Source organism: Rhizobium sp. WYCCWR10014, from assembly GCF_001657485.1.
Taxonomy (GTDB): domain Bacteria; phylum Pseudomonadota; class Alphaproteobacteria; order Rhizobiales; family Rhizobiaceae; genus Rhizobium.
Genome location: NZ_LXFU01000048.1, coordinates 55,953 through 166,242, shown reverse-complemented (window position 1 = coordinate 166,242; position 110,290 = coordinate 55,953). Strand labels below are relative to the sequence as shown.

Here is a 110,290-nt window from a genome sequence, read left to right as displayed (position 1 = left end):
GTTCGTCGAAAGCGATGGGCTGAAGATTCTCCTGCGCGTCGCTTTCGTCTTCGTCGCCTTCACCCTGTTGATCGCGGGGCTGAATGTTGCCGCCGGCAGGCCGCAGATGCTTGTGCAGCAGTCAGCACCTGTCGTGACCGGCAGGTGAGGAACCGGCCTATTGGAAGGCCGTTTCGAAGAAGCTGCGCAGCTTGCGTGAATGCAGTGCTTCCTTCGGCATGGCGGCAAGCTTCTGGACGGCGCGGATGCCGATCTGCAGGTGCTGGTTGACCTGCGTACGGTAGAAGGCCGTTGCCATGCCCGGCAGTTTCAATTCGCCGTGCAGCGGCTTGTCGGAGACGCAGAGCAGCGTGCCATAGGGCACGCGGAAGCGGAAGCCGTTGGCGGCGATCGTTGCCGACTCCATGTCGAGCGCGATTGCGCGCGCCTGGGAGAGCCGCTTCACCGGCCCGCGCTGGTCGCGCAGTTCCCAGTTGCGGTTGTCGATCGTGCCGACGGTACCGGTGCGCATGATGCGCTTCAGCTCGAAACCCTCATAGCCGGTTATTTCGGCAACGGCGGCTTCGAGCGCCACCTGCACTTCGGCCAGCGCCGGGATCGGCACCCAGACCGGCAGGTCGTCGTCGAGAACATGGTCCTCGCGCATATAGGCATGGGCGAGAACATAGTCGCCGAGCCGCTGGCTGTTGCGTAGCCCGGCGCAATGGCCGAGCATCAGCCAGGCATGCGGCCGCAGCACGGCGACGTGGTCGGTGATCGTCTTGGCGTTGGAGGGGCCGACGCCGATATTGATCATGGTGATCCCGGCATGGCCCTTCTTCTTCAGATGGTAGGCCGGCATCTGTGGCAGGCGGGTGAGGGCGGAATCCGTTTCCGGCGCGTTCGAACCGGGCAGGGTAACGACATTGCCGGGCTCGACGAAGGCAGTATAGCCGTCGCCGTCCTCCGCCATCAGCTTGCGCGCCCAGCTGCAGAATTCGTCGATATAGAACTGGTAATTCGTAAACAGCACGAAATTCTGGAAATGCTCGGCATGCGTCGCCGTATAATGCGACAGTCGGGCGAGCGAGTAGTCGATGCGTTGCGCGGTAAATGGCGCAAGCGGCGAGGGCTCTCCCGGCGGCGGGATATATTCGCCGTTGGCAATCTCGTCGTCGGTGGTGTTCAGGTCGGGTGTGTCGAAGATATCGCGCATCGGAACGTCGATGAAGGCGTTGGTCGATGCTTCCACATGCGCACCCTCGCCGAAGGCGAAGTGCAAGGGGATCGGCGTCGTCGATTCCGAGACGATGACAGGAACATTGTGGCTCTTCATCAAGAGCGCCAGCTGCTCTTTCAGGTAATGCTTGAAGAGCTTCGGCCGGGTGACGGTCGTCGTGTAGATGCCGGGTGCCGTGACATGACCATAGGAAAGCCGCGAATCGACATGGCCGAAGCTTGTCGTCTCGATGCTGACCTGCGGATAAAAAGCGCGGTAGCGCGAGGAGATCGGCGCGCCCTGTGCGAGTTCGGCGAAGCTCTGGATGAGGAACGCCGTATTGCGCTCGTAAAGCGCCGTCAGCGCCTCGACCGCCTTGGCGGGATCATCGAAACTCTCAGGCTGGAAAGGCGGTGGAGAGGAAATGTCGAGGGGCAACAAAGGGGGGATTCGTTTGTTCATGACACATTATAGAGAGTTGTTCTTGACAAGCAAACGACGCGCGCCGGCGGATTCCGATTTTTTATCCTATTCCGCGTCTGGTGCGAATGCCTGTCGCCCAACGTACCCAGCGGTTTTGAGACACCGACATGCATAATCAAAGACTTAAAGCGCATCGCACGATGCGCTTTAGTCACCGCACCGTGGGCGCGCAGAAGGTGCCGTTTCTCTCCAGGCAGGTATAGCTCGCCCCGAAATGCGACTGCGCCCCGCCGCCGCCTTCGTGCACCACGACTGCCGAAAAGGTGATCGCGAAGATCGCCGCAAACAGCGTGATGATGCTAAAGCGTCTTGCCAGAATATAGATGTTCATCCCCTTATCCCCGATATGCAACTCTATCGTGACAAGAGTTTTGCCATGCGATGGCTGAACGAGTGCTGAGATGCCGGTTCATCAGCCGTTCAGCTTGCTGGGCAGGCTCGGCCAGGTTGCGGAGGGGATTTGTAGGGAGGCGCCGGGCCCAGTTCGACTGTTCGGCTTCGCCGGACGGCTTGACAGAGAAGGCCGCAAAGGGCTTCGAAGCATGCCGTCGCGTTGGCATGCTTCTCGGTTTGGGATGATCCTTGCGCGGGCGCCTTATGGCTTCAGAGCCGCGTCCAGGTCTGCGACTTGCAGAGGATCTTCATCACGCAGCCCTGCATCCTCAGCGAATTGCCGGAAATCTTGCCCGAGCCGCTATAGGTCTTCTCGGCGGCCGGGTCGGTGATCTCGCCGGCATAGCTGCCGCCGGTTCCCGCAAGCGTGCCGATCTTCCGGCCGGCATATTTACCGGTCTTCAGCGTCACGCAGTAACTGCCGCCGCAGGATGCGATCACCGCCGTATCACCGGCGGCCGTCTTCCAGTTGCCGACGATCGGCTCTTCGGCATACGCGATACCCGCGATGACTGTTATGGCGCCGGCGAGAACGAAGCTGCGGATCATCTTTTCCTCCATGATGTCCTTGATCGCGGCGAAAATAACTGACGCAAACGTAAAGGTAAACAGGGTCAATCGCTATGATGCTGGCCAGCTGAAAAACGCGAGAAAAAGCCGTTCGTCCAGCTTCCAAAGAGATCGCCTGCTGATTTCATGATGAACAATCCCTTTATTTTCAAATCTGAATCTTTCGTAAAATCCGCTCGAAAATCCTTAATTCACAGGGAGTCCGATGTTTAACGAAAATCCAATTTTACCAAGTGTTTGCACTTTGTTTGTCTCAAATTAATCATGCATTTTAGGCGTTTTTTGAAAGCCGTTTGGCATAGTGAACCCATCAAACGAGCGGGGCAAACCCGCCGGACCGAAAGGGCCGTAAGCCGCAACAGACGGCAAGGCCTAGAGGTAAAACAGGGTCAGTCATAAACAGGCTAACAGGGATAAAACCGATGGCACGCTTTGAAATGCACAATGCTGAAACGGCCACCATGGGTGGCGACAACAACTGCGCCGATGTCTTCTGCGAAATGGGTCTGATGTATGCGACCGGCCGCGGCTGCGAAGTCGATCTCGTCTCAGCCCACAAATGGCTGAACATCGCCGCAATCAAGGGCAACGATCGCGCCGCCGAGCTTCGTGCCGACGTGGCCGCCGCCATGGACAAGATGCAGCTCGCAGCGGCGCTGCGCGCCGCCCGCGAGTGGATGACGGTTCACTAAGGAATCGACAAGAGCAGCAATAACAACCTCAAAAAGAGGGAGCTGGCGGGCCACTTGGATGGGGCCGACGCCGGGAGAACGGAACCGCGACCGGATCCTCCACCGGCCGCGGTTCTTCGCATTATCGGCTGATCTGTTTCAGCACCTGCGGTAGCGTCTCTTCGAGCAGCGCCATATCCGCCTCCGGCCCGACGCTGATGCGGATGCAGCGGTTGAGGGGCGCCACGCCAGGCATGCGGATGAAAACGCCGTGTTCCATCAGCCCGTCGACTATCGCCCTCGCATAAGCGCCGTCGCGCCCAGTGTCGATCGCCACGAAATTCGTCGCAGAGGGCAGTGGCTCAAGACCGTTCGCCCGGGCGATGCCGGCGATCCGCTCCCGCGCCGCATGGATTTTCCCGACCACCTCGACAAGATAGGTCTGGTCCTTCAGCGCCGCGAGCGCTGCGGCCGTTGCCAGCCGGTTCATACCGAAATGATTGCGGATCTTGTCGAAGGCCTGTGCCGTGCCTGCTGTGGAGATCACGTAGCCGGTGCGTGAGCCGGCAAGTCCGTAGGCCTTGGAGAAGGTGCGGGTGCGAACGACGTTCGGCAACTCGATGAGCGAGGAGATCGACGGCAGCGAACCTGCTGGTCCCGTTTCGCTATAGGCCTCGTCGAGCACCATCAGTGTCGTCTCGGGCAGCGCCCGAGCGAAAGCGACGATGCTGTCGGCATCCCACCAGCTTCCCATCGGATTGTCAGGATTGGCGAAATAAACGAGCGGCGCATTCTCGCGCTTGACGGCATCGAGCAGGCCGCCGAGATCCTCGCGGTCGTTTGCGTAGGGAACGGTCACCAGCCGGCCGCCGAAACCGGCGACATGGAAATTGAAGGTCGGATAGGCGCCGAGCGAGGTGACGACGGGCGCGCCCGGCCCGATCACCAGCCGGACGATCTGGCCGAGCAATTCGTCGATGCCGCTGCCGATGGCGATATTGGCGGACGAGACGCCCAGATGGGCGGCCAGCGCTTCCCGGAGCGCGAAATTCTCCGGATCATTGTATTTCCAGATATTGCCGGCTTCCTCGCGCATCGCTGCAAACACGGAAGCGGCGGGGCCGAAGCCATTCTCATTGGCGCCGATGCGCGCCGAAACGGCAAGTCCACGCTGGCGCTCGATCGCCTCGGGGCCGACGAAGGGAACTGTGGAGGGCAGGGCGCTGGCAAGAGGTGTGAAGCGCGAAAAGGCGGACATGCGACGGCAATTTCCCGGACATAATGACAATTGGCGAAACAATAGGCCCGGGCACGGCCAACGCAAGCAAGATTATTTGCGCAACGACTCGGCCTGTTCAGGCGCGGAAGATCGGCGCACGCCGGGCGGCAATTGCTTCCATGTTGCCGACGAGGAAATCGGTACGGACGACGCGGCGCAGAACCTCGGGGTCCATGATGTTGATGAACCGCACCCCGATGCGTTCCTTATGGCGATAGACCTCGGCGCAGCCGATCCGATAGGCGAGGCCAAGAATGTTGAGATAATAATGCTTCGGCAGGCCGGCCGTGGTCGAGACGATGAAGGTGGCGCCGCCCTGGGAGATATCGATGATCTCGGCACTTCGCATCGAGACGCCTGTGAGGCACGGCCGGACGGCGACGATGCGGGCTGGCCGTTTGACGCTGAACTCTTCCCAGCGCAGGTCGTAGACAGCGGACTTGACCGTGGCAAGGTGTGTAGCGCGGAGCATAGTCATTCACATTCTCCGTCAGACAGGGCACATTTGGGGTCTTGATCGCGAGCAAGCTGGTCTTGATCTCATTCAAGCTGGGGTCTTGCTCCAACCAAGGTCACATGAATGTTTTGCACATTCGTCAAATATAAAATTACAATTTTAACGAGTTTAAACTTTGTTCCCAAGCGGGACGCCCGATGTTCATTATTGGGACGCAGGCTTTCGTCTCCAGGCTCCCGTTTCAGCCGAAAAATCTGGCGGCGAGATATCCGCCGGCGGCAGTCAGCGCCGTCAGAGCCGTGCCCCAGGCCATGTCGACTAGGCTCATGGCGAGCGGCCAGTTGCGAAGCGTGGCAAGATTGGTGATGTCATAAGTGCCATAGGCCGCCAGTCCCAGAATGGCACCGTGGAGAAACGCGGTGGCGATCGAGCCTGTCGATAGCGCCGGCAGCACGGCAAGCACAACCACCGCGGCGGCGAAGAACAGGTAGAACAGTGCGCCGACCGCAAGGTTGGGCGAGGGCAGCATCAGCGCTCCCAGTTGGTCGCGGTAGAAGTTGCCAGCGATGATGCCGAGCCATATCCCGTCGCAGACGAGAAGGGTGAGAAAGGTGCCGGCATAGGCGAGCAGTGATGTCTTCATCGTCAATCTCCCGAGCTTCGCCTTTCTACGCAGCAAGGGCCAGCCGGATCGCCGCCCGTTCGATTTCGGCGCAATTTTCCCGAACTCTTTCAATGGCCGAGCGTTGTGCCTTGATCGATGAAGCACGGCGCGCTTCGAATGACGACAGCGAGGAGTTGAAGATGACTGATGTAAAAATCCCTTGGGAATCATGGGTCGTGGTCTGCGATGGAGCCAAGGCTCTGATCATGCAGAATGCCGGCGATGCCCAACTGGTGAACCTGAAGGTGCTGGAAACCCTGACGCAGCCGAGCGCGCCGGATCGCGAGATTGGCGCCGATAAGCCTGGCCGAACCCATGCCGCAGACGGACTGAGCGGCAGCGCTGTTGAGGAGACCAGTTGGCAGGATCAGGCCGAAACCGAATTTTTGAAACAGGTGGCGGAAAAGCTCGACGCGTTGGTGCAGGAAAAGAAGGCCCGTCGCATCGTCCTCGTTGCACCGCCGAAGGCGCTTGGCGCGCTGCGGCCAGCGCTCCGCGCCGATACGCAGGCGGTGATCACCGCGGAAGTGGCGAAAGACTATACCAATATGCCGGTCGACGAGATCGAGCGGCATCTCGCCGCCTGAGCTGGCAAGAGCCTACCTATTCGCGACGCGGGTCGAATGGCCCGCGTTTTCTCATGCCGGCGCGTCAAGCGGACGGTTTCTGCCCGGCAAACAGCTCTTCATGATCGGCAAAGAGCGCCGCCAGGCGGTCGATGACGATCCTGACTTCCGGCCGCTGCCGCTCGTCATCATGCGCAACGATCCACATGTCGTAGGTTAGTTCGTCGATGACGGGTCCGGCGCGGACGAGCCTGCGTTCCTGATCGCCGATGAAACAGGGGAGCACGCCGCGGCCGGCACCGCCGCGGATGAGGTAAAAGAGCATATGCGGCGTGTTCGTCCAACTGGTGATCCAGCAATCCGGCTGTTCGAACGTCCATTTGTCCGCCGGCGTGATGGCGGTATCGGTGCCGAGCGAGATCCAGTTGCAGTTTTTCTCGTCATAGCCGGCCGCCTGATAGGCCGCATGCGCCACCTTGACCGACCGGCGGATCGCGACGTTGCCGCTCTCCGGCCGGCTGTGGCGAATGGCGATATGCGCCTCGCGATAGGTGAAATCGACGCTCGTGTCGCAGGTCTTGTAGCACATGCGGAAACTGTCCTTCGGCGTCCAGACGCTTGCCAGATGGTCGGCGACGAAGCGCGAGGTCCAGCTGTCGGCGGCCGTCGAGACGATCGGCAGCGTCAGCACCTCGCCGCGCCAGTCGGAGATCGCACGCGCCGCATCCTGCATCAGCCGGACGCGATCGAGCAGCTCCTGCCCGTCCTTGGCAAGCAGATAGCCGGTGGGGCCGCGGCTGAACAGCGATCGGCCCGTCACCCGTTCGAGTGCCAGCATGCGCCGGCCGATCGTCGGCGCGCTGAGCCCGGTGCGGGCCGCCGCCGCCGAAAGCCCACCGCCGGTCGCAACATGAAAGAAAAGTTGCAGGTCGTCCCAGCTCGCGTCTTTCATGGATGAAAACCCCCTTTCCTCAGCGCCTCTACATCGGAAGGGCGCGAAGGCTTAGCTCAAGTGCTCCAAGAAATAGATGGAGGATGAAGCAATGGATCTCAACTGGGTTGTTCTCTTCAGGGAAATCGAAATCCGCAGTCGCCGGATACGCCATGATCCCTTGGCCGATCCGCTCGCTCGTCCGGAATGGCGCGGATTTCTCTGGGCCGTTCCGATCATCGCGCGCCTTGCCGCAAGACGGAGCGGCGAAACAAAGGCGACGCGCCGCGATGATTCACGGATCGGAAAACGCCTCAGGTTTCGAAGTTCAGTCGCAACACGTGGTGCAGGAATTCCGGATTGATCAGCATGTTGAAGCTGATCGTCACCAATTCGCCTTCGCGCTTGACCACGGTCGCACCGATCTCGTCATGGATGCCGAGGATTTCGAGAAAGAAATGGCTCGGTATTTCCAGGTTCGGGCTGACTTCGAGCAATGCGCCGGCAAGCGTGATGGTGCGGATCAGGCAGCGCACCTGCGTTCCGGTGCTGAGGTGATGGCCGACGAAGATGATGTTGCCGGGCCTGTCGAGATTGAATTCCCTGTAAGCACGTTCCGGTTTGGGGTGTTCTGTGTCGAGGTGCATCTGAAAGGCCCTTTTAGCCTCCGCTTGTTATACGACAGGATATTAGCGGAAGAATGCTGACACTTGCTGAAGAACATCGGTAAGATTGAATGCTTCTGTGAAGCCTGCGGGAAAATCGCACCGATTTCGTGCAGATTTGCCCCAAAGCTGCGCATTCCTGAGGCAGATGCGCCATTCTTGACATGTCGGCGGCGTTCGCGCATACAAGGGCCGGTTCGAGGCGCCGGCCGCTCGCGGATGAAAATCCATGGTGAAGTCCTCGCGATCATGGTCACGGCCCTTTGTGCATGCTGACTGACGGCAATGCGAGCTCCCATCCGCAGTCGAAGAGCATGCCTTTCGAAGGCTCACGCCATGACGACGACCTATCCTGCCATTGAAGAATTGAAGGCCCAGGCCAAGCGCCTGCGCCAGGCGATGAACGATCGCGGCACCACGCTGTCCCACAGTGCGGCCCTGGAAATGATTGCCCGCCAGCACGGCATGCGCGATTGGAATACGCTTGCGGCCCTTGCGGCGAAGCCCAATGCCGCTCCAAAGACCCCGCTCTTCGTCGGCGCGCATATTCGCGGCCGTTATCTCAATCAGCCGTTCACTGGCGAAGTTCTGGCGCTTTCGGCCCTGCCGGGCGGCGACCTCCACAGGATCACCATCCATTTCGACGAGCCGGTGGATGTCGTCACCTTCGAGAGCTTTTCCGCCTTTCGCCAGCGTGTGAACGCGCAGATCGATGCCGACGGCGTGTCGCCGCGGAAGACCTCGAACGGCGTGCCGCATCTGGTGCTCGATCTCTAGTTTGCTCTCATTCTTTCGAGGCTGTCCGGATACGCAGGATTCGTAAGCCGGATCGGGCCTCGGCCGCTATTGCACGGATTTCTCCATGACCGATTTTTCTGAAGGTAATGCCTTTCTTACCGGCTGGCTGCCGGGCGTCTTCATCAAAACGGCGGCACCGATCGTCGCGATCACCACCGTCAACGGCCTGTTCACCGTCGTCGACGCCTATTTCCTCGGTGCCTATGTCGGCCCGGACGCGCTCTCTGCCGTCAGCTTGATTTTCCCGGGGCTGATGCTGCTCGTCGCCCTGCAATCGCTGGTCTCGAACGGCATGGCGAGCATCCTCGCCCGCCGGCTCGGCGCCGGCAATCGTCAAGGCGCGCGTCGGGTGTTTGCCGGCGCGCATGCGCTGGCGTTCGCCGTTACCCTCGTCCTTAATCTGGTCTACTGGACGGTGGGTCGGCAGATCATCGATGCCGGTGCCGCCGGCAACGCCTCGGTTGCCGACGGTGCCCTGCTGTTCATGGGCGCGATGATCGCCTGTGCGCCGGTCGGCTTCTTCCTGTCGCTGCATCTCGACGGATTGCGCTGCGAAGGCAAGATCGGTTTCATGACGCTGGTGACGCTGTCGGCCTCGCTGCTCAACATCCTCGCCAACTGGCTGTTCATGGCGGTGATGCATTGGGGCGTGCTCGGTTCGGCAGTCGGCTCCATCGCAGCGCAATTCGTCTGTCTCTCAGCCGTGCTCGCCTATCGCTGGCGCCGGCCGGCGGCGCTCAGACCTTCCCCCGGGTTGGCTCTTGCAGAATGGCGCGGCATCGTCGCCTTCGGCGCGCCCATGAGCCTCGGTTTCATCGGCATATCGCTGGCCTCGGCCGCCATTCTGATCAACGTCGCGCTCTGGAGCGTGGCAGACTATGCCGCGACCGTGGCTGCTTATGGCATCATCACCCGGATCATGACTTTCACCTATCTGCCGCTGCTTGGCCTCAGCATCGCACTGCAGACGATCGTCGGCAACAATCACGGTGCCGGCCTCGGGCTCCGCGTCGGCCGCAGCCTGCAGATCGCCATGCTCGCAGCGCTCGTCTATTGCACCCTGGTGGAGATCACCGTCGAATTGCTGGCCGGCCGCCTCGGCGCCGTTTTCGTCGCCGATCCCGCGATCATCGCCGAGGTCCTGCGAATTCTGCCCTGGACGATCGGTGCCTATTTTCTCTTCGGGCAGATGCTGATCCTGTCGTCCTATTTCCAGTCGATCGGCGATGCCCCGCGCGCGGCGATCTTCGGCCTGTCGCGGCCCTATCTGCTCACCCTGCCGCTCACCTTCCTGCTGCCCTTCGTCTTCGGCGAGCAGGGGATCTGGATGGTGCCGGTCTTTGCCGAGGCAGGTATGTTCATCCTTGCCTTCCTGGTGCTGTCGCAGAACGCCAAACGCCGCGGCTGGCGCTACGGGCTTCTACCGATCTGAGACGGAAAAGCCGCGCCGGAGCGCGGCTTTGCCTGATGTCGTCTATTCCTTGCCGCTCGAAGCGGCCGTTGTCGCGGCTTCCGCCTCATTCAGCGCCTCGGCGCATTCCTGGCAGCAGACCTCGACAGTCTTGCCGCCGAGCTTGACGGTGATGGTCTCCGCGCCGAGTTCGCAGTCGCAGGCAGCGCATGTGGTCTTTTTCATCTGGTGATCCTCCTGTTGATCGTCCCCGGATCGGGACAGGTTCATAAGATCATCGAAGACCGCATCACCGCTGTCGAAATCTTTAGCAATCAATAGGAGTTTTCACCTGCGCCGCAGCTGCGCCGAACGCTGGAATTCGGCCGGAGTCTGCCCGAAGGCCTGCTTGAAGGACGCGCTGAAATGGCTGTGGCTGGAAAAGCCGAGATCAAGCCCGAGCGCGGTCAGATCCTCATACTGGCCGAGCAGATCGAGGGCGCGGGCAAGCCGCAGCCGCAACTGGTAGCGATAGAGCGGTGTGGCCTCGACCTGTTGGAAGACTTGAGTGAGGTAAACCGGCGAGACGCCCACTTCCGAGGCGATTTCCGCAAGCGTCCAGCGCCGCGCGAGATCGGAGGAAAGCACCAGCTTTGCCCGGTCGACGAGCTTCTGCCGGCCGGCGCTGGCGCCCGCCGCATGCGATGTGCGCTCGCCAAGCGAGCGGCGCACGAGCGTCAGCGCCAATATTTCCGCTTCCAGCGTTTCGGCGACGTTGCGGCTGAGACCGTGGCGCAGGAGAGCGACCAGCGCCTGCGCGCGCGGATCAATCCGCCGGCGCTGGCGGCGGAAGGAAAAGGGCGGGCCGGGTTGCGCCTGCTCCTTCGGCGTAAGCTCTTCAAGCATGGTCTCGTCGATCGCCAGATCGATGCAGGCGTCGCCACCCTCGATAGGGTGGCTGATTCGATATCCCTGGCCGGCATTGAAGAACAAGACCTGATTGGCTTCGGCCACCGTATCATTGCGGCCGACATGCCGCATGAAGACGCCGCGATAGGGATAGACGAGGCTCGTCCTGTGGGCGCATTCCTCGTCGCTCTTATGACGGCACTCGCCATTGCAGACGATGTCACGAATAGTGACCATCTTCGTTTTCAGAAGCGGTGCCGTTGAGAACTGCGACATTGCATATTCCGTATCAGACTGGCCAGAACCGACAGTGCTTATAACAGCACTTTAGTAACGGCTGTAGACATGAACATCGCTCTCCGTCTGCCCCCTGGAAAGGCCGATATCCTTCAGCTGTTCGTCGGAAAGCTCCATCAACGCATTGCAGTTGCGTCGTTCGTTCATCTTGCGCGCCAGCCAGCGGGCTGCCGTGATGACGGCAAGAAGCAAGCCGGGTCGGCTATGGCGCGAAGAGCGAATATTCCGGGCCGGTATCGTAAAATTCGAGCTGTGCATGGTGATCCTCCATCCGTGTGTGGATGGAGGCAGTGAACCATCAGCGGCGGTTTCGCGCTGTCAGATTATTTAGCGATCGAACGCGACGCTTACGCCTTCAGCAGCCACTCGTGTTCAGCGGCATTGTGGAATTTCCAGATCCGTTGCGGCCCGGCCATGACGTTGAGGTAATAGAGGTCGTAACCATGGCAGGCGGCGCAGGGGTGATAGCCCTTCGGCACCAGCGTTACATCGCCATCCTCAAGCGCCATTGCCTCGTCAAGCGAGCGATCGTCGGTATAGACGCGCTGGAAAGCGAAGCCCTGCGGTGGGTTGAGGCGATGGTAATAGGTCTCTTCCAGGAAGCTCTCGTTCGGCAGGTCGTCCTGGTCGTGCTTGTGCGGCGGATAGGAGGAGGTGTGTCCACCAGGCGTAATCACCTCGACGACCAGCAGCGAATGCGCCGAGCTGTCATCTTCCGGCATGATATTGTTGACGTAGCGCACATTCGTGCCCTTGCCGCGCGTCACCTGCGGATGCGTGCCGGGCGGGATTTCTTTCGCCTGATAGGTGCCGCCGCCGGGTGCGGAGCAGACGGCTAGCTCCAGATCGGTCTCCGCCGTCACCGACCACGTCGATTCCATCGGGATGTAGAGCGCATGCGGGGCGCCTTCGAACGGGTTCATGCGGCCGCCGAGCGTGCCGAAATCCTTGGTGCCGGCGGATGCCTTGCCCTTGCCGGTCACCCAGACGAGGCAGACTTCGCGATCGCCCGTCTCTCCCGAAACGGTCTCGCCCGGCTTCATCCGATGCAGATCGAAGCCGACATAGGTCCAGCCGGCATTTTCCGGGGTGACATGGGTGACGCGGCCATGCGTGCCTGATGGTTTCACCTTGAGATTTGGCATTGGTGTTTTTCCTCGTAAGTTGGAAAATTCCCCTCCCCAACCCCTCCCCACAAGGGGCAGGGGCTAACCTGCCGTGCTGTCTCGCCCATATTACGGCATTCCTTTTTGCAAGGTGGCCGTTGGTGCGGGGCGGTGCCTCAAGTTAAGTCCCTCCCCCTTGTGGGGAGGGGGTGGGGAGGGGTCTTTTGTTCCGCTATCCCTTAGGAAAGCCTTCCGTTTCCACGGTATAGCCAGCAGCCGTCATGACGCGCATCAATTCTGCGTGGCCGATCTCGGCCATTTTCTGCGGCGGGGCCTTGCGCGGATCCTGTTCGGCTTCGACGACGAACCAGCCTTCATAGCCGTGATCGGCCAACCGCTGGACGATGGCGCCGAAATCGAGCGAGCCGTCACCCGGCACCGTGAAGGCGCCAAGCGCCACCGCATCGAGGAAGGACTGTCGGCTGCGGTCCAGCCCATCCACCACAGGCTTGCGGATATCCTTGACGTGAACATGGTTGATACGGGCGTGGTGGTTCTCGATGGCGCGCAGCACGTCGCCGCCGGCAAAGGCCAAATGCCCGGCATCGAGCAGCAGCGGAATACCTTCGCCCGAGTAACGCATGAAGGCGTCGAGTTCCGGCTCGGTTTCGACGACGGCCGCCATGTGATGGTGATAGGAAAGCGCCATGCCCTGCTCGGCACACCATTCCCCGAACTGGGTGAGGCGGCGCCCATAGGCCTTCATCTCGTCATCGGAAAGGCGCGGCTTGGTCGCCAGCGGCTTGGAGCGGTCGCCCTGGATCGAGCGGCCCACCTCGCCGTAAACGATGCAGGGCGCGGCGACGGCCTTGAACAGTTCGATCATCGGCGCGATGCGGTCCTTGTTGGCGGCAAGCTCCTCATCGACAAGCGTGCCCGAGAACCAACCGCCGCACAGCGTGACGTCGGCTGCACGGAGAATCGGCAGCATCACCTCCGGATCGTCGGGGAAGCGGCGGCCCTTTTCCATGCCGGTAAAGCCGGCACTGCGCGATTGCCGCAGGCATTCCTCCAGGGACACATCATCGCTGAGCTCAGGAAGATCGTCATTCCACCACGCGATGGGCGACATGCCGAGTTTGGCCTTCATCAACATTCTCCTTAAAAGCATTACGGAAGAGCCGGGACGCTCTTCCGGGAATCATATTAGCCGATGCGCTGGGCGGCACGTGCTTCGACGTAGCCCTTGCGCGCTTCGTTGACCTCTTCGCGCGGGCTAACCTCAGGCACAGCGACATCCCACCAGTGGCCGCCGGCCTCCGTGGTAATCAGCGGATCGGTGTCGATGACGAAGACCGAGGTGCGGTCGTTCTTCTTCGAGTCGGCGATGGCCTGTTCGAGTTCGGTGATCGAGGCGACCCTGACGGCGATGGCGCCCATGCTTTCGGCATGCGCCCGGAAATCGATTTCCGGCATCACCTCGTGATAGGAGTCCTTCAGCAGATTGTTGAAGTTGGCGCCGCCGGTTCCCATCTGCAGCCGGTTGATGCAGCCATAACCGCGATTGTCGAGCACGACGATATTCAGCTTGAGGCCGAGCATGACCGAGGTGGCAAGCTCAGAATTCATCATCATGTAGGAACCGTCGCCGACCATGACGACGACATCCCGTTCCGGATGCGCCATCTTGGCGCCGAGCCCGCCGGCAATCTCGTAACCCATGCAGGAAAAACCGTATTCCATGTGATAGCTGCCCGGCGCCGTCGCCGGCCAGAGCTTGTGCAATTCGCCGGGAAGGCCGCCTGCAGCGCAAAGCACCGTCGTGTTCTCGCCGCCGAGCGTGCGCGCCACTGCGCCGATCACTTGGGCATCGGAGGGCAGGGCGGCATTGGTCGTCGCCATCGCCTTGGCTGCGGCCTCCATCCAGACCTTCTTCTCCGCAGTCGCCTTCTCGGCGAGTGCGGCCGGCGCCTTCCAGCCGGAAAGCCCTGCCGAAAGCGCCTTCAACCCTTCGCGGGCGTCAGTCACTAGCGGATGGCTGTCGTGCTTCACTGCGTCATAGGCGGCGATATTGAGGCCGATCATCTTCAGGCTGTCGTTCTTGAACAGCGCCCAGGAGCCGGTGGTGAAATCCTGGCAGCGGGTGCCGACGGCGATGACGAGGTCCGTCTCTTCGGCGATCGCATTGGCCGCCGAGGTGCCGGTGACGCCGACCGAGCCGAGCGCCAGCCGATGGGTTTCGTTGATCGACGATTTGCCCGCCTGGCTGACGACGACCGGAATGCCGTGGGCCTCGGCAAAGGCGGCAAGCTCCTTCGTCGCCTGCGAATAAAGCACGCCGCCGCCGGCAACGATCACCGGCTTCTGCGATGCCTTGATCAGCGCGATGGCATTTGCCAGCTCGTCCGCATCCGGCTGCGGCCGGCGGGTCGTCCAGACTTTTTCGTCGAACAGGCTTTCCGGATAGTCATAGGCTTCCGCCTGAACGTCCTGGCAGAGCGACAATGTCACCGGGCCGCAATCGAGCGGGTCGGTCAAGACCTGCATGGCGCGCTTCAGCGCCGTGATGATCTGCTCGGGCCGGGTGATGCGGTCGAAATAGCGCGAAACCGAACGGAAGGCATCATTGGCGGAAACCGTGCCGTCGCCGAAATCCTCGATCTGCTGCAGCACCGGATCCGGCGCACGGTTGGCGAAGACGTCGCCCGGCAGGAAGAGAACGGGGATACGATTGACATGCGCCACGCCGGCAGCCGTCACCATGTTCAGCGCGCCCGGACCGATCGAGCTCGTGCAGGCCATGAAGCGCGTGCGGAAATTCGCCTTGGCATAGGCGATCGCCGCATGCGCCATGCCCTGTTCATTGTGGGCGCGATAGGTCGTCAATTCATCGCGCACCTGATAGAGCGCCTCGCCGATGCCGGCGACGTTGCCGTGACCGAAGATCGCCCAGACGCCGCCGAAGATCGGCACTTTCTTGCCGTCGACGATCGTCATCTGTACTTTCAGGAAATGCGCGACGGCCTGCGCCATCGTCAACCGTACCGTCTTGCCCATCGAGGCCTCCCGCAATCTTTCTTTTCGCGTTTTCCCCTCCCCAACCCCTCCACACAAGGGGGAGGGGCTAACCCACAGGGCTCTCTACATTCTCGCCGCAACGTCTCCTCCAAAGGGAAGCTTGCTGATGGCGTGAGGCGGTGCTCCGGGTTAAGTCCCTCCCTTGTGGGGAGGGGTTGGGGAGGGGTCTTAATTCTAACTCTACTGATGTCCGCGCGTCTTCAGCCACGCCTCTGTCAGTTGTCGGAAGCGGCCGGCCATATCGGCGATCGCTTCCTCGTCGTTCATTTCGCCCGAAAGCCAGGCGCGCGCCGGATCGGCAAAGATCGTCCGGCCGACGGCGAAGCCCTTCACGGAGGGAGCCGCCAGCGTCGCCTCGAAGCAGGAGATCAGCTCGTCGGCGGGCGCCTCGAGCCCCAGGAGCACGATACCGCGGCACCATGGATCATTTTTGGCGATCACCGCATCGATCTTCTTCCAGGCTTCACGGGATGCCTGCGGCTCCAGCTTCCACCAGTCCGGCTTGATGCCGAGCGCATAGAGCTCCTCCAGCGCGGTCGCAATGGTATCGTCGGTCAATGGCCCGTTCTTGCCGGCGATGATCTCCACCAGCAGCTCGCGGCCGACCTTACGGGCAGCCTCGAACAGCGTCCTCAGCTTCTCCTGCTGCTCCGTCTTCAATTCAGCCGGATCATCGGGATGATAGAAGCACAGGCACTTGATGCAATGTCCGAGCGGCCATTCCACAAGCTGCGAGCCGATATCCTGGCTGAATTCGAAGCGCAGCGGCTTCGAGCCCGGCAATTCCACCGGCCGTCCGATCCAGGAGAAATTCTTCGTCGCCGCATCGAAGAAAGCGTCGCGGCCGAAGCGTTCGTCGATCAGCATGCCGTAGCCGGCGCGGCCATTGGAAACCCGCGCCGCGGCCGCCACTGCCAGCCGCTTGAAGGCGACAATCTTCTCATGGCCGACGCCGAGCTCATCGGCGACGCTGACGAGTTGCGAACGGTGGTCGATCGCCAGTGCCATCAAAAGTGGGATTTCGCCGCGCCGGGTCGATGCCCAATGGATATGGTTGATCTCCACGTCTTTGCGCAGCGCCCGATGTTTGCTGCCGGTCGTCAGGAAGAAGTCGAGTTCCGCCCAGGTCGGATATTCCGGCGAGCAGAGCAGGCGGGAGACGGCGAAGGCGCCGCAGGCATTGGCCCAGGTGGCGCAGGTTTTCAATGGCTCGTCGCGCAGGAAACCGCGCAGGAAGCCGGACATGAAGGCGTCGCCGGCGCCGAGTACGTTGAAGACTTCGATCGGGAAACCCTGGCCGATGATGCCGGCTTCGAGATCGTCGGCGATCGGCCCGTCATAGACGATGCAGCCCATGGCGCCGCGCTTGAGCACGATCGTCGCCGGTGACAGTCGGCGGATCTCCTTCAGCGCGCCGAGCACGTCGTCGGCGCCGGAAGCGATGAGGATTTCTTCTTCGGTGCCGATGATGAGGTCGCAGTCCGGCAGCGTCTCCTTCATCTTCGAGGAGACCCGGTCGGATTTTACGTAGCGCTCGAAGCCTTCCGCATGGCCGGCAAGGCCCCAGAGGTTCGGCCGGTAATCGATATCGAAGATCACCTTGCGGCCGTTCGCCTTGGCGATGCGGATAGCTTTGCGCTGCGCGGCCTCGGTATTCGGCCGCGAGAAATGCGTGCCGGAAACGAGAACGGCGCGCGAAGATCTGATGAAATCCTCGTCGATATCGCCTTCATCGAGGGCCATGTCGGCGCAGTCCGACCGATAGAAGATCATCGGCGACACGCCCTCGGCCTCCACCGCAAGCAGCACCAGCGCCGTCAGCCGCTCCTTGTCGGTGACGATGCCATCTGTCGCAACACCTTCGCGCGCCGACTGCTCGCGGATGAAGCGTCCCATCTGTTCGTCGCCGACGCGGGTGATGAGGCCGGATTTGAGGCCGAGCCGTGCCGTGCCGATGGCGATATTGGCCGGGCAGCCGCCAACGGACTTGGCGAAGGAGCCGATATCCTCCAGCCGCGAACCGATCTGCTGGCCGTAAAGATCGACCGAGGAACGGCCGATGGTGATCACATCAAGCGCCGGCTCCGGCTGTGAACCCGGATTCGATTGTACCATGATGTCCTCCCGCTAGATTTTGCGCGGCTTCCAGTGCCTGCGAATTTTCAATAATGAAACATCGGTTCCGATATTTTGTCAATTCGGAATGTTTATTCCATTTTGCCTTTTGCAGGTTTTGACTGCTGACCCTTGCGCCGCCGTTCGGCGATTGCAACCGGCAGTGCCATGGTGAGCGCCATCGAAGCCGAAAGCGAGCGGAAGCCGGCGAAATCGGCCTCCGCCACCTCGAACCAGTGCGTAGCGCAGGCGGCAAGCGGCGAAAAGGCCGAATCGGTGATCGCGATGACGGGGACGCCGCGGTCGGCAAGCTCCTGGCTCTGGCTGAGGCTGTCGGCCGCATAGGGCGAGAAGCTCGCCGCGATCGCTGCATCCTTCGGTGATGCGAACTGCACCATTTCAGGGTCGACACCGTTCGGCGAGGCGACGATCTGATGGCGGATGTTGAGCTTGGAAAAAGCGTAGGTCATATGCGCCGTCAACGGGTAGGAGCGCCGTTTGGCGATCAGATAGATCGTCTCGGCGGCAGCAAGGATATTCACAGCTTTCGTGAAAGTATCGCTCTGCACCGTCGCCGCCAGCCGGTTGACCGACTGGCTTGCTGCGGCAATGAAGCCGGAGAGCAGATTGGCATCCTCATCGTCGCCGCTCGATTGCTCGAGCGTGACGAGGCGCTCTTCGTAGCTTAGCGTCCGGTCCCGCAATCTTTCGCGAAAGATGCTCTGCAGGTCGGAAAACCCTCCGTAACCCAGATGATGCGCCAGGCGCACCAGCGTCGACGGCTGGACGTCGGAGGCGGCCGCGATGCTGGCCGTCGTTCCGAAGGCGATCTCGTCGGGATTGCCGAGCGCGAAGGCGGCGACCTGCGCCAGTCGCTTCGGCATGCTCGCCTTGCGCTCGATGATGGTGCTGCGCAGGCTTTCGAAATCGCGCGGCACGCGTGCGTGCCTCTGGGGATCGTTATCCATGCTTACGGCTCACGAGATGAAACAAATATTCCATATTATCGAGCATAAACGATTTCAAACGGCACGGCTAATTGTTTTTAATCCCCTGTAATTGAAGGCTTTTAGACAGTCCTTCAGGGAGGGGGGCAAAAATGCCTTTGAGGAGGTCCCTTGTCAAAATGATCCAAATATTCCAAAAATCCGCGCGCAGCTCTGGAGGAGACGGAAATGAAGCCACTCGGCATCGGTTTGATCGGCACCGGCTATATGGGCAAGTGCCATGCGCTGGCGTGGAATGCGGTAAAGACGGTGTTCGGCGATGTCGAGCGTCCGCGTCTCGTGCATCTGGCCGAAGCCAATGCCGGACTTGCTGAGGCTCGTGCCGGTGAATTCGGCTTCGAGAAGGCGACGGCCGACTGGCGGACGCTGATTGCCGATCCCGAGGTCGACGTCGTCTCCGTCACCACGCCCAATCAGTTCCACGCCGAGATGGCGATTGCAGCCCTTGCGGCCGGCAAACATGTCTGGTGCGAAAAGCCGATGGCGCCGGCCTATGCCGATGCCGAGCGCATGCTGGAGACGGCGAAGAAATCAGGCAGGGTTGCCGCCCTTGGCTATAATTATATCCAGAATCCCGTCATGCGGCATATCAGGACGCTGATCGGCGAGGGCGCCATCGGCACGGTCAACCACATCCGCGTCGAGATGGACGAGGATTTCATGGCCGATCCTGATGTCTTCTTTTATTGGAAGAGCGAGCTTTCCGCCGGCTACGGCGCGCTCGACGATTTCGCCGTGCACCCGCTGTCGCTGCTCTGGTATCTCTTCGGCCATGTCGAGGCCGTCATAACGGATATGGTGAAACCCTATGCCGACCGTCCGCAGAGCGAGGGTGGTCGCCGTGCCGTCGAAAACCACGATGGCGCCAACGTGCTGATGCGGCTTGGCGGTGGCATCTCAGCCGTGTTGATGGCGAATCGCGCCGCCTGGGGTCGCAAGGGCCGCATCGCCCTGCAGATTTTTGGCTCGAAAGGCTCGATCGTCTACGACCAGGAGCGGATGAACGAATTCGAACTCTATCAAGCCAACGGTCGCGGCTCCGAGCAGGGCTTCCGCAAGATACTGGCGGCACCCGCCCATCAGCCTTATGATCGGTTTATCCCGGCACCAGGCCACGGCCTCGGCTTCAACGATCTGAAGATCATCGAATGCCGAGAGCTGATCCGGGCAATATCAGGCGAGCCGTCGTCGATCGTGACATTCGAAGACGGTCTCAGGATAGAGAAGTCGGTGCATGCCATGGCACAGTCCTTCCACGAGCGCCGCTGGATCGAGATCGGCTGAATGTAAGAGGCCGCTTTCCGTTGACGGGGCGTGGGGTAGGGAATAGGCCTTGGCGTGGGCGTCGGGCGCAGCTTCAGGAGTGAGATCGTGACGGATAGACTGGTGATCATCGGCGCAGGACAGGCCGGTTTCGCATTGGCGGCCAAGGTGCGTGCGTTGAAGGATACGCGCCCGATCACCCTCATCGGCGCGGAAGACGTCGCTCCCTATCAGCGCCCGCCGCTTTCGAAGAAATACCTGCTCGGCGAAATGGCTTTCGACCGCCTGCTGTTCCGCGCCGAGCACTGGTATGCGGACAATGACGTCGACCTTCGCCTTTCGACCTGGGCCGAGCAGATCAAGCCGGACAGCAAGCAGGTTCTGCTGCAGGACGGCTCCGTTCTTGATTACGGCACGCTGGCGCTCGCCACCGGCTCGACGCCGCGCCGGCTGCCGGCCGCAATCGGCGGCGATCTCGAAGGCGTCTATGTCGCCCGCGACAAGCGCGATGCCGATCTGCTCGCTGACGAGATGCGCCCCGGTCGCCGCGTCCTCATCATCGGTGGCGGTTATATCGGTCTCGAGGCGGCGGCCGTCGCCCGCCATCGCGGCCTGGAAGTCACCGTCATTGAGATGGCCGACCGCATCCTGCAGCGCGTCGCGGCGAAGGAGACCGCCGACATCATGCGCGTGATCCACGAGGCCCATGACGTGGTGATCCGCGAGAAGACAGGGCTCAAGCATCTGATCGGCAAGGATGGCCGGGTCACCGGTGCCGCACTTTCCGACGGATCGGTCATCGACATCGATTTCGCCGTCGTCGGCATCGGCGTCGCGCCGAACGATCAGCTTGCCAAGGAAGCCGGTCTCGAAGTCGCCAACGGCATTGTCGTCGACGAATTCGCCCGCACCTCCGATCCGGCGATCTTCGCCGCCGGCGATTGCGCCGCACTTCCCTGGGAGGGCGGCCGCATCAGGCTCGAATCGGTGCAGAACGCCGTCGACCAGGCCGAAGCGGCGGCAGCCGTCATCGCCGGCGGCAGCCAGCCCTATGATCCGAAGCCGTGGTTCTGGTCCGATCAGTATGACGTCAAGCTGCAGATCGCCGGCTTCAATCTCGGTTATGACGAGACGCTGCTGCGCCCCGGCGCCCGCGAAGGCGCCCATTCGGTCTGGTACTTCAGGGAAGGCCGGCTGATTGCCGTCGATGCGATCAACGACGCGAAGGCCTATGTGACCGGCAAAAAACTGCTGGAATCCGGGACCAATCCCGATAAATCGATTCTCGCCGACCCTTCTGCCGACCTCAAGAGCCTGCTCGGCTGAGTTCGGCTTCTTCATCGAAGAGAACGAAGCGCGATCAAATTCCGCGGATTTCGCCAGGAAATGCGGTTTGATTGCGCAACCGGCCGAATTGCAGCTCGCTGCATTTCTTCTGGTGAAAACTCAAAAAACCCTTGCATTCACAGACCGGTCACCATAGTTAGGCCGCACCGGAGAGGTGGCCGAGTGGTCGAAGGCGCTCCCCTGCTAAGGGAGTATACGTCAAAAGCGTATCGTGGGTTCGAATCCCATCTTCTCCGCCATTCCGATTTCCTGAGCGCGCGTCGATCGTTAGTTTCTGGCAGGGAATCACGTTCGCTTAGTTGGCTAGGCCGGGCGACGAAAAAATCTCTCTGCCTCAAGCGAGAGAATCGATGCGGGAATCACCTCCCGCGCTCAAGCCACTGACAGGTGGCGAAAGCGGATCGGTGCACGTCCGGTTACGCTTCCGGTAATCACGAATCCCCCGCAAGAGCCGCATTTTGTCAAAAAAGTGTCACGAATGTGTCGCAAAGCGCATGTCCAATTCTTTAGCGGTCTCCCCTAAGCCTTCGCAAAATCAGGGTTTTCTTAACGAAGCATAAAGGAAAGAGAGGCCGGCTGCCCAACTTGTGTCCTTTCAGCAACAGAATGTCGGGAAGGCTCCCTCAAACCCCCCGTCTACACAAGTTGGTGATTGCGTGACGGCTTCCGTCTTGTATTTTCAACCTCGGAAGCAAGGGCGACTGATCGTCCACTTCTTGAAACACGGGGATGGGGCAGGGAACGCTGCTCAGCGAAAGATCCCAAACCCGATCGAAACTTTGAATTGGAGGTCATTTATGAACATCAAGAGCCTTCTTCTCGGCTCCGCTGCTGCTCTCGCAGTAGTTTCCGGTGCTCAGGCTGCTGACGCTATCGTTGCTGCCGAGCCGGAACCGGTTGAATATGTTCGCGTCTGCGACGCTTACGGCACCGGCTATTTCTACATCCCGGGCACCGAAACCTGCCTCAAGATCAACGGTTACATCCGTTTCCAGGTTGATGTCGGCGATCAGCCGCTCAATCAGTCGGCTTCTAACGACTCCGATTGGGATGCCCGTACACGTGGTCAGGTTCAGTTTACCGCCAAGAGCGACACCGAATATGGTCCGCTGACCGGCGTCATCGTCATGCAGTTCAATGCTGACAACGCCTCTGAACAGAATGCCATCCTCGACTCCGCTTACCTCGACATCGCCGGCTTCCGCGCTGGTCTGTTCTACAGCTGGTGGGATGATGGCCTCTCTGGCGAAACCGACGACATCGGCTCGCCGGTCACGCTGCATAACTCCATCCGTTATCAGTATGAAACCGACGCCTTCTACGCTGGCATCAGCGTCGACGAACTCGAAGACGGCTTCTACAAGACGGACGAAGAAGCCAACAACGTTGGTGTTGCAGTCGGCCTCGGCGGCAAGGCTGGTGCATTCAGCTACCAGATCACTGCCGGTTACGACGTCGACAACGAAGACGGTGCTATCCGCGCAATGGGTACGGTTGACATCGGTCCCGGTACGCTCGGCCTCGCTGCCGTATACGCCACCGGCCCGAGCTCCTACTACACCAAGGCTGAATGGGTTGTCGCTGCCGAATACGCTATCAAGGCAACCGACAAGCTCAAGATCACTCCTGGTGTTCAGTACTACAGCAACTACTACGTTGCTGGCGACGACTTCAGCGACGACGAAGCCTGGAAGGTTGGTCTGACGGTCGATTACCAGATCGTTGACAACTTCTACGCCAAGGCTTCGGTTCAGTACCTCGATCCGGAAAATGATGACGACTCGACGGCTGGCTACTTCCGCCTGCAGCGTTCGTTCTAATCTGATCTGACTTCGGTCAATCAGGAAAGCCCGGCTCTTGAGCCGGGCTTTTTGTATTTGGACGAATGGCCTATTGTGCCAGTTGACCAATTTCGTGAGGTTATCGGCAGGTGACGAGAAAAGCTCGAATTGTTGTGGGGATATTGCCGAGATGCAGGAGCGGGGCATGCCCTTGCCCTTCGGCAGCATGAAGGATCAAGCCCGAATGCCGCCGTGCCATTTCGCCGGCGGTTTCCTGTGAAAGCAGCGACGTATTTTCACCGCGGATCAGCATGAGCGGCAACCGGCTCAGGCTTTCGAATTGCTCCCAGAGATCAGGCAACGGCTGGCTGAAATCGATCGATTTCAGTGCCTCCGCGATCGCCGGGTCGAAATCGGCGACCGGCCTTCCGCTGATATCGCGATAAAGGGCAAGCGCCATCTCGCGCCAGTCTTCCTCTGCAAGCGCGGTAAACGACGCGCCATGATTTTCCTTCAATAGGTCGGTTGCCTCGTTCCAGTCCGCCGGCTTCCTGCTGCTGTTGAGGTAATCGCGGATCCGCGCCAGACCCTCAGCCTCGAGCACAGGCCCGATATCGTTGAGGATGACGGCTTCGAGAAGATCCGGCCGTGTCGCTGCGATCAGGTGCAGGATCAGCCCGCCCCGCGACGTGCCGATGAAGATCGCCCGCTCGATGCCGAGTACTGCGCAGGCGGCAAGGACGTCGCCGGCCTCGATGGCGAGATTGTAGTTCGCCTTGTTCTCATCCCATGCCGAGTTTCCCCGCCCGCGCAAATCGAGCGCAATCACCCTGCGAGGCATTGTTGTGTCCCGGGAGAGAAGCAGCGCAAGCGGATGAAAATCCCGTGTATTGCGGGTCAGGCCGGGCAGGCAGATCACCGGCAGCCGTCCGGCGGTTGCCGCCTGGCCGGGTTGGTAGTCGCGGACATAAAGCCTCAACCCATCAGAAGAAGTGTAAAATCGTTCCTGGAAACCGCCTGCATCCGTATCCGGCATCGCATTCCTCGAGACCTGTTTGATCCCGAAGATGTAGCTTGCTTTTCAAGCTGCGCCAAATGGCTTCAGGAGGCGCTGCGTCCGCCGATCAGGTCGCGCTCGATATCGGTGGGTTGGCCGAGACGGGCTTTATAAACCTCGTAATTCTCCATCACCCGCTGCACGTAGTTGCGCGTTTCAGGGAAGGGGATGCGCTCGATCCAGTCGACGATCTCGTCGATCGGCCTGCCGCGCGGATCGCCGTAGCGGCCGATCCATTCCGGCACCCGCTTCGGCCCGGCATTATAGGCAATGAAGGTGAGGATATAGGAGCCGCCGAAGGCGTCGATCTGCTCGCCGAGATAATGGGCACCGAGTGTCGCGTTATAGCCGGCATCGGCCGTCAGCTTGTCCTTGGAAAAGGCGATGTTGTGGCGCTTGGCCACCGCCTGGGCTGTTCCCGGCAGAAGCTGCAGCAGGCCGCGCGCGTTTGCCGCCGATACGGCGGCCGGGTTGAAGGCGCTTTCCTGCCGCGCGATGGCATAGGCAAGCGCCTTGCCGGAGCCCGTTATATTGGCGTTCGCCGGGATTACGCCGACCGGAAAGGCAAGCGCTGCGACATCGATGCCGCGTCCATAGGCGATCTTGCCGATCTGCAGCGAGAGATGATGATCGCCGGATTGCTCGGCCCGTGCCGCAAGGACAGCCAATTCACCGGGGCTTTGCAGTTGATCGGCGAGCGCGAGATAGAGAATGGCGGCCCGCCATCCATGGCCAGCGGCCTCCAGCCGGGCGATCGCCTGCACGGCTTCGCGTGCCTGGAAGCGCTGCCGGTCGGCCGTGCTCGGTGCGGGATAGGTGACATTCAGCGTCTTTCGCCCCAGTCTTTCGGCCGCGAGTTGTCCATAGAAGGTGCCGGGAAAATTCGCGGCCTTCGCATAGAATTCGCTGGATTTGCCGGGGCCTCCGGCCTCCGCTGCTCGTCCCAGCCAATACCAGGCGCGTGAAACCGAGATCGGTCCGTTCGATGTCTGGAGAATCTTGCGGAAATGTCTTTCCGCCGTTGCCGGATCCTGGAGGCCGCGAAGCGCGTACCATCCGGCATGGAATTCAGCCTCGACGATATCCGTCGGGCTCGTTGCGGCGTAGTTTGCGACGATGCGATAGGCAGGTTTGAACTGTCCCTGGTCGACGAGACCACGGCTGATGATGCGCTGCTCGTTCCACCATTCGCCGGAATTGACGAGTTCGCTACGCTCGGGCGGCATCTGCTCCAGAAGCACAGCCGCTTCGGCATATTTGTCTTGCTTGCGCAGATATTCGATCCGCGCAAACAGCAGGCCGGCATCGCTGCGCCATTTCGCATCGACGGCGTTGAGCAAGGCGCCGGCATTGCCGGCTTTGGCGTCGACGGCAGCCCAGGCCGTGTAGAGCGACTGCGCCTGGCCCATGTCTCCGAAGCGCTTGGCCTGCGCCACCCGGCCGCGATACATCAGATAGTCCATCCGCGCCTTATGGTCGGCAGGCGTCAACAGCGCGGAAAACTCGATGAGGATCTTGTCCTCGGTCGCCTTGTCGAGAGCCTCTCCGCGCCAGACCTTGCGGATATATTTTGCCGCCTGCACCTGCTTGCCTGACGCAACCAGCGCCCGGCCGAGGATGACGGCGCCCTGCATCGTCTCGGGTGCGGTATCGCCGAAGGCGGCGAGCACGGCGGAAGGGGCGGGATTTTCGTCATAGATCGCGCGTTCGGAATAGGCGCGCAGCCGCGAAAGACCCGGCCAGCTCTTGAGCTCTTGCGCGGCGCTGGCGATTTCATAAGAAGGAACACCCTTCAATCCGGAAACGGCGATCGCCCAGGTGAGGATATGGCGGTCGAGCGTCCCGTCGCCCATGCTGTCGCGGATCGAAAGCGCCAGCTGCGGGTTCTTGTCGGAAAGCGCGTCGAGGCCGGCTTTCAGGTCGCCGTTGACGGGCGCGATGGCCGGATTGCGCGGAATGGCGCCTGTTGTGATTGATTCCGGTATGGCTGTCTCGGGAATGAAGCCGAGCGGCTTGACGGCAGGCATGGGGGTGCTTTCGCCGGGAAGCGGCGACGCAACACTGCTCCACGCGGCGGCAATGAAGCCGAAGGCGGACAGAATCAGGACAGCTTTCTTCATCCGGGATCTCGCAACGAAAACACGCCCTGCCATTTGGCTAGAGGCATCTTAACGAAACCTTACCGTACCAGGTAAAATTCATTCACATCTGCTATCGGAATTTGCCCTAAACCGAACTCTGCGCGCTTGTCGCGATGATTTCGGCGCTCTATGGTGCGCAACTCATATTCATGGAATGCGGCCGAAGCAAGGATTTGGTCGTGAGGAGCTTTGCATGTTCAATGGGTCCATTCCCGCCCTCGTCACCCCCTTCACGGATGCCGGACTGATCGACGAAGACAGCTTCGCCGCTCATGTCGACTGGCAGATCAAGGAAGGCAGCGGCGGTCTCGTTCCGGTCGGCACGACCGGCGAATCCCCGACGCTGTCGCATGCCGAGCACAAACGGGTGGTGGAACTCTGCATCGAGGTTGCCGCAAAACGCGTTCCCGTCATGGCCGGCGCCGGCTCGAACAATACGCGTGAAGCGATCGAGCTTGCCCAGCATGCGGAGAAGGTCGGTGCAAACGCCGTTCTGGTCGTCACTCCCTATTACAACAAGCCGACGCAGAAGGGTTTGATCGCGCATTTTTCGGCGATCGCCGAGGCCGTCGATCTGCCGATCTATATCTACAACATCCCCGGTCGTTCGGTGGTCGACATGACACCGGAAACGATGGGTGCGCTCGCCAAGGCGCATAGGAATATTGTCGGCGTCAAGGATGCGACGGGCAAGATCGAGCGCGTCTCCGAACAGCGTATCACCTGCGGCACGGATTTCAGGCAATTATCCGGCGAGGATGCGACGGCGCTCGGCTTCAATGCCCATGGCGGCGTCGGCTGTATTTCGGTAACGGCCAATGTCGCCCCGCGCCTCTGCGCCGATTTCCAGGCGGCAACGCTGGCAGGCGACTATGCCCGCGCCCTGGAATATCAGGATCGGCTGATGCCGCTGCACAAGGCGATCTTCCTTGAGCCGGGTCTTTGCGGCGCCAAATACGGGCTCTCCAAACTTGGCCGGATGAGCCGCAACGTCCGCTCGCCGCTGCTTTCGACGCTGGAGCCGGCAACGGAATCGGCGATCGACGCGGCGATGCGCCATGCAGGCCTGCTGAACTGACGAGACCGGCCGTCTTCACAAGACCGGGTCTCTCCCTTACATAAAGGGCAAGAAATGAGGGCGCGGCTTTTCGCGCTCTAGATCCGGATGATTTTAGGCCTGACTGGCCTGAAATCTGAATCCGGATCTACATCAAAGAAATAGAGCATGATGGCACCCGAAAACCGCTCACACTTTTCGGCATCATGCTCGGAAGCAATTGGAATATCGTCATGGCCCCCAAAGGCAGCCAGCGCGTGGTGAACAAGGTCGTGGCCGAAAACCGCAAGGCCCGCTTCAACTACGAGATCATCGATACTTACGAGGCCGGCATCGTGCTGATGGGCACGGAGGTCAAGTCGCTGCGCGAAGGCAAGGCCAATATCGCCGAATCCTACGCCTCGGATGAGGGCGGCGAGATCTGGCTGATCAATTCCTACCTGCCGGAATATCTGCAGGCCAACCGTTTCAATCACGAACCGCGCCGACGCCGCAAGCTGCTGCTGTCGGGCCGTGAAATCCATCGCCTGCGCTCTGCCATCAACCGCGAAGGCATGACGCTGATTCCGCTGAAGATCTATTTCAACGATCGCGGTCGGGCAAAGATGGAACTGGCGCTCGCCAAGGGTAAGAAATTGCATGATAAGCGCGAATCCGAGAAGGAGCGCGATTGGAACCGGCAGAAGAGCCGCCTGCTGAAGGCTCATGGTTGACCACGCTGGGGCCGATCACACTGCAATCGGCCGCTGTCGCGTCTCGTCCGTGTAAAGGCGTGGCCACGCGAGGAGCTAGCCGCCGCGCCCCTGCATAATTCAAAGTGTTACAGCGAGAGATCAGTCTTCGAAATCGCTGGCCGGGGCGACTTCGGCCGGGCGTGGCGCCCGCTCGGAAGGATCGCGACCGATTTCAGCCTTCAGAGACAAGAGATCGATGAAATGATCGGCCTGACGGCGCAGGTCATCGGCGATCATCGGCGGCTGGGTCGCCATGGTCGAGATCACCGAGACCTTGCGGCCTCTGCGCTGCAATGCCTCGACCAGGTTCGTGAAATCGCCGTCGCCCGAGAAGATGACGAGATGATCGACCGTTTCGGACTGTTCCATGGCGTCGATGGCAAGCTCGATGTCCATGTTGCCCTTGATCTTTCGACGGCCCATGGAATCTGTGAATTCCTTGGCGGGCTTGGTGACGACTTTGTAGCCGTTGTAGTCGAGCCAGTCGATCAGCGGCCGGATCGACGAATATTCCTGATCTTCGATAAGAGCGGTATAATAATAAGCGCGCAGCAGATATCCGCGTTTCTGGAATGCTTTCAAGAGCTTGCGGTAATCAATGTCAAAGCCGAGGCTCTTGGATGCAGCGTAGAGATTGGCGCCGTCAATGAAGAGTGCAATTTTTTCGCGTGGGTCAAACATCGCTTACCAATCCAATGAGAGCAATCGAAATCCGTATGGGACAAACTTCAATAAAAACAATAGCTTGTGTTTCGATTTCAATCTGGTCCTTACTTTATGAATTATTCATATATGAAAGATTTAGGGCACGATTCGACATATTCCAAGCAACCTTCGGTGGAATTATGACATTCTCCATGGAAATCTAGCTCAGCCGCGGATAAAGACGAGGGGAGCCGGAATGAAAAACTTGTATTTGCCCGGTTTTAATTGTATCGGGCGTGTTAATCCCGAAATGACGACCGTAAAGGACAGGCAATGGCCCGTGTCACAGTTGAAGATTGCATCGACAAGGTGGAGAACCGCTTCGAGCTGGTTCTGCTCGCCAGCCACCGCGCCCGGCTGATTTCCCAGGGTGCCTCGATCACCATCGATCGCGACAACGATAAGAATCCTGTGGTGGCTCTGCGCGAAATTGCCGACGAGACGCTTTCGCCCGATGACCTCAAGGAAGATCTGATCCATTCGCTGCAGAAGCATGTCGAAGTCGACGAGCCCGAGCCCGATCCGGCAAGCATGATCGCCGCCGGCGGTGTCGCCGCAGCCGACAGCGAAGAGCAGGACGACGTGCCGGAGACGATCACTTTCGACCAGATGTCGGAAGAAGAGCTGCTTGCCGGCATCGAAGGCCTCGTGCCGCCGGAAAAGAGCGACGACTACTAAGGGCGTCTGCCGGATTCCCGGTGGCATTGATGCGATCCCCCGGTCGCATTGTTGCGATCCCCCGGTCGCATGCGATCCGGAAAAAAGCTGCATGCGATGCAAAAGAGCGACGATTACCAATCCTCAATCTTGCACCTTTATTGCTTAGGCATATTATTGCCCATGTGTGCGCCAATCGTTGATTGGCGCGCTTTTATTTTTATCGGAGTGGCTTTGGAATGATGCGGCAGTACGAGCTCGTGGAGCGGGTTCAGCAATACAAGCCCGATGCCAATGAAGCACTGCTGAACAAAGCCTATGTTTACGCCATGCAGAAGCATGGCCAGCAAAAGCGCGCGAGCGGCGATCCCTATATTTCTCATCCGCTCGAGGTCGCCGCTATTCTCACCGACATGCACCTCGATGAATCGACGATCGCGGTCGCCCTTCTGCACGATACGATCGAGGATACGACGGCGACACGCGCCGAGATCGACGAACTCTTCGGCGAGGATATCGGCCGCCTGGTCGAGGGTCTGACCAAGATCAAGAAGCTCGATCTCGTCACCAAGAAGGCCAAGCAGGCGGAAAACCTGCGCAAGCTGCTGCTCGCCATTTCCGACGATGTGCGCGTGCTGCTCGTCAAGCTTGCCGATCGCCTGCACAATATGCGTACCCTCGATCACATGTCGGCCGACAAGCGTGCCCGCATTTCCGAGGAGACGATGGAAATCTATGCGCCGCTCGCCGGCCGCATGGGCATGCAGGACATGCGCGAGGAACTCGAGGAGCTCTCCTTCCGCCATATGAACCCGGAAGCCTACGAGACCGTCACCAAAAGGCTGGAAGAGCTTTCGAAGCGCAACGAAGGCATCGTCAAGAAGATCGAGGCCGAACTGCGCGACCTTCTGGTCGCAAGCGGCCTGACGAGCGCCTATGTCAAGGGCCGGCAGAAGAAGCCCTATTCGGTCTTCCGCAAGATGCAGTCGAAGTCGCTTTCCTTCGAACAGCTTTCCGATGTCTACGGCTTCCGCCTGATCGTCGAGGACATCCCGTCCTGTTACCGGGCGCTCGGCATCGTCCACACGCGCTGGCGCGTCGTGCCTGGTCGCTTCAAAGACTATATCTCGACGCCGAAGCAGAACGACTACCGTTCGCTGCACACCACCATCGTTGGCCCCTCCAGCCAGCGCATCGAACTGCAGATCCGCACCAAGCGCATGCACGAAATCGCCGAATTCGGCATCGCCGCCCACACGCTCTATAAGGACGGCGCCACCAATGCCGATGGCGACATCCTTTCTCGCGAATCCAATGCCTATTCCTGGCTGCGTCATACGATCGAGGCCCTGGCCGAGGGCGACAGCCCGGAAGAATTCCTCGAACACACCAAGCTCGAGCTCTTCCAGGACCAGGTCTTCTGCTTCACGCCGAAGGGCAAGCTGATCGCCCTGCCGCGCGGCGCCACCCCAATCGATTTCGCCTATGCGGTGCACACCAATATCGGCGACACCACGGTGGGCGCCAAGATCAACGGCCGCATCATGCCGCTGGTGACGCGGCTTGCAAATGGCGACGAGGTCGAGATCATCCGCTCCGGCGTGCAGGTTCCGCCCGCCGCCTGGGAGGAGATCGTCGTGACCGGCAAGGCGCGCGCCGCCATCCGCCGCGCCACCCGCATGGCGATCCGCAAGCAATATGCCGGCCTCGGCCACCGCATTCTCGAGCGCACCTTCAACAGGGCCGGCAAGATCTTCTCGCGCGAGGCGATGAAGCCGGCGCTGCACCGTCTCGGCCAGAAGGATGTCGAGGATGCGATCGCCGCCGTCGGCCGCGGCGAGATGTCCTCGCTCGACGTGCTGCGCGCCGTCTATCCCGATCATCAGGACGAGCGCGTCACCGTGAAACCATCAGGCGATGACGGCTGGTTCAACGTCCGCAGCGCCGCCGGCATGATCTTCAAGATCCCTGGCAAGACCAAGGCAGGGCACGAGGGCGGCCATTCGGAAATCGACGCCGATGCCGATATCGGGCCGATCCGCGGCCTGTCCGGCAATGTCGACGTCAAGTTCGCGCCGACCGGCGCCGTGCCCGGCGATCGTATCGTCGGCATCATGGACCAGGGCAACGGCATCACCATCTATCCGATCCAGTCGCCGAGCCTGCAGCGCTTCGACGATCAGCCCGACCGTTGGATCGACGTGCGCTGGGACCTCGACGAAGCCAACAAGTCGCGTTTCATGGCGCGCATCATGGTGAATGGGTTGAATGAACCTGGCACGCTTGCCAAGGTCGCCCAGACGGTCGCGGGCCTGGACGTCAATATCCGCTTGCTGAACACGGTGCGGGTCGCGGCCGATTTCACCGAAATGATGCTCGAGGTCGAGGTCTGGGACCTGCGTCAGCTCAACCAGCTGCTCGCCCAGATGAAGGAGCTGGATTGCATCGCGACGGTCCGGCGCCTCTACGTGTAAGCTTTTGTTAAGCCACCCCAAAGGCTTGGCCGAAAAATTGCACATTTTATAATCGGAACAGCGCATCAAAGGGGCAAGCGATGCGTCGAGCGCATGGCTGGCTCCATGTTGCGGCGGTGGTAATTAACCTTTGCCGGGCCTATCTTCTGGTCATCGAAACGTAAACAGAAGATGAGACAAGATAATGTTTGACCCTATCAAGAAATTCGCTCGCGCCTTTCGGGCTCCGACCACGCAGGAACGTGAAATGGCATATTTGAATGGCTCGCTCGATCGTATCGATCTCGAGTTTCGTCAGCGCCAGGTCGACCGCGGTCTGTTCCGCAATCGCTGAGACTGGACTTTATACTTGAGGTGAGTGAGGGACGTTATGCATAACGGACGCCCCTCGGCATGAAGACGCTCCTCTTCGCAGCGAGAACTGACGGGCGGTTTTTCGAGCGGTATCATTTACCGCTCTTGTCATGGTGGTGTGCGCTGCACTAAATACCGGCCATGTTGTTTCGCCGTCGCAAGCCTGCGGGATTCAAGGAAAAAATGCGGGAGCTTTTATGGCCTCGCAAGGGTTTCCTTCGCCCGATCCGTTACCTGACAATGCGCGTCCTGCGCCTCAGCGCTTCGCCGCATGCGGTTGCCGCCGGCGTTGCTGCGGGTGTCTTCGTCTCGTGGACGCCGTTCATCGGCGTGCATTTCGTCATGGCTTTCGTCATCACCTATTTCCTCTCCGGCAGCATGGTGGCCGCCGCCCTCGGTTGCGCCGCCTTCGGCAATCCGCTGACCTATCCCTTCATCTGGGGCATCACCTGGGAAATCGGGCATCTGCTGTTGAGCCGCGAGGATCAACTGCCCGGTCAGACGGTGGATCTCGCCGCCCTTTTCCACAAGCTGAACTTCACTGAGTTATGGAAGCCGGTGCTGGAGCCGATGCTGATCGGCGCCATTCCGCCGGCGGCCGTCACCTCCGTTGCGCTCTATGCGCTGACATTCTACACCGTGAAGGGTTTTCAGACGCGCCGCCATATACGGCTGATGGAACGGGCGCGCCTGCGTCTTGCCGTTCCGGCCGGCGACATGCCGAGCATATGAACCCGATCAACAATTCTTAAGCGACGGAAGGTTCCGGCATGATCATCGGCATTGGCAGCGATCTGATCGACATTCGCCGTATCGAGAAATCCATCGAGCGCTTCGGCGAGCGCTTCACCCATCGCTGCTTTACCGAGATCGAGCGCGCGCGCTCCGACCGCCGGGCAAACCGTGCCGAATCTTATGCCAAGCGTTTCGCCGCCAAGGAGGCCTGTTCCAAGGCGCTCGGCACCGGCATAGCGCAGGGCGTCTTCTGGAAGGACATGGGCGTCGTCAACCTGCCGAGCGGCAAACCGACCATGGTTTTATCAGGCGCTGCCGCCCTGATCCTCGAATCCCTGCTGCCCGCGGGCCACCGGCCCGCCATTCATTTGACAATAACCGATGATTATCCCTTGGCGCAGGCCTTCGTCATTATCGAGGCGTTGCCCGAGAGCCTCTGATCGTGACCTCGGGAGCGTTGATCGCGACCTCGGGAGTTGTTGATCGCGACCTCTCGTCGCTTTTGATGTTGTCGCCATTGCCGCAACCGGCCGAAGCCGCTAGAGAGAACGACAGAAAGAATTGCGCCGCCGCGGCGTCTTGAAGGAATAAGACTGCGTGTCCGAAAAAGTCGAAACCAAGCCGAACGCCCTCTGGGAAAATATCAAAGTCATCATCCAGGCGCTGATTTTGGCGATGGTGATCCGAACGGTGCTGTTCCAGCCCTTTACCATTCCGTCCGGTTCGATGATGCCGACGCTGCTTGTCGGCGACTACATCTTCGTCAACAAGTTCGCTTACGGCTATTCGAAATATTCGCTGCCCTTCTCGCCTGATGTGTTCAGCGGCCGCCTGTTCGGCTCCGATCCGAAGCGGGGCGACATCGTCGTCTTCCGCTTCCCGCCAAACCCCGAGATCGACTACATTAAGCGCTGCATCGGCCTGCCGGGCGACCATATTCAGGTTACCGACGGCGTGCTCTACGTCAACGGCAAGCCGGTTCCGAAGGTGGCGGACGGGGCATTCACTTCGGATTACAAGCTCGACCCGGGCGAGGACGTGCCGGTGTTCCGCGAAACGCTCGACGACGGCAAGTCCTACGACACGCTAGATCAGTCTCCGGTGTCGCGTGGTGATAACACCCGCGAATTCATCGTGCCGGAAGGCCATTATTTCATGATGGGCGACAATCGCGATAACTCGCTCGACAGCCGCTTCGACGTCGGCTTCGTGCCTGCCGAAAATCTTGTCGGGCGTGCCAGCGTCATCTTCTTCTCGCTCGGCAACGACACCTCCTTCCGCGAAATCTGGAAGTGGCCGACGAACATGCGTTGGGACCGCCTCTTCAAGGTTGTTGAATGAGTAAGGCGCAGACGCTTTCTGCGGCGGACCGCGCAAAGCTTGAAGGCCTGATCGGTCACGACTTCGCTGAAAAGGAACGCCTGGATCGCGCGCTGACCCATGCCAGCGCCCGCACTGAAAAGGGCGGCAATTACGAACGGCTGGAATTCCTCGGCGACAGGGTCCTCGGGCTCTGCATCGCCGAGCTTCTGTTCCGCACCTTCGGCACGGCAGGAGAAGGCGAGCTCTCGGTTCGCCTCAATCAGCTCGTCAGCACCGAAACCTGTGCTGCGGTCGCCGACGAACTCAATCTTCACCTCTATATCCGCACCGGCGCCGATGTGAAGAAACTGACCGGCAAGCGCATGATGAATGTGCGCGCCGATGTCGTCGAAAGCCTGATCGCCGCGATCTATCTCGACGGCGGCCTCGAAGTCGCCCGCCGGTTCATTCTGCGTTACTGGCAGGGCAGGGCGGTCCGGGCCGATGGCGCCAAGCGCGACGCCAAGACCGAGCTGCAGGAATGGTCGCACGCGAAATTCGGCGTCACGCCGATCTACCGGGTTGATGAACGCAGCGGACCGGATCATGATCCGCGCTTCAGGGTGACGGTGGAAGTTGCTGGCATTAAGCCGGAAACCGGCGTAGAGCGGTCGAAGCGTGCCGCCGAACAGGTGGCGGCAACGAAGATGCTCGAGCGCGAAGGCATTTGGCAGCAATCGCCTGCCGGAAACTGACGGGACAATGACACAAGAAGAAGAGATCGCGGCCGAAGCTGCCGCAGAAACCAATGGTCCGACGCATTCGGGCTTCGTCGCGCTGATCGGGCCGACCAATGCCGGCAAGTCGACGCTGGTCAACCGCCTCGTCGGCGCCAAGGTCTCGATCGTCAGCCATAAGGTGCAGACGACGCGGGCCATCGTCCGCGGCATCGCGATCCACGACAATGCCCAGATCGTCTTCATGGATACGCCTGGTATCTTCAAGCCGCGCCGCCGGCTTGATCGCGCCATGGTGACCTCGGCCTGGGGCGGTGCGCGGGATGCCGATCTTATCGTGCTGCTGATCGATAGCGAACGCGGTCTGCGCGGCGACGCCGAAGCCATCCTCGAAGGCCTCAAGGAAGTCCGGCAGCCGAAGATCCTGCTGCTCAACAAGATCGACCGCGTCAACCGCGAGGATCTGCTGGCGCTTGCCGCTGCCGCCAACGAGAAGATCGCTTTCGAGCGCACCTTCATGATCTCCGCCGAAAACGGCTCCGGCTGCGACGACCTCATGGACTATCTGGCGAAAACGCTCCCGGAGGGGCCGTGGTACTATCCGGAAGACCAGATCTCCGATCTGCCGATGCGCCAGCTCGCTGCCGAGATCACCCGCGAGAAGCTGTTTCTGCGCCTGCACCAGGAGCTTCCCTACGCCTCGCATGTCGAAACGGAGAAGTGGGAAGAGCGCAAGGACGGCTCGGTGCGGATCGAGCAGGTGATCTATCTCGAGCGCGATAGCCAGAAGAAGATCGCGCTCGGCAAGGGTGGTGAAACCATCAAGGCGATCTCGACTGCTTCCCGCAAGGAATTGTCGGAGATCCTCGAACAGCCGGTCCATCTCTTCCTGTTCGTCAAGGTTCGCGAGAATTGGGGCGATGATCCCGAGCGGTTCCGCGAAATGGGTCTCGATTTCCCCAAATAAGCATGGCAAGGATTTCGTCGGGTTGGCGCCAGCCCTTTGTTTCCGCATAAAAAATCCGCCTCGCTCATGGAACATATCCGTGCCTTGCGCATTCCTTAATGAACGGCGCGCCACTGTTGGCGCGCCGATTTTGCGACGGCAAGGGCAAGTATGGCGACGTCGAGACCCATCAATTCTTTCAAGACCCCTTGCGAGCAATGTCCCTTGCGGCCTCTGCCGCATTTCAGGGAGTTCAGCCGTGATGAGTTGGAGTTCGTCTCGAGCTTCAAGAGGGGTGAGCTTGCCGTCGATGCCGGCTCCACCATCCTCGTCGAGGGCGCACATAGTGCTCATCTCTTCACGGTGCTCGCTGGCTGGGGCTTCCGCTACAAGATGCTGGAGGACGGCCGCCGCCAGATTCTGAATTATATCATGCCGGGCGACCTGGTCGGCCTGCAGGGAACGATCGCCGGTGAGATGCAGCATTCCGTCGAAGCGCTTTCGCCCGTGTCCCTTTGTGTCTTCGAGCGTGACAGGCTGATGACGCTCTACAACAAGCACGCCTCGCTCGCCTTCGACATCACCTGGATCGCCGCGCGCGAGGAGCGCATTCTGGATGAGCATCTCTTGAGCATAGGCCGCCGCACGGCGCTGGAAAGAGCAGCCTACCTGATCGCTTTCCTGTTCGAGCGTGGTCGGAAGCTCAATATCTTCAACGGCCGCAAATTCATCCCCATTACCCAGCAGCACATCGCCGACACGCTCGGTCTTTCGATCGTTCATACCAACAAGACTTTGAAAAAGCTCAGCGAACGTGGGTTGATCCGCTGGCAGGAACGCGGCTGCGAGGTGCTGAACGGCGAGGAATTGATGGCGATATCAGGCTGGGAAGGGCTCGGAGAGGGCAAACGCCCGTTCATCTAGAGCATTCCTGGCTTTCGGCGTTTGGCTGGAATTGCTCCGACCAATCACCCTGGTTATGTCTTTTTTAAATGCAGATTAGCAGCAGGGAAAATAAGGTCGGCCGTCATCTTATCCTCCGATTTTGATTCTTACCGACCGGACAGAAAAATGGTTTACTCAGAAAAGGTGGCGGAATTCACCGATGGCGTGCCATGCGGGGCACCGGAGGGCAATGATGTTGGCGAAACGGCCGGGGCGCTGCGACAGGCGCCCGACGAGGGGCATCGAATCATGAGCGCAGTCCGTGTTCTGGTTCTTGAAGACAGTCTGATCATCGCGATGGAGGCGGAGGACATCTTGCGCCTGGCCGGCGTCAAGAGCATCGATATCGTCGGCAGTGTGGAGCAGGCAAGGGCTGCCATTGCTGCGGAGACATATGATTTCGCCCTTCTCGATGTCAATCTCGGCGAGGGCATGAGCTTCGGATTCGCCCGCCATCTACTCGATATCGGCATCCCCTTCGGCTTCGTCAGCGGCTATTCCGATACCGGCGATTTCCCGCCCGACCTGCAGCACATACCGCTTCTGGTGAAGCCTTTCGACGAAACAGCGATGCGGGAATTCCTACAGAGGCTTTTCCCGGCAGTCGCCTGACGCGGTTCATGACGGAAGCCAGGCCTTGCACTGCAGCGCGTCTTTTCAGACGCGCAAAGGACGCTGTAACGCGTTGAATTATGCAGTAGGATGATTCGGCAGCCGTAAGGACTTTTTTCGATGCAGTGGCAGGACAATGCGATCATCCTGGGCGTCAAGCGCCACGGTGAGACGAGCGTCATCGCCGAGGTAATGACGCGTGATCGCGGCCGCCATCTCGGCCTGGTGCGCTCCGGTCGCTCGCGCGCCATGCAGCCGGTGCTGCAGGCGGGCAATGCAGTGGAGATCATCTGGCGTGCCCGGCTTGACGAGCATCTGGGCGAATTCCGCGTCGAGCCGGTGACGCTGCGCGCTGCCCGGCTGATGGAAACGGCAACCGCCGTCTACGGTGTCCAGGCGATGGGTGCATTGCTGCGGCTGCTGCCGGAGCGTGACCCGCATCCGCACCTCTTCGATGCGCTGGAGGTCATCCTCGATCACCTGCACAACCCAGCCGATGCCGGCGAGCTCTTCGTGCGTTTCGAGCTTGCGGTGCTGAATGACCTCGGCTTCGGCCTCGATCTTGCCGAATGCGCCGCGACCGGCGCCCGTTCCGATCTCGTCTATGTCTCGCCGAAATCCGGCCGCGCCGTCAGCCGCGCCGCTGGTGCCCCTTGGGCAGACAAGATGCTGCTCCTGCCGCCGTTCCTCAGCATCGAAGGCAATCACGCGGCCGACTTCGATAGTCTCTCCGCCGCATTCCGTCTGACAGGATTCTTTCTGCATCGCCATGTCTACGAGCCGCGTGGCATCGAGGTGGTAGCTGCCCGCGAGGGCTTCGTTCAAGCGGCGCTCAAGGCGCTTAATCCAGCCTTGCGGACGCTTTCGGATCCGAATGGTGTTTCCGCCTGACCTCCGTTTTTTACGGGTGCAAAACATCCTCCGGATTTGGCGGTTTACCCGCCGATGGGCGCTTCCTATGTCTTCACAGGATTGCCAATCAAGGAGGACCTCATGCTGACCAAGACCGCATCATCGACGACGATCACACTCTGGAACGGCCGCGAAATTCCGCGTCTCGGCATGGGATGCTGGGCGATCGGCGGTCCCTTCTTTGCCGGCGACACGCCGCTCGGCTGGGGCGATGTCGATGACGATGAATCCGTGGAAGCGATCAACCGTGCTATCGACCTCGGCATCCGTTTCTTCGACACGGCCTCGAACTACGGCGCCGGCCACTCGGAGGAAGTGCTCGGCCGGGCGATCGGTAATCGCGACGATATTGTCATCGCCACCAAGTTCGGCTTCGCCACCGATCCGGCAAGCAAGCAGGCAACCGGCGCCTTCGCCGATGAGGCCTTCATCCGCCGTTCGGTCGACACCTCGTTGCGCCGCCTGAAGCGCGATCGCCTCGATCTCCTGCAGTTCCACCTCAATGATTTTCCGATGGATCAATCGGATGCCGTCTTCGATACGCTGGAGGCGCTGCGCGCCGAAGGCAAGATCGATGCATTCGGCTGGAGCACCGATTTTCCCGATCGTGCCGCCCGTCATGTCGGCCGCCAGGGCTACGTCTCGATCCAGCATACGATGAATGTTTTCGAACCGGTGCCGGAGATGATCTCGGTAATCGAGGGGAAGGGCCTGATCTCCATCAATCGCGGTCCGCTGGCGATGGGGCTGCTGACCGGCAAGTTCACCGCCGACAAGGCGGTTGGCGCCAAGGATGTCCGTGGGGCAGCCCTTGACTGGATGGTCTATTTCAAGGATGGGCGCATGGCCCCGGAATTCGCCGCAAGGCTCGATGCCGTCCGCGATCTCCTGACATCAGGCGGCCGCACGCTGACGCAGGGCGCGCTTGCCTGGCTCTGGGCACGCTCGCCGCGCACCCTTCCCATCCCGGGCTTCCGCACCGTCGCCCAGGTGGAGGAAAATGCCGGCGCGCTGGTGAAGGGACCCCTGCCGGCCGATGTCATGGCAGGGATCGATACCGCACTCGCGCGTGTGTAATGCTTCTATGCTGCGGCGCGACGCTTGAGCGCCCAGCCTTCCGGCCTCTCTTCAACGATGCGAACGGTGTCACCGATCGTGATCCTGCCGCTGGCTCGCGGCGTGACGTTCCAACCGAAGAGCGGGCCGGGCACGCGCCGGTCGGCCGACATGCGGATGCGGCCCATGGCCGGCATCGGGTTTGATCCCTCGCGGGACCCGGTCAACTGGTCCTGAGTCGTCATGATGCAGCGGGAGCAGGGTTTGACGAGATCGAAGCGGATGCCGGCGATCTCGATCGCCGCCCAGCGGTCCTCCGCCCAGGCCTCGTCAGTATCGATGACGATGTTCGGACGAAAGCGTTCCATACCGACACTGCCTTCGCCATGGGCGGCGAGATCGGCATTCAACGCTTTCAGCGAGCCGGTCGTCGTCACCAGGATCTGGTAGCCGTCGGTAAAGGTGACGGGCGTGGCTTCGCCGGCCCATTCGGCATTCGCCGTCCGCCGTGCCTGCTCGTCGAAGAAGACTAGGCGCACCTCGCGGCCAAGCCATTCGGAAAGCTGCCGGTTGCTCTCCGGATCGGCGACGGCGGCGCTGACGGCAGATTTCCACACGGTCACGTCCATGCGGGTTTCAGGCTGAGGCGGTGCTACCGATATGTCCGTTTTCCCCTGCATCAGCAGCCGAAAAGCACCGGATTCCGGTCGTACCTCGATGCGTGCGAGGTCGGGCAACTCGCGCTGGGTGATGAAGTGCCCTTGCGCATCGGTGATCATCGCCCGCCGGTCGCCGGGAAGCCCATAGGCGTCGATGTCGGCGGCCGGCAGCGCAATGCCACGGGCGCTCTTGAGTGGATAGATGAAGAGGTCGCTGACCAGCATGCCGTTCTCCTAGATTTCGTCCATGAATTCCGAGAGAAAATCGCGCAAGCTCTTGTCACGCGCGGCCGCCAGCCTGCGGCCGGTCTCGGTCTGGAATCCTTCCGCCAGTTTGAACAGCTTCGTCTGGAAATGGTCAATGGCATAACGCTTATCATCGAGCGGGCGGTCTGCAGCCGCCGGGTCGAACGGATCGTAGAGCCCGGATCCCAGTCGCCCGGCGATATAGAAGCAGCGGGCGACGCCGATCATGCCGATCGCGTCCAGCCGGTCTGCATCCTGCAGGATCTTCGCCTCCAGCGTCTGCGGCGCCACGCCAGCCGAGAAACTATGCGCGGTGATTGCGTGGGCTACGGCCTCGATATCCGCGCCGCTCCAGCCGAGTTTCGCCAGGATCGCCGATGCCTTCTCCGCCGCCAAAGCCGATGCTTTTGCCCGCAGCGGCGAATTCTTCTCGACGGCGACGCAGTCGTGCAGCAGCACGGAAGCGGCAAGAACCCGCCCGTCGCCGCCTTCTGCCGCATGGATGCGCATGGCATTCCTGAAGACGCGCAGGATATGGGCAAGGTCGTGCGAGCCGTCGTCGCCATCGGCCGCATGCGCAATCAGCGCCGCCGCAAGCGTTTCGTGTGGAGAGAAGGCTTCAGCCTCGAACATTGCGCCACCTGTTCATGAAGAAGGTCGTTTTCCGCCGATAGAATATCGGGGCGGAAGTGGATGCGGACGGGTATGAGAATCCGACAAACAGCTCTCGCAATCGCAGCCGAATTTGTAGCGGCTTGCCATGCGAGTCGCAATCGAGGGTGATCTCAGCGCTTGGTTTTGGGAAGACGCGTCACGCCGCCGTTCTTCGGCGGCAGGGAGAGAAGATGAGGCACGTCACGCGCCGGTCTCGGCGGGCTGATGTGATAACCCTGGATCTCGTCGCATTCCTCGCACTCGAGCAGCGCCAGCTGCGCGGCCGTCTCGACACCCTCGACGGTGACGCGCATGCCGAGCGCATCGCCGAGCAGGATGATCGCATGCATAATCGCATGCGCTTCCTTGTTGTCGACGATGTCGTTGACGAAGGATTTGTCGATCTTGATCTTGTCGAAGGGGAAGCTCGAGAGGTAGCTCAGTGAGGAATAGCCGGTTCCGAAATCGTCCATCGAGATGCGGATGCCGCGCTCCTTCAGCGCATGCAGGATCGGTAGCACTTCGCTCAGATTTTCCATCAGCACGCTCTCGGTGATCTCGAGTTCGAGCCGCGACGGCGACAGCGCCGCGGCGGCAAGCGCCTCGCTGACATCACGCGTCAGGTCGCTGCTGCTGAACTGGATTGCCGAAACGTTGACGGCGATCTTGATGCCTTCAGGCCATTGCGCTGCATCGTTGCAGGCCCGGCGCAAAACCCAACGGCCGATATCGACGACGAGGCCGACCTCTTCGGCAAGCGGAATGAAATCCATCGGTGGAACGCGGCCCCGCACCGGGTGGTTCCAGCGGATCAGGGCTTCGAAGCCGCAGATGCGCCGCTGCGAGAGGTCATAAAGCGGTTGGTAATGCAGCTCGAATTCCTCGTTCTCAACGGCTGCTTTGAGGTCCGCCTCCAGCGCGTGGCGCAGCTGCATCTGCGCTTCCATCTCACTGGCGAAGAAGCGCTCGCGTTTTCGCCCGTCCGCCTTGGCATGTGACAGCGCCACGCCGGCATTTTTCAGCAGGATATCGGTTTCCTCGCCATCCTCAGGGGCGATTGCGACGCCCATGGAGACGCTGAGCTCCACCTGTTTTTCGCCGTGGAAGAATGGCTCGGAAAGCTCCCGGCGGATCTGCTCGGCAAGCGCCGTCACGTTCCACGGCTGCTGCTTGCCCGTCTGCAGGATGGCGAATTCGTCCGAGCCGAGTCGCGCCAGGGTGTTTTCCGAACCGGCCGAGGATCGAACGCGCTCCGCGACCTGCTGCAGGATCTTGTCGCCGGCTGAAACGCCCATCGTGTTGTTGATCGATTTGAACCGGTCGAGATTGAGGTGAACGAGGGCGATCTGCTCATCCGGCTTACGTTCAGTAAGCGTCGCATCGACCTGTTCGCGAAAATGGATGCGGTTTGGAAGGCCGGTCAGCGGGTCGTGGTGGGCGAGATAGGTGATGCGCTCGGCCGCCCTTCGATCCTCGGTAATATCGGCATGAATGGAAATGCTGCTGCCGTCGGAAAGGATAGTCACCATGCTCTGGATGATGCGGCCATCATCCATCAACCATTCGCGCCGACGCAGACTACTGCTTCTTGCGGTTGCGGAGGAATGTCGCCCGGTCCGCCGGCCGGGCTTGGCGTTCTCCCTACCACGCATTTTGGCCGTGAGATCGGTGATTGTCGCGCCGGCAGTGAGATCTTCTTGCGTCAGGCCGAAGAGCTGACGGAAGCGGATGTTGGAAAGCGTCAGCCGCTGGTCGGCGTCGAAGACGCTGAGACCAAGCGGCAGGTTGTTGAGAATGATTTCGAAGAGTTTTTTCTGTCCGTCGAATGCCTGGGTGAGGGCTGATACATTGCCTCTCAGCACATGGTTTTCTCTCAGCAGCGTTTCCACGCTTCTCTCGATTTCGTCATAGTTGCTTTCATGGACGCGATAGGTCGCAATCACGAGATCCATCAGACGCTGCGCATCGATCGATCCATCGTCAGTAACGGCCTGAGTGCATTGCTGCCAGAAAAGCGCTTCAGCTTTCATGTGGATGCGTCTTGCGCAGCAGATGCCCCGGCATCGGGGGAAGGTGCCTTCGATTGACGTACGTGCATCATTACGCCGGACATGAAAACCTTTCTCAAATGAACACAGAAATTGCTTTTTATAGCCGGACTGTCTGGTGGCAATGCGTGACGCCCATTTTCTATCGGTCGAATTAATATTCGGTTGCAGTGCAACAGCGACGGGCACTTGGTCAGACAATTGTTTGTATGTGAAAAATCGCTGAAATATGCGGGAAATCGGCCAATTGGCGCAGGCGGCATGCGACTTCGCGGCATTCCGTTAACCTCTGTCAATCATTGTTAATGAGAAGTTAACAACTTATTGACGCACTGCGCAAATCAGTTTAACCACCGAGTCAGCACTGATTTTCCACGTTCGTATTGCGTACAAACACCACTGGCAAAAGGCGGTGAATGGAGGTTTGTATGACCAGCACCACATCCGTTTCAGACACCTCATATGCATATCTGGCGACGCTTTCGCGTCTCGATGCCAATGGCGATGGCGTCCTCAGCCGCGGCGAACGTGCCGCCGATGAGAAGCCCGGCATCATCAAGGAACTCCTGGAAGACGACACGCGCGGCGACACGCAGCCGAAATTTTCCGGCAGCCTGATCGCGCTGATGATGGACACGCGCAACAGTGGCACGGCAAGCAGCATCGCCGTTTCCTATCCGTTGCAGCAGACCGCGCCGGCGACCGGCAATCAGTCCGACGATCTCTACCGTAACACTTATGGCCAGTTCGACTTCAACGCTGTGGCCTGACGACCGCCGTCTCAATTCGGGCGATCTGCAAGCCGGCCATTTGGCCGGCTTTTCTCGTTCGATTTCTCTGCGCATAACCCCGAAAATCGGAATGATTTTCGGAAAGGATTATGCGCCAATTTAAAGTCGTAGAGCGTCCTTAGCGCGTCCTACCGGACGCGCGGCGCTCTACTGCATAACCCCGAAAATCGGAATGATTTTCGGAAAGGATTATGCGCCAATTTAAAGTCGTAGAGCGTCCTTAGCGCGTCCTGTCGGACGCGCGGCGCTCCAGATCAGGAACACCTTCCGGTTTGATACGTTCAGAAGGACAACCGGTCGGAAGGAGATATCCATGAAAGCCATGCGCATCATCGCCGCCTTGAGCCTGCTTGCGGTTGCATTGCCGGCAGGCGCTCAGGACAAGCAGACGGCGGTCGCCAATTTCGTCGGCAAGGACGGCAAGGAAGACGGTCGCGCACAGCTGACGGCTGCCGCCACTGGCGGCGTCCTGATCGAAGTCGAGATATCGGGACTGCCTGTGAATAAATGGGTGGCGTTCCATGTTCATGAGACCGGCCGCTGCGACGCCGCGACCCATCACGAATCGGCGGGCGGTCATTTCAATCCTGAGAAGGCGGAGCACGGCATTCTTGCCGCCAAGGGACCGCACGCCGGCGATATGCCCAATCAATATGTCGGGCAGGACGGCATGCTACGGGCACAGATCTTCGACAGCATGGTCACGCTCGACGGCAAGACCGACGGCATTCGAGGACGCGCATTGATGGTGCACGCCAATTCGGATGATTATCGCAGCCAGCCTTCTGGTGATGCCGGCGAAAGACTTTCCTGCGGCGTCATCCAATAGCTACGGCACAATTCCTTAAATCGGAATCGATTGAAGGACAAAGCCATGCAGCAATTCAAGGTGCGCGCAGCGTAGCTGATCTTAATAAGATCCGCGGCGCTGCAATGTCTCACTGCCGCGTCTGCGTCGCCTTTTCGGCCGTTGCCCCGCCGTTGGATTTTTTTGACGGCGCGGCATCTGGAGCATCCGCCACAGCGGCAGGATTCTCGTCGAAGGCGAGTTTCACGCGCTTCACCATGTCACGGCTGACCAGCCACCAATCGCCGGTCTTTGCCCAGTAGCGCAGCGTTACGGAGATCGCACTGTCACCGAGGCTATCGATGAAGACGCTGGGTGCCGGTGACGTCAGCACTCTGGAATCGGCTTTGGCAAGGCGCATCAGCCTCTCCATCGCCAAATCGACGTCATCCTTGGCGGCGACGCTGATTTTCAGCTCGTCCCGCCGCGTCGGCTCGCGGCTGAAATTGGTAATCGGCGTGTTCCAGAGCGTCGAATTCGGCGCCAACCGGTAGAGCCCGTCGCCGGTTCTGAGTTCGGTCGCAAACAATCCGATTTCGCGCACCGTGCCGGCCACGCTGCTAGTCTCGATATATTCGCCGACGCGGAACGGCCTGAGGATCAGCAGCATGATGCCGGCGGCGATATTCTGCAGTGTCCCTTGCAGCGCCAGTCCGATCGCCAGACCTGCCGCGCCAAGGGCGGCGATGATCGAGGCGGTCTGGACGCCGAATTGACCGAGCACGGTGATGAACACCAGGATGAGCAGCGCATAGCGCAGAACATTGGTGAAGAATCGCGCCAGCGTCTCGTCGATGCCATGAACGCGCGACAGGCCTTCATAGGCCCAGCGGCTGGCAAAGCCGGCCAGCGTCCAGCCAAGGACGAGCAGGATCACCGCTCCGAGGACGGAGAAGGAATATTGCACGGCAAGTGCGCTTGCCTGGCTGAGTGCCGTTCGCGTGGCAAGGAGGACATCGGCTGCCTGTTGTTCCATGATCTGGCCCTGTCGGTTGTGCGTGGTCGGGGCTAGATGGAGCGGCTGGCGGCAGGGTCAACCGCAGGCGGCGTCTCGGATCGCAAGCACGAAGGGCGCATTGCCGTCGGCATCCGCGCCGCGTCCGATTGCCCGCACCGCCGCGACCAGCCTGCCGCTGCGGTTAAGCAGCGCGTCACCGATCTCGATCAGCCGGGCATTCGGCGTCGCGAAAGGAGAGGCGGCCCGCAGCCGGCGAGCAAGCATTTCCTCGCTCTGATCGGGTGCCAGCGACAGCGCGGCAATGAGCGCTGCGGCCGGCGATCGCGACACGCCCATCCAGCAATGGATGAGCAGCGGCGTCTCCTGCCGCCACGAAGCGGCAAAGTCGATAATCCCCTGCACATGCGTCTCGTCAGGCGCCACGAGATCGCCGGTGCCCTTGAAGACGATATCGTTCATACCAAGTGTCAGATGACGATCGGCCGCGATCACGCCCGGCCGGTGAAAGGCTTGCTCCTTGGCGATCAGGCTTATCATGTCACGCGCCTTGTGGCGCACTGCCATTTCCGCGATGCGCGACAGCGGCGAGACGACGATGAAGGTCACGATACCATCTCCCGCTCGACCTCGATCGCCGCGAAGCGCTCGCAGAACAACCGCTGCGCTTCGATCGCCGGCAGGGGCTCGATCATCAGCATGTCCTTGCTGATGCCACGCGGCTGGCCGAAGAATTTCTGCGCCTCGGCGGGTGTGAAACCAGCCAGCACGGTAGCTTCGAAATAGGCGGCGATCGTGTCGGCTTTTTTGATCCGGTCCTTGAGATCGCGCGAGGGATGCGGCGGCAGGCCGAAGCGCAGGTGCACGGCGGCCTCCAGCCGCTTTTCCACCGTCTTGTAGCCGCCGCCGACCACCGATTTGAACGGCGAGATCATGTCGCCGATCACATATTCGGGTGCATCGTGCAGCAGCGCCATCAGGCACTCCTGCGGCCGCGCGTCGTTGAAGCGGCGGAAGATATCCTCGACGACGAGACTGTGCTGCGCCACCGAAAAAGCATGATCTCCGGAGGTCTGGCCGTTCCAGCGGGCCACGCGCGCAAGCCCGTGAGCGATGTCGATGAGTTCGACATCGAGCGGCGAGGGGTCGAGCAGGTCGAGCCTGCGCCCGGACAGCATGCGCTGCCAGGCCCGCGGAGCTTTCGGCGGTGTCACGCGCTGGCCTCGTCGCCGCTTGTGGGAAAGAGGAGACCGGACCATGCCGGCAGGACGAGGGAAACAGGCGTGTCGCCGGCCAGCAATGGCGTGCCTGCTGCCATCGCGGCGCCGGCGCGGTCGATGCGGACGATCGCAAGTCCATTGCCGCCTTCGACCGAACCGAGTGTTCCCACCGGCTTGCCGGCGGCGGTAATCTCCGTCCCGGTCCCCGGCAGATCCGTTGTGGCGGACACCGTCACAACGCGCCGGCGCGCAGTGCCGCGATGCTGCATGCGCGAGACGACCTCCTGGCCGACATAGCAACCTTTCCTGAAGGAGAGGCCACCGTTGAAATCCATCAGCACGTCGTGCGGGAAGGCATCCTGCAGGGCGAAATCAGATCCTGATGTGACGACGCCGTGGCTGATGCGCAGCGCGTCATAGAGCGCTTCTGCACCATCGCCATGTTTGCCGGGCCGGCGGATCAGCGTGACCCCCGCCTTGTCGAAGCGGCTGTCTCGGACGCCTTGGCTGTCTCGGGCGCCTTGGCTGCCCCGGGCGCTCTGGCTGCCCCAGGCGCCCTCGGCATCCTCGCCCCAGGAAACGGTAACGCCCTCTTCGGTGCTTGGCGCAAGTGCGACGGCGGCGCGTAGCTTGTACATCGTCAGCCGCTTCAGCAGCCCGTCGCGCTGGCCGGCATCGGTCTCGATCGTGTAACCTTCGCCGTGCCGCCAGATCATGAAGTCGAAGAGGATCTTGCCCTGCGGCGTCAGCAATGCCCCGGGCCGCGCCTCATCGGCCTCGATCGCGGCGATATCGGTGGTGATCAGGTTCTGCAGGAAGGATTGGGCTTCCGCGCCGCTGACGAAGAGCAAGGAGCGGTCTTTCAGGAATACGGCTGGCATGGCGGAACCTGTCGCGTTGGTTATCGCTCAGAGGTATGTCTTCATGAGGTGGATCGCAAGCGCCATGCGAAACGTGAAAAGCGCAGGCGAGACGGGCATCAATCGCCTGCTGTGAAGAATTTCCATTTACCCTCAGGCGTAATGCCGAGGCGATAGAAATTATATCCGCCGAATTCCTGCATGTCGGAGAGATCGCCGGCCGTGACGATGCGCAACAACTCGACGCGCTCCGGCGGTGTCAGCGACTTCAGGTCCTTCTCGGCAAAATAGGGCCACACATACATGTCGTCGGGCGTGCCCTGGCCGACATGCACGAAGCCGGTCGAGATGATGTCGAGCATGATGGCAAGGATCTCGTCGCCGTCAGGATCGCCCGACAGATCCTTCAGCGTGCCGATCGGATCGTCGGTCGGTTCGCCCACAGTCACCTGCGTCTGGTCGGCGCCGGCGCCCATCAGCGGCCGCAGCCGCTCGAGATCGCCGGAGGCGGCCGCCTCGACGATCTGCTCGCGCATTTTGCGAACCGGTTCTGGCACCTTGCTGATGTCGTAGATCACCTCGACGGGCTTGGAATTATCCTGGGCGCCGGGCGTCTTGTCGACACCCTGATTGCTCTGGCTGTTGACCAGCGGGTCGGCCATGGGAACGCCGGGAGTGGCCCCGCCCTGAGGCTGGCTCTGTCCCTGAGCGCTTCCCTGTGCGGGCGGCGTCTCGTTAGCCGCCTGGCCAGGGATCTTGTGCAGTTCGGAAAGCGCGTAGGCTGCCGGCGCAAGGAAAACATTGCCGGCGGCGAGGCTGAACGCAAGCAGCACCGGCGCGAGCGAAATTCGCGAAACTTTCTCTTTACCGGTGTGCATCAAACTCTCTGATAACAATTATTGCAGGGTGCGGTTCGTAGAGAATTCGCCGGCAAGCATGCGCTCACGCAGTGAATCCAGCAGGGCTTCGGCGCTCTTTTCCCCATGCAATCTGATCGTCTCGCGCAGCGCATGTGCAATGGCAGCATCTGCGATGATTTCAGGCTCGATCCCGTCGGCCATACCGTCGGCCCAAGCCTCGTTCTGGTACTCCAGAGCTGCCTGCATCTTTTCGTGGACGATCATGTCGTCGATGTCGTTGAGGCTTGCTTCCATTGTTTTTTCCTCAGCACTTCCCATGTCTTACTGCACCGTTAACAACACTAACAGCCTTTTCCCAAAACGACACGTCCGCTTGCGAAAACAGGTTAATTAAACGTCAATTTCCAAAGCGCGAGGTAATTTCTGTGGCAAGTGTTGCACCTTCGTTACGGTAGCGCTCTTCTGCCACGATGGCCGCCGGGGTGCAATCCGTATAGACCGAGGCGAAGGCGCGATAGCCGCGATTGAAGGCCGCTGTCAGCTTTTCCTTGCGCTGCGGCTCGTTGCCGGTCTCCGAATCGAGCAACTGCTGCATGCCGTTTCGCCACTCGTCGCCGCCAGGAGCCTTGCAGAGCGTTCTGAGATAATGCACCGAACCCAGCACCTCGGCGAACCGCGCCAGCTTGTCGTCATAGGGCACGGTCACGATCGGCGGTGCAATCTGCTCCTCCTGTGGAGGCGGCGTATTCTTGCCCTGCGCCATCGTGGGGCCGGCGAGGACGAGCAGGGACAGAAAAACGCGTCGAACGGGAATCATGTTCACAGTTGATATGCTCAGCATGACGGCAACAAGGCGTGCTTGAAAGTTTCCACGTCTATTCGCCGCCCGCCAGCCGCTCTGCGCATTCGAGCACGCTCTGCGGCACGGGCAGTCGCCGGATTTCCTCTACCGTATACCAGCCGAGGGCGGCCGCATCGTCGGCGGCTTGCGCCACCGCGTCCCGATCCGCATCGACGCGGAAGACCGACAGCAGGAAATGGCTGTTGACGCTGCCGTCGGCAGCATGCGTTTTCAGGTCGTAGGTCGAAAACAGCCGCGGATTATGTGCCGAAATGCCGGTCTCTTCATGCAGTTCGCGCAATGCCGTTTGCTCCGGCGTTTCGCCGGGCTCGGCCCGCCCGCCGGGAAAGGCATACATGTCAGCGGAAGGCGGGTTGCGCCGCAACACGAGGAGGAATCGTCCTTCGCGTTCGAGAATGGCGGAGGAGGCGGCTTTGGCGGTGGAGATCATCGGAGGCTGCTCTTGCTGTGATGGCCCATCTTATCGGAGGAATAGTGCGACGGGGATTCGAAAGGTGCTTCCGTGACCTACATCATCTTTGCGTTTGCTGCCCTCTTCGAGATCGCCGGCTGCTTTGCCTTCTGGGCATGGCTGAAGCTCGAAAAGCCCGTCTGGTGGCTGGCGCCGGGCATGGTCTCCCTGGCGCTTTTCGCGTGGCTTCTGACGCTGGTGCCGAGCGAAGCTGCCGGCCGTACCTTCGCGGCCTATGGCGGCATTTATATCCTCGCCTCGCTGCTCTGGCTCTGGCTGGTCGAAGCCCGCGTGCCTGATCGTTATGATATCGGCGGCGCGCTGATCTGCCTTGCCGGCGCCAGCCTTATCCTCTTCGCGCCGAGAGGCTAAGGCGTCTTGACCGGATATGAGTCGAGTGTAAAGACAGGCCGATGTGTGGACGTTTCGCCCTGACAGTCTCCAGCGTCGACCTGAGCGACGTCTTCTCCGGTCTCGATCTCGACGATTTTCCGGCGCGCTACAACATCGCGCCGACGCAGCCGATCCTCATCGTCATATCAGGCGAGGGCAGGGAGCAGGGCAGTAACTTGGCCGACCGACGCGCCGTGCTCGTGCGCTGGGGCCTGACGCCGGGCTGGGTCAAGGATCCGAGAGATTTCCCGCTGCTGATCAACGCGCGCTCCGAAACCGCGATTGGCAAAGCCTCTTTCCGCGCCGCCATGCGTCATCGCCGCGTGCTCATTCCGGCCTCCGGTTTCTATGAATGGCATCGCCCGTCCAAGGAAAGCGGCGAGAAGCCGCAGGCCTATTGGATCAGGCCGCGCCAGGGCGGGGTCATCGCCTTTGCCGGGCTGATGGAGACATGGTCCTCGGCCGACGGCTCCGAGGTCGATACCGGTGCGATCCTGACGACCTCGGCCAATTCAGCCATATCAGCGATCCACGATCGCATGCCCGTCGTCATCAGACCTGAGGATTTCACGCGCTGGCTGGATTGCAAGACGCAGGAGCCACGCGAGGTGGTCGACCTGATGCAGCCGGTTCAGGACGATTTCTTCGAGGCCGTCCCGGTCTCCGACAAGGTCAACAAGGTTGCCAATATGGGTCCCGACCTGCAGGAGCCGGTCGCCATCGAAAAACCGCTGAAGGCGCCCGACAAGCAAAAGTCTGACGACGCCCAGCTCAGCTTCTTCTGAAAGGGATCGGTCGCATCTACAGGCCCGTCGGTGACCGATCGGCGCCGACGTATCACATCGGCGGCGGCGATGCGTCGCTTGGTCCCATCAGGTTTTTCGGGTTGTGCTTATGTCGCCAGAGCGTTGTCGGAAGACTTCCGGCGATTGCCTCGTCATTGACTTCGTCAGCGGTGCCTTACGCATGTAACCCGAAAGCACGCATGATTCCAATTTGAAGCCTTCCGCCTCAAGCGGATTTTTTGACGCTGGTCGGCTTATGCTTCGCCATCAGCGATGCTGCGGCAACAGCCTTCAGGCCGACGGGGCGATAGTTGGCGGCGAGGTCTGGCTTGGCCGCCTGCTGTTCGCCGGTACTGCTCTTCTTCGAAGTCACGATACTCTCCTTGCGTGGTTGTTCCCTGGGTATTTTATAGTTTGATGTTTCGTCACGAATAGCGACAAAACGGGGGCGTAGCTTATCAGGATTTGTAAACGCCCACCATAATTCGCGAGGCTTAACTGAAGCCTACGTTGGTTAATACTTACTGAAGAGAGCAGTTCCAATAAGAGTCCGAGAGCGGTTTTCTGGGGAAAAGCGCACAACGGTTTTCACCCGGATAAAGCGCCTGCTTTTCCCGGGGATTCGTCAGAACGAAAGGAGAGAAGCATTTCCGTCATTCGAAGAAATCCGGAAATGCTTGGGAGATCAGATGTGCCGGCCGATATCGTCGTCGCCGATGCCCGGCTCCTCGATCGTCAGTGTCCCGTATTTCCGCCGCCATTTCCGGGCGCCGAAGGGAAGCGATACGAGGTAGGCGGCAACGGTGAAGACCATCACCTCCCAGGTGTAGCTCATCAGCAGGGCCACATAGAGCACGACGCCGAGCATCATCGGCAGCACGAGATCGCGCCGCAGGCGGTTGCCTTCCGATTTTCCCGACCAGACCGGCAGCCGGCTGATCAGCAGGAAGGCGATGAGCACGGTGTAGATCGACGAGAGATAGGCGAAGGTACGGTCCGTCGCCAGCCCGAGGAAGCCGAGATAGACCGGCAGCAGCACCAGCATGGCGCCGGCCGGCGCCGGCACGCCGACGAAATATTCCGATTGCCAGCTCGCCTTGTTTTCGCGTTCGGCCATGACATTGAAGCGGGCAAGGCGAAGCCCGGCGGCGATCGCATAGATCAGGGCGGCGATCCAGCCGAGCGAGCGCGCCTGGTCGAGCGCGAAGACATAGACGACGAGAGCGGGTGCGACGCCGAAATTGACGATGTCGGCAAGCGAATCCATCTGTGCGCCGAACTTCGATGTCGCCTTCATCAGCCGTGCCACGCGCCCGTCGATGCCGTCGAGGAACGCGGCGAGCAGCACCATGGAGACGGCGAGCTCGTAACGATTCTCGAAAGCCAGCCGGATGCCGGTCAACCCGGCGCAGATCGCCAGAATGGTGATGAGGTTCGGAAAGACGAGCCGGAGCGGGATTTCGCGCAGACGCGGGCCGCGGGCGGAATCATCCGGCCCATTGGGCTCGAAAGGCGGAAAAGGCGTTTCCATATCGCGTTCCAATCGTTCCTAAGGCAATTCCAGCAACAGTGCGTAGCGCTTCTGCACTTCCGTGAAAAGCTGAACCGCTCTAGCTGCGGCGGCTGATAATGGGACCCTTGGCGGAGGCGAATTCGGCGATGACGGTTTCTCCTGCAACCGCCGTCTGGCCGAGCGAGACGCGTGGCGCAGCACCGGCGGGCAGGAACACGTCGAGCCGCGAGCCGAAACGGATGAGCCCGAAGCGCTCGCCGGCATCCACCGGCTCGTTGGGGTTTGCCCAGCAGAGGATGCGCCGTGCGACGAGGCCGGCGATCTGCACGACGCCGATCTGGCCGTGGCCGGTTTCGATCACCAGCCCGTTACGCTCGTTGTCTTCACTCGCCTTGTCGAGCTCGGCGTTGACGAAGCTGCCGGAGCGGTAGTTGATGCTGACGATGCGCCCGCGCATCGGCGCCCGGTTCACATGGCAATTGAAGACGTTCATGAAGACGGAGATGCGCAGCATCGGCTCGGAGCCGAGGTTGAGCTCGGACGGCGGGGTCACCATCTGGATCGCCGAAACCTTGCCGTCGGCGGGAGAGATCACTAGGTCGTCGTCCTGCGGGGTCACGCGCTCCGGATCACGGAAGAAATAGGCGCACCAGAGCGTGAAGATCATGCCGATCCAGAAGAGCGGCTTGAAGATCCAGCCGAGGACCAGCGACGCGACGAAGAAGGCGGCAACGAAGGGATAACCCTCCTTGTGCACGGGGACGATCGTGTTGCGAACCGTGTTGAACAGGCTCATGGCTGCCGGTCTCCTTGCGTTTTCATTTTTGCTGGTTAGCGAAAAACCGTCTCTGGGGCAATGCTGTGGCCTCAGCCCTGGTTCCCACGCCGCGGTTCTGAACAACAAAAGCCGGCCGGCGTCGGTTTCCCATCTCAGCTTGCAGGGGCAAGCCGCGTTATAACGCCGAGGTCGTCGCTTTCGCGCACCTGCTTCAGATGTTCTTCGGCCTGCGTCGCCTCGCGCTGGCGGTTCCACATCGAAGCATAAAGACCGTTCCTTTCGAGGAGGGCGGCATGTGTTCCGCGCTCGGCGATCTCGCCGCTTTTGAGCACGATGATTTCATCGGCGCCGATCACCGTCGAAAGCCGGTGTGCGATGACAAGCGTCGTGCGGTTCTTCGAAACCAGGTCGAGCGCCTCCTGAATTTCCCGTTCCGTCGTCGTGTCGAGCGCCGACGTCGCCTCGTCGAGGATCAGGATCGGCGGCGCCTTGAGGATGGTGCGGGCGATCGCCACCCGCTGCTTCTCGCCGCCTGAAAGCTTCAGCCCGCGCTCGCCGACCTTGGTTTCGAAACCCTCGGGCAGCGTCTCGATGAAATGCGCGATCTGCGCCACCTCGGCGGCGGCAAAGACTTCGCCGTCACTGGCCGATGTGCGGCCGTAGCGGATGTTGTAGGCGACCGTGTCGTTGAAGAGCACGGTATCCTGCGGCACCATGCCGATCACCGAGCGCAGGCTCTTTTGCGTCACCGTGCGGATATCCTGACCGTCGACCGTGATTGCGCCGCTCTGGATATCGTAGAAACGATAAAGCAGGCGCGACAGCGTCGATTTGCCGGCACCCGACGGGCCGACGACGGCGACCGTCTTGCCGGCCGGCACCTCGAAGGAAATGCCCTTCAGGATCGGACGGGCCGCATCATAGGCGAAGTGCACGTCTTTGAAGGAGATCGCGCCCTGGCCGATTCGAAGTTCGGTCGCATCAGGCGCGTCTTTGACTTCGGTCTGCACCTCAAGCAAATCGAACATCTGCTCGATGTCGGTCAGTCCCTGGCGGATTTCACGGTAGACGAAGCCGATGAAGTTGAGCGGTACGGAAAGCTGGAGCAGCATCGAATTGACGAAGACGAAATCACCGACCGTCTGCTCGCCGCGCTGCACGGCCAGCGCCGACAGCACCAGCATGATCGTCGTGCCGATGCCGAAGATGACGCCCTGGCCGAAGTTTAGCCAGCCGAGCGAGGTCCAGACATCGGTCGCCGCCTTCTCGTAGCGTTCCATCGATTTGTCGAAACGCTTTGCCTCCATCTCCTCATTGCCGAAATATTTGACGGTCTCGAAATTGAGGAGGGAGTCGATCGCCTTGGTGTTGGCGTCGGTATCGCTGTCGTTCATCGACCGGCGGATGGCGATGCGCCAGTCGGATGCCCGGATCGTGAACCAGATATAGGCCCAGACGGTAAAAGCGGTAACGGCGAGATAGGAGAAGCCGTAGCCCCACCAGAAGATTACCGCCGTCAACAGGAATTCGATGACGGTCGGAACCGAATTGAGGATCGTGAAGCGTACGATCGTCTCGATACCCTTGGTGCCGCGCTCGATGATGCGCGACAGCCCGCCGGTCTTGCGCTCGAGATGGAAGCGTAGCGACAGCTCGTGCATGTGCACGAAGGTCCTGTAGGCGAGCTGGCGCACCGCATGTTGTCCGACACTGGCAAAGAGCGCGTCGCGCAGCTGGTTGAGGCCGAGCTGGATCAGCCGGGTGATGTTATAGGCGATCACCAGCGCGATGGCGCCGGCCAGCAGCGGCGGCACCGAGCCGGCAAGATCCATCCTGCCGTTCAGCGCATCGGTCGACCATTTGAAGAAATAAGGGACGAGCAGCAGTACGAATTTGGAGATCAGCAGAAAGACCGAGGCCCAGACGACGCGCATCTTGAGGTCGGGCCGGCCGGCCGGCCACATATAGGGCCAGAGGTTGAGAAGCGTCTGCGGCAGGTTGGATTCCGAGACTGTCTTGCCGTTTGCCATGCTTGTCTCCAGCCCGGATGGGCTTGCCGCGATTGCGGCGATTCGATGCCGGCAGGAGTGCGGAACCGGGACAAGCCTGAAAGCGCTTCCCACAACCCGCAGCCGCCACCGCCAGGTAGGGCGCCCGGCGGACGAATACAACAATTGCTGGGGTAAGGAAACGACGAGGCCGGGCGCTGATCCCGCCCGGCCTCGTCGTGTTGTTTTGCGGCTTAGAGATGCTGGCCGGACATGCGCTTGCGGTGCAGCTCTTCGGCATTCGGCAATACATCTTTCGGCAGGCCGAAGATCTGACCCGGGCGGATGCGATCGGGATCGATGATCTTGTCCTCGTTGGCGATATAGATCGTCGTGTAACGGACGCCGAGGCCATAGGTGCGGCGCGAGATCTGCCACAGCGTGTCGCCGCGGCGAATGATGACCGCTGCGTTGTTTGCCGTCAGCGGCGCCTGTTCGATCGTCTTCGGCTGGTTGCTTCCGACATCGTTTGCAGATGGCGTTGCCGGTGCGGGTGCAGCGGTGAGTTCGGCAATCATCCCGCCCAGCTTGCCGAGTGCTGCGCCGACGGACTTCGCGTCCCCAGGCAAGCCTTGCAGCAGCTTCAGCGCATTGCCGGCGATCTGCGAGGAGGAACCGGACGATTGCTTGAAGACATCGGGCGCATCGGCGGCCGGGCGGAAGTCGGCGACGGAGCGCAGCGCGAATTCCGTTGCCGAGCGCGCCGCCGCAAGCTGTTCGGCCCCGGGCAGCTTGCCATCGGCAAACAATCCCTTCAGCAGGCTGAAGGCTTTGCCGGCCTCGGCCTTGCGCTTGCCGAGCTCGCCTTCGTCGAGCGGCACCATCGGGGAGGCACCGTTGGCGTCGGCGGGGGCCGATTGCGCGGCGACCCTCACCTGGTCGCCGGCCGGGCGATTGAAATTCACCGCCGCACGCACGATCACCTTGCCTGCGGGATCAACGACATCGACGCGGATCTTGTGGTCGCCGACTGAGAGCGCCACCACACCGTCGATGACGAAATGGCCGTCGGAGCCGGCTGTGTCCTGGCCGACGAGGCTGTCGTCGGCATAACCGATGACCTTGGCATTGGAGCGCGTCGTACCGGCAATGAAGATCTTGTTGCCTTCGATCTCGACCGCATTGACCATCACGTCGGGCATATTCGACTTATCCGGTGCTGCGGTGCCGGGAGTGGCCGGTGCCGTATCAGCGCCGCCGGAGGGGGTGTCGGTGAGGTTCGGCGTCTGCAGAGCCAGCTCGCCGGTTGCCGGCTTGTCCGCAGGCGGCGCCATCGGGTTGGAGGCATCGGCAACTTCGGTTCCGGCCTTCGGCGCGGTAATGATGCGGCTCGCCGCGCCGGGTTTGGAAACCATGGCGAGCAGATTGGCGCCATTGCCATCCTTCGGCACGGAAATGGTCGCGACTTCTTCGGAAAGCGTGCTCTTGCCGTCCTTGCCCGTGAACTTGAGCACGAGCTGGTGGTCGCCGGCCGGAAGCGGATCGTCGAGAACGGCAGCAAAATCGCCGCTCGCATCGACATTGGCAGTCGTCACCACCTTCTCGCCGTCGAGCACCTCGAGCTTGCCGTTCGGTTCGGCGGAACCGGCAATCACCGTCGATCCGTCTGGCTCGACGCGCAATACGTCGAAGGCCGGAACCTTCGGGCCGGTATTTTCCGATGCCGTATTCGCCCCAGGGGCACCAGTCAGCGCAACCTCGGCCTTGGCGATCGCGGCAAGCGCATCGGCGATGTTCTCGGGCAGCGACTGGACGATGGCGAGCGCCTTGGCGCCACCGTCCTTGGCCTTGGCGGCAAGGGTCTGGGTCGCGGGATCGAGGCCCTCGGGAATGGTGAAATCGGCAAGCGCGGTCAGGGCATTGACGGCCTTGGTCTTGGCGGCGGTAAAGACATCGATGGTCGGGCCTTTGCCGTCGGCAAACAGCGCCTTGAGCTCGCTGAGCGATACGCCGGCATCGGCCGAAAGGCGACCGACCTTGTCGGCGACCGCGGCCGCGTCGCCCGCGGCGGAGCGCGATGTCTTTGCCGCCTCGTTAACCGTGTTCTTGACCTCCGTGCTCGCCTGGTTGATAGCGTCTCCCACCTTGGTCGCATCGCCGCCGATGCGCGGCATGACGACAAACACCATCAGTAGGATTGCGATTGCGAGCACTGCAAGAGCCAGCAAGCCGGCACGGTTCTTCATCATTATGTCTCCCAAGGCGGCAATTTGCCGTAATACCCAAAATTGCTAGCGATTCCCGTTGCTTTCCACAAGCATTCAAAGCAATTAGGCAAGCTAGGCACGCTGCTTTTCAGTCAATTTTCTTGACTGCATTGAAATGGAATAGTTGTTTTGCCCTTATGACCGAACAATCTGTATCGATTCGATCCATCTGCGTTTACTGCGGCTCCAGGCCGGGACGCGATCCTTCCCACATGGCGGCCGGGCGCGCTCTCGGACGAGAGATCGCCGAATACGGCCTGCGCCTCGTCTATGGCGGGGGTACCAAAGGCATTATGGGCGCGGTTGCCAGCGGCGTGCTTTCAGGCGGCGGTCAGGTCACGGGCATCATTCCCGAATTCCTGATCGATATGGAAGCGACTCGCCACTCGCTCGGTCAGCTCAACGAACTCATTGTAACCCCTGACATGCATGCGCGCAAACACACCATGTTCGAGCGCTCCGATGCCTTCGTCGCGCTGCCCGGCGGTATTGGTACGCTGGAGGAGATCGTCGAGATCATGACATGGGCACAGCTCGGCCGCCACGAGAAGCCAATGGTCTTTGCCAACGTTAATGGTTTCTGGGATCCGATGATGGAACTGATGCGCCATATGACCGAAGAAGGCTTCCTGCACACCGCCCACCGGGTGCAGCCGCTCGTCGTCGACGAGATCTCCGGCATTATTCCGGCGATCATGGCCCAGGCAGCCCAGCTTGCCGCCGATCGCGACGGCGAGGACGAGGTGATTTCGAAGATGTAGGCGGGCGCGCCCTTGGAGCGGTTCGGCTTTCACGGAAGCGCAGAACCGCTGCGCACTTTTGCTGGAATTGCTCTAGCGCCCGCGGCTTCCCTTCAGCATCGACCAGCTATAGAGGAACAGCCCCGCCCAGATCAGCGGGAAGGCGATCATGCGCGCCGTCCCGAATGGCTCGTGGAAGACGAAGACCGCGATCAGGAAGATCATCGTCGGCGCGATATACTGCATGATACCGATCGTCGAGAGCTTCAAGAGCTTGGCGCCGTTCGCATAGATCATCAGCGGCACGGCGGTGATGACGCCGCAGCCGAGCAGCAGTGTCGTATCTGCAAGACCGGTGCGGTAGAGGTGGCCCTGGCCGCTGAATTCGAGATAGAGGATGTAGAGGAGGGCCGGTCCGCTGAGGATCAGCACTTCGAGGAAGAAGCCCTGGTTCGGCCCGAGCGGCAGCGTCTTGCGCAACAGGGCGTAGAAACCCCAGCTGATCGCCAGCGTCAGCGCCACCCACGGGATGCCGCCGCTATCCAGTGCGAGAATGGCGACGGCAAGCGCCGCAAGCGCGATCGCGGCGATCTGCAGCGGCTGCAGTTTTTCCTTGAGGAACACCGCGCCGAGGAAGATGCTGAACAGCGGATTGATGAAATAGCCGAGTGCTGCATCGAGCGAATGGCCGGCGCCGATCGCCCAGACATAGGTGCCCCAGTTGACGGTGATCAGTGACGCCGTCAAAGCCGCCATCGCCAGCATGCGCGGCGAACTGAGCGCTGCGCGGATATCCTGCGTGCGCCCGAGCACGATCAGCACGATGCCCGCCAGCGGCAGCGACCAGACGATGCGATGGGCGATGACCTCGGCCGGCGAGATATGCGCCACCGCCTTCATGTAGATCGGCAGGAAGCCCCAGAGCAGATAGGCCGTCAGCGCGAAGGCGAACCCGCGCGGACTGTCTTCGTTCTTGGCCAACGGAACGGACGCATCGGTCGACATCGGTGTTTCCATCTTTGTTCTTCTTCTGATCCGGCCTAGCTTAAGCGCCGTGAATAGACCAATTCATTTCGTTGAATGAAGGGTGAGAGGATTTGAACCGGAAGACGGGCGAGATGATCCGACGCCCTGCGGCGGAGGGCGGCGTCCGAAGGAAGCGAATGGTATTTGGGCGAGGGCTGGGACCCCATCGCCGAGCCGGCGGAATAGGTTTATTCCGCCGCGATCTTGCCCGCCAGCTGCCGATTCTTCATCAGCTTGTAGATGACCGAATCCATCAGCGCCTGGAACGAAGCGTCGATGATGTTCTCCGAGACGCCGACCGTCCACCAGCGCACCCCGTCGCTGTCGGTGGATTCGATCAGCACACGGGTGATTGCCTCCGTGCCGCCATTGAGGATACGCACCTTGAAATCGGCGAGCACCAGATCGTCGATCTCGTGCTGGTACTTGCCGAAATCCTTGCGCAGCGCGAGGTCGAGCGCGTTGACGGGGCCTTCGGCATCGGCAACCGACATCAGCGTGTGGCCGTCGATGGTGATCTTGACCACCGCCTCCGAGACGATCTTCACGCGGCCGAGACTGTCGAAGCGGCGCTCGATCATCACGCGGAAGCCTTCGATAGTGAAAAATTCCGGGATCGTGCCGAGCGTGCGGCGCGCCAGCAGCTCGAAGCTCGCATCCGCGCCCTCATACGCATAGCCGATGGATTCACGTTCCTTGACGATCGAGATCAGCAGGTCGAGCTTCGGATCGTCCTTGGCGACCTCGATGCCGCGTCGCTTCAGCGCATTGATGAAGTTCGCCTTGCCGCCCTGGTCGGAGACCATGACCTTGCGGAAATTGCCGACGGTTTCCGGCGGCACGTGTTCATAGGTCCGCGGATCCTTGAGCAGCGCCGATGCGTGGATGCCGGCCTTGGTGGCGAAGGCGGAAGCGCCGACATAGGGCATCTGGTGGTCGGGCGAGCGGTTGAGCAGCTCGTCGAAGGCATGCGAGAGCCGGGTGAGGTTGAGCAGCCGCTCCTCGTCGATCGCCGTTTCGAAACGTGTGTTGTAGGCGCTCTTCAGCGCCAGCGTCGGGATCAGCGTCACAAGATTGGCATTGCCGCAGCGCTCGCCGATACCGTTCAGCGTGCCCTGGATCTGCCGGACGCCGGCGTCGACGGCGGCAAGCGAATTGGCGACCGCCTGGCCGGTGTCGTTATGCGCATGGATGCCAAGACAGTGGCCGGGAACGCCTGAGGCGATCACCGCCTCGACGATGGCCCGCACCTCCGGCGGCTGCGTGCCGCCATTGGTGTCGCAGAGCACGACCCAGCGGGCGCCGCTCTCATAGGCCGTCTTGGCGCAGGCGAGCGCATAGGCCGGATTGGCCTTGAAGCCGTCGAAGAAATGCTCGCAATCGACGATCGCCTCCTTGCCCGCGCCAACCGCCGCCTTGACGCTTTCGGCGATGCATTCGAGGTTTTCCTCGTTGGTGCAGCCGAGCGCCACCGCGACATGATAATCCCAGCTCTTGGCGACTAAACAGATGGCGTCGGATTTTGCCTGCAGCAGCCCGGCAATGCCGGGATCGTTGGAGACCGAAACGCCCGCCCGCTTCGTCATGCCGAAGGCGACGAAACTCGCCTGGCCGGTGCGCTTGTCGCTGAAGAAGGCCGTATCCGTCGGATTGGCGCCGGGATATCCGCCCTCGACGTAATCGAGGCCGAACTCGTCCAGCATGGCGGCGATCGCAATCTTGTCCTCGACGGAGAAATCGATGCCGGGCGTCTGCTGCCCGTCCCGGAGCGTCGTGTCGAAGAGATAGATGCGTTCTTTCATGTCGTTTCCTCCCGCCAGGCGGGTTGTTATGAAGTGCGGATGCTGCCCCTCATCCGGCTGCCGCCACCTTCTCCCCGTTATGAGGGGAGAAGGGATATGCCGCACCGTATCGCAGGGCACGTCCCCTCTCCCCGCGGGCGGGGAGAGGGTTAGGGTGAGGGGCTGCCCCCAATGCTAACGATCAGTCTTGTTCCCCGGCAAACTTATCCGTCGCCCGGATCAACTGATCGAGAATTCCCGGCTCCGAATAGGCATGGCCCGCGCCCTCGATCAGGTGGAATTCTGCTTTCGGCCAGGCCTTGTGCAGCAGCCAGGCATATTTGGCCGGGCAGGGCATGTCGTAGCGGCCATGCACGATGACGCCGGGAATATCCCTGAGCCTGCCGGCGTCGCGGATCAGCTGTCCCTCGTCCATCCAGCCGGCATGGACGAAGAAATGGTTCTCGATGCGCGCAAATGCATAGGCGAATTCCGGCTCCTCGAACTTGAAGCTCGTCGAAGGTTCCGGCAGCAGCGTGATCGTTTCGCCTTCCCAAATGCTCCAGGCCTGCGCGGCCGCGAGGCGGACGTTCTTGTCCTCGTGCGTCAGGCGGCGATGATAGGCATGCATCATCTCATGCCGCTCTTCCGGGGGAATTGGTGCGATGAACCGCTCCCACTTGTCAGGGAACATCTCCGAGACGCCGAATTGGTAGTACCAGTCGAGCTCCGCCTTGGTCAGCGTGTAGATGCCGCGCAGAATGAGCTCGGAGACGTGCTCCGGATGCGTCTCGGCATAGGCGAGCCCCAGCGTCGAGCCCCAGGAGCCGCCGAATACCTGCCAGCTGTCGACGCCGGCCATCTCGCGCAGCCGCTCGATATCGGCAACGAGGTGCCAGGTCGTATTGGCTTGGAGTTCCGCATGCGGTGTCGACCTGCCGCAACCGCGCTGGTCAAACAGCATGACGTCGTAAAGAGCAGGGTCGAAGAGCCGGCGATGGGCGGGCGAGATGCCGCCGCCCGGGCCGCCATGCAGGAAGACGGCGGGCTTGGCGCCAGGCGTTCCCGAGCGCTCCCAATAGATCACATGGCCGTCGCCCACATCGAGATGGCCGGAAGCATAGGGCTCGATTTCGGGATAGAGCGTGCGCAGTCTCTCAGTCATATCTTCACGCCTTTCGCGGGCCAGACTTCTGTGTCGTGATCGGGATGCTGGAAGGAGATGATCGCCTCCTGCCGTGCGTAGAAATCCTGATCCTTCAGCACCGGCGCCTCGAAGATTTCCTCGACCCAGGGGAGGCGGGCCTCATAGTTGACCTGGATCAGCGGTGCGAGGTCGCTGCGGTCGTCGAAGGTACCGATCGCAAGCTCCAGCCCGCCCGGGTGACGATAGGTCATCGGCGTGCCGCAATTGCTGCAGAAGCCGCGTTCGATATTGACCGAGGACTGGAAGTAGCTCGGCTCCCCGCGCGTCCATTCCATCCCTTCCTCAGGCGTGGTGACGAGCGCAGAGAAGAAACCGCCGAACTGCTTCTGGCACATGCGGCAATGGCAGATCGAGGGACGTCCCAGTTTGCCGGAGATGCGGAAGCGCACGGCGCCGCACTGGCATCCGCCTGTCTTTATCGTGTCCGTCATGAGCTTTCTCCGAGGGGCCAGCTTTTCGTGTCGTGGTCGGGGTGCTGATGGTTGCTTGCCGCGATCGCGTTCTCGCGGTCGGGCGTTTCAGGCTCTGGTTCCAGCGGCAGGCCATCCAGCGCGTGAAACCAGGACATCTTCTGGCGGGTGTTCGATTGCATCACCGGCTTGACCGCATCGGGATTATCCAACGAGCCGAGCGTGAGGTTGATGAAATCAGTCTCCGGAATGTCGTAGAACAGCGGCGTGCCGCAATCGCCGCAGAAGCCGCGCCGCACCAGATCCGAGGACTGAAACCATTTCGGCGTGCCGCGTGTGAAGGTAAAATCGCTGCGCATCACCCCGGCAAGCGGCATGAAATAATTGCCCGCCGCCTTCTGGCACATGCGGCAATGGCAAAGATGGGGATAGCCGAGTTCGCCTTTGGCGCGGTAACGCACTGCCCCGCACTGGCACCCGCCGCTTCTGTCTGATTCCGTCGTCATCCGAGCTCCTTTGGTGGCCATGCCTGCGTCTCATGATCGGGATGCTGGCAGGAGACGAGCTCAAGCAGGAAGGGGGCAGCCTGCGCGTCCTCCTCCGTCCGGTGCCCCGGCAATTCGTGCAGATGATCGACGAAACCGATTTTGCCCTCGATGCCGAATTGGATCACCGGCGGAAATGCCGAAGGGTCGTCGAAGGCGCCGGCGGCAATCGCCATTCCATCCGGCGCCTCGTAGGTCAGCGGCGTGCCGCAATCGCCGCAGAAGCCGCGCTCGACGAAATTGGAAGAGCGGAATCTTTTCCGCTCTCCGCGTGTCCATTCGAAATCGGCGCCGCGCACCGAGACCAGCGGTGCATAATAGGCCCCGAACGCCTTCTGGCACATGCGGCAATGACAGATCGACGAATCCTTGAGATCGCCGCTGACGCGGAAACGGATCGCTCCGCACTGGCAGCCGCCAGTATAGGTCGTCATCTCTTGACCTCCCACGTCGTCACGCGCTCGCCGGTCACCGCATCCTTGCCGTCCTTCAACTGGATGCCCTTCGCCGTCAGCTCGTCGCGGATCTTGTCGGCCTCAGTGAAGTTCTTCGCCTTCAGCATTTCCAGACGCATTGCGACCAGCGCATCGACCGCCGATGCGACGGCTTCGTCGATCTCCATCTTTTTCGGCAACAGGCCCAGAAGGTCGGCCGTTGCGGCAAAGACAGCACGGGCTGTGGGATCCGCATGGGCAGCCTGCGCAAGCGCATGCAATGCCTGCACCGCCGCGACCGTATTGAGGTCGTCGGAAAGCGCGTTCAGCACGGTTTCATCGGGCGCCGCAACGCCGGCTTCGGCCGCCGGCCATTTGGCGAGCAGACGTTCGGCCTCTTCCAGTCGCTTGATCGAGAAATCGATCGGCTCGCGGTAATGCGTCATCAGCATGGCAAGGCGCAGCACCTGGCCCGGCCATTTGCGGCCGCCGAAGATTTCCGTGTGCAGCAACTCGTGGATGGTGACGAAATTGCCTTCGGATTTCGACATCTTGCGGCCTTCGACCTGCAGGAAGCCGTTATGCATCCAGACATTAGCCATCACCTCGGTACCGTGGGCGCAGCGCGACTGGGCGATCTCGTTTTCATGATGCGGGAAGATCAGGTCTAGCCCGCCGCCGTGAATGTCGAAGACATCGCCGAGATAGCGCTTGCTCATCGCGGAGCATTCGATGTGCCATCCGGGCCGACCGCGGCCCCAGGGGCTGTCCCAACCGGGCTCGTTGTGGCTCGACAGTTTCCAGAGCACGAAATCGCCCGGATTCTTCTTGTGCGCGTCAACGGCGATGCGGGCGCCCGCCTGCTGCTCGTCGAGCGGGCGCTTCGAAAGCTGGCCGTAATCCGCCATGGATTTGGTGTCGAACAGCACTTCGCCCGATGCGACATAGGCATGACCGTTGCCGATCAGCTTCTCGATGATCTCGGTCATCTCGACGATATTGTCGGTGGCGCGCGGCTCGAAGTCCGGCTCCAGGCAGCCGAGGTCGGCGACATCGGCGTGAAATTGCGTCTCGGTCTTTTCGGTGACCGCACGGATCGCGTCGTTGAGCGGCAGGCCCGGATGGTCCCGAAGTGCGCGCGCATTGATCTTGTCGTCGACGTCGGTGATGTTGCGGGCATAAGTGACGTGATCTTCGCCATAGACATGACGCAACAGCCGGAACAGCACGTCGAAGACGATGACCGGCCGGGCATTGCCGATATGAGCGAAGTCATAGACGGTCGGGCCGCAGACATACATGCGGACATTGTTGGGATCGATCGGCGAAAACACCGATTTTTCCCGTGTCAGCGTGTTGTACAGCTTCAGTTCCGGCGTCGCGTCCATTTCACTCTCCCAAATGCACGATCAGAAAAATATCGCGACCGGCGGACCGGGGCGTTTCGCATCTTGACTATTTGGGAGACGAAAACGGCCGGGCCAGCGCTCGCGCTAGCGAATAATCTTCCGGCAGATAATGCAGATAACCGTTTTCATGGCGAAGGTTATGGCTTGCGCCGGAAAAAAGGTCAAGGGTCTGCTGTTTGTTCTGGCGCCGGTCAGACACCTAACAACTTCCGGAGGAATGAGGTGATGTCTGTTCGTTTCAGGAAATTTCTAATACGAAGCGAAGCTATCATTTAGGAGGGCGGAGAATGTTGGGTCTATTTGGAAAATCCAAAAAGAAGACGATTGTTGTCGTCACACTGAATGCTCGCCTTCAACCCATGGATAGGGCGCCGCTAGGATGCTCTGGACGCCTTTATGGAGCAACGCGGGCATGGCATGAGGGTGGTTGGGGGTGGAACGCTGCAGCAACCGAGCGGCGAGATCAAAGAATGCGACATCGAAATGGAAGTCGACAATCCCACAGATGCACGATTGACCCTGCTCATCAACGTCTTGGAATCCATGCTTGCGCCAATCGGATCGACTCTGCACATCCCAGGTCAGCAGGGGATCGATTTCGGGCGCCAGCATGGTCTGGCGATTTATGTCAACGGGACCGATTTACCGGCCTCGGTCTACGAAACTTGCGATATCAATCACGTGGTGGATAAATTCGGACGGCTTCTTGAAGGCGTTGGTTTGGTCGCAAGCAATTGGCAAGGTCCACAGGACACGGCGCTTTACATATATGGCGATGATTTCGAAACGATGGTATCGCGCCTGAAACCATTCCTCGACAGCTACCCGTTGCTCGAACGGTGCCGGATGGAAAGAATCGCGTAAAAGCCCATGTCGCTCGAACCGGGCATAGCCCTGGTTCACACTCCGAGCGTGCGCACGCTGGAGCTCGTCCGCCATTTTCACGGCGCAAATCGCGAATAGCCAATTGGCAGACGGCTGAAAATAGGGGGAATGAGCGAGAAGCTTGGTCTGGGGAACGATCGGAGCAACTGCGATTCTGATGGTCGCATTCGCTGCTTACTTCGCATACGATTTCGGTATGCTTCGTTTCAACAATCCCTCTCTCAGCAACTATCCAATCCAAGGCATCGATGTCAGCCATCACCAGGGCGATATCGATTGGGAGGCCGTTGCCGCGCAACCGAATGTCCGTTTCGCCTTCATGAAAGCGACCGAAGGCGGAGACCATCGGGATTCCAAGTTCGCCGACAACTGGCAGCGCGCCAGAGATGCTGGAGTGGTCAGGGGCGCTTATCATTTCTTCACCTTCTGCCGTCCGGGCAAGGATCAGGCGCAGAATGTCCTGGCGACCGTGCCGAAGGAGCAGGGAACTCTGCCGATCGCCGTCGATCTGGAGTTTGTCGGCAATTGCAACAAAATCCCGACGCTCGAGGAAATGGCTGCCGAGGTGAACGCCTTCTTCACCGAGCTGAAAGGCACTTTTCCGGAGAAGCCTATTTTCTACGTCACGCAGGAGTTCTTCGATCAATATCTGAAAGGCAATGAATCACGCTTTCCCGACCACTATCTGTGGCTGCGCAGCGTGTTCAGGGAGCCGAGGCAGGAAGAGTGCAGTCATTGGTCGATCTGGCAATTTGCCGACAACGGCACCTTGGACGGCATCCAGGGACCGGTTGACCTCAATGCGCTATGCCCGTCGGAAGCGGGCCTGGCGCATCTGTTCCCCACCGTTGCAGCGAACTGAAACGTCTACAGCGCTGCGCGTCTTTTCGAGACGCGCAAAGGATGCTGTAGCACTTTGAATTGCTGCATCATTTTGTCCTTAAATCGAGTCCGATTTGAGGAATCATGCAGCGGCCTATTCCGGCAGGCGATAATCGACGAGCTTGTTCTCCCGGACGATGAACAGCTTGCCCGTCTCTGTCACCCCAGGCCCCAGCAACGGCAGGATCGCCTTTGCGACTTCGGACGGATGTGGGAGCGTCTGCGGATCTTCTCCGGGCACCGCCTGTGCCCGCATCGCCGTGCGGGTCGCACCCGGATCGACGCTGGTGACCCGCAGCGGGGTGCTTTGACTTTCGCCCGCCCATGTGCGTGCCAGCGCCTCGACGGCGGCCTTGGAAGCGGAATAGGCTCCCCAGAACGGGCGGCACTTGTGGGCGGCACCCGAAGAGATGATCACCGCGCGGCCGGCATCCGAGCGGGCCAGCAGCGGGTCGACCGAGCGGATCAACCGCCATGTCGCGGTGACGTTGATGGTCATCACCTTCTCGAACACCTTCGCTTCGATATGGCCGATCGGCGAAATGACGCCGAGCACGCCGGCATTGGCGACGAGGATGTCGAGCTTGCCCCAGCGCTCGAAGATCGAGCCGCCGAGCGCATCGATCGCATTCATGTCGGCAAGGTCGAAGGGCACGAGCGTCGCCGTGCCGCCGACAGCCTTGATCGCGTCATCGAGGTCCTCGAGCCCGCCGACCGTGCGGGCGCAGGCAATCACATGGGCGCCGGCCTTGGCAAGTTCCAGCGCCGTGAAATAGCCGATGCCGCGCGACGCACCGGTGACGAGTGCGATCTTGCCCTCAAGATTGAAATTCATGATGTCGTGTTCCCTCACGAAGGGAGAGGGGTGCGATGCACCCCTCGGGATGGACAATGGAATAACCGGCGCGCCGTGTCAGCCGTTGCTGGCAAGCATGGAAATCTTGTTGCCCATGGACTCGCCGTTCTTGTCGAGCAGGCGGGTCGGATAGTCGCCGGTGAAATAATGGTCGGTGAACTGCGGCCGGACCGGATTGCGATCCTCGCCGCCAACGGCGCGATAGAGGCCGTCGATCGACAGGAAGGCGAGCGAATCGGCGCCGATATATTTCGCCATGGCTTCGACATCGGCATACTGATTTGCCAGCAGCTTGTCTGCGTCAGGCGTGTCGATGCCGTAGAAGTCCGGGAAGAAGATCATCGGGCTTGCGACGCGGACATGGACTTCGCGCGCCCCGGCTTCACGGATCATCTGGACGATCTTGAGAGACGTCGTACCACGCACGATGGAATCATCGACCAGCACCACGCGCTTACCTTCGATCATTGCCCGGTTGGCCGAATGCTTCAGCTTCACGCCGAAGGCGCGGATCTGCTGCGTCGGCTCGATGAAGGTGCGTCCGACATAATGGTTGCGGATGATGCCGTATTCGAAGGGAATGCCGCTCTGCTGCGCATAGCCAAGCGCCGCCGGCGTGCCGCCATCCGGTACTGGCACGATGACGTCGGCATCCACGGGCGATTCCTTGGCGAGGTTCATGCCCATGCTCTTGCGCGTCGTATAGACGTTGCGGCCGCCGACGACAGAGTCCGGACGGGCGAAATAGACATATTCGAACAGGCAGAGGCGCTCCGGCAGCGGTTTGCTGGGCTTGCGCGCATCGATGCTTATCGAGCCGTCAGGCTGGATTTCGCAGATCACCACCTCGCCGTTTTCAACGTCGCGGATGAACTTGGCACCGATAATGTCGAGCGCGCAGGTTTCCGAGCAGAAGATCGGCTTGCCGTCGAGTTCGCCCATCACCAGCGGGCGGATGCCGGTCGGATCGCGCGCGGCAATCAGCTTCGTGCGCGTCATGGCAAGCATCGAATAGCCGCCTTCCATCTGACGAATGGCGTCGATGAAGCGGTCGGACGTGGATGCGTGGCGGGAACGGGCGATGAGGTGAAGGACGACTTCGGTATCGGAAGTCGACTGACAGATGGCGCCGGTCGCGATGATCTGGCGGCGCAGCGTCAGGCCGTTGGTGAAATTGCCGTTATGGGCAATGGCGATGCCGCCTTCTTCCAGTTCGGCAAAGAGCGGCTGCACGTTGCGCATGGCCACTTCGCCGGTTGTCGAGTAGCGGGTATGACCGATCGTAATGCTGCCGGGCAGGCGGGCGAGCGTCATCGGATTGGTATAGTGGTCGCCGACGAGGCCCATGTGGCGCTCTTGATAAAAGCGCTTGCCGTCGAAGGAGACGATGCCGGCCGCTTCCTGTCCGCGGTGCTGCAGAGCATGCAGGCCGAGAGCCGTGAGCGCGGCGGCATCGGGATGTCCCAAAATTCCGAAAACCCCGCATTCTTCATGCAGCGTATCTCCGTCGAGCGGATCGTCGGTCGGGAAGGAATGGGACTGGTTCATTTCTGCGGGCCTCTGCTCTCACAAGAATGGATCGGCATTTCCAGAAATAGCTGAGCCCGGCGGAGCTGGAATGCTCGGCCGGACCCTCATTTCGCGTTCCGCTCAAATGGCGATTGCCGGATGGCGGGTCAAGCTCTTGAACACTGTGTCAATTCGCCGGCTGCTGCGCGCCGTCGGCGGGCGCGGTCGGTGCATCTTCCGCCGGAGCCTGGTCGGCCGTCGGCGGAGTGGTACCTTCGGCGCCCTGTGCCGGCGGCTGCAGCTTATCACGGATGCTTTCCGGTATCATCTGGGCAAATTGCTCCGGCAGAACCGATTTCAGCTTTACGACCATCGAATCCAGGAAAGGTTTCGACTTCGCTTCGTTGACCCAGGCCGGACGGTGATCGACATCGACCAGCCAGTTCCAGAAGGCGACGGCGACGACCAGGAGCAGTACGCCGCGCGCTGCCCCGAACAGGAAGCCGAGCGTGCGGTCGAGCGCGCCGACGCGGCTGTCGATGATGAAATCTGCGATCTTCATCGTGATGAAGGAGATGACGATGAGCGCGATCAGGAAGACGACCGCTGCCGAACCGACGATCGCGATGCGGTCGTCATCGGTATATTTTTTCGCATAGGGCAGCAGGTACGGATAGAGGTAATAGGCGGCCGCCGCCGAACCACCCCAGCTCGCGATCGAAAGAATCTCGCGTGAAAAGCCGCGGACCATCGCCAGCACGGCGGAGAAGAGCACGACGCCGATGACAATACCGTCGAAAATCGTAATGGGCATGTAAATTCAACTCCAGGACTGCCGCTTGGCGGCCGTGTCGTGCCTTATCGTGTGCCTCCTATATCATTACCATTCCCGGCAATGAAAGGATCAAACGTCGTCTTCCACACGCAGCGCGCCCTTCGATCCGGCGATGCGCGCGACCAGATCCGGCAGGCTTCCGACTTCGCTCCAGCGCCCGCTGGAGCCCTTCGGCAGTTCGGCGGAGGCGGATGGAAGCAGTGCTGCGGAAAAACCCAGCTTCTCGGCTTCCTTGAGGCGCTGGGCGGTGTGCGCAACCGGTCGGATGGCGCCCGACAGGCTGACTTCGCCGAAATAGACGCAATCGGCTGGAAGGGCAATACCGGCAAGCGAGGAAACGAGCGCTGAGGCGACGGCAAGATCGGCCGCCGGTTCCGAGATACGGTAACCGCCGGCGACGTTGAGGTAGACGTCGTGCTGGCCGAGCCGGACGCCGCAATGGGCCTCAAGCACTGCGAGGATCATCGACAGCCGGGCCGCATCCCACCCGACCACGGCGCGCCGCGGCGTGCCGAGCGAGGTTGGGGCCACCAGCGCCTGCACCTCGACGAGAATGGGGCGGGTGCCCTCCATACCGGCGAAGACGGCAGCACCCGGCGATTTTTCGTTGCGCTCGCCGAGGAAGAGTTCCGAGGGGTTGGCGACTTCGCGTAAGCCTTTGTCTGACATTTCGAAGACGCCGATCTCGTCGGTCGGGCCGAAGCGGTTCTTGACCGTGCGCAGGATGCGGTAGTGATGGCCACGATCGCCTTCGAAATAAAGCACGGCATCGACCATGTGCTCGACGACGCGCGGCCCGGCGATCTGTCCGTCCTTGGTCACATGCCCGACGAGCACCATGGCGGCGCCCGTCTGCTTGGCGAAACGGATCATTGCCTGGACGCCGGTGCGCACCTGCGTCACCGTTCCCGGCGCCGATTCGGCAAGTTCGCTCCACAGCGTCTGGATGGAATCGATGATGACGAGGTCTGGCCGCTTACCCTCGGCGAGCGTCGCCAGAATATCCTCGACATTGGTTTCTGCCGCCAGCATTACGTCGGTATCGGCCGCCGCAAGGCGTTGCGCCCGCAGCCGGACCTGCGCCACGGCTTCTTCGCCGGAGACGTAGATGATCTTGTGGCCGCGCCGCGCAAGGGCGGCGGCTGCCTGCATCAGCAGCGTCGATTTGCCGATGCCCGGATCGCCGCCGATCAGCACGGCCGACCCGCGCACGAAGCCGCCGCCGAGCGCCCGGTCGAGCTCCGACATCGCGGTATGGATGCGCGGTGCCTCCTCGATCTCGCCTGACAGCGCCGTCAGCGCCACCGGGCGGCCCTTTTTCGGCGTCTTGCCGGGACCGGAGCCGATCCCGCCCATCGGGTCCTCCTCGACGATGGTGTTCCATTCGCCGCAGTTCTCGCATTTGCCCGCCCAGCGGTTGTGAACCGTGCCGCAACTCTGGCAGATGAATTGTGTTCTGGCCTTCGCCATCAAATACTCTTTCAGTCCGGGTTCCTGAATGAAACGACGCACCGCTTCACCGAATCATTGTCGTGCTTGAGATAATGGCTATCGCGACGGATCAAAACTAATGATTTCCCCATCAGCGCGCCCTGTGCCTATCCTTTGCTCCTAGTCATCCGGAACGGTGGAAGATGTTCGATTATTCGCTCGCGCACTGGCTTGCATTTCTGTCGGCTGCGGTTTTGCTCAACCTCTCGCCCGGCCCCGACATCGCCTTCATCCTCGGTCACACGATGAGAGGCGGAAAACGTGCCGGTTTTTCCGCGCTGTTCGGTGTCTGGTCCGGCGCCTGCCTGCATGTACTGATGGCGGCACTCGGCCTCTCGGCCATACTTGCCGCTTCCGCCGTCGCCTTCTCCGCAGTCAAATGGATCGGCGCCGCCTATCTGGTCTGGCTCGGCATTCAGGCTTTGCGCTCCCGTGGCGGCAATGGCCTGACAAGGGCTTCCGGTGAAAGTTTGCCGGTTGCAAAAATCTACCGGCAGGGAATCCTGGTGTCGCTGCTCAATCCGAAAGTGGCGATATTCTTCCTGGCCTTCCTGCCGCAATTCGTCGTCGAAGGGGCAGGACCGGCATGGGCCCAACTCCTGCTGCATGGCGGGCTCATCATTGTCGTCGCTGCCTTCATCGAGCCGCCGCTCGTCCTTCTCGGCGGGCGCCTTGCCGATGCGCTCAGGCATAATCAGAAAGTCGGCCTATGGCTCGATCGCGGCCTCGGTGCGCTTTTCGTGGCGCTCGGCGTCCGTCTCGCCCTCAGCAGCCGTTGACGGGCGAACTCTACTCCTCGGCGACATAGCGCCGCTCGTGGCGGAGCCCCATGCTGGTCAGGATCTCGTATCCGATCGTGCCGGATGTCCGCGCCACATCGTCCACCGGCATGTTCTTTCCGAACAGCTCGACATAATCCCCGGCGCGCACGGCGTTGTCCGGCAGGTCGGTGATATCGAAGATCGTCAGGTCCATGGTGATGCGGCCGGCAACCGGCACCTTGTGTCCGGCGATGAAGCCTTGCCCACCTTGCGGCACCGCTTGGCGCAGCGGCACGCCACCGCTCGACTGGCTGCGCATATAGCCGTCGGCATAACCGGCCGAGGCGATCGCCAGCCGGCTTTTGCGGTTGAGCTGCAGCGCCCGCCCATAGCTGACGGTCTCGCCGGCCTCGACATTTCGCACCTGGATGATGCGCGCTTCCGCCGTCGCCACCGGCCGCATCGGGTTCGCCATGCCGCTGACCGCTTCGCCGCCGTAGAGCGCGATGCCGGGGCGGGTCAGGTCGAAGTGATAATCCTCGCCGAGAAAGATGCCGGCCGATGCAGCAAGACTTGAATCGATGCCTTCATAAGCGGCGCTAACCCTGTGGAATGATTCGAGCTGCTGCCGGTTCATCGCATGGGTGGGATCGTCGGCGCAGGCGAGGTGGCTCATGACAAGCACGGGCGCGAAGCTCGCCGGCCGTGAGACGTCGTCGGCGAGCGCGATCGCATCGTCGATATGCAATCCGAGCCGATTGAAGCCGGTATCGACATGCAGCGCGCAGGGGTAGTCGCCGTAATCGGCAAGCACCGCCATCCAGAAGGCGAGCTGTTCGTCAGAGGAAATCACCGGCACCAGATCATTGTCGAAGAAGCGCCGCTCAGTTCCTGGCCAGATGCCTGAGAGCACGAAGATGCGCGCCTCCGGCGCATAGAGGCGAAGCGTCACGCCCTCGTCGACGGTCGCGACGAAGAAGTCGCGCGTGCCGGCCATATAGAGCGCTTCGCCCGCATCCTCGATCCCCATGCCGTAAGCATCCGCCTTGACCACCGCCGAGGCGCGCGCCGCACCCGAGCGGCGCGCCATGTCGCGCCAGTTCTCCGTCAGAGCCGTCAAGTCGACGGTCAGCCGCAGGCCTGCTGAGGCAAAATTGTCGTCTTCGGGGGCGTCGAAAAATTCGCTCATGATCCACCTCGAAAAGAGGCCGGAGAAGGATGCTCCGGTCAGTTTACTGCAAGTCGCCCAAAAGTGCGCAGCGGTTTTGGGAGGACGACTTCATAAAGAAAAGACCTCTAACCGCGTCGCATACGACGCGGCTAGAGGTCAATATTGTCGGGGGAAAGTCCGGCCGCTGCGTTGCAGCACCGGCCCACGATCAGTGCTCTTCATATTGGGTGAAGGAGGGATCGGCGAGATCGGCAAAGCGCGTGAATTCTGACTGGAAGGCGAGTTTCACCGTGCCCGTCGGCCCGTGGCGCTGCTTGGCGATGATGACGTCGGCCGTGCCCTTCACCTTATCGAACAGCGCTTCCCATTCCGGATATTTCGGATCGTGGATGTCGCGCGGCTCCGAATTCTTGACGTAATATTCCTCGCGGAACACGAATAGCACGACGTCGGCATCCTGCTCGATCGAGCCGGATTCGCGAAGGTCGGACAGCTGCGGCCGCTTGTCGTCGCGGCTTTCGACCTGACGCGAGAGCTGCGAGAGCGCGATGATCGGAACGTTGAGCTCCTTGCCGAGCGCCTTGAGGCCGGTGGTGATCTGGGTGATTTCCTGCACGCGGTTGTCGCTGGATTTGCCCGAGCCGGTCATCAGCTGAATGTAGTCGACCACAAGCACGTCGAGGCCCCGCTGGCGCTTCAGACGGCGCGCGCGGGCCGAAAGCTGGGCGATCGAGATGCCGCCGGTCTGGTCGATAAAGAGCGGCACCTTCTGCATCATCATCGAGCAGGCGACGAGCTTTTCGAAATCGGCATCGTTGATGTCACCGCGGCGGATCTTCGAGGAGGAGACTTCGGTCTGTTCGGAGATGATACGGGTGGCGAGCTGCTCGGACGACATTTCGAGCGAATAGAAGCCGACGACGCCGCCGTTCTTTGCCTTCATGCTGCCGTCCGACTGGACTTCGCCTTCGTAGGCGGCGGCGATATTGTAGGCGATGTTGGTGGCAAGCGAGGTCTTGCCCATGCCGGGGCGTCCGGCAAGCACGATCAAGTCCGACCGCTGCAGGCCGCCCATCTTGGAATCCAGCGAATGGATCCCGGTGGAAATGCCGGAAAGCCCGCCGTCACGCTCCTTGGCGACAGCCGCCATGTCGATCGCCAGCGCAACCGCATCGTTGAAAGCCTGGAAGCCGCCGTCGTAGCGGCCGTTCTCCGCCAGTTCGAAGAGGCGGCGTTCCGTATCCTCGATCTGCGACTGCGGCGGCATGTCGAGCGGCGCGTCATAGGCGATGTTGACGACGTCCTCGCCGATGGTGATCAGCGCCCGGCGCAGCGCCAGATCGTAGATCGCCCGGCCGTAATCCTCGGCATTGATGACGGTGACGGCATTGCTGACGAGGCTCGCCAGATATTGCGAAACCGTCATGTCGCCGACTTTCTCGTCGGCTTTCAGGAAGGTCTTGATCGTCACCGGATTGGCGATCTTGCCCATGCGGATGATATCGCCGGCAACCTCGAAGATCTTCCGGTGCAGCGGCTCATAGAGATGGATCGGCTTGAGGAAGTCCGACACCCGGTAATAGGCGTCGTTGTTCATCAGGATCGCACCCAGAAGCGCCTGCTCGGCTTCGATGTTGTTGGGTGCTTCGCGATAATGCTGCTCTGACGAGGCAACAGCTGTAATCTTTCGAGCGGCGTCGTTCATCATCATCCGTTCTGTCTTTTTCCAGTTCCGGAGTTGCAATTCCGGACGCGAAAATCAAGAGGCTACGAAAGGAGCGGGGGCTCGCTTCGCCTAAATCCTGAACGCTGTGCACGTTGTTCGACTTCTCCACAGTCTTGGGCGACACAAAGGAGAAATACTGGCAGTGTCACCCGCACGACACGGCATGGCGCCGACTCAGCCCATCCGTTTCGGAGAACGCTACTTTAGCGTGATGCGATAAGGCACGCAGCAAAAACATCCGGAATCCCCTTAAAAGAAGCGAGGCGATCGGCGGCTCATATCGAAGGGATGGAAACGAAAAAGCCCGGCGCGGTGGCCGGGCTTTCCTTCACGCGGATCGCTCCGACGAGAATTATGCTTCGTCTTCGTCGACGCCGTCGGCTTCCGGATCGAAGAAGTCTTCCGGACGCAGCGCGTCTTCGTCGACGCCGTAGATCGCGTCGACCGAGGTGAGTTCTTCGCCCTTGGACTGGCGCTCTGCCTCATCGGCCGAACGGGCAACGTTCAGCTCGACGTGGATTTCGACTTCGGCATGCAGCTGCAGCTCGACCTTGTGCAGGCCGATCGATTTGATCGGCGTGTTGAGGTGAACCTGGTTGCGGCCGATGTTGAAGCCTTCGGCGGCGAGAATCTCGACGACGTCACGGGCAGCAACCGAACCGTAGAGCTGGCCGGTTTCGCCGGCGGAGCGCACGACGATGAAGGACTTGCCGTCGAGAACATCGGCGACCGTCTGGGCTTCCGACTTGCGCTCGAGGTTGCGGGCTTCGAGCGTCGCGCGCTCGGCTTCGAAGCGGGTCTTGTTGGCGGCATTGGCGCGCAGCGCCTTGCCGAGCGGCAGCAGGTAGTTACGGGCAAAGCCGTCGCGAACCTTTACGGTTTCGCCCATCTGGCCGAGCTTGGAGATGCGTTCGAGAAGGATGACTTCCATTTTCTTTTTCCTTTCTTGTGTCTCAGATTTTCGTATCGGATTGTTTGGGGGCATCGGCATCTTTCGTCGGGGTCAGTGCGATCGCCTTGCGGGTATCGCTGAGACCGAGGACGAGGATGAGGAGAGCTGGCAGCAGCATGAGCATCGAGGCCAGATAGCAGAGGATGAGGGCTGGTATGCGCCAGTCCTTGCCGCGCGTGCGGAAATGCAGCGAGGCGAAACCGGAAAGCATGAAGCCGGCGCCGAAGGCGCCGATCACCGTCGCACCGACCAGTGCCGGAACGCCGCCGAAGAAGCAGGCGGCAAGCCCGGCCAGGAAGATGAAGATCGAGTTGCGGTTCATGCGCAGCGACGAGGGAATATCCTCGCGCGGACGAAGGCCGCGGCCGGACGCTGCAACGATGCGCACGGCGAAGTAATAGGCGGCAAACAGCATGGCGACCCACATGCCGCCCTGCAATGCCGGCAGCATCAGCAGGATCAGCGACTTGGTCTGCGCGGTCGCTGCCGGATCGGGCATGAATTCCGGCTGCTGCTGCTTGAGCGAGGTGATCAGCAGATCGACGATCGGATCGGTGATCTCAGGTCCGTAGCCGATGATCACGCCGATGACGATGACGGCGAGCGTCACCAGACCGCAGAGATGCAGCAGGATATCGGAGAGCGGATACCAGGCAAGCAGATGGTCGGGGCCGCCAAGTTCGGCGGCCGGACGCGCCAGATTGGCGAGATGGCTGAGCCAACCGGCCGGCAGCAGCGTCACCATCGTCATGATCAGCGCGAAGGAAGGCGAGATCAAGATCGCGCCGAGTGCCGCGGCGCTGACGACGGCCGAGACCGCGGCGGTATTGCCCCAGCCGAGCCCGACGATGAGGATCGGCAGAGCCGAGGCCGTGTAGAGAAGCGCGCTGAAAAACGACGGCTGCATGCTCGCGCCCAGCACCAGCAGGGCGGCGGTCAATCCGGCGAGTGCGCCGATCAGCAGCGTTTTAATGTTCGGTCGTTTCAAGGTCGCTGTCCTGCTTCATCAAGCAGTTAGAGGATGTTGCTGAATCGAATTCAGAAACGTCTCAACATGGGTTTTAAGAATTCCGATCCGCGCCCATCGCGGAAGGGAGAAGGGAAGGCACGAATGCCTTCCCTCAAGGGTGTGTGCGTCGGCCGATGATCAGGCGACGACGTAGGGCAGCAGGCCGAGGAAACGGGCGCGCTTGATCGCCTGGGCGAGTTCGCGCTGCTTCTTCTGGGAAACGGCCGTGATGCGGGACGGAACGATCTTGCCGCGCTCGGAAATGTAGCGCTGCAGCAGGCGTACGTCCTTGTAGTCGATCCGCGGCGCGTTGGCGCCGGAGAACGGGCAGGTCTTGCGGCGGCGATGGAACGGGCGGCGGACCGGAGCGGAGGAAGTTTCAGACATATCTCAGATCTCCCTTATACACGGTCTTCGCGCGGACGGCGCGGACGGTCGTCGCGGTCGCCAAAGCCACCTTCACGTGGCGGACGCGGGCCGCGGTCGCGATCGCCGAAGCCGCCTTCACGCGGGCCACGGCCGCCTTCGCGCGGACGGTCGTCACGGTCGCGCTTCTGCATCATGGCAGACGGACCTTCTTCATGCTTCTCGACGGCGATCGTCATGTAGCGAAGAACGTCTTCGCTGATGCGCATCTGACGTTCCATTTCCTGGACGGCAGCAGCCGGTGCATCGATGTCCATCAGGGCGTAGTGCGCCTTGCGGTTCTTCTTGATGCGGTAGGTGAGGGACTTGAGGCCCCAGTTCTCGATACGCCCGACCTTACCGCCATTCGCTTCGATCACACCCTTGTACTGTTCTACGAGGGCATCGACCTGCTGAGCGGAAATATCCTGCCGGGCAAGGAATACATGTTCATAAAGAGCCATGACAGCTTTGCCTTTCTTGCGTTTGGTTCAACCCGATATTCGGCGGCTAAGCCTCAACGACTGCTCCTGATTGGGCGAACCCAGGCAAGAAAGCGTTTCCGAGACGGTCGAGAGCGGAGACACGGGAGGCTGGAACGCTTCCGTTCCGAACGATTTCGAGAGGAAACCGGCCCTCCGTTCAGCCACCAGCCAGAAGACCGGGTTAACGAACAGGGCGGCTTATACGGATTTTTTGGGCAAAGGCAAGCGCAATCGGACACCCGAACCCGATGCCGGCCAATGGTCGGCATCGGGAAGGCGCCAAACAAATAGGATCAAAGCGTCAGCGGATACTGCCGGTGCACCTTGGCGATTTCCGCCAGGATCTCGTTCGAAAGCGTAATGTCGGCCGCGCCGATATCGATTTTCAACTGCTCCATCGAGGTCGCGCCGATGATGACCGAGGCCATGAAGGGACGTGACAGGCAGAAGGCGAGCGCCATTGCGGCCGGGTCGAGGCCGTATGTTGCGGCGATCTCCAGATAGGCTTTGGTCGCCGGCTCCTGCAGCGGCTGCAGGCGGCCGCCGATATCGTGGTTGATCGAACCGCGCGAACCCTTCGGCCTGCCGCCGTCGATATATTTGCCGGAGAGGATGCCACCGGCGAGCGGCGAATAGGCGAGCAGCCCGACATCCTCATGATGCGAGAGTTCGGCGAGATCGAGATCGAAATGGCGGTAGAGCAGGTTGTATTCGTTCTGGACGCTGGCGACCCGCGGCAGGCTCTTCTGTTCGGAGAGCGTCAGATATTTCTGTATGCCCCAGGTGGTTTCGTTGGAAAGGCCGATCGCGCGGATCTTGCCTTCCTTCACCAGCGCGCCGAGGGTTTCCAGGATGTCGAGCATATTGGCGACGGTCTTGTTGCGATCCTGATTGAAGGGATTGTAGCTCCAGTTCTGGCGGAAATGGAAATGGCCGCGGTTCGGCCAGTGGATCTGGTAGAGGTCGATGTAATCGGTCTTCAGCCGCGTCAGGCTGGCCTCGAGCGCCAGGCGGATATTCTTCGCATCGGCACCTTCGCCGCCGCGTATATAGTCGCGGCCGCGGCCAGCGACCTTGGTGGCGAGCACGATATCGCCGCGCTTGCTGGTCTTCTTGAACCAGCTGCCGATATAGTCTTCCGTCCGGCCCTGCGTCGCGGCCGAAATCGGGGTGGTCGGATAAAGCTCGGCCGTATCGAAGAAATTGACGCCCTTTTCGACGGCGTAATCCATCTGTGCATGCGCATCGGCTTCGCTGTTCTGCGAACCCCAGGTCATGGTGCCAAGGCAAATCTCTGAAACGGAAATCTCGGTGCGGCCTAGTGAATTATACTTCATGGAAAAACCTTGGGAGAGAGGTGAAAGCCTTGGGGAGGTCCGCGCAAATCTAGGCTGGATTTGGCGGAGCGCAAGAGCAAAAACCGGGCTTTTGCGCCAGCGCGAAAGGCTTTGCGGAGAATGAGCCGCCACTTGACTCTGCCGGAAAGAATGTCAATTGGAGGCAAAACAGCCTCAAGGGGCGTATTCAGTGGCATGAGCCAGGGAACATGAGAATGACCATTGCTTTCACTTTTCCCGGTCAGGGCAGTCAAGCCGTCGGCATGGGCAAGGATCTCGCCGAGAATTTCACGGAGGCCCGCGCCGTTTTCCAAGAGGTCGATGAGGCGCTCGGTGAAAAGCTATCGGACGTCATGTTCAACGGTCCCGAGGATACGTTGACTTTGACGGCGAACGCACAGCCGGCGCTGATGGCCGTCTCGATCGCCGTCGTCCGCGTTCTGGAGGCCAAAGGGCTGGATCTGAAGTCCAAGGTCGCCTACGTCGCCGGCCACTCACTCGGCGAATATTCGGCACTTTGCGCCGCCGGCACCTTTTCGCTCGCCGACACCGCGCGGCTGTTGCGCATCCGCGGCAATGCCATGCAGGCCGCCGTCCCCGTCGGCGTCGGCGCCATGGCCGCGATCATCGGCCTCGAACATGCCGACGTCATTGCCGTCTGTGAGGCAGCGGCCGCTATCGGCGCCTGCCAGATTGCCAACGACAATGGCGGCGGCCAGATTGTCATCTCGGGCGAGAAGGCAGCCGTCGAAAAGGCGGCCGGTCTTGCGACCGACAAGGGCGCCAAGCGCGCCATTCTGCTGCCGGTCTCTGCTCCATTCCATTCGACGCTGATGGCGCCGGCCGCCGACGCCATGCGCGAAGCGCTGGCAAAAGTCGCCAAGTCCGACCCCGTCGTGCCTGTCATCGCCAATGTCCGTGCCGCCCCGGTGACCGGCGCTAACGAGATCGCCAGCCTGCTGGTCGAGCAGGTAACCGGTCAGGTCCGCTGGCGCGAGACGGTGGAATGGTTCGCCGGAAATGGCGTGACGACGCTTTATGAACTCGGCTCCGGCAAGGTGCTGACCGGCCTTGCCCGCCGCATCGACAAGACGATCAACGGCATCTCCGTCAACGGTCCGGCGGATATCGACGCGGCCGTCGCCGCCCTCATGGCCTGATTGGTATCTCCGGACACCGGATTTGGTGTCCCTGTTATAAGGAACGTTTCCATGCTCGATCTCTCCGGCCGCAAGGCTCTCGTCACAGGCGCATCGGGCGGTATCGGCGAGGAAATCGCCCGCCTTCTTCATAAGCAGGGCGCCATCGTCGGCCTGCACGGTACCCGCGTCGAGAAACTGGAAGCGCTGGCCGCCGATCTCGGCGAGCGCGTCAAGATCTTCCCGGCGAACCTCTCTGACCGTGATGAGGTCAAGGCGCTTGGCCAGAAGGCCGAAGCCGACCTCGAAGGCGTCGACATCCTCGTCAACAATGCCGGCATCACCCGCGACGGCCTCTTCGTGCGCATGAGCGACGAGGACTGGGACGCCGTCCTCGAAGTAAACCTGACATCGACCTTCCGCCTGACGCGCGAATTGACGCATCCGATGATGCGCCGCCGCTATGGCCGCATCATCAACATCACCTCCGTCGTCGGCGTCACCGGTAATCCGGGCCAGGCCAATTACTGCGCCTCCAAGGCCGGCATGATCGGCTTCACCAAGTCCTTGGCGCAGGAAATTGCCACCCGCAACGTGACGGTCAACTGCGTCGCACCCGGTTTCATCGAGAGCGCCATGACCGGCAAGCTGAACGACAAGCAGAAGGAAGCGATCATGGGGGCGATCCCGATGAAGCGCATGGGTACGGGTGGCGAGGTCGCTTCGGCGGTTGCTTACCTTGCGTCCTCCGAGGCTGCCTATATGACGGGCCAGACGCTGCACGTAAACGGCGGCATGGCGATGATCTGAAACGACAAACTGTTGGCATGGGAATAATTCTGCCAATAGCATGTTGAGCAATCACGAACCGTTGATTTTCTGGCTTTGCGGCAGACATAAAGCATGTTAAGCGGGCCATGACTGTGAACAGTCGTCCCGAGAAAGCAGACGGACCGGCGGGCTTTTTGCAAGCCTGGGACATCTCTGAAGCCGGGTAAACGAGTTTGCCGGGGATGTCTGAAAACATCGCAGGCTGAAACAGGGTAGGGGTGCCGTGATGGCATTCCGATCAGGACATAAGGTCGAGGAAACCGACATGAGCGATATCGCAGAACGCGTAAAGAAAATTGTTATTGATCATCTTGGCGTTGATGCCGACAAGGTCGTCGAGAGCGCCAGCTTTATCGACGATCTGGGCGCTGACTCGCTCGACACGGTCGAACTTGTCATGGCTTTCGAAGAAGAATTCGGCGTTGAAATTCCTGACGACGCTGCCGACTCGATCCTGACGGTCGGCGATGCAGTGAAGTTTATTGAGAAGGCCCAGGCCTGATCCTGTGAATTTGAGAAAGGGCGGGCCTGGAGTCCGCCCTTTTCTTTTCGGCATATTTCTCCATAGAACATAAGAGACGGGGGGAAGCACGCGATGAGACGTGTCGTCATCACTGGTACCGGCATGGTATCACCCTTGGGATGCGGAACCGAGGTGACGTGGTCCCGGCTGCTTGCCGGTCAGAACGGCGCCCGCCTCGTCACCGAATTCGAGGTCGACGACCTTCCCGCCAAGATCGCCTGCCGTATTCCTATCGGTGACGGCACCGACGGCACCTTCAATGTCGATCAGTGGATGGAGCCGAAGGAGCAGCGCAAGGTCGATCCCTTCATCATCTACGGCATGGCCGCCGCCGACATGGCGCTTGCCGATGCCGGCTGGCATCCTGAAACCGATGAAGACCAGATCGCCACCGGCGTGCTGATCGGCTCCGGCATCGGCGGCATCGAAGGCATCGTCGAGGCGGGTTACACCCTGCGCGACAAAGGCCCGCGCCGCATCTCCCCTTTCTTCATTCCCGGCCGCCTGATCAACCTAGTCTCCGGCCAGGTCTCGATCCGCCACAAGCTGCGCGGACCCAATCATTCGGTCGTCACCGCCTGCTCGACGGGTGCGCATGCGATCGGCGATGCTGCGCGGTTGATTGCGCTGGGTGATGCCGACGTCATGGTCGCCGGCGGCACGGAATCCCCCGTCAGCCGCATTTCGCTTGCAGGCTTTGCCGCCTGCAAGGCGCTCTCGACCCAGCACAACGACGATCCGCAGAAGGCGTCGCGTCCCTATGATCGCGACCGCGACGGCTTCGTCATGGGCGAAGGCGCCGGCATCGTCGTGCTCGAGGAGCTGGAACACGCCAAGGCGCGCGGCGCCAGGATTTACGCCGAAATCGTCGGCTACGGCCTGTCGGGCGATGCCTATCACATCACCGCGCCATCCGAAGACGGCGAGGGCGCCGGCCGCTGCATGGCAATGGCGCTGAAGCGCGCCGGGCTGACGCCGGCCGATATCGACTACATCAATGCCCACGGTACCTCGACCATGGCCGACACGATCGAACTCGGCGCCGTCGAGCGGCTGGTCGGCAATGCGGCGTCGAAGATCTCCATGTCCTCGACCAAGTCGGCGACAGGACACCTTCTCGGTGCTGCCGGCGCCATCGAGGCGATCTTCACCACGCTCGCCATTCGCGACAATATCGCGCCGCCGACGCTCAATCTCGACAATCCCGAACGGGAGACGGCGATTGATCTTGTTCCGCACAAGGCGCGTGAGCGAGACATCAATGTGGCGCTGTCCAACTCGTTCGGATTCGGTGGCACGAACGCGTCGCTCGTACTGCGCCGTTACGCGCAATAAGAGTCCTGCAAGCGGTGTGAAGGGTCTCCCTTGCACAGCAGACCGCCCGTCCTCTACGTTGCGTGAGGGGGCGTGCGAAAGCATAACGACCGGCAGCGGCGTCGTTGAACGGCGGCAGAACCTGCTTTTGCCGCATTGCTTCGCGAAATAGCGAAGTGAGGGTCAAGTTTTAGAGGATTGCCGGTGAGCGATACGACGAACCAGAGCAACGATACCCAGGCGCAGAAGGGACCGATTATCCCGAAGTCGCCGAGCGAAGCCCTGCGTCCGGAGCGCGTTCCGGAGCCGCCCAAGCGGTCCAAGAAAGCCCGCGGCCAGGTCGTTCTTTTCTTGAACTTCATCATGACGATGGCAGTTCTGGTCTGCGTGGTCGCCATCATCGGCTTCTACTACGCCACATCGACCTATCGGAACCCGGGTCCGCTGCAGACCAACACCAATTTCATCGTCCGCAGCGGCGCTGGTCTGACCGAAATCGCCTCGAACCTCGAGCGCAACGCGATCATCAGCGATGCCCGCATCTTCCGCTATCTGACGGCAACGCATCTTTCTGCCGGTGAGAGCCTGAAGGCGGGTGAATACGAGATCAAGGCGAGGGCCTCCATGAGGGATATCATGGAGCTGCTGAAATCGGGCAAGTCCATTCTCTATTCCGTTTCCTTCCCCGAGGGACTGACGGTCCGCCAGATGTTCGACCGCATGCTGCAGGATACCGTGCTGGAAGGCGACTTGCCGGCGGCACTGCCGACCGAGGGCAGCCTGCGTCCGGATACCTACAAATTCTCGCGCGGCACCAAGCGCTCGGAAATCATCGAACAGATGGCGGCTGCGCAGCAGAAGCTCGTCGATCAGATCTGGGACAAGCGCGACTCGTCGCTGCCTCTGCGATCCAAGGAAGAGTTCGTGACACTCGCCTCGATCGTCGAAAAGGAAACCGGCGTTCCCGACGAGCGAGCCCATGTCGCCTCCGTTTTCCTGAACCGGCTCGGCAAGGGCATGCGCCTGCAATCCGACCCGACGATCATCTACGGCCTTTTCGGCGGTGAGGGCAAACCCGCAGATCGGCCGATCTACCAATCGGATCTCAAGCGGGACACACCTTACAACACCTATGTAATCAAGGGTCTGCCGCCGACGCCGATCGCCAATCCCGGCAAGGATGCGCTGGAAGCCGTCGCCAATCCCTGGAAGACGCAGGATCTCTATTTCGTCGCCGACGGCACCGGTGGCCATGTTTTCTCTGCGACGCTCGAGGAGCACAATGCCAACGTCAAGCGCTGGCGCAAGCTCGAAGCCGACAAGGGTTCGGACCCGAACATCGCAGTCGACGGCCAGCCGGAAGAGCAGCCGGCGGATAATGGCGCGACCGTCGCGCCACCGAAGAAAAAGAAGATCAACTGAGGCTTTCGGGAGGCACGCATGGCTTTGCAGTCCATGACCGGTTTTGCGCGGCGCGAGGGAACGAGTGGCCGCTGGCGCTGGGCATGGGAACTGCGCTCGGTCAACGGCAAGGGCTTCGACCTGCGCCTGCGCCTGCCGCCCGGCCTCGAACGCATGGAGGCAGAGGTCCGGCGCCTCGCCGGCGAAAGCTTCAGCCGCGGCAACCTGCAGGCATCCCTATCCGTCAGCGCCGACGAAAACCGTTTCGAGGCGGTGCTGAACAAGGAGGCTCTTGCCGCCGTGCTGGCCATGCGCGAGCAGTTGGACGGTGTCATCGATCCGGCGCCGCTGAAGCTCGATACGCTGCTTCTGGTGCGCGGTATCGTCGAATTCCGCGAAAGCGAGGATGGCGAGGAGGCGCTTGCCGCCCGTGACGCCGATATCGCTGCCGGCCTGCTGGTCGCTCTTGCCGATCTGAGAGCTATGCGCGAACAGGAAGGGTCGGCGCTGGCCCGCATTCTTCACGACCACGTCACGACGATCGAGGGCCTGACGCGGACGATTGAGGCCGATCCATCGCGCTCGCCGCAGGAGATCGCCGCGCGGCTTGCCGCGCAGGTCGCATTGTTGATGGACGGCATGGCCGCGCTCGACCGCGACAGGCTGCATGCCGAAGCCGCGCTGTTGGCGACCAAGGCGGATCTGCGCGAGGAAATCGATCGTCTGAAGGCTCATATCGCCGCAGCGCGCGATCTCCTGGTGAAAGGTGGCCCTGCCGGGCGCCGGCTGGACTTCCTTGCACAGGAATTTAACCGCGAATCGAATACCATCTGCTCGAAGTCGAATGCCTCGGCGGTCACCGCTGCCGGCATCGAGCTGAAAGTCGTGATCGACCAGTTCCGCGAGCAGGTCCAGAATTTGGAGTAAGACATGAAACCGGCGAAATCCTCGCCCGTGCAGATCGCCCGCCGCGGTCTGATGCTTGTCATCTCGTCGCCATCAGGCGCCGGCAAATCCACCATCGCGCGCACGCTACTGGAGACCGACAGGCAAATCGGCCTGTCCGTCAGCGTCACCACGCGCCAGCGCCGCCCGAGCGAAGTCGAGGATGTGCATTACCACTTCAAGAGTGTGCGCGAGTTCGAACGGCTGCGCGATAGCGACGCGCTGCTCGAATGGGCCGAGGTGCATGGCAATTTCTACGGCACGCCGCGTGAGCCGGTCGAGCAGGCGATGGCCGAAGGCCGCGACATGCTCTTCGACATCGATTGGCAGGGCGCCCAGCAATTGCAGGAGAAGATGTCGGCCGACGTCGTCTCGATCTTCGTGCTGCCGCCAACCATGACCGAACTCCAGTCGCGGCTGCACCGCCGTGCCGAGGATTCCGAGGAGGTCATTCAGACGCGTCTCGCCAACAGCCGCGCCGAGATCGCCCACTGGCGCGAATACGACTATGTCATCGTCAACGACGATCTCAACGCCGCCCTCGACGCCGTCCAGTCGATCGTCAAGGCCGAACGCCTGCGCCGCGACCGCCGCCATGGCATGTTCGACTTCGTCCGCGAGTTGCTGGAAGAGACGCCGTCACTTTAAAGCGTGATGCCGAAAACTGTGCACAGTTTTCGGATGACGCCATCCCGGATTTAAAGACTGTTTGCCAACAGGCAGAATTCCTCGACGGACAAGGTTTCAGCCCGCCGCGCCGGATCGATCCCGGCCTTGACGAGCAGGCTCTCGCCGCCGAGCGGTTTCAGGCTTTGGCGCAGCATCTTGCGGCGCTGGCCGAAGGCCGCCTGCGTCACCTTTTCCAGATTGGCGACAGCGCAGGGAATCGGGTTTTCGCGGGGAGTCAGTTGCACGACCGTCGACGTCACCTTCGGCGGCGGCGTGAAGGCCTGCGGCGGCACGTCGAAGGCCATGCGTGCCTCCGTCCGCCAGCCGCAGAGCACGCCGAGACGGCCGTAATGGTCGTCGTCTTCGTTGGCGACGATACGCTCGCCGACTTCCTTCTGAAACATCAGCGTCAGCGACTGCCAGAACGGCGGCCAGGCTTTCGGCAGCAGCCAGTTGACCAGCAACTGCGTGCCGACATTGTAGGGCAGGTTGGCAATGATCTTGATCGGGCCTTGCGGCGCCAATGTCTCGAAATCCGTCTTCAGCGCATCGCCTTCGATCACCTCCAGCCGGCCAGGATAATGATCGGCGATCTCGGCAAGCGCCGGCAGGCAGCGTGTATCCCGCTCGATGGCGATAACTTTCCTGGCGCCGAGCGCCAGGATCGCGCGCGTCAGCCCCCCGGGGCCGGGGCCGACCTCGAAAACGGTCGCATCTTCGAGCGCTCCCGCCGTGCGGGCGATCTTCTGCGTGAGGTTGAGGTCGAGCAGGAAGTTCTGCCCGAGCGCCTTGCGTGCATCGAGGCCGTGACGCTGGATGACGTCGCGAAGTGGCGGCAGGCCATCGAGTGCTGCCATCAGCGGCGGCTTTCCGCGCTGCGGCCGAGCTGGGCGGCGAGCTTCAGCGCCGCAACGAGGCTGTGCTCGCGCGCCAGTCCCCTGCCGGCAATGCCGAAAGCGGTGCCGTGATCCGGCGAGGTGCGCACGAAGGGAAGCCCGAGCGTTACGTTGACGCTGTCGTCGAAACCAAGTGCCTTGACCGGGATCAGCGCCTGATCGTGATACATGCAGATGGCGACGTCGTATCGCGACCGCGTCTCGTCATGAAACATCGTATCGGCGGGCAGGGGGCCGATCGCATCGATGCCCTCGTCGCGCAGGCGCTCGATCGCCGGACGGATGACGTCTTCGTCCTCCGTGCCGATCGCCCCGCCTTCGCCCGCATGCGGGTTGAGACCGGCAACGGCGAGCCGCGGCGCCTCGATGCCGAAGCGCTGCTTCAGATCTTCATGGGCGATCCTGCAGGTTTCCGTGATCAGTTCGCCCGTCAGCGCCTGCGGCACGTCGCGGACCGGAATATGGATGGTGACGGGAATGGCTCGGAGCTTCGGTCCGGACAGCATCATGACAGGTGTCACCGGCCGGCCGGTCGCCCTGGCGGCGAGATCGGCGAGAAATTCGGTATGGCCGGGAAACCGGAAACCCGCCTCGTAAAGCACGGCCTTGGCGATCGGATTGGTGACGACCGCGAGCGCCTCGCCGCTGAAGACAAGCGACACGGCTTTCTCGATCGACGCGATCGTGCCTTTCGCCGTTGCCGCATGCGGTTCGCCGGCCACGACCTCGATACCAGCAGGTATGGTCATGACGGGCAGGGCGTCGACAAAAATCCCGGCGGCTTCGCTGGCTTCATCGGTCTCGCGAATCGAAATCGCCAGATTGAGCTGGCGGGCTCTCAGCGCCAGAACATCGGGGTCGCCGATCAGGAAGAAAGGCGGCAGTCCGAGTTCACGCCGCCGGAGCCAGGCCATCAGAGTAATATCCGGCCCGATGCCGGCGGGGTCGCCCTGGCTCAGCGCAAGCGGTCGCGAAAACGATATCGCCATTGTCGGTCAGCGATAGGCGATCTGCGCCTTTTTGCGCAGCTCATCCAGGTATTTCTTGCTGTTTTCGTTCTCCGGGCTGGCATCCTTGCCACCCTTGGACTTGTCGAGATCTTCCTGGCGGAAGACCATTTCAGCGGCCTGGTCGTCAGAGACCTGCCGCTGGCTGCAGATTGCCAGATATTCGACGCCCTTGTCGGTGACGCGGGTCCCCGTCGTGTTGCCCTTGGCCTGCTCGACCAGCGGCTTCCAATCCGGCGGAATCTCGGGGGCGAGCAGGCGGCCGAGATCGCGCACCGAAACGTCGCGCATCGTCGCAGCAAACACCTTTGCCTGATCGCAGCCCGGAAATTTGGAGCGCGACGCCTCGGCCTCGCCCTTGCGCTTGCCGGTGATGGCGCCGCGCTTGGCCTGCGGAATGACGAAGATGATCTGCTGCAGCATATATTCCGTCGTCACCGGCTTCTGCTTGTTGTTCTGCATCATGCGCGAGACGAGATCATAGTTCGACAGCCGCGAGGTCGAGCCGTAGCGGGCGTTGACGACACGCGGCCAGCTCATCTGCACGGCGATGAAACCCTTGAAATGATCGACGCCAACGCCGGCGCGATCGAGGATCTGCGACATCTGCTCCGGGGAAAGCTTGTTGCCGCTCGAAAAGCGCGCGAAAGACGCATCGACGTCCTGCTGCGAAACCGACATACGCACTCGGGCGACTTCCTGCCGCTTGAGCGTCTCGTCGATCAATTGCTCCTGGGCGGTCTTGGCATCGGCCTTCGTATGCTGCAGGCGCAGGAAGGCCTGGCGCTTTGCGACATCGCCGCTGGTGATGGCGGTGCCGTTCACCACGGCCTTGACTTCACTGACCGCAAGCGCTGGACCGGCAAGGCCTGTCAGCAATGCAAGCGCCGCCCCGGCGAGGAACTTAGTTATGGCTTTTTTCGCGTCAATCATCTGTTGACCTCCCGATAGCGCCGCGAGACGTTGTTCGCGGCGTTCTTACCACAGTGCGAGACACGCTGAAATCGCTTCCATCACGGCGCGAAACCCCTATGCCTCAGATACCGACTGGCGGCAATGTCCTGCACAGGCTTACGGCGAAAGAATGGCTTCAGGCCATGTTTGCGCCGATCGCCCGTCATTCGAGGGTGTCGGTACCGATCTTGATGTCGCCGAGCGTGCGGAAGGTCAGCCGTGCGCCGATTGTCCAGTCGCTTCCCGACTCGTCGGCGGAATCTCTGCTGTCCGTATAGGCGATCGTGAAAATCGTGCATTCGTCGTCATAAGAGAGGCCGATCGTCCGCCGGCTGATCACATCATTGTTCAAATCCCAGGCTATGCCGCCGAAAATCGACCAGTAATCCTTGAACTTGACGCTGCTGTTGGTCTGGATCTCGTCATTGTCCTCGGCGAAGCCATATGCCGGCTGGGCGCTGAGATGGGTGTAGGTCAGCTGCGTCGAGAAGGTGTCGTTCTGGTAGGCCGTCGTCAGGTCGCCGCGACGGAATTCGAAATCTTTTTCGTCGAGCCGGTAGGAGGCTGCGACGGAAACGCCGTACGGTGTTTCGACGCCGCCAAGGCCGACATAATCGGAGCGGTCGGTTTGAAGGCCCGATTCCGCGCCGACGTTGACGAGGTCATCGGTCGCAAACGAGTTCTGGCCGGCGATCTGATAGGATTGGCCGAAGATGCCGTGCAGCTTGTAGCCGCTGTCGAATGTACCGGTGTACTGAACGCCGATATTGGCGCGAGTACCGCCTTCGACGCGGTCGTAGCCCGAGAACTTGTCGCGGTCGAACAGCGAGGTGGCGTCGAAGACGAAGCTTTGCGCATCCTCGTTCGGCAGGCGGCCGGCGAGCTGCTCGTCGGGGCGGGCATAGATCTGTGCGATCGGCTCGAGGATATGGGTGCTATTGTCCGTCGTCATCAAGATCGGATAACGCATTTCCAGCCCGGCTGTGAACATCGAGCGGGTGGCGGAATTGCCATCGACGTAGTTGCCGGTGTAGCCGGTGGGATCATCCATGTTCAGCGCGAAGGCATCGCCGCGCGCGGCCAGAAGCGGCGTGATCACCAGGCCGGTCGGCGTGACGTAGGTGCGCTTCCATTGCAGCTCGGCAGTCAGCCGCGAAGTCTGGCCCCTCAAGCCGCGGAAACGGTCGAAGCCGTCGACGGTATAAAAATCGTCATGTGTGCGCGAAATATTCGTCAGATTGACATCCGCCGAAAGTTCGCCGCCGGCAAGCGGTTGCGGCGCCACATAGTGATAGTCGAGCGACGGATAGACGATCGCCTGCTGCTTTTCAGCGGTATTCGTCCGATCGGCATCCTGGACGTCGAAATAGAACGCCCGCATGTCGAAATAATTGCGTTTCCCGAGCCCTGTCAGGTAAATCTGGTTGGTACGATCCGTACCGGTCAGGCCCCGCAGCTTGTACGTTTTCGAGAAATTGTTGTCGCTCTGCATCATGACGTCCCAGCCGAACGTCCAGCGCGGATTGATGCGGAATTCGGCCTTCGAAGCCACCATGCCACGCTGCTCGGCTTCGGCATCGCTGGTGCCGGAGCTGAAGTTGCCCGGCTTTGCCTGGTCGATGCCGGCGACGCGCAGAATATGCGTGCCATTTTCGAAGCGTTGGCGAAATTCGCCTTCGATGAGGAAGCCCTGGGCGGTGTAGCCCGTGGCGGTGACCGTCGCGTCCATGCTCGGCGAGATCACATAGTAATAAGGAACGGAAAGACCGAAGCCGAGATTCTGCGACAGGCTCATCGTCGGAAACAGAAAGCCGGACTTACGTTTCACCGTATTGTCGGGAACTTCGATGAACGGCAGGAAGGCGATCGGATGGCCGAGCAGCTCGAAGCGCGCCCTCTCCAGACGGATCGTATGCGTCTCGCCGTTCTGGATCACCCGCTGGGCCTTGACCTGCCAGAAGGGCGCGCGCTTCGGATCTTCGGCGCAGGGAAGGCAGGCCGTGTAGACGCCCTTGTTGAGAATCATCATCGTGCCGCCGACGCGCTCGCCGCTTTCGGCGACGATGCGGGTATTGTCGGCGGTCTCGATGCGCAACGAGTTCAGGAACCCGTCGGCAAAATTGTCGGTCACATCAAGGTTGTCGGCATAGATACGGTTGCCGTCCGGGCTGACCAACTCGACATTCCCGAGCGCCATCATCCGGCCGGTCTTCTGATTGTACTCGACCTTCTGCGCGACCATTTTATAGCCGCCATAGTTGATCTGCACGCCGCCGACCGCCGACACCAGATCGGCGTCACGGTTATAGACCAGTTCATTGGCCGAAAGCAGAAGCTTGGCCCCTTCGGGAATCTTCTTCTCTATATTTTGTTCGGGCGCGCTGGCCTGGCCGAAAGAGGCCGGGGCGCTGCCGAAATAGGAACATAAAGCCGCACTGACAAGCAGGGCAACCAGCTGTTTACTAAAATACTTGCGGTCGCCTGCCGCCACTAGCCGTCCTCCTGATGAAGCAGAATAGTCGCACCTAACGCCAGCGCGACGACCACCGGTATCCACGTCGCCACGAAGGGGGGCACAACTCCACTGCTTCCGAATGCCTTTACAAGCACGGTGATGACATAAAGCATGAAGCCCGAAAGGATGCCACCCAGAATCACGGAGCGGGATTGGTTGAACCGGCTAAATTTTAGGGACACTGTTGCGGCTATGAAAGTCATGGCCACCAGCAGCAATGGCTGGGACAACAGGGAGTTGAATTGCGTCTCCAGCGCCTTGGTCGAGATGCCGAAGGATTTGGCCGCCGCAATCCGGTTGGAAAGGTCAAAGAAACCAATTGTTTCCGGCGCTGTAAGCCGCTCCTGGACGAAGTCCTGTTTCAGATTGGTGCGAAGTTGAACCGAAGCTTTACGCACGGGGATTTCGCCAGGCTTGCGCTCGACAACCGTGTTAAGTTGCCAGTAACCATCTTCCAATTTTGCCGTGGCGGCGTCCTGTCTCAGAATGACCTGACCGCTTGAATCGAAATGGATCAGCACCGCGTCGATCAGCTTGGTTCCGTTCTCCTGGACCGTCTGGGCGCCGATGATGACATCGTCCCGGCCACTGATCTGGCGCAGCCACGGAATCTGCGGCGCCTTGCGCAGAACTGCGTTCTCGCCGCGCCAGTCGGATTCGACCAGCAGCGCCTGGCGCTGTCCCCAGGCGGCAAGCGGGTTCAGCGCCGCCATCGTCAGCAGGCCGAGCGCCAGCGAGCCGGCGATGAAGGGGAACATGAACTGCCAGACCGAAATGCCGGCGGCGCGCGTGACGACGAGTTCATATTTCCTGTTGAGGCCGATCAGCACCGTCATGCCGACGAACAGCGCGATGAACGGCACTGTCTGCTGCAGGATGAGTGGCAAGCGCACCGCGGTCATCAACACGCCGCCGCCGATCGTGTAGCCGGGAAGGCCGGACATGCGGCCCGCCGTCTCGCTGAAATCGAGGAGGAAAGAAATCGCCGAGACGCCGATCAGGAACCAGCCCGTCGTCACCAGATAGCGGCGAAAGAAATAACGCGACAATGTCCCGAACATCATTGGGCAGTGCCCCCGCCGGTCCGGCCGGTTGCGGCAAGCAGCCTTTCCTGCATCCGTCTCCAGAAAGACGAAATCCGGTCGCGGATGAACGAAGGCATGACCAGTCGTTTGTGCAGGCCGAGGAAGACGATCGAGACGATGCTGCTGACGATCGGGACGGCGTAGAGGACGGCGATATATTCAGGATCGGTATCGATCTGATTGGCCGCGTAGAAGGCCGCCCATCGCATCGCGAAGGCATAGGCGAGAGCGCTCACCATCGGATGCAGCCGCGCTTCGCGGTGCGAGCGGGCATCGCCAGCGATCGCCAGTGAAAACAGGGCAAAGACGACAGGCAGGATCCAGTCGGTCAGCCGCCGATGCAGTTCGGCGCGGTAGCTTTGCGGCCGGATCGTATAGTCCTTGTCGGCCGGATCCGGATTGAACAGGAACCACAGGTCACGGTCGCTGGCGCGCAACGTCGCCTGACCGCGATTCTCCGTCATGTCCGAGAGGTCGAAGGAATAGGAATCGAAATTGATGACCGAGACGTTGCCATCGGGCGTTTTGCGGTGCACTTCGCCTTCATGCATGATCAGCGTCGTGCCCGTGTCGTCGACGGCGCCTTCCTTCGCATAATAGATCAGTTCATAGGCCGGGTCGCGCTCGTCGGCGACGAAAAGGCCCTTCAGCATGCGGCCCGCCATCCGTTGCGAGATCTGTACATAGAGGCCTTCATCGAGCTTGCGGAAGGTCTTTTCCTCGATCACCGAAGAGAGGAGGTCAGCATAGGTCTCGGCGATCATCTGGCGCACGACGGTCTTTGCGCGCGGCTCGACGACGTTGTCGACGAAGAAGGAAAAGACGCTGATGACGGCGGCAAGCAGCAGGATCGGGCGGATCAGCACGCTGCGCCGCGCGCCCGCCGCGTCGATGACGGTGAGCTCGGAATCATTGTTCATCGTCGTCAGCGTCTGGGTGATCGCGATAACGAGAGCGAAGGGCAGCACGACAGGAATGATCGACGGCAGAATCATCGTCGCCAGCTTGGCGAACGAGCCGATCGACTGGCCGCTGTCGGTGACCAGATTGATGCGCTGCAGAACCTGAGTCGTCCAAATGATCGCCAGAACGGGCAGGAGCGCCACGAGAAACATCTGGCCGACGCGCCGCAATATGTATGTCTCGAGTAGTTTCATGCCTGCCCTTGAAAGCACCTGCACGCCCAAACGGCTTTGCAGGAGAATCCCTCTACGCTCTTTGTCGCGCTTTTGCGACAAGCTGGTGTCAAAAATTCATTCAAATTTCAGAATTTTTTTGATGCTGTTGCGACTCAGTTAACGCCAGCAATGCAGCGAAGACGACAAGCGACGAAAGCCATCCAAGAACGACGTCGGATAGATAGTGTGCGCCGAAGGATAGCCGCATCGCCGGGGTGAGGATCGAGATCGCCGCCAGGGGCGCCGCCACCGCATAACGCAGCGATTTTGGAACGAAGAGCAGAAGGCAGAAGAGCCAGCCGGCACTCGCTGCCTCGCCGGAGACGAACGAGCAGTTCGAAACGCATTTTCCGGCAAGCGAACCTGCCTCGACGAAATGCAGCGTACCGCCGAAAATGTCCGTCTGTATCGGCCGCGGCCGGCCCCAATGTTCCTTCAGGACGACATTGACGAGCAGCACCGGCCCGATCAGCAGCGTTCCGAGCGCGACTTTGAGCTTTTGCGCGCGCCGGGCGTTGAAGGTCGCGCCATGCTGCTGGTAGCATTCGACGAGTTTCCACAGCATCACGATCGCCACCACATAGGGCAGGCGGAAGAAGAGAGTGCGCAACAGGTCGAAGGTCGCGACGTCGCGATAGGGAAAGCCGCCGCAGATGCTTCCGGCAGCAGCAGTCGTGTCGCAATCTGCGCCCACGAAAAAAAGCTGGGAAAAATAGATGTCTATTCCGGGAAAGGCGCGGAAGACGGCAAGCAGCGCCCACCACGTCCAAAACAGCAGCATGAATGCGCCGAAAGTCGTTTTCGGCAGGCGGGTTGCCAGGCCCCGCCATCGATTTTTCGAAAAAACTGTCAACGCGAATATCTACGAAACTGACGAAAACATGAGGGCCGTGATGGCCGCGGGCGACCATAACAATTGTCGCAAGCCATTGACAGACCCGCCAAACGCGAAATTATCCGCCAGGGACGGATTTCAAAGAATCCCAGCGGAGAAGACATGTCAGTAAAGTTGGAAATTTCATTCTCGAAGTCGGCAAAGCTCAGTGGCGGCTTGGCGATCCTGTTGAAGACCGCGGAGGCCGACAGCGCTGCCGGCGCTGAAACAGTCGACCCGGCAGGTGTGATCGCCAAGGCTGCGAGGATCGCGCGATTCTCCGCGAAATCCATGAGCGGGCTCGATATTGTCGCCCCCGAAGGCGCGCCCGTCGACCGCATCGTCGTCATCGGGCTTGGCAAGGCCGCCGAAATCACCGACCATGACTGGCTGAAGGCCGGCGGTGCTGCGGCATCGAGAATCAAGAATACCGACAAGGCCGCTGTCTTCATCGACGTGCCTGGCCTCGAGACCAGCGCGCGGGCAGCCGCCGATTTCGCGCTCGGCATGCTGCTGCGCGCCTATAGCTTCGATACCTACAAGACGAAGAAGAGCGACGAGGAAGAAAAACCGGCGAAATCCGTCAAGGTGACGATCGTCACCGCCGATCCGGCTGGTGCCAAGAAGGCGTTTTCAGATTCCGAGGCGATCGCCGGCGGCGTCAATCTTGCCCGCGACCTCGTCAACGAACCGCCGAACGTACTTGGACCCGTCGAGTTCGCCGCCAAGGCGAAGGAGCTGGAAAAGCTCGGCGTCGAAGTGGAAATCCTGACGGAGCGCGAAATGCGCCGCCTCGGTATGGGCGCCCTTCTCGGCGTCGCCCAGGGCTCCGTGCGCCCGCCGCGCCTGGCGGTCATGCAGTGGAAGGGCGGCAAGGGCAAGGATCGCCCCGTCGCCTTCATCGGCAAGGGTGTCGTCTTCGATACCGGCGGGATTTCGATCAAGCCGGCCGCCGGCATGGAAGATATGAAGGGCGATATGGGCGGTGCGGCAGCCGTTACCGGCCTCATGCATGTGCTCGCCTCCCGCAAGGCAGCCGTCAACGCGGTCGGGATCATCGGCCTGGTCGAGAACATGCCTGATGGTAACGCCCAGCGTCCGGGCGACATCGTCACATCGATGTCCGGCCAGACGATCGAGGTGATCAACACCGATGCCGAGGGCCGCCTCGTGCTCTGCGATGCGCTCTGGTACTGCAACGACCGCTTTAAGCCGCAGTTCATGATCAATCTCGCAACGCTGACCGGGGCGATCATCGTGGCGCTCGGCAATGTGCATGCCGGGTTGTTCTCCAATGACGACCAGCTTTCCACCCAACTGACGGCAGCCGGTCTTTCGAGCAACGAAAAACTCTGGCGCATGCCGCTCGGCAGGGATTACGACAAGCTGATCGACAGCAAGTTCGCCGATATGAAGAACACCGGTGGCCGACAGGCCGGCTCGATCACGGCCGCGCATTTCCTCAAGCGCTTCGTGCAGGACACGCCTTGGGCGCATCTCGATATCGCGGGCACGGCGATGGGCTCACCGCAAGACGAGATCAACCAGTCCTGGGGGTCCGGCTTCGGCGTGCGCCTGCTCGACGAGCTCGTTCGCGCCCATTATGAATCCTGATGACGGACGTTCTCTTCTATCATTTGACCGAATCCAGGCTGGAGGACGCGCTTCCGCCGCTCATCGACAAAAGCGTCGAGCGCGGCTGGCGCGTTGCCGTCCAGACGCGCGAGCCGGCGCGGCGTGATGCACTCGATCAGCATCTTTGGACTTTCCGCGAGGAGAGCTTCCTGCCGCACGGCACCGACGAGGCGGATTTTGCCGAAAGCCAGCCGGTGCTTTTGACGGTGACATCAGGCAATACCAATGCGGCGACCGTGCGTTTCATCGTCGACGGCGCCGAGCCGCCGCCGGCAGATGCCTATGAGCGCATCGTCTTCATGTTCGACGGTCACGACCAGGAGCAACTGGACACCGCCCGTGCGCAGTGGAAGAAGCTGAAAGGCGAGGGACATAACCTCACCTATTGGCAGCAGACACCGGAAGGGCGATGGGAGAAGAAGGCCTGAGCGTTTCGCCGCGCGTCTTTTCGAGGGCCGCAAAGGACGCAGTAACACTTTGAATTGCTGCATGAAGCCGCCCAACTTCGCCTCCCGGCCAGCGAACGCCGCTACCGTTTCGAACCCTTGTCCTCGTCGAGGTTCGTCAGGATATTGAGGGGTACGATCCCGCCAGCACTTTCCGACGCGTCGAGCGCCTCGACTGCCAAAACATGCTTTCCATTCGGACTGACCAAAGCGAATGCCCACGCCTTGTCGGCAAAGGTGCTGACCGGCATTTCCGCCCAGCCGGCTTGGTGGACAAGGCGTTCGGCATAATAGACCTTGATGGTCTGCGGGTCGGTGGTGCTGGCGAGGTTGCGTGCCAGGATACGCATGGACTTCTCTCCGAACCGCCCTTCCAGTTGGCCCAGCACCTTGCGGGTGGCCTGCCAATCCTGGGCCTGGGTCGCCGATCCGAAGGAATATTCCTCGGATCGGGAAATGCCCGGTGGGTCAGGCGGCATGACGACCTCTTCGCCCGAACATGCTGCAAGGCCGAGAAGCGGCACCACAAGGATGCCAATTTTCAACACGCGGAAAAATCGGCCCTTGCGGCCAATTTTGTTGCTCATGAGCGGCTGCCCCCGAACATTGTTGCCATAGGCCGGCAAATCTTGCCGGTTTCTATGACGTTATTGCGACGCTCAGTCGTGGAAGGCGTCGACGAATTTCCGCTTGCCAAGCATGAAGGCATCGGCGACGTGGCGCAGCGGCGCGAGATCGACATCCGATTTGCCGGCCTTGATGATTTCGGCAAAGCGACGGTAGAGCGAGGGATATTCCTGCTCCGGCTCGGCGAATCTCAGCGTGCCGTCGATCAAAAGCTTGGCGCCGCCCTCGGCAAGCACCATCTGGCCGGCTGCCGTCTCCGCGACGATGTCCCAGCTCTGCTTGCCGGTCTGGCGCCAGTCGAATTCGGCGTGAACCGGCAGGCCGTCAGCATTGCGGAAGTGAATGTCGGCCGCGATCGGCGCATCGCGATTCTCGGGAAATTCGAGCACGGCCTCGGTGATGAAGATCGGCCGCGGCAGGATATGGGTGACGATCGACAGCGCGTTGATGCCGGGATCGAAAACGCCGAGGCCGCCGGCCTGCCAGATCCATTCCTGGTTCGGATGCCAGTGGCGGACATCCTCCTTCCAGATCACATGCACGCTTTCAATCGTCGTCGAGGCAAGAAACGCCTTGGCGGCCTCGACACCTGGCGCATAGCGAGAATGCCAGCTGGCAAAAAGCGACGCACCCTGCTTGTTCGCCAGCGCTTCGAGATCGGCCACTTCGCTGAGCGTCGCGCCTGGCGGCTTTTCCAGGAAGACGTGCTTGCCGGCGACGAGCGCCTTATAGGCCGCCTCGTAGCGATATTGCGGCGGCATGCAGAGCGAAACGGCATCGATCGAGGGCTCGGCATCGAGCATCGCTTCGATCGACGTATAGCTCTTGACGCCTTCGACCGTGCCGTGGCGGCTTGCCGTGGCGACGAGTTCGAAATCCGGGTTCTTGGCGATGGAGGGAAGGTGCTGGTCGCGGACGATCTTGCCGACGCCGACGATGGCGAGGTTGATAGGTGACATGGTGTTTCGCTCGAGCCTGTATGAAAAGTATGATTTATTGACGTGTTTGTATCAGAAAGAGGCGCGCCGACAAGCTCTGCTCCTCCATTCTATCGCATCCTAGCGCATGATGGTTCGTAGCGCATGATGGTTTGGCGAAGGAAGCTGTAGCCCATCGCCGCGCGGGCGGCGCGCTCTTCGGAATTGCCGTCGCCGCCATGCCCGCCAGAGCCGAATTCATGGAACAGCGGCCGGTGTCCTTCTTCCTCCAGCCGCGCGGCAAAGCGGCGCGCATGCGAGGGATGCACGCGGTCGTCATTGGCGGAGCTTTCGATGTAGATCGGCGGATAGCTGACCTTGGTCGCCGGCCCGACATTGTGAAGCGGCGAATAACCGAGCATGAAATCCCGGTCCACCGGCGTCTCCGGGTCGCCATATTCGTCCATCCAGGCTTGCCCTGCGCTGAACAGGTGGAAGCGTGTCATGTCGAGGACAGGCACCTGGCACCAGACGGCGCCGAAATCATCGGGATAGCGCGTCAGCATCACGCCGGTCAGCAGGCCGCCATTGCTGCCGCCCTGGCAGGCGATCCGCGACGGCACGGTATAGCCGCGGGCGACGAGATCGCGAGCGATGGCGACGAAGTCGGCAAACGCCCGGTCTCGCCCCTGCCGCTTGGCGCTGCGATACCAGTCGGGCCCGAATTCGCCGCCGCCGCGAATATAGGCCTGCACATAGGCGCCGCCTTGTTCCAGCCAGCGTCCCGTCACGCCGGAATAGCTTGGCGACAACGAGACATCGAAGCCGCCATAGCCATAAAGCAGCACCGGCAGCGCGCCCTTGGTCCACTGCTTCGGCAGGACCAGCCGATAGGTAACCCTCGTTCCGTCCTCGGAAACAGCCTCCAGCAGTTCGGATGACATATCGGTCGCATCGAAATAGCTCGGCGCCGCTGCGACGAAAATCGGCTCGGCCTGCTTGCTGCGATCCGACAGCTCGAGGCGGTAACAGACGGGAGGCTGCAGGAAGCCCTGGCCGACGATGTGGAGAGTATCGTCGCCAAGATGCAGATCCGCATGGAGCGGCCTGAAGTGAGCCGTCTGCATATCCGCCGGCAGTGCGATCTCGCGCTGTTCGGCATCGGGCCTTGTCAGGTCCAGCACCATGAGACGCGGACGCAGCCGATCGGAGATGATGAAAACGCACCATTCTTGCATCAGCATCATCTGCGCGATGGATTGGCCCTCGCCAGGCTGAAACAGGATGCGCTCCGGCCCGAGCAGGGCGGTCTCCGAGGCGGGATCGAAGCGTTGCAGCACCAGGCTGCCGGTTGCAACGCGTTCATCGGTCTTTGCCCGCCAAAGGCAATGATCATGATTGAACTGGAAATCGGCTTCCTTAGGCAGATCGATGCGCCGCTGTGTGCCGTCGTTGGCGATCAGGAAAGCGCTCGCGACGCCGATCTCGTGGGCGGCGACGAAAATATCGATCAATCCGCGATCCGCCGAAGCGCCTGATAGGGCAGGGTCGATGACGAGATTGAAGCCGTAGACGTCCTCGTTGGCGGCTTCGAACATGACGGCGGCATCTTCCGGTCGCTGCCCGCGCTTCAATCGCCGTCCGACGCGCGGCCATCCCGAGCGGGTCGCCGAAAATTGGTCGATGGAACCGAAATAGCAGATTTCGTCGCGGCTCAGCCAAGTGGCATGCGATCGTGCGGCCGGTGTATCGAAGCCGCCCTCGACGACCTGTTTCCGCTCGGCGTCGAATTCGAGCAGCCGGAGAAGGTCGGAGCCGCCGTCCGAAAGCGTAAGCAGCACCCGCGTCGGCTCCCATGGGCAGGTGACGGCGCCGCGCCAATTCCAGCGCTTGCCTTCGCTGGCGCAGAAGGCGTCGAGATCGAAGACCGGCTCCCAGGCGGCGTCCGGCAGTGGCTCCTGATTTGCCGGCAGGCGGAGCCAGATGCCGAGAGGATTGTCCTTGCTCTGCCGGAAATCGAACAGCCACTCGCCTCGGCGCATCGGAACGATCAGTCTGTCCTGCCGCTCGATCAGCGCCTTGATCGCATCGCGATCCCTCACGAATTCAGGTGTTCTCAGTGCCGCGTCGGAAACCCGGTTGTGCTCGTCGATGAACTGGCGGGTGCGCGGATCGTCGTCCGTTTCGAGATGAAGGTTCATATCCGACCTGCCGGCTTTCGTTGACGTCGCCAAGATCTAGGCAGCCGGTCCCGACTTGGCAACCCGCCTTAACGGATCGTCACGAAATCGGCCGTGGCGACGACGGTGTTCGGCACCTCACGCTTCTTGAATTTCAACGTCACCACCTTGTAGCCTTCGGCTTCGAGCCGCGAGAGCAGGCTCGGCAGCATCGCCACCGTGCGTTTGTGGATGTCGTGCATCAGGATGATGCCGCGGCCGCGCTTGTGCAGGAGGTTCATCGTCCGCTGCGTCGCGGAGACCCGCGTCGTGGTGAAATAGTCCTTGCTGTCGATGTCGACATCCATGACCACCATGTCGCGCATGGCGATCGCGGCGCGCAGCCTGTGGCTCTCGGCAAGATAGGGGAAGCGGAAGAAGCAGACATCGGTTCCCGTCGCCTTGGTCACCGCCAATTCACCCCTGATCACCTCGGCCATTGCCGCGTCGAAACTCAGCGAACTCAAATTGGCGTGGTCATAAGTGTGGCTGCCGATCGTGTTGCCGTCCTGGGCGACCTTACGGGCGAGCGCCGGATGCATCTCGGCCATTTCGCCGACCATCATGAAGGCGCCCTTGACGCCGAACTGGTCGAGGATTGCCAGCACCTTGTCCGTCCGGCCGGGGATCGGGCCATCGTCGAAGCTCAGGATCACTTCCTTGTCCTGCAGCTTGAGATCGGAAAGCGAGGAAACCTCCAGCGTCCGCCCGGCGAGATGATGCGGGCCGGCAAGGTGCGGCGTCGCATCGTCGCCGGCATAGGCAAGCGCCCGTCCCTCGGGCGCGATCACCGATGAGGTCTTGATCGAAGTATCCGGAGCGGTTTGTCTGGTGGTGCTGCAGGCGGAGAGGGCGGCCGTGAGGGCCATGCAGGACAAAACGAAAAAACGATACATGGAAAGGGCTCAACAAATCGGTAACGAATGTTGAGACAACCTTTCGGATTATGGTTAACGATCGGTTGATAATGGCCGAAATTGCGTTGATACGCGGCACTTCGCCACGCTTTCGCTAAGGCATGATGCCGAAAAGTGTGAGCGGTTTTCGGGCGAAATCCTGTTCTAGGGCCTGTGGCTATCCCGCCATCGCTTCTTCATATTCGGCAGACAGCATCAGCCAGTCTTCCTCGGCGGCAGCGAGTTTTGCCGCGGCCTCGCCGCGTTGCTTCACCTTCTCGGCGGCTTTGGCGGGCGTCTTCTCGTAAAGGGCCGGATCCGCAAGTTCCGCATCAAGCGCCTGAATCTGTTTCTCCAGCTTCGCCGTCAAGGATTCGATTTCGTTGATCTTTTTCCTGAGCGGCGTCAGCGACGCGCGACGTTCGGCATTGAGCTTGCGCTGGTCGGCCTTCGACGTAGCGTCTTCAGTTAGCTGCGGCTTTTCTTCTTTTTTTTTACCGGATGTGACGATGAGGTCGCGGTATTCGTCCATATCGCCTTCGAAGGTCGTCACCGTGCCGCCATTGACCAGCCACAGCCGATCGACCGTCGCCTCGATCAGATGGCGATCGTGCGAGATCAGGATGACGGCGCCCTCGTAGTCGTTCAGCGCCTCGATCAGCGCGCGGCGGCTGTCGATGTCGAGGTGGTTGGTCGGCTCGTCGAGGATCAGCAGATTGGGTGCATTGAAGGCGGCAAGCCCCATCAGCAATCGGGCTTTTTCGCCGCCGGAAAGATCCTTGGCGGCCGTCGCCATCTTCTCGGTCGCGAGCCCCATCTGGGCGACGCGGGCGCGCACCTTGGCTTCCGGCGCACCCGGCATCAGCCGGCGCACATGCTCCACCGGCGATTGCTCGGGAATGAGGTCGTCGAGCTGGTGCTGCGCGAAGAAGCCGATCTTCAGGCTCGGCGCGATCTTCACTTCGCCACTTTCCGGCGCCAGCCGGCCGGAAATGAATTTGGCGAAGGTCGATTTGCCGTTGCCGTTCGAGCCGAGCAGGGCGATGCGGTCGTCATTGTCGATGCGCAGATTGAGGTTTTTCAGGATCGGATTGCCGGGCTCGTAGCCGACGGCGCCGCTCTGGATCGCGACGATCGGCGAAGCCGGCTGCTTTTCCGGCTCGGGAAAAGTGATCGGCTGTACGTGGTCCTCGATCACCGCGGCGACCGTTCCCATGCGCTCCAGCGCCTTGACGCGCGATTGTGCCTGCCGGGCCTTGGAAGCCTTGGCCTTGAAGCGATCGATGAAGCCCTGCAGATGTTTGCGTGCCGCGTCGTTCTTGGCCTTGGCTTTCGTCTGCAACTCGTCGGCTTCCGCCTTCTGCCGCTCGAACTGGTCGTAGCCGCCGCGATAGAAGGTGAGCTTCTTCTGGTCGAGATGGACGATCGCATTGACAGCATTGTTCAAGAGGTCGCGATCGTGGCTGATGATGATGACGGTGTGCGGATAGCGCCTGACATAGTCTTCCAGCCACAGCGTGCCTTCGAGGTCGAGATAGTTGGTCGGCTCGTCGAGCAGAAGCAGATCCGGCTCGGAAAACAGCACGGCGGCAAGGGCGACGCGCATGCGCCAGCCGCCGGAGAAGGAGGAGGCGGGGCGGGCTTGCGCCGCCTTGTCGAAGCCGAGTCCGGCAAGAATGCTCGCCGCGCGTGCTTCGGCCGAATGCGCGTCGATATCGACAAGGCGCATCTGGATTTCGGCGATGCGGTGGGGATCGGTCGCCGTTTCCGCCTCGGCAACGAGGGCGGTGCGTTCCTTGTCCGCGGCAAGCACGATCTCGATCAGGGCATCCTCGGTCGCCGGCGCTTCCTGCGCCACCTGGCCGATACGTGCGGCCTTCGGGATCGACACCGATCCGGTTTCCGCACCGAGATCGCCGGTGATGACGCGAAAAAGCGTGGACTTGCCGGCGCCGTTGCGCCCGACGAGCCCTGCCTTCGTGCCTGAAGGCAGCGAGACGCTGGCATTGTCGAGAAGCAGGCGCCCGGCGATGCGGGCAGAAATGTCGGTGAGCGTGATCATGGCCGGCGTTTTGGCCGAAAGCGCTCGCCAAGGCAAGAGCGCTTATTCCCGCGGCAAGCTTGCTTGTCCGCGCCAAGCTTGCTTGTGCGCTGGCAAGCTTGCTTGTCCGCCGCCTTAGCGGCCGAAAGCCTGCACCGGCAGTCGAGGGTTGGACTGCGCGGCGAGAAGCGCCACGCGGGCATTGGCCTGCAATTGTCCAGGCGTTGCCGCATCGGTGCTGAGCGCAACGCCGATCGAGATGGTGAGCCTGCCGGGGTCGGCCTTGTCGGATGTCGCAAAGACCAGATTGTCCGCGACGGAGGCGCGCAGCCGTTCGGCAATCGTCATCGCATCCTGCATGCCGACATTGGAAAACAACAAGGCGAATTCGTCAGCCTCTGTGCGGGCGACGAAATCGTTCTTCTTGATCGACTTGCTGAATAGGCCGGCGAGCTTCCTCAGGAGCTTGTTGCCGGCCTGGGTGCCGTATTTTTCGTTGAGATCGGTGAAATTGTCGATATCGACCATGATCAGCGCGCTGCCGGCGGCACCTTCTTCGCGCTTGTAGAGATCGGCGATCGTCCGATTCAGCGCGATGCGGTTCGGAAGTCCGGTGATCCTGTCGGCGATCGCAGCCGATTGCATCGCCGAAATACCGCGCTCCAGCGTTTCCAGTGTCTTGATATCGTCCTGCAGCTTCGCGCCGATTTCCATCTCCGCTGCAAGAACGGTCGAAAGCGAGGCAGTGAGATAATCGACCTCGCTGAGGAAGGCGGCAAGGCTCTGATCGTCATGGCCGGAAACGGATTTCAGGATCGTGCCGCAGGCGCGCGCAAAAGCGTTCTTGTGCTTCAGCCCTTCGGCAAGCCTTTCCGCCACGTCGCGCAGCATCCGGCTCGCCTCGTTACGCGATGTCTCGTCCGCCAGCCCGCAATGGCCGACGAGGCGGTATTTCAGGCCGAGTTCGTCGAGCATCGGCTGTTGTGGCTGGGACCCGAGTGCGGCGATATCCTGCGCAAGGCCGGCATTGAGCCCGATGATCGCCTCGTGAAAGAGTTCGTAATTGCGCGGCAGCGCCGCGACGTTGAGGCGCGCCATATGCTGGGCGATCTTCTGAATATCGGCCATCGGTGCGGAGCGCCCAGCCTCGCGCGGCACCAGTGCGTTTGCGATTGCATTCTGCATGACGATCCCTCGCGACCCGGCCTCATTTCTCACATCACGCTATGCCCGCAAGCTTTTAAGAGAGGTTGAATTTTCAACCGGGGAGCCCTGGATCAGCGGCGGAACCGGCAAAGGCGGTTAATTCAGTGTTGATGGCGAAAACCTCACATCCACTCGCGGCCCTCGCTGCGCAGGAAGTAGATGAGATCCAGCACGAGGCTCGGTTTGCCGAGCACCGTCAGCGTCATATGGCACTGGCCGCGATGATGGGTCTGGTGGTTGAAGAAATGCGCGAGCGCTGCCGACAGAGGCTGGGTGATCTCGGCCGGCTGTACCACCGTTACATAGGAGAAGTTGGCGGCGAGGCTTCTCTCGTCCAGCATGCCTGTCCAGGCAATGATCCGCTCGTCCTCTGCTTTGCGGGCGACAGCAAGCGCATCCCGATCTTCGAAGAGCACGGCATCGAGTGTCGTCGGCGCTTCGCCGGTGCCGGTGAAGCGCTTCATCCATATGCGGTCGGCGACGATCAGATGATTGAGCGTGCGATGCAGCGAGCCGAAGAAGGCGCCGCAATCACTGCGGAACTCTGAATCGCTGAGTTCGGCCGCAGCCGCATAGACTTGCGTGTTGGCCCAGCGATTATAGGCGGCGAACATCCTGTAATGTCTGAGCATTCCGTCCCTCCCGGATTGGTCGCGGCAGTCTAGCCCGTTTTCCCGGAAATCGCAGTGATGTGCCCATGAAATTTCCTGATTTGATCGCAGGTGCTTTCTGTCGTCGAATGCATGGAGCTGCGATCTCGAAAGGAACGTTATGACCAGAGCCCTCTATTCCCTGTGCGGCGCCGACGAGCGGCGCTTCTTTTCGCCCCATTGCTGGAAGGCGGTGATGGCGCTGGCGCATAAGGGGCTCGATTTCGAGGAGATTCCGACCACATATGCCCGCATCCGCGCGATCGGTGGCGGCGTCTCGTCGATCGTGCCCGTTCTCGATGATAATGGCAGGCTGATCCCCGACAGTTTCGACATCGCCCTTTATCTGGAGGAGGCCTATCCCGAGCGGCCGTCGCTATTCAACGGCGAGGGCGGCAAGGCGCTGTCGCGGATGGTGGAAGGCTATTCGCAGATGATCATCCATCCGGCGATCATGCGTATCGCCCTTCTCGACATCCATGCGAACCTCGACGAGGAAGACAAGGCATATTTCCGTCAAAGCCGGGAGACTCGGCTCGGCAAGCCGCTGGAGGTGGTTGCCGCCGACAGCGAGGCGGAGAAGGCAGCCTTCGGCGCCAAGCTGGAGCCGCTCCGGCATATGCTGAAGTTCCAGCCCTTCATCGGCGGGCAGACACCGCTCTTTGCCGACTATATCGTCTTCGGCGCGCTGCAATGGCTGCGTGTCTCGGCCGGCCTTGCCATGCTGGCCGCCGACGATCCTGTCATGGCCTGGTTCGAACGCTGCCTCGATCTTCACCAAAGCCGCGGCAGGACTGTGACAGCGGCGTGAAATTGCCGCCTACCTCTTGTTTTCAGGCGTTGGGGCGGGTAAAGACCGCCCACTTTTCCCGAGAAAACAGAGGATTTGACTATGGCGATTGAACGCACCTTCTCGATGATCAAGCCGGACGCGACCAAGCGCAACCTGACGGGCGCCATCACCAAGATGCTCGAAGATGCCGGCCTGCGTGTCGTTGCTTCCAAGCGCGTCTGGATGAGCCGTCGAGAAGCCGAAGGCTTCTATGCCGTTCACAAGGACCGTCCCTTCTTCGGCGAACTGGTCGAAGGCATGACCTCCGGCCCGACCATCGTCCAGGTGCTGGAAGGCGAAGGCGCGATCCTCAAGAACCGCGAGATCATGGGCGCGACCAACCCGGCAAACGCTGACGAAGGCACGATCCGCAAGGTTCATGCTCTGTCGATCGGCGAAAATTCCGTTCACGGCTCGGATGCTCCTGAAACGGCTGCCCAGGAAATCAAGTACTGGTTTTCAGATACCGAAATCGTCGGCTGAGGCCACGCTTCGGCATTCGCCGGCAATGCCTTGAATTGACTCTCGAAAGCCGGGGCCTTGCCCCGGCTTTCCATGCATTTCTCTACGCCGGGCATTTGTCGGTGTTCGAGAAATCGACGCTGCCGTCAGGCTTGAAGACCTCCGGGTTCTTTTCATAAAGCGCGCCGACGACGAGCGGCTTGCTCGGCAGGACGGTCTGGTCGAGGTCGGACCGGAACTGCGTCTTCAATTCCTGCAGCACCTTGCCGTCCTTGTCGACCAATCGGACACTCACGGAATAGGGGCGGTCCTTGCGCACGCAGTGCAGTTTTTCGCTCTGCAGCGCGATCTTGTCGTCGATCGGATAGATCTTCTGGTTCACTACCAGCGGATCGCCTCCTTGCGGATTTTCGAATTCGGCGATGATGACGGAGCCGTCAGGGATAGGCCCCGTCTTCTTCAGCGTCAGCAGATAGGTGGCGCTCGCCACCCGATAGTTGAAGACGAAGAGATGGCCGGTGACCTCGACCAGGTTTTCAGCCTCTCGCTGGCAGGCCGACAGCATCAGCCCGGCCACCGCCGCCATCACGATCCAATGATTTCTCATGGCGTCTCCTCCTTCTTGCGGCGATAGTGACGGTTCGCCTTGGCGCGGTTGCCGCAGACCGCCATGTCGCACCAGGCCCGGCTTCTGTTCTTGCTGCGGTCGATGAACAGCCAGCCGCAGTTGCCGCAGATCTTCATGCGTTCCGGATCGGGCATGGCGATCAGCCGCAGTGCCGAATGGGCGGTCGCCGCGGCCAGGTTGTCGGAGCCCGCTTCGCGCAACGCCTTCGCCAATCCTTCCAGCAGCCTGGCCAGCAATTGGTCGTCGCCGCCATTCAGTATACGCTCGCGGAAATAGAGGTCGATCGTTTCCCGCAGCGTGATGAAATCCGCTTCGTTTTCCGCCGCCACCGGTACGATGTCGCCGAAGAGGGCGCGCTCGGCGCAGAATTCGGCCGCGGCTCTTGGAAAACTCCGCATCTGGTCGCTGACGGCGAAGCGGTCGATCCGCCGCGTTGCATCGTGGCGCAAAACGACGCTGTTGACGACATCGAGCGCCAGTGCGCCGCCGGCAAAGCGGTGAGGGGTCCAGGAAAAGCTCATGATGAAATTATAACTGGTGAAATAGGTTTTGCCAGTTATAATTTTGGTGACGCGGAGTGTCTCGAATGGCCGCCTATCTTCTGCAGCAACTGGCGAATGCGGTTCCGCTGGCCGCCCTCTATGCCGCGCTTGCCTTCGGTTATGCCGTCGCCTTCGGCGTGACGAAGCGGGCTGACATCACCTATGGGGCGATCTTTGCCTTCGCGGGCCAGATCCTGCTGCTCTTCACCGAACTCGCCTATGTCAGGTTTTGGCTGGTGCTGCCGGCGGCCCTTGTCGTCGGTGCCTGCGCTTCCATCGTCTATTCGCTGGCGGCGGGCCTATGGATCGGCCGTTCAATCATGCTGCCGCTGGTCAGCAAATCGCCGAATACGGTCATCGTCGCGGCCCTCGGCATCATGATCGTCCTGATGGAGACCGCCCGGCTTGCCGCCGATACCCGCGCCATCTGGCTGCCGCCGTTCCTGAACGACACGGTCGTCTTCTGGAACGACGGCCCGTTCAAGGTGACGCTCACCCATATCCAGCTGATCAACACCGCACTGATGTGCGCCATCGTCGCGGTGGGTACGCTGATCCTGAGGCGCACGGCCTGGGGTCGCGTCTGGCGCGCCGTCACCGATGATCCGCTGGCCGCCGAGCTCTGCGGCACCAGCGCCAACCGCGTCTTCCTTGTCGCCTACGGGGCCGCAGCCCTCGTCGCCACGATCTGCGGCATCCTCGCCACCTTCTATTACGGTTCGATGGATTTCGGCGCCGGCCTGATGTTCGGGCTGAAGGTGCTGCTGATCGCAGCCGTTGGCGGCTATTCCGATCCGCTGCGCTCGGCAGGCGGTGCCGCCGGGCTTGCCGTCGTCGAAACCATGTGGGGCGCCTACGGCCCCTTCGTCTGGCGGGATCTGGTCGTCTTCTCGCTGCTCGTCCTGCTCTTGGTGATGAGCCGCAGGGAGCGAGTGGTGCTCTAATTTACCAATTTACTTCCACTTGTCGCGCGCCGTGTCGTCCGCGTCTTTCGCCGCGACCCAGTCGCCGGTGGCGCCATCCCTGGCATGCTCCTTCTTCCAGAAGGGGGCTGCAGTCTTCAGGAAATCCATGACGAAATTGGCGCCGTCGAACGCCGCCTGCCGGTGCGGCGCGGCTGCGACGACGAGCACGATATTCTCGCCGGCGGCGATCTTTCCGTAGCGGTGGATGGCGGTGAGGCCGAGAAGTCCGAAACGCCCGATGGCAAGATCGCCGATGCGCTGCATCTCCGCTTCGGCCATGCCGGGATAATGCTCTAGTTCGAGTGCCGCGAGCGTGCCGCCTTCATCGCGGCAGAGGCCGGAAAAAGTGACGACGGCGCCGATGCCGGCTTTGCCCTTGGAGAGGCGATCGACCTCGGCTTGCAGGTCGAAGTCTTCGCGCTGGACGCGGATGGTGGGGGTGACGGTCATGATAACATCCCCAACTGCTTTGATGTCGTAGCGGAGCCTATGGAGAGGGCGTGCCGTGCCACCCGCCCTCTGCCCTGCCGGGCATCTCCCCAAGGAGGCAGATTACGCGTGGCTTGACCATCGTGCCCATCTACAGTTTTGCCGGGCTGCGACGTGGATTGCTTGGGGACGTTCGTGCTTCCAGCCAATCTCCCTTCTTGTGGGGGAGATGTCCGGCAGGACAGAGGGGGGTAGCGACACGGCACCACCATCACCGCCTCATCCCCCCGTCATCGGCGGAAATATCCCGATTTCCCGGGCGCCCGATATCGGTTCGTCATGCTCGACATGCTCCATGTCGAGCGCCACGCGGATCACCTCGGGATATTGAAGTGCGGTCTCATATTCTTCACCCATCGTCTTCAAATGATTCAGGAGATCGGTGACGGTGACGACGGAGGAGGGGAGGTCGATCTCCTCCTCGCCCTTGCCGATGCGCTCGCGCACCCAGGCGAAATAGACAAGCCGCGTCATTCCTCGTCATCCACGATATGTTTCACCCCGGCGCGGAAATAGTCATAGCCGGTATAGATGGTCAGCAGTGCCGCGATCCACAGCAACGCGATTCCAGTCTGCGTCGTATAAGGGAAAATCTCGTCGCCGGCCGGGCCGGCGAGCAGGAAGGCGATGGCGACGAGCTGAAGCGTCGTCTTCCATTTGGCGATCCGCGTCACCGGCACGCTGACCTTCAGCGCCGCCAGATATTCGCGTAGTCCCGACACCAGGATCTCGCGGCAGAGAATGGTGATCGCCGCCCAGATCGACCAGCCCGCGATGGTCTGGTCGGCCGCGACCAGGAGAAGGATCGAGGCGACCAGCAGCTTGTCGGCGATTGGATCGAGCATGCGGCCGATATTCGACGTCTGGTTCCAGATGCGCGCGAGATAACCGTCGAGGAAATCGGTGAGCGAGGCGATGACGAAGATCCACAGCGCCACCCAACGCGCCGTATTGCTGATCGACAGCCTGCCCTCGATGA

115 protein-coding genes and 1 tRNA gene (2 of these 116 only partly in view) are annotated in these 110,290 nt (G+C 61.1%); 44 read left to right on the top strand and 72 right to left on the bottom strand.

Annotated elements, in window-relative coordinates; genetic code table 11:
- Positions 1-148: the 3' portion of a hypothetical protein gene (locus tag A6U98_RS26835; RefSeq protein ID WP_171376500.1), read on the top strand. It extends 68 nt beyond the left edge of the window; only the last 148 of its 216 coding nucleotides appear in the window; its start codon lies beyond the left edge, outside the window; the stop codon is at positions 146-148.
- Positions 149-157: 9 nt separating this feature from the next.
- Here the strand turns inward: A6U98_RS26835 and A6U98_RS26830 are convergent, their stop codons facing one another.
- The 3 genes from A6U98_RS26830 to A6U98_RS26820 all read right to left on the bottom strand — a co-directional run bounded on the left by A6U98_RS26830 (position 158) and on the right by A6U98_RS26820 (position 2,623).
- Positions 158-1,660, bottom strand: a complete 1,503-nt coding sequence (locus tag A6U98_RS26830; protein ID WP_033180494.1) for an AMP nucleosidase — start codon at positions 1,658-1,660, stop codon at positions 158-160.
- A gap of 172 nt (positions 1,661-1,832) precedes the next feature.
- Complete coding sequence (locus A6U98_RS26825) at positions 1,833-2,012, bottom strand: hypothetical protein (RefSeq protein ID WP_027685326.1); 180 nt, start codon at positions 2,010-2,012, stop codon at positions 1,833-1,835.
- Between the two features lie 272 nt (positions 2,013-2,284).
- Complete coding sequence (locus tag A6U98_RS26820; RefSeq protein ID WP_064654167.1) at positions 2,285-2,623, bottom strand: DUF2147 domain-containing protein; 339 nt, start codon at positions 2,621-2,623, stop codon at positions 2,285-2,287.
- A gap of 443 nt (positions 2,624-3,066) precedes the next feature.
- Here A6U98_RS26820 and A6U98_RS26815 point away from each other — a divergent pair, with 443 nt between their 5' ends.
- Positions 3,067-3,336, top strand: a complete 270-nt coding sequence (locus tag A6U98_RS26815; RefSeq protein ID WP_064654007.1) for a sel1 repeat family protein — start codon at positions 3,067-3,069, stop codon at positions 3,334-3,336.
- Positions 3,337-3,457: 121 nt separating this feature from the next.
- On the opposite strand, the gene A6U98_RS26810 is transcribed toward A6U98_RS26815, so the two are convergent.
- From A6U98_RS26810 to A6U98_RS26800, 3 genes are all read right to left on the bottom strand, one after another.
- Complete coding sequence (locus A6U98_RS26810; protein WP_064654006.1) at positions 3,458-4,573, bottom strand: pyridoxal phosphate-dependent aminotransferase; 1,116 nt, start codon at positions 4,571-4,573, stop codon at positions 3,458-3,460.
- Between the two features lie 97 nt (positions 4,574-4,670).
- On the bottom strand, positions 4,671-5,072 hold the full coding sequence (locus tag A6U98_RS26805) for a pilus protein PilZ (protein WP_003558031.1): 402 nt from the start codon (positions 5,070-5,072) through the stop codon (positions 4,671-4,673).
- A gap of 220 nt (positions 5,073-5,292) precedes the next feature.
- Entirely contained in the window at positions 5,293-5,694 is a 402-nt protein-coding gene (locus tag A6U98_RS26800) for a DUF2177 family protein (RefSeq protein WP_064654005.1), read from the bottom strand.
- 161 nt (positions 5,695-5,855) lie between these two features.
- Here A6U98_RS26800 and A6U98_RS26795 point away from each other — a divergent pair, with 161 nt between their 5' ends.
- Positions 5,856-6,302, top strand: coding sequence for a host attachment family protein (locus A6U98_RS26795; protein WP_064654166.1), 447 nt, complete (start codon positions 5,856-5,858; stop codon positions 6,300-6,302).
- A gap of 64 nt (positions 6,303-6,366) precedes the next feature.
- Here A6U98_RS26795 and A6U98_RS26790 read toward each other — a convergent pair whose 3' ends face one another.
- The gene (locus A6U98_RS26790) at positions 6,367-7,233 is read right to left on the bottom strand and encodes a LysR family transcriptional regulator (protein WP_064654004.1); all 867 of its coding nucleotides are present in this window, start codon (positions 7,231-7,233) and stop codon (positions 6,367-6,369) included.
- A gap of 91 nt (positions 7,234-7,324) precedes the next feature.
- On the opposite strand from A6U98_RS26790, the gene A6U98_RS37835 reads away from it, so the two are divergent.
- A complete protein-coding gene (locus A6U98_RS37835) occupies positions 7,325-7,576 on the top strand; it encodes a hypothetical protein (RefSeq protein WP_082933994.1) in 252 nt (83 codons plus the stop codon).
- Here the strand turns inward: A6U98_RS37835 and A6U98_RS26785 are convergent.
- A complete protein-coding gene (locus A6U98_RS26785; protein ID WP_018241377.1) occupies positions 7,527-7,859 on the bottom strand; it encodes a hypothetical protein in 333 nt (110 codons plus the stop codon). The genes A6U98_RS37835 and A6U98_RS26785 overlap by 50 nt on opposite strands.
- Before the next feature lie 354 nt (positions 7,860-8,213).
- On the opposite strand from A6U98_RS26785, the gene A6U98_RS26780 reads away from it, so the two are divergent.
- Both A6U98_RS26780 and A6U98_RS26775 read left to right on the top strand, forming a co-directional pair.
- A complete protein-coding gene (locus A6U98_RS26780) occupies positions 8,214-8,654 on the top strand; it encodes a glyoxalase superfamily protein (RefSeq protein ID WP_064654003.1) in 441 nt (146 codons plus the stop codon).
- 85 nt (positions 8,655-8,739) lie between these two features.
- Positions 8,740-10,107, top strand: a complete 1,368-nt coding sequence (locus A6U98_RS26775) for an MATE family efflux transporter (RefSeq protein ID WP_064654002.1) — start codon at positions 8,740-8,742, stop codon at positions 10,105-10,107.
- A gap of 42 nt (positions 10,108-10,149) precedes the next feature.
- Here A6U98_RS26775 and A6U98_RS37315 read toward each other — a convergent pair whose 3' ends face one another.
- The 8 genes from A6U98_RS37315 to A6U98_RS26735 form a co-directional block, all read right to left on the bottom strand.
- Positions 10,150-10,311 carry a hypothetical protein gene (locus tag A6U98_RS37315; RefSeq protein ID WP_012756769.1) on the bottom strand — a complete coding sequence of 54 codons (162 nt, stop codon included), beginning with the start codon at positions 10,309-10,311 and terminating at the stop codon, positions 10,150-10,152.
- A gap of 102 nt (positions 10,312-10,413) precedes the next feature.
- The gene (locus A6U98_RS26765; RefSeq protein ID WP_064654000.1) at positions 10,414-11,250 is read right to left on the bottom strand and encodes a helix-turn-helix domain-containing protein; all 837 of its coding nucleotides are present in this window, start codon (positions 11,248-11,250) and stop codon (positions 10,414-10,416) included.
- A gap of 51 nt (positions 11,251-11,301) precedes the next feature.
- On the bottom strand, positions 11,302-11,529 hold the full coding sequence (locus A6U98_RS26760; protein ID WP_064653999.1) for a DUF1127 domain-containing protein: 228 nt from the start codon (positions 11,527-11,529) through the stop codon (positions 11,302-11,304).
- Between the two features lie 89 nt (positions 11,530-11,618).
- Positions 11,619-12,416, bottom strand: a complete 798-nt coding sequence (iolB, locus tag A6U98_RS26755; protein WP_003558056.1) for a 5-deoxy-glucuronate isomerase — start codon at positions 12,414-12,416, stop codon at positions 11,619-11,621.
- A 193-nt stretch (positions 12,417-12,609) separates the two neighbouring features.
- Positions 12,610-13,527, bottom strand: a complete 918-nt coding sequence (gene iolE, locus A6U98_RS26750) for a myo-inosose-2 dehydratase (RefSeq protein WP_064653998.1) — start codon at positions 13,525-13,527, stop codon at positions 12,610-12,612.
- A 56-nt stretch (positions 13,528-13,583) separates the two neighbouring features.
- Complete coding sequence (gene iolD / locus A6U98_RS26745) at positions 13,584-15,434, bottom strand: 3D-(3,5/4)-trihydroxycyclohexane-1,2-dione acylhydrolase (decyclizing) (RefSeq protein ID WP_064653997.1); 1,851 nt, start codon at positions 15,432-15,434, stop codon at positions 13,584-13,586.
- Between the two features lie 201 nt (positions 15,435-15,635).
- Positions 15,636-17,570 (bottom strand): 5-dehydro-2-deoxygluconokinase, encoded by a 1,935-nt coding sequence (gene iolC / locus A6U98_RS26740; protein ID WP_064653996.1) that lies wholly within the window; start codon positions 17,568-17,570, stop codon positions 15,636-15,638.
- 92 nt (positions 17,571-17,662) lie between these two features.
- Entirely contained in the window at positions 17,663-18,538 is an 876-nt protein-coding gene (locus A6U98_RS26735; RefSeq protein ID WP_064653995.1) for a MurR/RpiR family transcriptional regulator, read from the bottom strand.
- Between the two features lie 207 nt (positions 18,539-18,745).
- Between A6U98_RS26735 and A6U98_RS26730 the strand changes: the two genes are divergently transcribed.
- From A6U98_RS26730 to A6U98_RS26715, 4 genes are all read left to right on the top strand, one after another.
- Positions 18,746-19,861, top strand: a complete 1,116-nt coding sequence (locus A6U98_RS26730) for a Gfo/Idh/MocA family oxidoreductase (protein ID WP_064653994.1) — start codon at positions 18,746-18,748, stop codon at positions 19,859-19,861.
- An 87-nt stretch (positions 19,862-19,948) separates the two neighbouring features.
- Positions 19,949-21,166: an FAD-dependent oxidoreductase gene (locus A6U98_RS26725; protein ID WP_064654165.1), complete on the top strand. Its 1,218-nt coding sequence runs from the start codon at positions 19,949-19,951 to the stop codon at positions 21,164-21,166.
- 169 nt (positions 21,167-21,335) lie between these two features.
- Positions 21,336-21,426, top strand: a tRNA-Ser gene (locus A6U98_RS26720).
- Positions 21,427-21,984: 558 nt separating this feature from the next.
- Positions 21,985-23,007 carry a porin gene (locus A6U98_RS26715; protein ID WP_064653993.1) on the top strand — a complete coding sequence of 341 codons (1,023 nt, stop codon included), beginning with the start codon at positions 21,985-21,987 and terminating at the stop codon, positions 23,005-23,007.
- A 100-nt stretch (positions 23,008-23,107) separates the two neighbouring features.
- Here the strand turns inward: A6U98_RS26715 and A6U98_RS26710 are convergent, their stop codons facing one another.
- Entirely contained in the window at positions 23,108-24,004 is an 897-nt protein-coding gene (locus tag A6U98_RS26710) for an alpha/beta hydrolase (RefSeq protein ID WP_064653992.1), read from the bottom strand.
- Between the two features lie 65 nt (positions 24,005-24,069).
- Positions 24,070-26,145 (bottom strand): lytic transglycosylase domain-containing protein, encoded by a 2,076-nt coding sequence (locus tag A6U98_RS26705; RefSeq protein ID WP_064653991.1) that lies wholly within the window; start codon positions 26,143-26,145, stop codon positions 24,070-24,072.
- A 214-nt stretch (positions 26,146-26,359) separates the two neighbouring features.
- On the opposite strand from A6U98_RS26705, the gene dapA reads away from it, so the two are divergent.
- Together dapA and smpB are read left to right on the top strand one after the other, a co-directional pair.
- On the top strand, positions 26,360-27,244 hold the full coding sequence (gene dapA, locus A6U98_RS26700; RefSeq protein ID WP_064653990.1) for a 4-hydroxy-tetrahydrodipicolinate synthase: 885 nt from the start codon (positions 26,360-26,362) through the stop codon (positions 27,242-27,244).
- A gap of 212 nt (positions 27,245-27,456) precedes the next feature.
- Positions 27,457-27,936 (top strand): SsrA-binding protein SmpB, encoded by a 480-nt coding sequence (gene smpB, locus A6U98_RS26695; RefSeq protein ID WP_003546925.1) that lies wholly within the window; start codon positions 27,457-27,459, stop codon positions 27,934-27,936.
- A gap of 120 nt (positions 27,937-28,056) precedes the next feature.
- Here smpB and A6U98_RS26690 read toward each other — a convergent pair whose 3' ends face one another.
- Positions 28,057-28,638 (bottom strand): NYN domain-containing protein, encoded by a 582-nt coding sequence (locus tag A6U98_RS26690; protein ID WP_003546927.1) that lies wholly within the window; start codon positions 28,636-28,638, stop codon positions 28,057-28,059.
- A gap of 297 nt (positions 28,639-28,935) precedes the next feature.
- Here A6U98_RS26690 and rpoZ point away from each other — a divergent pair, with 297 nt between their 5' ends.
- From rpoZ to A6U98_RS26630, 12 genes are all read left to right on the top strand, one after another.
- Positions 28,936-29,340 carry a DNA-directed RNA polymerase subunit omega gene (rpoZ, locus tag A6U98_RS26685; RefSeq protein WP_003558080.1) on the top strand — a complete coding sequence of 135 codons (405 nt, stop codon included), beginning with the start codon at positions 28,936-28,938 and terminating at the stop codon, positions 29,338-29,340.
- Positions 29,341-29,558: 218 nt separating this feature from the next.
- Positions 29,559-31,793 carry a bifunctional (p)ppGpp synthetase/guanosine-3',5'-bis(diphosphate) 3'-pyrophosphohydrolase gene (locus A6U98_RS26680; protein ID WP_064653989.1) on the top strand — a complete coding sequence of 745 codons (2,235 nt, stop codon included), beginning with the start codon at positions 29,559-29,561 and terminating at the stop codon, positions 31,791-31,793.
- 184 nt (positions 31,794-31,977) lie between these two features.
- Entirely contained in the window at positions 31,978-32,127 is a 150-nt protein-coding gene (locus tag A6U98_RS26675) for a DUF3563 family protein (RefSeq protein ID WP_003558084.1), read from the top strand.
- Between the two features lie 161 nt (positions 32,128-32,288).
- Positions 32,289-32,879 (top strand): DUF2062 domain-containing protein, encoded by a 591-nt coding sequence (locus A6U98_RS26670; RefSeq protein ID WP_064653988.1) that lies wholly within the window; start codon positions 32,289-32,291, stop codon positions 32,877-32,879.
- Between the two features lie 38 nt (positions 32,880-32,917).
- On the top strand, positions 32,918-33,322 hold the full coding sequence (gene acpS, locus A6U98_RS26665) for a holo-ACP synthase (protein WP_018241398.1): 405 nt from the start codon (positions 32,918-32,920) through the stop codon (positions 33,320-33,322).
- Positions 33,323-33,479: 157 nt separating this feature from the next.
- Positions 33,480-34,223: a signal peptidase I gene (gene lepB / locus A6U98_RS26660; RefSeq protein ID WP_064653987.1), complete on the top strand. Its 744-nt coding sequence runs from the start codon at positions 33,480-33,482 to the stop codon at positions 34,221-34,223.
- A complete protein-coding gene (rnc, locus tag A6U98_RS26655) occupies positions 34,220-34,939 on the top strand; it encodes a ribonuclease III (protein WP_064653986.1) in 720 nt (239 codons plus the stop codon). The genes lepB and rnc overlap by 4 nt, the downstream gene beginning before the upstream one ends.
- A gap of 7 nt (positions 34,940-34,946) precedes the next feature.
- A complete protein-coding gene (era, locus tag A6U98_RS26650; protein WP_064653985.1) occupies positions 34,947-35,888 on the top strand; it encodes a GTPase Era in 942 nt (313 codons plus the stop codon).
- Positions 35,889-36,038: 150 nt separating this feature from the next.
- Positions 36,039-36,791 carry a Crp/Fnr family transcriptional regulator gene (locus A6U98_RS26645; RefSeq protein WP_064653984.1) on the top strand — a complete coding sequence of 251 codons (753 nt, stop codon included), beginning with the start codon at positions 36,039-36,041 and terminating at the stop codon, positions 36,789-36,791.
- Between the two features lie 147 nt (positions 36,792-36,938).
- Positions 36,939-37,424, top strand: a complete 486-nt coding sequence (locus A6U98_RS26640; protein ID WP_064653983.1) for a response regulator — start codon at positions 36,939-36,941, stop codon at positions 37,422-37,424.
- Positions 37,425-37,544: 120 nt separating this feature from the next.
- On the top strand, positions 37,545-38,315 hold the full coding sequence (recO, locus tag A6U98_RS26635) for a DNA repair protein RecO (protein ID WP_064653982.1): 771 nt from the start codon (positions 37,545-37,547) through the stop codon (positions 38,313-38,315).
- Positions 38,316-38,417: 102 nt separating this feature from the next.
- A complete protein-coding gene (locus A6U98_RS26630; RefSeq protein WP_064654164.1) occupies positions 38,418-39,413 on the top strand; it encodes an aldo/keto reductase in 996 nt (331 codons plus the stop codon).
- Between the two features lie 5 nt (positions 39,414-39,418).
- Here the strand turns inward: A6U98_RS26630 and A6U98_RS26625 are convergent, their stop codons facing one another.
- From A6U98_RS26625 to A6U98_RS26615, 3 genes are all read right to left on the bottom strand, one after another.
- Positions 39,419-40,276 carry an MOSC domain-containing protein gene (locus A6U98_RS26625; protein ID WP_064653981.1) on the bottom strand — a complete coding sequence of 286 codons (858 nt, stop codon included), beginning with the start codon at positions 40,274-40,276 and terminating at the stop codon, positions 39,419-39,421.
- A gap of 9 nt (positions 40,277-40,285) precedes the next feature.
- Positions 40,286-40,930 carry an HD domain-containing protein gene (locus tag A6U98_RS26620; RefSeq protein WP_064653980.1) on the bottom strand — a complete coding sequence of 215 codons (645 nt, stop codon included), beginning with the start codon at positions 40,928-40,930 and terminating at the stop codon, positions 40,286-40,288.
- Between the two features lie 152 nt (positions 40,931-41,082).
- Positions 41,083-42,981 (bottom strand): EAL domain-containing protein, encoded by a 1,899-nt coding sequence (locus A6U98_RS26615; RefSeq protein WP_064653979.1) that lies wholly within the window; start codon positions 42,979-42,981, stop codon positions 41,083-41,085.
- 434 nt (positions 42,982-43,415) lie between these two features.
- Here A6U98_RS26615 and A6U98_RS26610 point away from each other — a divergent pair, with 434 nt between their 5' ends.
- Positions 43,416-43,769 carry a hypothetical protein gene (locus tag A6U98_RS26610; RefSeq protein WP_197496445.1) on the top strand — a complete coding sequence of 118 codons (354 nt, stop codon included), beginning with the start codon at positions 43,416-43,418 and terminating at the stop codon, positions 43,767-43,769.
- Positions 43,770-44,103: 334 nt separating this feature from the next.
- Positions 44,104-44,619, top strand: a complete 516-nt coding sequence (locus tag A6U98_RS26605) for a superoxide dismutase family protein (RefSeq protein WP_064653977.1) — start codon at positions 44,104-44,106, stop codon at positions 44,617-44,619.
- Between the two features lie 109 nt (positions 44,620-44,728).
- Here the strand turns inward: A6U98_RS26605 and A6U98_RS26600 are convergent, their stop codons facing one another.
- The 8 genes from A6U98_RS26600 to A6U98_RS26565 form a co-directional block, all read right to left on the bottom strand.
- Entirely contained in the window at positions 44,729-45,613 is an 885-nt protein-coding gene (locus A6U98_RS26600; protein ID WP_064653976.1) for a mechanosensitive ion channel domain-containing protein, read from the bottom strand.
- A gap of 57 nt (positions 45,614-45,670) precedes the next feature.
- The gene (locus tag A6U98_RS26595; RefSeq protein WP_064653975.1) at positions 45,671-46,201 is read right to left on the bottom strand and encodes a tyrosine phosphatase family protein; all 531 of its coding nucleotides are present in this window, start codon (positions 46,199-46,201) and stop codon (positions 45,671-45,673) included.
- Positions 46,198-46,806 carry an HD family hydrolase gene (locus A6U98_RS26590; RefSeq protein WP_064653974.1) on the bottom strand — a complete coding sequence of 203 codons (609 nt, stop codon included), beginning with the start codon at positions 46,804-46,806 and terminating at the stop codon, positions 46,198-46,200. The genes A6U98_RS26595 and A6U98_RS26590 overlap by 4 nt, the downstream gene beginning before the upstream one ends.
- Complete coding sequence (locus tag A6U98_RS26585; protein WP_064653973.1) at positions 46,803-47,693, bottom strand: folate-binding protein YgfZ; 891 nt, start codon at positions 47,691-47,693, stop codon at positions 46,803-46,805. Before A6U98_RS26585 ends, A6U98_RS26590 begins: the two co-directional genes overlap by 4 nt.
- A gap of 98 nt (positions 47,694-47,791) precedes the next feature.
- Positions 47,792-48,550 (bottom strand): hypothetical protein, encoded by a 759-nt coding sequence (locus tag A6U98_RS26580; RefSeq protein WP_064653972.1) that lies wholly within the window; start codon positions 48,548-48,550, stop codon positions 47,792-47,794.
- Positions 48,551-48,568: 18 nt separating this feature from the next.
- Positions 48,569-48,826, bottom strand: coding sequence for a hypothetical protein (locus A6U98_RS26575; protein WP_064653971.1), 258 nt, complete (start codon positions 48,824-48,826; stop codon positions 48,569-48,571).
- A 103-nt stretch (positions 48,827-48,929) separates the two neighbouring features.
- On the bottom strand, positions 48,930-49,373 hold the full coding sequence (locus A6U98_RS26570; RefSeq protein ID WP_064653970.1) for a TIGR02301 family protein: 444 nt from the start codon (positions 49,371-49,373) through the stop codon (positions 48,930-48,932).
- Positions 49,374-49,407: 34 nt separating this feature from the next.
- Positions 49,408-49,824 (bottom strand): NUDIX domain-containing protein, encoded by a 417-nt coding sequence (locus A6U98_RS26565; RefSeq protein WP_064653969.1) that lies wholly within the window; start codon positions 49,822-49,824, stop codon positions 49,408-49,410.
- Positions 49,825-49,896: 72 nt separating this feature from the next.
- On the opposite strand from A6U98_RS26565, the gene A6U98_RS26560 reads away from it, so the two are divergent.
- A complete protein-coding gene (locus A6U98_RS26560) occupies positions 49,897-50,217 on the top strand; it encodes a YnfA family protein (protein ID WP_064653968.1) in 321 nt (106 codons plus the stop codon).
- Between the two features lie 41 nt (positions 50,218-50,258).
- On the top strand, positions 50,259-51,023 hold the full coding sequence (locus tag A6U98_RS26555) for an SOS response-associated peptidase (protein ID WP_064653967.1): 765 nt from the start codon (positions 50,259-50,261) through the stop codon (positions 51,021-51,023).
- Positions 51,024-51,249: 226 nt separating this feature from the next.
- Here the strand turns inward: A6U98_RS26555 and A6U98_RS37310 are convergent, their stop codons facing one another.
- The 5 genes from A6U98_RS37310 to A6U98_RS26535 all read right to left on the bottom strand — a co-directional run bounded on the left by A6U98_RS37310 (position 51,250) and on the right by A6U98_RS26535 (position 57,551).
- A complete protein-coding gene (locus A6U98_RS37310; protein ID WP_003558132.1) occupies positions 51,250-51,396 on the bottom strand; it encodes a hypothetical protein in 147 nt (48 codons plus the stop codon).
- Positions 51,397-51,708: 312 nt separating this feature from the next.
- Positions 51,709-52,554 carry a CDP-diacylglycerol--serine O-phosphatidyltransferase gene (gene pssA / locus A6U98_RS26550; protein ID WP_018447395.1) on the bottom strand — a complete coding sequence of 282 codons (846 nt, stop codon included), beginning with the start codon at positions 52,552-52,554 and terminating at the stop codon, positions 51,709-51,711.
- A gap of 79 nt (positions 52,555-52,633) precedes the next feature.
- On the bottom strand, positions 52,634-53,569 hold the full coding sequence (locus A6U98_RS26545; protein ID WP_280950270.1) for a phosphatidylserine decarboxylase: 936 nt from the start codon (positions 53,567-53,569) through the stop codon (positions 52,634-52,636).
- Positions 53,467-55,344 carry an ABC transporter ATP-binding protein/permease gene (locus A6U98_RS26540; protein WP_064653965.1) on the bottom strand — a complete coding sequence of 626 codons (1,878 nt, stop codon included), beginning with the start codon at positions 55,342-55,344 and terminating at the stop codon, positions 53,467-53,469. Before A6U98_RS26540 ends, A6U98_RS26545 begins: the two co-directional genes overlap by 103 nt.
- Positions 55,345-55,556: 212 nt before the next feature.
- On the bottom strand, positions 55,557-57,551 hold the full coding sequence (locus A6U98_RS26535) for a LysM peptidoglycan-binding domain-containing protein (RefSeq protein WP_064653964.1): 1,995 nt from the start codon (positions 57,549-57,551) through the stop codon (positions 55,557-55,559).
- A gap of 155 nt (positions 57,552-57,706) precedes the next feature.
- Here A6U98_RS26535 and A6U98_RS26530 point away from each other — a divergent pair, with 155 nt between their 5' ends.
- On the top strand, positions 57,707-58,330 hold the full coding sequence (locus A6U98_RS26530; protein WP_003558142.1) for a TIGR00730 family Rossman fold protein: 624 nt from the start codon (positions 57,707-57,709) through the stop codon (positions 58,328-58,330).
- A 72-nt stretch (positions 58,331-58,402) separates the two neighbouring features.
- On the opposite strand, the gene rarD is transcribed toward A6U98_RS26530, so the two are convergent.
- The 7 genes from rarD to cysS form a co-directional block, all read right to left on the bottom strand.
- Positions 58,403-59,314, bottom strand: a complete 912-nt coding sequence (gene rarD / locus A6U98_RS26525) for an EamA family transporter RarD (protein WP_064653963.1) — start codon at positions 59,312-59,314, stop codon at positions 58,403-58,405.
- Between the two features lie 209 nt (positions 59,315-59,523).
- Entirely contained in the window at positions 59,524-61,137 is a 1,614-nt protein-coding gene (gene cimA / locus A6U98_RS26520) for a citramalate synthase (RefSeq protein ID WP_064653962.1), read from the bottom strand.
- A gap of 181 nt (positions 61,138-61,318) precedes the next feature.
- On the bottom strand, positions 61,319-62,281 hold the full coding sequence (gene pip, locus A6U98_RS26515) for a prolyl aminopeptidase (protein WP_064653961.1): 963 nt from the start codon (positions 62,279-62,281) through the stop codon (positions 61,319-61,321).
- Positions 62,278-62,754 carry a GFA family protein gene (locus A6U98_RS26510; RefSeq protein ID WP_003558152.1) on the bottom strand — a complete coding sequence of 159 codons (477 nt, stop codon included), beginning with the start codon at positions 62,752-62,754 and terminating at the stop codon, positions 62,278-62,280. Before A6U98_RS26510 ends, pip begins: the two co-directional genes overlap by 4 nt.
- Positions 62,751-63,239 carry a GFA family protein gene (locus A6U98_RS26505; RefSeq protein WP_064653960.1) on the bottom strand — a complete coding sequence of 163 codons (489 nt, stop codon included), beginning with the start codon at positions 63,237-63,239 and terminating at the stop codon, positions 62,751-62,753. Before A6U98_RS26505 ends, A6U98_RS26510 begins: the two co-directional genes overlap by 4 nt.
- Entirely contained in the window at positions 63,236-63,712 is a 477-nt protein-coding gene (locus A6U98_RS26500; RefSeq protein ID WP_064653959.1) for a GFA family protein, read from the bottom strand. Before A6U98_RS26500 ends, A6U98_RS26505 begins: the two co-directional genes overlap by 4 nt.
- Positions 63,709-65,100: a cysteine--tRNA ligase gene (gene cysS, locus A6U98_RS26495; RefSeq protein WP_064653958.1), complete on the bottom strand. Its 1,392-nt coding sequence runs from the start codon at positions 65,098-65,100 to the stop codon at positions 63,709-63,711. Before cysS ends, A6U98_RS26500 begins: the two co-directional genes overlap by 4 nt.
- 417 nt (positions 65,101-65,517) lie before the next feature.
- On the opposite strand from cysS, the gene A6U98_RS26490 reads away from it, so the two are divergent.
- Both A6U98_RS26490 and A6U98_RS26485 read left to right on the top strand, forming a co-directional pair.
- Entirely contained in the window at positions 65,518-65,985 is a 468-nt protein-coding gene (locus A6U98_RS26490) for a hypothetical protein (RefSeq protein WP_245304576.1), read from the top strand.
- Positions 65,986-66,163: 178 nt separating this feature from the next.
- A complete protein-coding gene (locus A6U98_RS26485) occupies positions 66,164-66,868 on the top strand; it encodes a GH25 family lysozyme (RefSeq protein WP_064654163.1) in 705 nt (234 codons plus the stop codon).
- 114 nt (positions 66,869-66,982) lie between these two features.
- On the opposite strand, the gene A6U98_RS26480 is transcribed toward A6U98_RS26485, so the two are convergent.
- The 4 genes from A6U98_RS26480 to radA all read right to left on the bottom strand — a co-directional run bounded on the left by A6U98_RS26480 (position 66,983) and on the right by radA (position 71,558).
- A complete protein-coding gene (locus A6U98_RS26480) occupies positions 66,983-67,723 on the bottom strand; it encodes an SDR family NAD(P)-dependent oxidoreductase (RefSeq protein ID WP_064653957.1) in 741 nt (246 codons plus the stop codon).
- A 78-nt stretch (positions 67,724-67,801) separates the two neighbouring features.
- The gene (gene purF / locus A6U98_RS26475) at positions 67,802-69,292 is read right to left on the bottom strand and encodes an amidophosphoribosyltransferase (RefSeq protein ID WP_064653956.1); all 1,491 of its coding nucleotides are present in this window, start codon (positions 69,290-69,292) and stop codon (positions 67,802-67,804) included.
- A 148-nt stretch (positions 69,293-69,440) separates the two neighbouring features.
- Positions 69,441-70,067: a CvpA family protein gene (locus A6U98_RS26470; RefSeq protein ID WP_064653955.1), complete on the bottom strand. Its 627-nt coding sequence runs from the start codon at positions 70,065-70,067 to the stop codon at positions 69,441-69,443.
- A 90-nt stretch (positions 70,068-70,157) separates the two neighbouring features.
- Complete coding sequence (gene radA / locus A6U98_RS26465; RefSeq protein WP_064653954.1) at positions 70,158-71,558, bottom strand: DNA repair protein RadA; 1,401 nt, start codon at positions 71,556-71,558, stop codon at positions 70,158-70,160.
- A 164-nt stretch (positions 71,559-71,722) separates the two neighbouring features.
- On the opposite strand from radA, the gene A6U98_RS26460 reads away from it, so the two are divergent.
- Positions 71,723-72,358: a LysE family translocator gene (locus A6U98_RS26460; RefSeq protein WP_064653953.1), complete on the top strand. Its 636-nt coding sequence runs from the start codon at positions 71,723-71,725 to the stop codon at positions 72,356-72,358.
- A gap of 10 nt (positions 72,359-72,368) precedes the next feature.
- Here the strand turns inward: A6U98_RS26460 and alr are convergent, their stop codons facing one another.
- The 7 genes from alr to A6U98_RS26425 form a co-directional block, all read right to left on the bottom strand.
- The gene (gene alr / locus A6U98_RS26455) at positions 72,369-73,529 is read right to left on the bottom strand and encodes an alanine racemase (protein WP_064653952.1); all 1,161 of its coding nucleotides are present in this window, start codon (positions 73,527-73,529) and stop codon (positions 72,369-72,371) included.
- A gap of 190 nt (positions 73,530-73,719) precedes the next feature.
- Positions 73,720-75,216: a replicative DNA helicase gene (locus tag A6U98_RS26450; protein ID WP_064654162.1), complete on the bottom strand. Its 1,497-nt coding sequence runs from the start codon at positions 75,214-75,216 to the stop codon at positions 73,720-73,722.
- Between the two features lie 373 nt (positions 75,217-75,589).
- Entirely contained in the window at positions 75,590-76,168 is a 579-nt protein-coding gene (gene rplI / locus A6U98_RS26445) for a 50S ribosomal protein L9 (protein ID WP_064653951.1), read from the bottom strand.
- 22 nt (positions 76,169-76,190) lie between these two features.
- Positions 76,191-77,177 (bottom strand): hypothetical protein, encoded by a 987-nt coding sequence (locus A6U98_RS26440; RefSeq protein ID WP_027685266.1) that lies wholly within the window; start codon positions 77,175-77,177, stop codon positions 76,191-76,193.
- A 159-nt stretch (positions 77,178-77,336) separates the two neighbouring features.
- Complete coding sequence (gene rpsR, locus A6U98_RS26435) at positions 77,337-77,585, bottom strand: 30S ribosomal protein S18 (RefSeq protein ID WP_003547038.1); 249 nt, start codon at positions 77,583-77,585, stop codon at positions 77,337-77,339.
- A gap of 14 nt (positions 77,586-77,599) precedes the next feature.
- Positions 77,600-78,067, bottom strand: a complete 468-nt coding sequence (rpsF, locus tag A6U98_RS26430; RefSeq protein ID WP_003547040.1) for a 30S ribosomal protein S6 — start codon at positions 78,065-78,067, stop codon at positions 77,600-77,602.
- A 314-nt stretch (positions 78,068-78,381) separates the two neighbouring features.
- Positions 78,382-79,425 (bottom strand): aldo/keto reductase, encoded by a 1,044-nt coding sequence (locus A6U98_RS26425; protein ID WP_064653950.1) that lies wholly within the window; start codon positions 79,423-79,425, stop codon positions 78,382-78,384.
- A 215-nt stretch (positions 79,426-79,640) separates the two neighbouring features.
- Here A6U98_RS26425 and fabD point away from each other — a divergent pair, with 215 nt between their 5' ends.
- From fabD to gmk, 7 genes are all read left to right on the top strand, one after another.
- Positions 79,641-80,585: an ACP S-malonyltransferase gene (gene fabD, locus A6U98_RS26420; protein WP_064653949.1), complete on the top strand. Its 945-nt coding sequence runs from the start codon at positions 79,641-79,643 to the stop codon at positions 80,583-80,585.
- A 51-nt stretch (positions 80,586-80,636) separates the two neighbouring features.
- Positions 80,637-81,374 (top strand): 3-oxoacyl-[acyl-carrier-protein] reductase, encoded by a 738-nt coding sequence (fabG, locus tag A6U98_RS26415; RefSeq protein ID WP_064653948.1) that lies wholly within the window; start codon positions 80,637-80,639, stop codon positions 81,372-81,374.
- 286 nt (positions 81,375-81,660) lie between these two features.
- A complete protein-coding gene (locus tag A6U98_RS26410) occupies positions 81,661-81,897 on the top strand; it encodes an acyl carrier protein (RefSeq protein ID WP_003547058.1) in 237 nt (78 codons plus the stop codon).
- 93 nt (positions 81,898-81,990) lie between these two features.
- The gene (gene fabF / locus A6U98_RS26405; protein WP_062942139.1) at positions 81,991-83,253 is read left to right on the top strand and encodes a beta-ketoacyl-ACP synthase II; all 1,263 of its coding nucleotides are present in this window, start codon (positions 81,991-81,993) and stop codon (positions 83,251-83,253) included.
- Positions 83,254-83,436: 183 nt separating this feature from the next.
- Positions 83,437-84,654, top strand: a complete 1,218-nt coding sequence (gene mltG / locus A6U98_RS26400) for an endolytic transglycosylase MltG (protein ID WP_064654161.1) — start codon at positions 83,437-83,439, stop codon at positions 84,652-84,654.
- A gap of 18 nt (positions 84,655-84,672) precedes the next feature.
- Entirely contained in the window at positions 84,673-85,560 is an 888-nt protein-coding gene (locus A6U98_RS26395; protein ID WP_064653947.1) for a YicC/YloC family endoribonuclease, read from the top strand.
- Positions 85,561-85,563: 3 nt separating this feature from the next.
- On the top strand, positions 85,564-86,226 hold the full coding sequence (gene gmk / locus A6U98_RS26390) for a guanylate kinase (RefSeq protein WP_025393970.1): 663 nt from the start codon (positions 85,564-85,566) through the stop codon (positions 86,224-86,226).
- 50 nt (positions 86,227-86,276) lie between these two features.
- Here gmk and rsmA read toward each other — a convergent pair whose 3' ends face one another.
- The 7 genes from rsmA to A6U98_RS26355 form a co-directional block, all read right to left on the bottom strand.
- Complete coding sequence (rsmA, locus tag A6U98_RS26385) at positions 86,277-87,104, bottom strand: 16S rRNA (adenine(1518)-N(6)/adenine(1519)-N(6))-dimethyltransferase RsmA (protein WP_064653946.1); 828 nt, start codon at positions 87,102-87,104, stop codon at positions 86,277-86,279.
- Positions 87,104-88,132: a 4-hydroxythreonine-4-phosphate dehydrogenase PdxA gene (pdxA, locus tag A6U98_RS26380; protein WP_064653945.1), complete on the bottom strand. Its 1,029-nt coding sequence runs from the start codon at positions 88,130-88,132 to the stop codon at positions 87,104-87,106. Before pdxA ends, rsmA begins: the two co-directional genes overlap by 1 nt.
- Before the next feature lie 6 nt (positions 88,133-88,138).
- Entirely contained in the window at positions 88,139-89,083 is a 945-nt protein-coding gene (locus A6U98_RS26375) for a peptidylprolyl isomerase (protein ID WP_064653944.1), read from the bottom strand.
- Between the two features lie 184 nt (positions 89,084-89,267).
- Positions 89,268-91,595: an LPS-assembly protein LptD gene (locus tag A6U98_RS26370; RefSeq protein WP_064653943.1), complete on the bottom strand. Its 2,328-nt coding sequence runs from the start codon at positions 91,593-91,595 to the stop codon at positions 89,268-89,270.
- Positions 91,595-92,683: an LPS export ABC transporter permease LptG gene (lptG, locus tag A6U98_RS26365; protein ID WP_011651253.1), complete on the bottom strand. Its 1,089-nt coding sequence runs from the start codon at positions 92,681-92,683 to the stop codon at positions 91,595-91,597. The genes A6U98_RS26370 and lptG overlap by 1 nt, the downstream gene beginning before the upstream one ends.
- Positions 92,680-93,861, bottom strand: a complete 1,182-nt coding sequence (gene lptF, locus A6U98_RS26360; protein WP_064654160.1) for an LPS export ABC transporter permease LptF — start codon at positions 93,859-93,861, stop codon at positions 92,680-92,682. Before lptF ends, lptG begins: the two co-directional genes overlap by 4 nt.
- Before the next feature lie 100 nt (positions 93,862-93,961).
- Positions 93,962-94,735 carry a phosphatase PAP2 family protein gene (locus tag A6U98_RS26355; protein WP_064653942.1) on the bottom strand — a complete coding sequence of 258 codons (774 nt, stop codon included), beginning with the start codon at positions 94,733-94,735 and terminating at the stop codon, positions 93,962-93,964.
- A gap of 144 nt (positions 94,736-94,879) precedes the next feature.
- Between A6U98_RS26355 and A6U98_RS26350 the strand changes: the two genes are divergently transcribed.
- Positions 94,880-96,370: a leucyl aminopeptidase gene (locus tag A6U98_RS26350; protein ID WP_064653941.1), complete on the top strand. Its 1,491-nt coding sequence runs from the start codon at positions 94,880-94,882 to the stop codon at positions 96,368-96,370.
- On the top strand, positions 96,370-96,819 hold the full coding sequence (locus tag A6U98_RS26345; protein ID WP_064653940.1) for a DNA polymerase III subunit chi: 450 nt from the start codon (positions 96,370-96,372) through the stop codon (positions 96,817-96,819). The genes A6U98_RS26350 and A6U98_RS26345 overlap by 1 nt, the downstream gene beginning before the upstream one ends.
- Before the next feature lie 101 nt (positions 96,820-96,920).
- On the opposite strand, the gene A6U98_RS26340 is transcribed toward A6U98_RS26345, so the two are convergent.
- The 7 genes from A6U98_RS26340 to A6U98_RS26310 all read right to left on the bottom strand — a co-directional run bounded on the left by A6U98_RS26340 (position 96,921) and on the right by A6U98_RS26310 (position 105,375).
- Positions 96,921-97,424: a hypothetical protein gene (locus A6U98_RS26340; protein WP_064654159.1), complete on the bottom strand. Its 504-nt coding sequence runs from the start codon at positions 97,422-97,424 to the stop codon at positions 96,921-96,923.
- A gap of 72 nt (positions 97,425-97,496) precedes the next feature.
- The gene (locus A6U98_RS26335) at positions 97,497-98,423 is read right to left on the bottom strand and encodes a Gfo/Idh/MocA family oxidoreductase (RefSeq protein WP_064653939.1); all 927 of its coding nucleotides are present in this window, start codon (positions 98,421-98,423) and stop codon (positions 97,497-97,499) included.
- 89 nt (positions 98,424-98,512) lie between these two features.
- Positions 98,513-100,582 carry a prolyl oligopeptidase family serine peptidase gene (locus A6U98_RS26330; RefSeq protein WP_064653938.1) on the bottom strand — a complete coding sequence of 690 codons (2,070 nt, stop codon included), beginning with the start codon at positions 100,580-100,582 and terminating at the stop codon, positions 98,513-98,515.
- 68 nt (positions 100,583-100,650) lie between these two features.
- Entirely contained in the window at positions 100,651-101,496 is an 846-nt protein-coding gene (locus A6U98_RS26325; RefSeq protein ID WP_064653937.1) for a polysaccharide deacetylase family protein, read from the bottom strand.
- 178 nt (positions 101,497-101,674) lie between these two features.
- Entirely contained in the window at positions 101,675-103,558 is a 1,884-nt protein-coding gene (locus A6U98_RS26320; RefSeq protein ID WP_064654158.1) for an ABC-F family ATP-binding cassette domain-containing protein, read from the bottom strand.
- 114 nt (positions 103,559-103,672) lie between these two features.
- Positions 103,673-104,722, bottom strand: coding sequence for a GGDEF domain-containing protein (locus A6U98_RS26315; protein ID WP_064653936.1), 1,050 nt, complete (start codon positions 104,720-104,722; stop codon positions 103,673-103,675).
- Between the two features lie 143 nt (positions 104,723-104,865).
- Positions 104,866-105,375 (bottom strand): DinB family protein, encoded by a 510-nt coding sequence (locus A6U98_RS26310; protein WP_064653935.1) that lies wholly within the window; start codon positions 105,373-105,375, stop codon positions 104,866-104,868.
- Between the two features lie 139 nt (positions 105,376-105,514).
- Here A6U98_RS26310 and A6U98_RS26305 point away from each other — a divergent pair, with 139 nt between their 5' ends.
- Entirely contained in the window at positions 105,515-106,204 is a 690-nt protein-coding gene (locus tag A6U98_RS26305; protein ID WP_064653934.1) for a glutathione S-transferase family protein, read from the top strand.
- An 81-nt stretch (positions 106,205-106,285) separates the two neighbouring features.
- Positions 106,286-106,708 (top strand): nucleoside-diphosphate kinase, encoded by a 423-nt coding sequence (ndk, locus tag A6U98_RS26300; protein ID WP_003547097.1) that lies wholly within the window; start codon positions 106,286-106,288, stop codon positions 106,706-106,708.
- Between the two features lie 82 nt (positions 106,709-106,790).
- Here the strand turns inward: ndk and A6U98_RS26295 are convergent, their stop codons facing one another.
- Complete coding sequence (locus tag A6U98_RS26295; protein WP_064653933.1) at positions 106,791-107,294, bottom strand: hypothetical protein; 504 nt, start codon at positions 107,292-107,294, stop codon at positions 106,791-106,793.
- A complete protein-coding gene (locus A6U98_RS26290; protein ID WP_064653932.1) occupies positions 107,291-107,836 on the bottom strand; it encodes a CGNR zinc finger domain-containing protein in 546 nt (181 codons plus the stop codon). The genes A6U98_RS26295 and A6U98_RS26290 overlap by 4 nt, the downstream gene beginning before the upstream one ends.
- Positions 107,837-107,901: 65 nt before the next feature.
- Between A6U98_RS26290 and A6U98_RS26285 the strand changes: the two genes are divergently transcribed.
- Positions 107,902-108,801: a branched-chain amino acid ABC transporter permease gene (locus A6U98_RS26285; protein WP_064653931.1), complete on the top strand. Its 900-nt coding sequence runs from the start codon at positions 107,902-107,904 to the stop codon at positions 108,799-108,801.
- Between the two features lie 9 nt (positions 108,802-108,810).
- On the opposite strand, the gene A6U98_RS26280 is transcribed toward A6U98_RS26285, so the two are convergent.
- The 3 genes from A6U98_RS26280 to pgsA form a co-directional block, all read right to left on the bottom strand.
- The gene (locus tag A6U98_RS26280; RefSeq protein ID WP_064653930.1) at positions 108,811-109,272 is read right to left on the bottom strand and encodes a molybdenum cofactor biosynthesis protein MoaE; all 462 of its coding nucleotides are present in this window, start codon (positions 109,270-109,272) and stop codon (positions 108,811-108,813) included.
- Positions 109,273-109,530: 258 nt separating this feature from the next.
- Positions 109,531-109,785, bottom strand: coding sequence for a molybdopterin converting factor subunit 1 (moaD, locus tag A6U98_RS26275; protein WP_064653929.1), 255 nt, complete (start codon positions 109,783-109,785; stop codon positions 109,531-109,533).
- Positions 109,782-110,290, bottom strand: the 3' portion of a protein-coding gene (gene pgsA, locus A6U98_RS26270; protein ID WP_003547103.1) for a CDP-diacylglycerol--glycerol-3-phosphate 3-phosphatidyltransferase. The gene runs 82 nt beyond the window's last position; 509 of the gene's 591 nt are visible here — the last part of the coding sequence; its start codon lies beyond the right edge, outside the window; the stop codon is at positions 109,782-109,784. The genes moaD and pgsA overlap by 4 nt, the downstream gene beginning before the upstream one ends.

Bases quoted from the DNA above. Each gene is read 5' to 3' on its own strand.
- A6U98_RS26830 (WP_033180494.1), bottom strand. From the start codon at position 1,660: ATGAACAAACGAATCCCCCCTTTGTTGCCCCTCGACATTTCCTCTCCA.
- A6U98_RS26825 (WP_027685326.1), bottom strand. From the start codon at position 2,012: ATGAACATCTATATTCTGGCAAGACGCTTTAGCATCATCACGCTGTTT.
- A6U98_RS26820 (WP_064654167.1), bottom strand. From the start codon at position 2,623: ATGATCCGCAGCTTCGTTCTCGCCGGCGCCATAACAGTCATCGCGGGT.
- A6U98_RS26815 (WP_064654007.1), top strand. From the start codon at position 3,067: ATGGCACGCTTTGAAATGCACAATGCTGAAACGGCCACCATGGGTGGC.
- A6U98_RS26810 (WP_064654006.1), bottom strand. From the start codon at position 4,573: ATGTCCGCCTTTTCGCGCTTCACACCTCTTGCCAGCGCCCTGCCCTCC.
- A6U98_RS26805 (WP_003558031.1), bottom strand. From the start codon at position 5,072: ATGACTATGCTCCGCGCTACACACCTTGCCACGGTCAAGTCCGCTGTC.
- A6U98_RS26800 (WP_064654005.1), bottom strand. From the start codon at position 5,694: ATGAAGACATCACTGCTCGCCTATGCCGGCACCTTTCTCACCCTTCTC.
- A6U98_RS26795 (WP_064654166.1), top strand. From the start codon at position 5,856: ATGACTGATGTAAAAATCCCTTGGGAATCATGGGTCGTGGTCTGCGAT.
- A6U98_RS26790 (WP_064654004.1), bottom strand. From the start codon at position 7,233: ATGAAAGACGCGAGCTGGGACGACCTGCAACTTTTCTTTCATGTTGCG.
- A6U98_RS37835 (WP_082933994.1), top strand. From the start codon at position 7,325: ATGGATCTCAACTGGGTTGTTCTCTTCAGGGAAATCGAAATCCGCAGT.
- A6U98_RS26785 (WP_018241377.1), bottom strand. From the start codon at position 7,859: ATGCACCTCGACACAGAACACCCCAAACCGGAACGTGCTTACAGGGAA.
- A6U98_RS26780 (WP_064654003.1), top strand. From the start codon at position 8,214: ATGACGACGACCTATCCTGCCATTGAAGAATTGAAGGCCCAGGCCAAG.
- A6U98_RS26775 (WP_064654002.1), top strand. From the start codon at position 8,740: ATGACCGATTTTTCTGAAGGTAATGCCTTTCTTACCGGCTGGCTGCCG.
- A6U98_RS37315 (WP_012756769.1), bottom strand. From the start codon at position 10,311: ATGAAAAAGACCACATGCGCTGCCTGCGACTGCGAACTCGGCGCGGAG.
- A6U98_RS26765 (WP_064654000.1), bottom strand. From the start codon at position 11,250: ATGTCGCAGTTCTCAACGGCACCGCTTCTGAAAACGAAGATGGTCACT.
- A6U98_RS26760 (WP_064653999.1), bottom strand. From the start codon at position 11,529: ATGCACAGCTCGAATTTTACGATACCGGCCCGGAATATTCGCTCTTCG.
- iolB (WP_003558056.1), bottom strand. From the start codon at position 12,416: ATGCCAAATCTCAAGGTGAAACCATCAGGCACGCATGGCCGCGTCACC.
- iolE (WP_064653998.1), bottom strand. From the start codon at position 13,527: ATGAAGGCCAAACTCGGCATGTCGCCCATCGCGTGGTGGAATGACGAT.
- iolD (WP_064653997.1), bottom strand. From the start codon at position 15,434: ATGGGCAAGACGGTACGGTTGACGATGGCGCAGGCCGTCGCGCATTTC.
- iolC (WP_064653996.1), bottom strand. From the start codon at position 17,570: ATGGTACAATCGAATCCGGGTTCACAGCCGGAGCCGGCGCTTGATGTG.
- A6U98_RS26735 (WP_064653995.1), bottom strand. From the start codon at position 18,538: ATGGATAACGATCCCCAGAGGCACGCACGCGTGCCGCGCGATTTCGAA.
- A6U98_RS26730 (WP_064653994.1), top strand. From the start codon at position 18,746: ATGAAGCCACTCGGCATCGGTTTGATCGGCACCGGCTATATGGGCAAG.
- A6U98_RS26715 (WP_064653993.1), top strand. From the start codon at position 21,985: ATGAACATCAAGAGCCTTCTTCTCGGCTCCGCTGCTGCTCTCGCAGTA.
- A6U98_RS26710 (WP_064653992.1), bottom strand. From the start codon at position 24,004: ATGCCGGATACGGATGCAGGCGGTTTCCAGGAACGATTTTACACTTCT.
- A6U98_RS26705 (WP_064653991.1), bottom strand. From the start codon at position 26,145: ATGAAGAAAGCTGTCCTGATTCTGTCCGCCTTCGGCTTCATTGCCGCC.
- dapA (WP_064653990.1), top strand. From the start codon at position 26,360: ATGTTCAATGGGTCCATTCCCGCCCTCGTCACCCCCTTCACGGATGCC.
- smpB (WP_003546925.1), top strand. From the start codon at position 27,457: ATGGCCCCCAAAGGCAGCCAGCGCGTGGTGAACAAGGTCGTGGCCGAA.
- A6U98_RS26690 (WP_003546927.1), bottom strand. From the start codon at position 28,638: ATGTTTGACCCACGCGAAAAAATTGCACTCTTCATTGACGGCGCCAAT.
- rpoZ (WP_003558080.1), top strand. From the start codon at position 28,936: ATGGCCCGTGTCACAGTTGAAGATTGCATCGACAAGGTGGAGAACCGC.
- A6U98_RS26680 (WP_064653989.1), top strand. From the start codon at position 29,559: ATGATGCGGCAGTACGAGCTCGTGGAGCGGGTTCAGCAATACAAGCCC.
- A6U98_RS26675 (WP_003558084.1), top strand. From the start codon at position 31,978: ATGTTTGACCCTATCAAGAAATTCGCTCGCGCCTTTCGGGCTCCGACC.
- A6U98_RS26670 (WP_064653988.1), top strand. From the start codon at position 32,289: ATGTTGTTTCGCCGTCGCAAGCCTGCGGGATTCAAGGAAAAAATGCGG.
- acpS (WP_018241398.1), top strand. From the start codon at position 32,918: ATGATCATCGGCATTGGCAGCGATCTGATCGACATTCGCCGTATCGAG.
- rnc (WP_064653986.1), top strand. From the start codon at position 34,220: ATGAGTAAGGCGCAGACGCTTTCTGCGGCGGACCGCGCAAAGCTTGAA.
- era (WP_064653985.1), top strand. From the start codon at position 34,947: ATGACACAAGAAGAAGAGATCGCGGCCGAAGCTGCCGCAGAAACCAAT.
- A6U98_RS26645 (WP_064653984.1), top strand. From the start codon at position 36,039: ATGGCGACGTCGAGACCCATCAATTCTTTCAAGACCCCTTGCGAGCAA.
- A6U98_RS26640 (WP_064653983.1), top strand. From the start codon at position 36,939: ATGGTTTACTCAGAAAAGGTGGCGGAATTCACCGATGGCGTGCCATGC.
- recO (WP_064653982.1), top strand. From the start codon at position 37,545: ATGCAGTGGCAGGACAATGCGATCATCCTGGGCGTCAAGCGCCACGGT.
- A6U98_RS26630 (WP_064654164.1), top strand. From the start codon at position 38,418: ATGCTGACCAAGACCGCATCATCGACGACGATCACACTCTGGAACGGC.
- A6U98_RS26625 (WP_064653981.1), bottom strand. From the start codon at position 40,276: ATGCTGGTCAGCGACCTCTTCATCTATCCACTCAAGAGCGCCCGTGGC.
- A6U98_RS26620 (WP_064653980.1), bottom strand. From the start codon at position 40,930: ATGTTCGAGGCTGAAGCCTTCTCTCCACACGAAACGCTTGCGGCGGCG.
- A6U98_RS26615 (WP_064653979.1), bottom strand. From the start codon at position 42,981: ATGAAAGCTGAAGCGCTTTTCTGGCAGCAATGCACTCAGGCCGTTACT.
- A6U98_RS26610 (WP_197496445.1), top strand. From the start codon at position 43,416: ATGGAGGTTTGTATGACCAGCACCACATCCGTTTCAGACACCTCATAT.
- A6U98_RS26605 (WP_064653977.1), top strand. From the start codon at position 44,104: ATGAAAGCCATGCGCATCATCGCCGCCTTGAGCCTGCTTGCGGTTGCA.
- A6U98_RS26600 (WP_064653976.1), bottom strand. From the start codon at position 45,613: ATGGAACAACAGGCAGCCGATGTCCTCCTTGCCACGCGAACGGCACTC.
- A6U98_RS26585 (WP_064653973.1), bottom strand. From the start codon at position 47,693: ATGCCAGCCGTATTCCTGAAAGACCGCTCCTTGCTCTTCGTCAGCGGC.
- A6U98_RS26580 (WP_064653972.1), bottom strand. From the start codon at position 48,550: ATGCACACCGGTAAAGAGAAAGTTTCGCGAATTTCGCTCGCGCCGGTG.
- A6U98_RS26575 (WP_064653971.1), bottom strand. From the start codon at position 48,826: ATGGAAGCAAGCCTCAACGACATCGACGACATGATCGTCCACGAAAAG.
- A6U98_RS26570 (WP_064653970.1), bottom strand. From the start codon at position 49,373: ATGCTGAGCATATCAACTGTGAACATGATTCCCGTTCGACGCGTTTTT.
- A6U98_RS26565 (WP_064653969.1), bottom strand. From the start codon at position 49,824: ATGATCTCCACCGCCAAAGCCGCCTCCTCCGCCATTCTCGAACGCGAA.
- A6U98_RS26555 (WP_064653967.1), top strand. From the start codon at position 50,259: ATGTGTGGACGTTTCGCCCTGACAGTCTCCAGCGTCGACCTGAGCGAC.
- pssA (WP_018447395.1), bottom strand. From the start codon at position 52,554: ATGGAAACGCCTTTTCCGCCTTTCGAGCCCAATGGGCCGGATGATTCC.
- A6U98_RS26540 (WP_064653965.1), bottom strand. From the start codon at position 55,344: ATGGCAAACGGCAAGACAGTCTCGGAATCCAACCTGCCGCAGACGCTT.
- A6U98_RS26535 (WP_064653964.1), bottom strand. From the start codon at position 57,551: ATGATGAAGAACCGTGCCGGCTTGCTGGCTCTTGCAGTGCTCGCAATC.
- A6U98_RS26530 (WP_003558142.1), top strand. From the start codon at position 57,707: ATGACCGAACAATCTGTATCGATTCGATCCATCTGCGTTTACTGCGGC.
- rarD (WP_064653963.1), bottom strand. From the start codon at position 59,314: ATGTCGACCGATGCGTCCGTTCCGTTGGCCAAGAACGAAGACAGTCCG.
- cimA (WP_064653962.1), bottom strand. From the start codon at position 61,137: ATGAAAGAACGCATCTATCTCTTCGACACGACGCTCCGGGACGGGCAG.
- pip (WP_064653961.1), bottom strand. From the start codon at position 62,281: ATGACTGAGAGACTGCGCACGCTCTATCCCGAAATCGAGCCCTATGCT.
- A6U98_RS26510 (WP_003558152.1), bottom strand. From the start codon at position 62,754: ATGACGGACACGATAAAGACAGGCGGATGCCAGTGCGGCGCCGTGCGC.
- A6U98_RS26505 (WP_064653960.1), bottom strand. From the start codon at position 63,239: ATGACGACGGAATCAGACAGAAGCGGCGGGTGCCAGTGCGGGGCAGTG.
- A6U98_RS26500 (WP_064653959.1), bottom strand. From the start codon at position 63,712: ATGACGACCTATACTGGCGGCTGCCAGTGCGGAGCGATCCGTTTCCGC.
- cysS (WP_064653958.1), bottom strand. From the start codon at position 65,100: ATGGACGCGACGCCGGAACTGAAGCTGTACAACACGCTGACACGGGAA.
- A6U98_RS26490 (WP_245304576.1), top strand. From the start codon at position 65,518: ATGGAGCAACGCGGGCATGGCATGAGGGTGGTTGGGGGTGGAACGCTG.
- A6U98_RS26485 (WP_064654163.1), top strand. From the start codon at position 66,164: ATGGTCGCATTCGCTGCTTACTTCGCATACGATTTCGGTATGCTTCGT.
- A6U98_RS26480 (WP_064653957.1), bottom strand. From the start codon at position 67,723: ATGAATTTCAATCTTGAGGGCAAGATCGCACTCGTCACCGGTGCGTCG.
- purF (WP_064653956.1), bottom strand. From the start codon at position 69,292: ATGAACCAGTCCCATTCCTTCCCGACCGACGATCCGCTCGACGGAGAT.
- A6U98_RS26470 (WP_064653955.1), bottom strand. From the start codon at position 70,067: ATGCCCATTACGATTTTCGACGGTATTGTCATCGGCGTCGTGCTCTTC.
- radA (WP_064653954.1), bottom strand. From the start codon at position 71,558: ATGGCGAAGGCCAGAACACAATTCATCTGCCAGAGTTGCGGCACGGTT.
- A6U98_RS26460 (WP_064653953.1), top strand. From the start codon at position 71,723: ATGTTCGATTATTCGCTCGCGCACTGGCTTGCATTTCTGTCGGCTGCG.
- alr (WP_064653952.1), bottom strand. From the start codon at position 73,529: ATGAGCGAATTTTTCGACGCCCCCGAAGACGACAATTTTGCCTCAGCA.
- A6U98_RS26450 (WP_064654162.1), bottom strand. From the start codon at position 75,216: ATGAACGACGCCGCTCGAAAGATTACAGCTGTTGCCTCGTCAGAGCAG.
- rplI (WP_064653951.1), bottom strand. From the start codon at position 76,168: ATGGAAGTCATCCTTCTCGAACGCATCTCCAAGCTCGGCCAGATGGGC.
- rpsR (WP_003547038.1), bottom strand. From the start codon at position 77,585: ATGTCTGAAACTTCCTCCGCTCCGGTCCGCCGCCCGTTCCATCGCCGC.
- rpsF (WP_003547040.1), bottom strand. From the start codon at position 78,067: ATGGCTCTTTATGAACATGTATTCCTTGCCCGGCAGGATATTTCCGCT.
- A6U98_RS26425 (WP_064653950.1), bottom strand. From the start codon at position 79,425: ATGAAGTATAATTCACTAGGCCGCACCGAGATTTCCGTTTCAGAGATT.
- fabD (WP_064653949.1), top strand. From the start codon at position 79,641: ATGACCATTGCTTTCACTTTTCCCGGTCAGGGCAGTCAAGCCGTCGGC.
- fabG (WP_064653948.1), top strand. From the start codon at position 80,637: ATGCTCGATCTCTCCGGCCGCAAGGCTCTCGTCACAGGCGCATCGGGC.
- A6U98_RS26410 (WP_003547058.1), top strand. From the start codon at position 81,661: ATGAGCGATATCGCAGAACGCGTAAAGAAAATTGTTATTGATCATCTT.
- fabF (WP_062942139.1), top strand. From the start codon at position 81,991: ATGAGACGTGTCGTCATCACTGGTACCGGCATGGTATCACCCTTGGGA.
- A6U98_RS26395 (WP_064653947.1), top strand. From the start codon at position 84,673: ATGGCTTTGCAGTCCATGACCGGTTTTGCGCGGCGCGAGGGAACGAGT.
- gmk (WP_025393970.1), top strand. From the start codon at position 85,564: ATGAAACCGGCGAAATCCTCGCCCGTGCAGATCGCCCGCCGCGGTCTG.
- rsmA (WP_064653946.1), bottom strand. From the start codon at position 87,104: ATGGCAGCACTCGATGGCCTGCCGCCACTTCGCGACGTCATCCAGCGT.
- pdxA (WP_064653945.1), bottom strand. From the start codon at position 88,132: ATGGCGATATCGTTTTCGCGACCGCTTGCGCTGAGCCAGGGCGACCCC.
- A6U98_RS26375 (WP_064653944.1), bottom strand. From the start codon at position 89,083: ATGATTGACGCGAAAAAAGCCATAACTAAGTTCCTCGCCGGGGCGGCG.
- lptG (WP_011651253.1), bottom strand. From the start codon at position 92,683: ATGATGTTCGGGACATTGTCGCGTTATTTCTTTCGCCGCTATCTGGTG.
- lptF (WP_064654160.1), bottom strand. From the start codon at position 93,861: ATGAAACTACTCGAGACATACATATTGCGGCGCGTCGGCCAGATGTTT.
- A6U98_RS26350 (WP_064653941.1), top strand. From the start codon at position 94,880: ATGTCAGTAAAGTTGGAAATTTCATTCTCGAAGTCGGCAAAGCTCAGT.
- A6U98_RS26345 (WP_064653940.1), top strand. From the start codon at position 96,370: ATGACGGACGTTCTCTTCTATCATTTGACCGAATCCAGGCTGGAGGAC.
- A6U98_RS26340 (WP_064654159.1), bottom strand. From the start codon at position 97,424: ATGAGCAACAAAATTGGCCGCAAGGGCCGATTTTTCCGCGTGTTGAAA.
- A6U98_RS26335 (WP_064653939.1), bottom strand. From the start codon at position 98,423: ATGTCACCTATCAACCTCGCCATCGTCGGCGTCGGCAAGATCGTCCGC.
- A6U98_RS26330 (WP_064653938.1), bottom strand. From the start codon at position 100,582: ATGAACCTTCATCTCGAAACGGACGACGATCCGCGCACCCGCCAGTTC.
- A6U98_RS26325 (WP_064653937.1), bottom strand. From the start codon at position 101,496: ATGTATCGTTTTTTCGTTTTGTCCTGCATGGCCCTCACGGCCGCCCTC.
- A6U98_RS26320 (WP_064654158.1), bottom strand. From the start codon at position 103,558: ATGATCACGCTCACCGACATTTCTGCCCGCATCGCCGGGCGCCTGCTT.
- A6U98_RS26315 (WP_064653936.1), bottom strand. From the start codon at position 104,722: ATGCAGAATGCAATCGCAAACGCACTGGTGCCGCGCGAGGCTGGGCGC.
- A6U98_RS26310 (WP_064653935.1), bottom strand. From the start codon at position 105,375: ATGCTCAGACATTACAGGATGTTCGCCGCCTATAATCGCTGGGCCAAC.
- A6U98_RS26305 (WP_064653934.1), top strand. From the start codon at position 105,515: ATGACCAGAGCCCTCTATTCCCTGTGCGGCGCCGACGAGCGGCGCTTC.
- ndk (WP_003547097.1), top strand. From the start codon at position 106,286: ATGGCGATTGAACGCACCTTCTCGATGATCAAGCCGGACGCGACCAAG.
- A6U98_RS26295 (WP_064653933.1), bottom strand. From the start codon at position 107,294: ATGAGAAATCATTGGATCGTGATGGCGGCGGTGGCCGGGCTGATGCTG.
- A6U98_RS26290 (WP_064653932.1), bottom strand. From the start codon at position 107,836: ATGAGCTTTTCCTGGACCCCTCACCGCTTTGCCGGCGGCGCACTGGCG.
- A6U98_RS26285 (WP_064653931.1), top strand. From the start codon at position 107,902: ATGGCCGCCTATCTTCTGCAGCAACTGGCGAATGCGGTTCCGCTGGCC.
- A6U98_RS26280 (WP_064653930.1), bottom strand. From the start codon at position 109,272: ATGACCGTCACCCCCACCATCCGCGTCCAGCGCGAAGACTTCGACCTG.
- moaD (WP_064653929.1), bottom strand. From the start codon at position 109,785: ATGACGCGGCTTGTCTATTTCGCCTGGGTGCGCGAGCGCATCGGCAAG.